This is a genomic window from Mesorhizobium sp. dw_380, assembly GCF_018588885.1.
Classification (GTDB): domain Bacteria; phylum Pseudomonadota; class Alphaproteobacteria; order Rhizobiales; family Rhizobiaceae; genus Mesorhizobium.
Map to the genome: position 1 here is coordinate 1 of NZ_JAFFIW010000024.1, position 97,385 is coordinate 97,385.

The 97,385-nt window shown below is 63.9% G+C and carries 89 protein-coding genes and 1 tRNA gene; 54 read left to right on the top strand and 36 right to left on the bottom strand.

Annotated features, from left to right (window positions below):
• Positions 1-144: 144 nt before the first annotated feature.
• The 4 genes from coaE to JT360_RS21500 all read right to left on the bottom strand — a co-directional run bounded on the left by coaE (position 145) and on the right by JT360_RS21500 (position 3,344).
• Positions 145-750: a dephospho-CoA kinase gene (gene coaE, locus JT360_RS21485; protein ID WP_214473821.1), complete on the bottom strand. Its 606-nt coding sequence runs from the start codon at positions 748-750 to the stop codon at positions 145-147.
• The gene (locus JT360_RS21490) at positions 747-1,589 is read right to left on the bottom strand and encodes a shikimate dehydrogenase (RefSeq protein ID WP_214473823.1); all 843 of its coding nucleotides are present in this window, start codon (positions 1,587-1,589) and stop codon (positions 747-749) included. The genes coaE and JT360_RS21490 overlap by 4 nt, the downstream gene beginning before the upstream one ends.
• Entirely contained in the window at positions 1,582-2,181 is a 600-nt protein-coding gene (locus tag JT360_RS21495; RefSeq protein ID WP_214473829.1) for a Maf-like protein, read from the bottom strand. The genes JT360_RS21490 and JT360_RS21495 overlap by 8 nt, the downstream gene beginning before the upstream one ends.
• Before the next feature lie 341 nt (positions 2,182-2,522).
• Complete coding sequence (locus tag JT360_RS21500) at positions 2,523-3,344, bottom strand: pyruvate, water dikinase regulatory protein (protein WP_214473830.1); 822 nt, start codon at positions 3,342-3,344, stop codon at positions 2,523-2,525.
• Between the two features lie 403 nt (positions 3,345-3,747).
• Here JT360_RS21500 and hemE point away from each other — a divergent pair, with 403 nt between their 5' ends.
• From hemE to rho, 3 genes are all read left to right on the top strand, one after another.
• Positions 3,748-4,779: a uroporphyrinogen decarboxylase gene (hemE, locus tag JT360_RS21505; protein WP_214473831.1), complete on the top strand. Its 1,032-nt coding sequence runs from the start codon at positions 3,748-3,750 to the stop codon at positions 4,777-4,779.
• Positions 4,780-4,796: 17 nt separating this feature from the next.
• Positions 4,797-5,333, top strand: a complete 537-nt coding sequence (gene hemJ, locus JT360_RS21510) for a protoporphyrinogen oxidase HemJ (protein ID WP_214473969.1) — start codon at positions 4,797-4,799, stop codon at positions 5,331-5,333.
• A gap of 222 nt (positions 5,334-5,555) precedes the next feature.
• The gene (gene rho / locus JT360_RS21515; RefSeq protein WP_135899856.1) at positions 5,556-6,821 is read left to right on the top strand and encodes a transcription termination factor Rho; all 1,266 of its coding nucleotides are present in this window, start codon (positions 5,556-5,558) and stop codon (positions 6,819-6,821) included.
• Between the two features lie 161 nt (positions 6,822-6,982).
• Here rho and JT360_RS21520 read toward each other — a convergent pair whose 3' ends face one another.
• Positions 6,983-8,998: a thioredoxin domain-containing protein gene (locus JT360_RS21520; RefSeq protein WP_214473832.1), complete on the bottom strand. Its 2,016-nt coding sequence runs from the start codon at positions 8,996-8,998 to the stop codon at positions 6,983-6,985.
• Between the two features lie 62 nt (positions 8,999-9,060).
• Between JT360_RS21520 and mnmE the strand changes: the two genes are divergently transcribed.
• The 5 genes from mnmE (at position 9,061) to JT360_RS21545 (ending at position 15,101) form a co-directional block, all read left to right on the top strand.
• Positions 9,061-10,392: a tRNA uridine-5-carboxymethylaminomethyl(34) synthesis GTPase MnmE gene (gene mnmE / locus JT360_RS21525; RefSeq protein ID WP_214473833.1), complete on the top strand. Its 1,332-nt coding sequence runs from the start codon at positions 9,061-9,063 to the stop codon at positions 10,390-10,392.
• A 410-nt stretch (positions 10,393-10,802) separates the two neighbouring features.
• Complete coding sequence (gene mnmG / locus JT360_RS21530) at positions 10,803-12,674, top strand: tRNA uridine-5-carboxymethylaminomethyl(34) synthesis enzyme MnmG (protein WP_214473835.1); 1,872 nt, start codon at positions 10,803-10,805, stop codon at positions 12,672-12,674.
• Positions 12,671-13,303, top strand: a complete 633-nt coding sequence (gene rsmG / locus JT360_RS21535) for a 16S rRNA (guanine(527)-N(7))-methyltransferase RsmG (protein ID WP_214473837.1) — start codon at positions 12,671-12,673, stop codon at positions 13,301-13,303. Before mnmG ends, rsmG begins: the two co-directional genes overlap by 4 nt.
• Positions 13,304-13,358: 55 nt before the next feature.
• A complete protein-coding gene (locus tag JT360_RS21540; RefSeq protein ID WP_214473838.1) occupies positions 13,359-14,153 on the top strand; it encodes a ParA family protein in 795 nt (264 codons plus the stop codon).
• 60 nt (positions 14,154-14,213) lie between these two features.
• Positions 14,214-15,101: a ParB/RepB/Spo0J family partition protein gene (locus JT360_RS21545; RefSeq protein ID WP_214473840.1), complete on the top strand. Its 888-nt coding sequence runs from the start codon at positions 14,214-14,216 to the stop codon at positions 15,099-15,101.
• Positions 15,102-15,351: 250 nt separating this feature from the next.
• On the opposite strand, the gene holA is transcribed toward JT360_RS21545, so the two are convergent.
• On the bottom strand, positions 15,352-16,398 hold the full coding sequence (gene holA, locus JT360_RS21550) for a DNA polymerase III subunit delta (protein ID WP_214473843.1): 1,047 nt from the start codon (positions 16,396-16,398) through the stop codon (positions 15,352-15,354).
• A gap of 504 nt (positions 16,399-16,902) precedes the next feature.
• Between holA and JT360_RS21555 the strand changes: the two genes are divergently transcribed.
• The 4 genes from JT360_RS21555 to lpdA all read left to right on the top strand — a co-directional run bounded on the left by JT360_RS21555 (position 16,903) and on the right by lpdA (position 22,290).
• Positions 16,903-18,135 (top strand): 3-methyl-2-oxobutanoate dehydrogenase (2-methylpropanoyl-transferring) subunit alpha, encoded by a 1,233-nt coding sequence (locus JT360_RS21555; protein ID WP_214473845.1) that lies wholly within the window; start codon positions 16,903-16,905, stop codon positions 18,133-18,135.
• Between the two features lie 3 nt (positions 18,136-18,138).
• Positions 18,139-19,152: an alpha-ketoacid dehydrogenase subunit beta gene (locus JT360_RS21560; protein ID WP_214473847.1), complete on the top strand. Its 1,014-nt coding sequence runs from the start codon at positions 18,139-18,141 to the stop codon at positions 19,150-19,152.
• 12 nt (positions 19,153-19,164) lie between these two features.
• The gene (locus JT360_RS21565) at positions 19,165-20,559 is read left to right on the top strand and encodes a dihydrolipoamide acetyltransferase family protein (protein ID WP_214473849.1); all 1,395 of its coding nucleotides are present in this window, start codon (positions 19,165-19,167) and stop codon (positions 20,557-20,559) included.
• Positions 20,560-20,892: 333 nt separating this feature from the next.
• Complete coding sequence (gene lpdA, locus JT360_RS21570; RefSeq protein ID WP_214473850.1) at positions 20,893-22,290, top strand: dihydrolipoyl dehydrogenase; 1,398 nt, start codon at positions 20,893-20,895, stop codon at positions 22,288-22,290.
• A 168-nt stretch (positions 22,291-22,458) separates the two neighbouring features.
• On the opposite strand, the gene JT360_RS21575 is transcribed toward lpdA, so the two are convergent.
• Complete coding sequence (locus tag JT360_RS21575) at positions 22,459-23,562, bottom strand: saccharopine dehydrogenase family protein (protein ID WP_214473852.1); 1,104 nt, start codon at positions 23,560-23,562, stop codon at positions 22,459-22,461.
• A gap of 123 nt (positions 23,563-23,685) precedes the next feature.
• Between JT360_RS21575 and JT360_RS21580 the strand changes: the two genes are divergently transcribed.
• Positions 23,686-24,114, top strand: a complete 429-nt coding sequence (locus tag JT360_RS21580) for an Lrp/AsnC family transcriptional regulator (RefSeq protein ID WP_214473854.1) — start codon at positions 23,686-23,688, stop codon at positions 24,112-24,114.
• 360 nt (positions 24,115-24,474) lie between these two features.
• Here the strand turns inward: JT360_RS21580 and JT360_RS21585 are convergent, their stop codons facing one another.
• From JT360_RS21585 to JT360_RS21595, 3 genes are all read right to left on the bottom strand, one after another.
• The gene (locus tag JT360_RS21585) at positions 24,475-25,845 is read right to left on the bottom strand and encodes a sensor histidine kinase (RefSeq protein WP_214473855.1); all 1,371 of its coding nucleotides are present in this window, start codon (positions 25,843-25,845) and stop codon (positions 24,475-24,477) included.
• Complete coding sequence (locus tag JT360_RS21590) at positions 25,842-26,525, bottom strand: winged helix-turn-helix domain-containing protein (RefSeq protein WP_214473856.1); 684 nt, start codon at positions 26,523-26,525, stop codon at positions 25,842-25,844. The genes JT360_RS21585 and JT360_RS21590 overlap by 4 nt, the downstream gene beginning before the upstream one ends.
• Before the next feature lie 108 nt (positions 26,526-26,633).
• Positions 26,634-27,416, bottom strand: coding sequence for a COG4705 family protein (locus tag JT360_RS21595; protein ID WP_214473971.1), 783 nt, complete (start codon positions 27,414-27,416; stop codon positions 26,634-26,636).
• Between the two features lie 237 nt (positions 27,417-27,653).
• Between JT360_RS21595 and JT360_RS21600 the strand changes: the two genes are divergently transcribed.
• Complete coding sequence (locus JT360_RS21600; RefSeq protein ID WP_214473857.1) at positions 27,654-28,289, top strand: methyltransferase family protein; 636 nt, start codon at positions 27,654-27,656, stop codon at positions 28,287-28,289.
• Positions 28,290-28,321: 32 nt separating this feature from the next.
• Here JT360_RS21600 and JT360_RS21605 read toward each other — a convergent pair whose 3' ends face one another.
• Positions 28,322-28,807 carry a hypothetical protein gene (locus tag JT360_RS21605; RefSeq protein ID WP_214473858.1) on the bottom strand — a complete coding sequence of 162 codons (486 nt, stop codon included), beginning with the start codon at positions 28,805-28,807 and terminating at the stop codon, positions 28,322-28,324.
• A 221-nt stretch (positions 28,808-29,028) separates the two neighbouring features.
• Here JT360_RS21605 and JT360_RS21610 point away from each other — a divergent pair, with 221 nt between their 5' ends.
• Positions 29,029-29,394 (top strand): RidA family protein, encoded by a 366-nt coding sequence (locus JT360_RS21610; RefSeq protein WP_214473859.1) that lies wholly within the window; start codon positions 29,029-29,031, stop codon positions 29,392-29,394.
• 24 nt (positions 29,395-29,418) lie between these two features.
• Positions 29,419-30,654, top strand: coding sequence for an amidohydrolase/deacetylase family metallohydrolase (locus tag JT360_RS21615; protein ID WP_214473861.1), 1,236 nt, complete (start codon positions 29,419-29,421; stop codon positions 30,652-30,654).
• Between the two features lie 193 nt (positions 30,655-30,847).
• On the opposite strand, the gene JT360_RS21620 is transcribed toward JT360_RS21615, so the two are convergent.
• The 3 genes from JT360_RS21620 to JT360_RS21630 form a co-directional block, all read right to left on the bottom strand.
• Positions 30,848-31,429, bottom strand: a complete 582-nt coding sequence (locus JT360_RS21620; protein WP_214473862.1) for a CatB-related O-acetyltransferase — start codon at positions 31,427-31,429, stop codon at positions 30,848-30,850.
• A 111-nt stretch (positions 31,430-31,540) separates the two neighbouring features.
• Complete coding sequence (locus JT360_RS21625; RefSeq protein WP_214473864.1) at positions 31,541-33,325, bottom strand: NAD(P)/FAD-dependent oxidoreductase; 1,785 nt, start codon at positions 33,323-33,325, stop codon at positions 31,541-31,543.
• A 122-nt stretch (positions 33,326-33,447) separates the two neighbouring features.
• The gene (locus tag JT360_RS21630; protein WP_214473865.1) at positions 33,448-34,380 is read right to left on the bottom strand and encodes a MurR/RpiR family transcriptional regulator; all 933 of its coding nucleotides are present in this window, start codon (positions 34,378-34,380) and stop codon (positions 33,448-33,450) included.
• A 309-nt stretch (positions 34,381-34,689) separates the two neighbouring features.
• Between JT360_RS21630 and JT360_RS21635 the strand changes: the two genes are divergently transcribed.
• The 5 genes from JT360_RS21635 to JT360_RS21655 all read left to right on the top strand — a co-directional run bounded on the left by JT360_RS21635 (position 34,690) and on the right by JT360_RS21655 (position 39,367).
• The gene (locus tag JT360_RS21635) at positions 34,690-35,523 is read left to right on the top strand and encodes an ABC transporter ATP-binding protein (RefSeq protein WP_214473866.1); all 834 of its coding nucleotides are present in this window, start codon (positions 34,690-34,692) and stop codon (positions 35,521-35,523) included.
• Positions 35,520-36,374, top strand: a complete 855-nt coding sequence (locus JT360_RS21640) for an ABC transporter permease (protein ID WP_214473870.1) — start codon at positions 35,520-35,522, stop codon at positions 36,372-36,374. The genes JT360_RS21635 and JT360_RS21640 overlap by 4 nt, the downstream gene beginning before the upstream one ends.
• Before the next feature lie 65 nt (positions 36,375-36,439).
• Positions 36,440-37,603 (top strand): ABC transporter substrate-binding protein, encoded by a 1,164-nt coding sequence (locus tag JT360_RS21645; protein WP_214473871.1) that lies wholly within the window; start codon positions 36,440-36,442, stop codon positions 37,601-37,603.
• A 285-nt stretch (positions 37,604-37,888) separates the two neighbouring features.
• A complete protein-coding gene (locus JT360_RS21650) occupies positions 37,889-38,980 on the top strand; it encodes a Gfo/Idh/MocA family protein (RefSeq protein WP_214473873.1) in 1,092 nt (363 codons plus the stop codon).
• A 48-nt stretch (positions 38,981-39,028) separates the two neighbouring features.
• Positions 39,029-39,367: an amidase family protein gene (locus JT360_RS21655; protein WP_502845482.1), complete on the top strand. Its 339-nt coding sequence runs from the start codon at positions 39,029-39,031 to the stop codon at positions 39,365-39,367.
• A 226-nt stretch (positions 39,368-39,593) separates the two neighbouring features.
• Here the strand turns inward: JT360_RS21655 and JT360_RS21660 are convergent, their stop codons facing one another.
• Both JT360_RS21660 and JT360_RS21665 read right to left on the bottom strand, forming a co-directional pair.
• The gene (locus tag JT360_RS21660) at positions 39,594-40,838 is read right to left on the bottom strand and encodes a M24 family metallopeptidase (protein WP_214473875.1); all 1,245 of its coding nucleotides are present in this window, start codon (positions 40,836-40,838) and stop codon (positions 39,594-39,596) included.
• Positions 40,839-41,187: 349 nt separating this feature from the next.
• Entirely contained in the window at positions 41,188-41,697 is a 510-nt protein-coding gene (locus JT360_RS21665) for an invasion associated locus B family protein (RefSeq protein WP_250888976.1), read from the bottom strand.
• 312 nt (positions 41,698-42,009) lie between these two features.
• Here JT360_RS21665 and JT360_RS21670 point away from each other — a divergent pair, with 312 nt between their 5' ends.
• From JT360_RS21670 to JT360_RS21695, 6 genes are all read left to right on the top strand, one after another.
• Positions 42,010-53,877: a beta strand repeat-containing protein gene (locus tag JT360_RS21670; RefSeq protein ID WP_214473879.1), complete on the top strand. Its 11,868-nt coding sequence runs from the start codon at positions 42,010-42,012 to the stop codon at positions 53,875-53,877.
• A 136-nt stretch (positions 53,878-54,013) separates the two neighbouring features.
• On the top strand, positions 54,014-54,529 hold the full coding sequence (locus tag JT360_RS21675) for a phage tail protein (RefSeq protein ID WP_214473880.1): 516 nt from the start codon (positions 54,014-54,016) through the stop codon (positions 54,527-54,529).
• Positions 54,530-54,571: 42 nt separating this feature from the next.
• Positions 54,572-55,045, top strand: coding sequence for a phage tail protein (locus JT360_RS21680; RefSeq protein ID WP_250888977.1), 474 nt, complete (start codon positions 54,572-54,574; stop codon positions 55,043-55,045).
• Between the two features lie 9 nt (positions 55,046-55,054).
• Complete coding sequence (locus tag JT360_RS21685; protein WP_214473883.1) at positions 55,055-55,582, top strand: phage tail protein; 528 nt, start codon at positions 55,055-55,057, stop codon at positions 55,580-55,582.
• A 29-nt stretch (positions 55,583-55,611) separates the two neighbouring features.
• Positions 55,612-56,934, top strand: a complete 1,323-nt coding sequence (locus tag JT360_RS21690) for a PLL family lectin (protein WP_214473884.1) — start codon at positions 55,612-55,614, stop codon at positions 56,932-56,934.
• Between the two features lie 75 nt (positions 56,935-57,009).
• Entirely contained in the window at positions 57,010-57,477 is a 468-nt protein-coding gene (locus JT360_RS21695) for a GNAT family N-acetyltransferase (RefSeq protein WP_352128032.1), read from the top strand.
• A 326-nt stretch (positions 57,478-57,803) separates the two neighbouring features.
• Here JT360_RS21695 and JT360_RS21700 read toward each other — a convergent pair whose 3' ends face one another.
• On the bottom strand, positions 57,804-58,076 hold the full coding sequence (locus JT360_RS21700; protein ID WP_214473888.1) for a DUF6916 family protein: 273 nt from the start codon (positions 58,074-58,076) through the stop codon (positions 57,804-57,806).
• Between the two features lie 330 nt (positions 58,077-58,406).
• Here JT360_RS21700 and JT360_RS21705 point away from each other — a divergent pair, with 330 nt between their 5' ends.
• Entirely contained in the window at positions 58,407-59,213 is an 807-nt protein-coding gene (locus JT360_RS21705) for a SapC family protein (protein WP_250888978.1), read from the top strand.
• A 27-nt stretch (positions 59,214-59,240) separates the two neighbouring features.
• On the opposite strand, the gene JT360_RS21710 is transcribed toward JT360_RS21705, so the two are convergent.
• Complete coding sequence (locus JT360_RS21710) at positions 59,241-59,804, bottom strand: type 1 glutamine amidotransferase domain-containing protein (protein ID WP_214473889.1); 564 nt, start codon at positions 59,802-59,804, stop codon at positions 59,241-59,243.
• Between the two features lie 374 nt (positions 59,805-60,178).
• Here JT360_RS21710 and tauA point away from each other — a divergent pair, with 374 nt between their 5' ends.
• The 4 genes from tauA (at position 60,179) to ssuD (ending at position 64,090) form a co-directional block, all read left to right on the top strand.
• Positions 60,179-61,186 (top strand): taurine ABC transporter substrate-binding protein, encoded by a 1,008-nt coding sequence (gene tauA, locus JT360_RS21715; protein WP_214473891.1) that lies wholly within the window; start codon positions 60,179-60,181, stop codon positions 61,184-61,186.
• A gap of 65 nt (positions 61,187-61,251) precedes the next feature.
• Positions 61,252-62,046: a taurine ABC transporter ATP-binding protein gene (locus JT360_RS21720; protein ID WP_214473893.1), complete on the top strand. Its 795-nt coding sequence runs from the start codon at positions 61,252-61,254 to the stop codon at positions 62,044-62,046.
• Complete coding sequence (locus tag JT360_RS21725; protein WP_214473895.1) at positions 62,043-62,891, top strand: ABC transporter permease subunit; 849 nt, start codon at positions 62,043-62,045, stop codon at positions 62,889-62,891. Before JT360_RS21720 ends, JT360_RS21725 begins: the two co-directional genes overlap by 4 nt.
• A 41-nt stretch (positions 62,892-62,932) precedes the next feature.
• A complete protein-coding gene (ssuD, locus tag JT360_RS21730; RefSeq protein ID WP_214473897.1) occupies positions 62,933-64,090 on the top strand; it encodes an FMNH2-dependent alkanesulfonate monooxygenase in 1,158 nt (385 codons plus the stop codon).
• A gap of 83 nt (positions 64,091-64,173) precedes the next feature.
• Here the strand turns inward: ssuD and JT360_RS21735 are convergent, their stop codons facing one another.
• Positions 64,174-64,503: an ABC transporter permease subunit gene (locus JT360_RS21735; RefSeq protein WP_352128036.1), complete on the bottom strand. Its 330-nt coding sequence runs from the start codon at positions 64,501-64,503 to the stop codon at positions 64,174-64,176.
• Between the two features lie 43 nt (positions 64,504-64,546).
• On the opposite strand from JT360_RS21735, the gene JT360_RS21740 reads away from it, so the two are divergent.
• The 5 genes from JT360_RS21740 (at position 64,547) to JT360_RS21760 (ending at position 68,231) form a co-directional block, all read left to right on the top strand.
• Positions 64,547-65,146: a cation efflux transmembrane domain-containing protein gene (locus JT360_RS21740; protein ID WP_214473899.1), complete on the top strand. Its 600-nt coding sequence runs from the start codon at positions 64,547-64,549 to the stop codon at positions 65,144-65,146.
• Positions 65,147-65,362: 216 nt separating this feature from the next.
• Positions 65,363-66,244 (top strand): metal ABC transporter solute-binding protein, Zn/Mn family, encoded by an 882-nt coding sequence (locus tag JT360_RS21745; RefSeq protein ID WP_214473900.1) that lies wholly within the window; start codon positions 65,363-65,365, stop codon positions 66,242-66,244.
• Positions 66,241-67,035 carry a metal ABC transporter ATP-binding protein gene (locus JT360_RS21750; protein ID WP_214473901.1) on the top strand — a complete coding sequence of 265 codons (795 nt, stop codon included), beginning with the start codon at positions 66,241-66,243 and terminating at the stop codon, positions 67,033-67,035. The genes JT360_RS21745 and JT360_RS21750 overlap by 4 nt, the downstream gene beginning before the upstream one ends.
• On the top strand, positions 67,019-67,828 hold the full coding sequence (locus tag JT360_RS21755; protein WP_214473902.1) for a metal ABC transporter permease: 810 nt from the start codon (positions 67,019-67,021) through the stop codon (positions 67,826-67,828). The genes JT360_RS21750 and JT360_RS21755 overlap by 17 nt, the downstream gene beginning before the upstream one ends.
• 22 nt (positions 67,829-67,850) lie before the next feature.
• Complete coding sequence (locus JT360_RS21760) at positions 67,851-68,231, top strand: Fur family transcriptional regulator (protein WP_502845483.1); 381 nt, start codon at positions 67,851-67,853, stop codon at positions 68,229-68,231.
• 12 nt (positions 68,232-68,243) lie between these two features.
• Here JT360_RS21760 and JT360_RS21765 read toward each other — a convergent pair whose 3' ends face one another.
• From JT360_RS21765 to JT360_RS21775, 3 genes are all read right to left on the bottom strand, one after another.
• Positions 68,244-68,903 carry a hypothetical protein gene (locus tag JT360_RS21765; protein ID WP_214473906.1) on the bottom strand — a complete coding sequence of 220 codons (660 nt, stop codon included), beginning with the start codon at positions 68,901-68,903 and terminating at the stop codon, positions 68,244-68,246.
• A gap of 178 nt (positions 68,904-69,081) precedes the next feature.
• Positions 69,082-69,678, bottom strand: coding sequence for a HupE/UreJ family protein (locus JT360_RS21770; protein ID WP_352128040.1), 597 nt, complete (start codon positions 69,676-69,678; stop codon positions 69,082-69,084).
• Positions 69,679-70,118: 440 nt separating this feature from the next.
• A tRNA-Gly gene (locus tag JT360_RS21775) sits at positions 70,119-70,193 on the bottom strand.
• A 53-nt stretch (positions 70,194-70,246) separates the two neighbouring features.
• On the opposite strand from JT360_RS21775, the gene JT360_RS21780 reads away from it, so the two are divergent.
• The 5 genes from JT360_RS21780 to JT360_RS21800 all read left to right on the top strand — a co-directional run bounded on the left by JT360_RS21780 (position 70,247) and on the right by JT360_RS21800 (position 73,091).
• Positions 70,247-70,426, top strand: coding sequence for a hypothetical protein (locus tag JT360_RS21780; protein ID WP_214473908.1), 180 nt, complete (start codon positions 70,247-70,249; stop codon positions 70,424-70,426).
• Complete coding sequence (locus tag JT360_RS21785; protein WP_214473909.1) at positions 70,407-70,904, top strand: prolyl-tRNA synthetase associated domain-containing protein; 498 nt, start codon at positions 70,407-70,409, stop codon at positions 70,902-70,904. The genes JT360_RS21780 and JT360_RS21785 overlap by 20 nt, the downstream gene beginning before the upstream one ends.
• An 82-nt stretch (positions 70,905-70,986) precedes the next feature.
• A complete protein-coding gene (gene trxA, locus JT360_RS21790) occupies positions 70,987-71,997 on the top strand; it encodes a thioredoxin (protein WP_214473911.1) in 1,011 nt (336 codons plus the stop codon).
• Between the two features lie 96 nt (positions 71,998-72,093).
• Positions 72,094-72,765 (top strand): LON peptidase substrate-binding domain-containing protein, encoded by a 672-nt coding sequence (locus tag JT360_RS21795; RefSeq protein WP_214473914.1) that lies wholly within the window; start codon positions 72,094-72,096, stop codon positions 72,763-72,765.
• Positions 72,766-72,848: 83 nt separating this feature from the next.
• Positions 72,849-73,091, top strand: coding sequence for a Trm112 family protein (locus JT360_RS21800; protein WP_214473915.1), 243 nt, complete (start codon positions 72,849-72,851; stop codon positions 73,089-73,091).
• A gap of 265 nt (positions 73,092-73,356) precedes the next feature.
• Here the strand turns inward: JT360_RS21800 and JT360_RS21805 are convergent, their stop codons facing one another.
• The 3 genes from JT360_RS21805 to JT360_RS33650 are packed head-to-tail and all read right to left on the bottom strand — an operon-like array spanning position 73,357 to position 79,158.
• Positions 73,357-76,707, bottom strand: coding sequence for an error-prone DNA polymerase (locus JT360_RS21805; protein ID WP_214473916.1), 3,351 nt, complete (start codon positions 76,705-76,707; stop codon positions 73,357-73,359).
• Positions 76,704-78,182, bottom strand: a complete 1,479-nt coding sequence (locus JT360_RS21810) for a DUF6504 family protein (RefSeq protein ID WP_352128044.1) — start codon at positions 78,180-78,182, stop codon at positions 76,704-76,706. Before JT360_RS21810 ends, JT360_RS21805 begins: the two co-directional genes overlap by 4 nt.
• Complete coding sequence (locus tag JT360_RS33650) at positions 78,124-79,158, bottom strand: ImuA family protein (RefSeq protein WP_250888979.1); 1,035 nt, start codon at positions 79,156-79,158, stop codon at positions 78,124-78,126. Before JT360_RS33650 ends, JT360_RS21810 begins: the two co-directional genes overlap by 59 nt.
• A 179-nt stretch (positions 79,159-79,337) precedes the next feature.
• Between JT360_RS33650 and JT360_RS21815 the strand changes: the two genes are divergently transcribed.
• From JT360_RS21815 to JT360_RS21825, 3 genes are all read left to right on the top strand, one after another.
• Positions 79,338-79,760, top strand: a complete 423-nt coding sequence (locus JT360_RS21815; protein WP_214473924.1) for a metallopeptidase family protein — start codon at positions 79,338-79,340, stop codon at positions 79,758-79,760.
• Between the two features lie 246 nt (positions 79,761-80,006).
• Positions 80,007-80,327: a type II toxin-antitoxin system RelE/ParE family toxin gene (locus tag JT360_RS21820; protein ID WP_214473927.1), complete on the top strand. Its 321-nt coding sequence runs from the start codon at positions 80,007-80,009 to the stop codon at positions 80,325-80,327.
• Positions 80,328-80,340: 13 nt separating this feature from the next.
• On the top strand, positions 80,341-80,622 hold the full coding sequence (locus JT360_RS21825; RefSeq protein WP_214473931.1) for a helix-turn-helix domain-containing protein: 282 nt from the start codon (positions 80,341-80,343) through the stop codon (positions 80,620-80,622).
• Positions 80,623-80,640: 18 nt separating this feature from the next.
• Here JT360_RS21825 and JT360_RS21830 read toward each other — a convergent pair whose 3' ends face one another.
• Both JT360_RS21830 and JT360_RS21835 read right to left on the bottom strand, forming a co-directional pair.
• On the bottom strand, positions 80,641-80,847 hold the full coding sequence (locus JT360_RS21830; protein WP_214473932.1) for a DUF1737 domain-containing protein: 207 nt from the start codon (positions 80,845-80,847) through the stop codon (positions 80,641-80,643).
• A gap of 32 nt (positions 80,848-80,879) precedes the next feature.
• Complete coding sequence (locus JT360_RS21835; RefSeq protein ID WP_214473933.1) at positions 80,880-81,770, bottom strand: HpcH/HpaI aldolase/citrate lyase family protein; 891 nt, start codon at positions 81,768-81,770, stop codon at positions 80,880-80,882.
• A gap of 498 nt (positions 81,771-82,268) precedes the next feature.
• Here JT360_RS21835 and JT360_RS21840 point away from each other — a divergent pair, with 498 nt between their 5' ends.
• The 3 genes from JT360_RS21840 to JT360_RS21850 are packed head-to-tail and all read left to right on the top strand — an operon-like array spanning position 82,269 to position 85,742.
• Positions 82,269-82,961, top strand: a complete 693-nt coding sequence (locus JT360_RS21840) for a response regulator transcription factor (RefSeq protein ID WP_214473935.1) — start codon at positions 82,269-82,271, stop codon at positions 82,959-82,961.
• Positions 82,952-84,547, top strand: coding sequence for a sensor histidine kinase (locus JT360_RS21845; protein ID WP_214473937.1), 1,596 nt, complete (start codon positions 82,952-82,954; stop codon positions 84,545-84,547). The genes JT360_RS21840 and JT360_RS21845 overlap by 10 nt, the downstream gene beginning before the upstream one ends.
• A gap of 28 nt (positions 84,548-84,575) precedes the next feature.
• Positions 84,576-85,742 carry an NAD(P)/FAD-dependent oxidoreductase gene (locus tag JT360_RS21850; RefSeq protein WP_214473939.1) on the top strand — a complete coding sequence of 389 codons (1,167 nt, stop codon included), beginning with the start codon at positions 84,576-84,578 and terminating at the stop codon, positions 85,740-85,742.
• A gap of 252 nt (positions 85,743-85,994) precedes the next feature.
• On the opposite strand, the gene JT360_RS21855 is transcribed toward JT360_RS21850, so the two are convergent.
• The 4 genes from JT360_RS21855 to JT360_RS21870 form a co-directional block, all read right to left on the bottom strand.
• Entirely contained in the window at positions 85,995-86,486 is a 492-nt protein-coding gene (locus JT360_RS21855; RefSeq protein ID WP_214473941.1) for an SRPBCC family protein, read from the bottom strand.
• A gap of 36 nt (positions 86,487-86,522) precedes the next feature.
• A complete protein-coding gene (locus JT360_RS21860) occupies positions 86,523-86,969 on the bottom strand; it encodes an SRPBCC family protein (RefSeq protein ID WP_214473943.1) in 447 nt (148 codons plus the stop codon).
• Positions 86,969-87,286 (bottom strand): ArsR/SmtB family transcription factor, encoded by a 318-nt coding sequence (locus tag JT360_RS21865; RefSeq protein WP_214473945.1) that lies wholly within the window; start codon positions 87,284-87,286, stop codon positions 86,969-86,971. Before JT360_RS21865 ends, JT360_RS21860 begins: the two co-directional genes overlap by 1 nt.
• A gap of 87 nt (positions 87,287-87,373) precedes the next feature.
• Entirely contained in the window at positions 87,374-87,799 is a 426-nt protein-coding gene (locus JT360_RS21870) for a GNAT family N-acetyltransferase (RefSeq protein WP_214473947.1), read from the bottom strand.
• 171 nt (positions 87,800-87,970) lie between these two features.
• Between JT360_RS21870 and leuD the strand changes: the two genes are divergently transcribed.
• The 5 genes from leuD (at position 87,971) to leuB (ending at position 91,979) form a co-directional block, all read left to right on the top strand.
• The gene (gene leuD / locus JT360_RS21875; protein ID WP_214473949.1) at positions 87,971-88,576 is read left to right on the top strand and encodes a 3-isopropylmalate dehydratase small subunit; all 606 of its coding nucleotides are present in this window, start codon (positions 87,971-87,973) and stop codon (positions 88,574-88,576) included.
• Between the two features lie 212 nt (positions 88,577-88,788).
• Entirely contained in the window at positions 88,789-89,658 is an 870-nt protein-coding gene (locus JT360_RS21880) for an Ivy family c-type lysozyme inhibitor (protein ID WP_250888981.1), read from the top strand.
• A 304-nt stretch (positions 89,659-89,962) separates the two neighbouring features.
• Positions 89,963-90,355 (top strand): RidA family protein, encoded by a 393-nt coding sequence (locus tag JT360_RS21885; RefSeq protein WP_214473951.1) that lies wholly within the window; start codon positions 89,963-89,965, stop codon positions 90,353-90,355.
• 10 nt (positions 90,356-90,365) lie between these two features.
• The gene (locus JT360_RS21890; RefSeq protein WP_214473953.1) at positions 90,366-90,716 is read left to right on the top strand and encodes a VOC family protein; all 351 of its coding nucleotides are present in this window, start codon (positions 90,366-90,368) and stop codon (positions 90,714-90,716) included.
• Between the two features lie 159 nt (positions 90,717-90,875).
• Positions 90,876-91,979 carry a 3-isopropylmalate dehydrogenase gene (gene leuB / locus JT360_RS21895; RefSeq protein WP_214473954.1) on the top strand — a complete coding sequence of 368 codons (1,104 nt, stop codon included), beginning with the start codon at positions 90,876-90,878 and terminating at the stop codon, positions 91,977-91,979.
• A gap of 8 nt (positions 91,980-91,987) precedes the next feature.
• Here the strand turns inward: leuB and JT360_RS21900 are convergent, their stop codons facing one another.
• From JT360_RS21900 to JT360_RS21910, 3 genes are all read right to left on the bottom strand, one after another.
• Complete coding sequence (locus tag JT360_RS21900) at positions 91,988-92,365, bottom strand: MarR family winged helix-turn-helix transcriptional regulator (protein ID WP_250888982.1); 378 nt, start codon at positions 92,363-92,365, stop codon at positions 91,988-91,990.
• Positions 92,366-92,426: 61 nt separating this feature from the next.
• On the bottom strand, positions 92,427-92,858 hold the full coding sequence (locus tag JT360_RS21905; RefSeq protein WP_214473956.1) for an SRPBCC family protein: 432 nt from the start codon (positions 92,856-92,858) through the stop codon (positions 92,427-92,429).
• A gap of 160 nt (positions 92,859-93,018) precedes the next feature.
• Positions 93,019-93,726, bottom strand: coding sequence for a DUF805 domain-containing protein (locus JT360_RS21910; RefSeq protein ID WP_214473957.1), 708 nt, complete (start codon positions 93,724-93,726; stop codon positions 93,019-93,021).
• Between the two features lie 132 nt (positions 93,727-93,858).
• Here JT360_RS21910 and JT360_RS21915 point away from each other — a divergent pair, with 132 nt between their 5' ends.
• Positions 93,859-95,271 (top strand): glycosyltransferase, encoded by a 1,413-nt coding sequence (locus JT360_RS21915; RefSeq protein WP_214473958.1) that lies wholly within the window; start codon positions 93,859-93,861, stop codon positions 95,269-95,271.
• A 3-nt stretch (positions 95,272-95,274) separates the two neighbouring features.
• Here the strand turns inward: JT360_RS21915 and JT360_RS21920 are convergent, their stop codons facing one another.
• Positions 95,275-97,146, bottom strand: coding sequence for a DEAD/DEAH box helicase (locus tag JT360_RS21920; protein ID WP_214473965.1), 1,872 nt, complete (start codon positions 97,144-97,146; stop codon positions 95,275-95,277).
• Between the two features lie 16 nt (positions 97,147-97,162).
• Positions 97,163-97,385 (bottom strand): hypothetical protein (locus tag JT360_RS21925; RefSeq protein WP_214473967.1); only part of this gene is annotated, 223 nt, incomplete at its 5' end.

The following is a 97,385-nucleotide window of genomic DNA, read 5'->3' on the forward strand; positions in this document are numbered from 1 at the left end:
GGCTGGCCGTAACCTCGGCACTCCTTTCTGCAACGCTGGAGAATGGCGAAATCCTTTGCGAAGTCGTCCTTCTCCCCGTCACTATACGGGGAGAAGATGCCGGCAGGCAGATGAGGGGCGGCGCCGACAGCGACCGTTAGCCGGTCAGGAGCCGGCTTTACCGAATCTATCCCCGGAGAGTTCGGCGATGATTGCATCTACCTGGGCGCGCGCCGCCTCCATCCCCTGCCCGGTTTCGATGACGAAATCCGCCAGCCTGCGTTTTTCGGCGTCCGGCACCTGCTTGGCCAGAATCGCCGCCAGTTTCTCCTCGGTCATGCCAGGCCGTACCAGCACGCGCTGACGCTGGACTTCCGCTGGTGCGGTGACGACGACGACCTTGTCGACGCGGTTGCGGCCGCCGGTCTCGAACAGCAGTGGAATATCGAGGACGGCGATCGATTCGCCTGCGTTACGATGCTTGGCCAGGAAGGCATCGGCGTCGGCGCGCACCAGCGGATGGATGATGGCTTCGAGCCGCTTCAGCGCGGCGGCGTCACCAAGCACACGGGCGCCGAGTTTTGCGCGATCAACCGCGCCGCCCACGGTGGTTCCGGGAAACGCCGCCTCGACCAACGGCGCTGCCTTGCCGGCATAGAGGCGATGCACCGTCTCGTCGGAATCATGCACCGGCACGCCGGCCTCGGCAAACATCTTGGCCGTCGTCGACTTGCCCATGCCGATCGAACCGGTGAGGCCGAGCACGATCATGCTTTCGGTACCAGATCGGCAACGATGATCGCGCGGAGCTCAGCCGTGACTTGCGGCCTGACACCGAACCAGTGTTCGAAACCGGGCACGGCCTGATTGAGCAGCATGCCGAGGCCGTCGACCGTCTTCAGCCCCCTGGCGCGCGCCGCGGCAAGCAGCGGCGTTTCCAGCGGCACATAGACAATATCGGTGACGATGGCGTGATCCGGCAGCAGGGTCGGATCGGCGGGGAGACCTTCATTGCCATGCATGCCGAGTGCGGTGGTGTTGACCAGCAGGCCGGCATCGTCAAGCAATTCGCCGGTTGCCGCCACGCCGTGCGCCGATACGCCGGCGCCGAAGCGGTCCCGCAATTCCTGCGCCCGGGCAAGCGTGCGGTTGACGATGCGGATGTCCGATATGCCGCGCTGCTTCAGCGCATGGATGACGGCCCGCGACGCGCCGCCGGCGCCAAGCACCACCGCCGGGCCTTTGCTTGCCCAGCCCGGCGCATGGTCGTCGAGATTGGCGGCAAAGCCGTGGCCGTCGGTGTTGCCGCCCCACAGGGTGCCGTCCTCGAACCACAGCGTGTTGACGGCGCCGATCTCTTCCGCCGCCTGGTCGCGGCGGCCGGCCAGCGCGAAGGCGGCCTCCTTGTGCGGGATGGTGACATTGCCGCCGCGATATCCGTTCGCCCGCAACGTCGCCAGGAAATCGGCAAAATCCCGCGGCGCCACATCGATCGCCTCGTAGCTGCCGTCGATGCCGTGCTTGGCCAGCCAGTATCCGTGGATCTTCGGCGAGCGCGAATGCTTGATCGGATGGCCCGTGACGAAAGCCTTCTTCGCTGCTTCAGCCATCAATCGCTCCAAGCGTGCGCAGTTCAGCCAGCAGCGGCAGAAGCGGCAGGCCGACAATGGTGAAATGGTCGCCTTCGATTTTCTCGAAAAGCTGAATGCCTTCGCCCTCGACCTGGTAGGCGCCGACGCTGGCCAGCGCCTTGGCGCCGACACGGGCGAGATGCCGGCCGATGAAGGCGGGGTCGAGCTTGCGCATGGTCATGCCGGCGATGCCGACATGACGCCACAGCACCTTGCCGTCCCGCACCAGCACGGCGGCACTGTTGAGCTGATGGGTCTTGCCCGACAGCGCCAGGAGATGGCGGCGCGCGCCCTCCATGTCGGCCGGCTTGTGGAACACTTCGTCGCCGAGCGACAAGGTCTGGTCGCAGCCGAGCACCAGGGCACCCGGCCTGCGCTCGCTGACTTCGGTCGCCTTCGCCTCGGCCAGCACCAAAGCGACGTCCTCCGGCGAGATGCCACTGTCCTGCAACGGCGCCTCGAGCGCGCGCTCATCGACATCGGCCGGCACCGCTTCGACATCGACGCCGGCATTGACGAGCATCGCCTTGCGAAACGGACTGCTGGAGGCGAGGATGATTTTCTCGGTCATTTTTTTGCACGCCTGATTGCCTAAAAGTCGGTTGATCTGATTTGAACCAAGCCGAACACGGGGGACGCTATTCCTGGACCGCTGCACTCGTCGGCCATCGTCACGGCATGGATCCTAGGGTCTGCGCCGCGTCGCTTCGCTCCTTGCTCCGCCCTAGGATGACGAAAACACAAATAGCCCGCTGCTAACTGCGCAAGCGTTGGAGATTGGCAGAAACGATCCTCCCTTCGTCATCCTAGGGCGAAGCAGGAGCGAAGCTCCGTCGCGGAGACCCTAGGATCCATGCCGTGACTTTCACGCATCCCGGCGGTGGGTGTCAGCAACGCGTCGCACGGCTCCAATTATCTCGACTTCCCTCTTAGGGCAACGATCGCCGCCGCCGTTTCCTCGATCGAGCGGCGGCTGACATCGATCATCGGCCAGCCGTGCCGCGTGCAGATCTGGCGGGCGTAGGCGAGTTCTTCGTTGATGGCGGCGCGGTCGACGTAATCGGTCGGCATGTAGGAGCTGCTGTTGCCGAGGATGCGGTTCTGGCGCACATGCGAGATGCGCTCGGCGGTGGCGATCAGACCGACCACCAGCGGCGTCCTGGCATTGACCAGGCTTTCGGGCACCGGCACGCCGAGCACGATCGGGATGTTGGCGGTCTTGATGCCGCGGTTGGCGAGATAGATGCTGGTCGGCGTCTTCGACGTCCGCGAAATGCCGATCAGCACGACATCGGCATCGTCCATGTTGGCCGGCAGCTGGCCGTCATCATGATCCATGGTGAAATTGAGGGCGTCGATGCGGCGGAAATATTCGGCGTCGAGAACATGCTGGGCTCCGACGCGGCGGCCGGCCGGCGTGCCGAGATAGGACTGGAAGACGGTGAGCACCGGCTCCAGTACCGAAACGCAGGGCAGGCCCATGGTGGCACAGCGCTCGTCGATGCCGCGCGCCAGCTTCTGGTCGACGACCGTGTAGAGGATGATGCCCGGCTCCTCCTCGATATCCTCAAACACCTTGGCCACCTGCTTCTCGGTGCGGATCAGCGGGTAGATATGCTCGATGGCGCGCGCATCCTTGTACTGCGCCGAAGCCGCCCGGCCGGCGGCAAGCAGCGTTTCGCCGGTCGCGTCGGAAATCAGGTGCAGGTGAAAGAAGCTCTGGGGTTTGTTCACAGGGATCACCTGGGGCTGTGGGCGGATGTGGATAAGGTCGGACAGCGAGACTGGCTCGTCGGGGGCGACTGTATCAGATGCCGGTTTGTCCACAATTCGATGTGCTGTCAGCTTCGTCGAGCGGCTGGGGACAAATCTGGGGACCGGCTTTTTTGCTCTTCGGCTGTCCACAGGAGGGACTTTTTCCAAGTGTCTCTAAGGCTTTGACTCCAGTGACGGATTCCGGACGATCCCCAGAACCCTGCATTCGGGAGTAAGAAGCGCGCGACAATATGCTTGCTGGCTTTTCGCCTGACGAAGCGGGACAGGTGACAACCACCACAACCAACAGACTCTTAGAATCAGAAGAATCTTAGATATAAGAATATTTGATTAGAAAGAGGCTTGGAGGAGCGAGCGCTCGATGCCCCGAAACCGGATCATGCTGGATGTCCTGAAGGGCAAGGCATTTTTTCCTCCCCCGCTCTGGATGATGCGTCAGGCCGGACGCTACCTGCCGGAGTACCGTGAAACGCGCAGGCGCGCCGGCTCGTTCCTCGACCTTTGCTACGATCCGGACCTTGCCGTTGAAGTGACGCTGCAGCCGATCGAGCGCTTCGGCTTCGATGCCTCGATCCTGTTCTCGGACATTCTTGTCGTGCCGCATGCGCTTGGCCGCGACGTGCGCTTCGAGGAGGGACGAGGACCGCTTCTGACGCCGATCTCGGCGCCCGAGATTTTCGCTCTGGAAAGCAAGGTGTTTCACGTGAATCTCGAACCGGTCTACGAGACGGTTCGCCGTTTGCGGGCCCGGCTGCCTGATGAGACCACCCTGATCGGCTTCTGCGGCGCGCCGTGGACGGTGGCGACCTATATGATCGCCGGCCATGGCACGCCGGACCAGGCGCCGGCGCGGCTGTTCGCCTATCGCGAGCCGGCGGCGTTTCGACAGCTGCTCAAGGTGCTCGCTGATTATTCGGCCGCCTATCTCATTCGCCAGATCGAGGCCGGAGCGGATGTCGTGCAGATTTTCGATTCCTGGTCCGGCGTTCTCGACGATGCCTCGTTTGAACAGTTCTGCGTTGAGCCGGTGGCCGAGATCGTCAGCCAAGTTCGCGCCGTCCATCCCGATGTCCCGATCATCGGCTTTCCCAAGGGCGCTGGCGCCCGCTACCAGACCTATCGCGAGAAGACCGGCGTGACGGGGCTGGGGATCGACTGGACCGTACCTCTGGCGGCCGCGAAGGCGTTGCAGCGTTCGGGTGCCGTCCAGGGCAATCTCGATCCGCTGCGGCTGGTGGCCGGCGGCCAGGCGCTTGCCGATGGCGTGGAGGCGATCCTGAAGGCGTTGGGGGATGGACCGCTGATCTTCAATCTCGGCCATGGCATCACCCCGGAGACACCAGTCGCGCATGTCGAGGCCATGGTGAAACTGGTGAGGAGCGCGACACGCTGATGGCTCGGTCAAATGAGATGAACAATCCTGGCAACACGAACAGCACCGGCCAGGCGATGATACGCATGACCGTCGGTATCGCCGCGCTGATCGTGCTGACGGCACTTTTGTTTTTCGTCGCGCCCGACAGGTTCTATCCCTGGGCGAAGGCGATCCATATCCTGGCCGTCATCTCCTGGATGGCCGGCATGCTCTATCTGCCACGTCTGTTCGTCTATCATGTCGATGCCGAGAAGGGGTCGGTGCAATCGGAGACTTTCAAGGTGATGGAGCGGCGCCTGCTGCGCGGCATCATCAATCCGGCGATGATCGTCACCTGGATGTTCGGGCTGTGGCTCGCCTGGAAAGGCTTTGCGTTCCAGGGCGGCTGGCTGCATGCCAAGATCGCCGCGGTGCTCCTGATGTCGGCCGTTCACGGCTATCTGGCCGGCGCGGTGCGGAAATTCGCTAGGGATAGCAACGAAAAGTCTGCGAAGCACTGGCGGATGGTCAACGAGATCCCCACATTGCTGATGATCGCAATCGTCATCTTGGTCGTCGTCAAGCCGTTCTGATGCACGTCGCCCAAAAGTGGTCCCGGTTCTGGGACAACGACATGCACAAGGTGTTTTGAGCCTTTTCGGGCTTGGCAAAACGCAGCTTGCTCTTTCACACGACCGACGATAAAAGACGGGTCTTCCTTCCCGTCATGCGCCGCCCCTCATTGTTTTCGGCCGCGCCCGGCATTTGTCGCATCCCGCCGATATTTTTTCCCAAAGCTCACCCAGAGTCCGTCTATGCAAGAAATGAAACTTACCGAGTTCAAGAACAAGAAACCGCCAGAGCTGATCGCTTATGCCGAATCGCTCGAGGTCGAGAACGCCAGTGTCATGCGCAAGCAGGAACTGATGTTCGCGATCCTGAAGAAGCTGGCCGCCCAGGACATCGAGATCATCGGCGATGGCGTGGTCGAAGTGCTTCAGGATGGGTTCGGCTTCCTGCGCTCGGCCAACGCCAACTATCTGCCAGGTCCCGACGACATCTATATCTCGCCATCGCAGATCCGGCGCTTTTCGCTGAAGACCGGCGATACGGTCGAAGGGCCGATCCGCAGCCCGAAAGAGGGCGAGCGCTATTTCGCGCTGCTCAAGGTCAACACCATCAATTTCGACGATCCCGAAAAGATCCGTCACAAGATCCACTTCGACAATCTGACGCCGCTCTATCCGACCAAGCGGCTGAAGATGGAGGTCGACAATCCGACCAGCAAGGACATCTCGCCGCGCGTGATCGACCTGGTGGCGCCGATCGGCAAGGGACAGCGTGCGTTGATCAACGCGCAGCCGCGTACCGGCAAGACGGTTCTCATGCAGAACATCGCCCACTCGATCACCGCCAACCATCCGGAATGCTATCTGATCGTGCTTCTGATCGATGAGCGGCCGGAGGAAGTGACCGACATGCAGCGCTCGGTGAAGGGCGAGGTGATCTCGTCGACCTTCGACGAGCCGGCGGTGCGCCACGTTCAGGTCGCCGAAATGGTGATCGAAAAGGCCAAGCGCCTGGTCGAACATGGCCGCGACGTCGTCATCCTGCTCGATTCCATCACCCGTCTCGGCCGCGCCTACAACACCGTGGTGCCGTCATCCGGCAAGGTGCTGACCGGCGGTGTCGACGCCAATGCGCTGCAGCGCCCGAAGCGCTTCTTCGGCGCCGCCCGCAACATCGAGGAAGGCGGTTCGCTGACCATCATCGCCACCGCGCTGATCGATACCGGCAGCCGCATGGACGAAGTCATCTTCGAAGAGTTCAAGGGCACCGGCAACTGCGAAATCCAGCTCGACCGCAAGGTGGCCGACAAGCGCATTTACCCGGCGATGGACATCCTCAAGTCCGGCACCCGTAAGGAAGACCTGCTGGTGCCGCGCGCGGACCTGCAGAAGATCTTCGTGCTGCGCCGCATCCTGGCGCCGATGGGAACCACCGACGCGATCGAGTTCCTCATCGACAAGCTCAAGCAGACCAAGACCAACGCTGATTTCTTCGATTCGATGAACACGTAGTTCAGCTCACCCTCCCCCTTGTGGGGAGGGTCGATCCGCGAAGCGGAGCGGGGTGGGGGTCTGCGCCAAGGTAGCGCTTTACTAGCACCCCCACCCCGTCTCATGCTCTACGCTTCGCTCGATCACGAGCCGACCCTCCCCACAAGGGGGAGGGTGAGGCACTATCGCCGCAACAGCCGCTCCAATTCCTCAGCATCCGTCACCCCCGGCAGGCAGACTTGGCCAGTGCAAAGCCAGGCGCCCGGCCTGTTGGTCGGCGGGAAGATGCCGCCAGGCAGCAAGGGTCGATTCGCTTCCGAACCGATCACGGCAATGATGTCGACGCGGCGCGGGTCAGGATTTCGATTCGCAACCGGAACAAGCCTTGGATCATCCGCACCATCCACGATGACCAGCTTCAGCGGTTCGAGCGCAAGCGCGCAGGCATTGACGATGCCGGCCTGCCCATAGGTCTGGTGCGCGGCGCGGCCGGCGGCGTGCTCGGCAATTTTCCACGCTTTCTCCTGCAGTTCGAGATCGCCGGTGACGGAAGCGAGCCGGACCAGTGCCTCGATGATCTGGCTGGTGGCGGACGGAATGGCCTCGTCGACATCGCCCCTGATGCGGATCGGCACGTCGGTGCAGTCCGAGGCGGTCAGATAATAGCCCGTCTTTTCTGCGTCGGCATGCCAGAGGTTGAGCTGCTCGACGAAGCCGCCGGCTTGATCGATATAGCTCCAATCGCCTGACGCCTCGAACAGCGAGATCGCCGCATTGGCCATGGCGGCGTAGTCGCACGACAAAGCCGGAAACAATCTCTTCGGGCCGAGCATCGAATGCGGCAAGCGGTTGTCGCGGCTGGCCGTGCTGATATGGGCAAAGGCTTTTGCCGCGGCTTCGATCCAGTCTTGCCGCCCCAGCGAGCGGCCGGCCTCGGCCAGCGCCGCGATCATCCGGCCGTTCCAGTCGGTGAGGATCTTCGCATCCAGGCCTGGCCTGACTCGACGTTCGCGGGCGGCAAGGATTTTTGCCGTGAGCGGGATCAGCCGTTCGCGGTCGGCCACGCTCTGGGCTTGCTGGGCGCGGGTTTGGTGGACAACCGGCTTGCCTTCCCATCCATGCGGGCTGGAGAGCGTGAAGTATTTGAAAAACAAAGCTGAATCGTCACCAAGCGCGGCCTCGATCTCGTCCTTGCTCCAGGTGTAGAACAGCCCTTCCTCGCCCTCGCTGTCGGCGTCGAGACTGGCGGCGAAGGCGCCGCCGTCGACGCGCATTTCGCGCAGCAGCCACTCGACGGTGCCTTCGATTCGTATCCGGAACAAATCATTGCCGCTCGCGGCGTAAGCCCAGTTGCAGAAGCGGATCAGCTCCGCGTTGTCGTAGAGCATCTTCTCGAAATGCGGCACCAGCCATCCCGCGTCGGTCGAGTAACGGCTGAGCCCGCCGCCGATGTGATCATAGATGCCGCCGCTCAGCATCTGTTCCAGGCTGGTGAGGACATCGTCGCGATGGGTGGCGTTGCCGTCACGCAGCCAGGACAGCCACAGCGTGAGCATGAAGGGCGCGTTCGGGAATTTCGGCGCGCCGCGCAGACCGCCAAGGTCGCGATCGATCATGCCGTCGATGCGGCCGGCGAGGTCGGACAGCGTTTCGCGATCGAGAAGCGCCTTGGCATGCGTGCCCGAGAGCCGCGCCTCGACATGGCTTGTCAGGCCGTCGGCGCTCTGATGCAGGCTGGCCCTCTTCTCGCGCCAGGCCTTGTCGACCGCTTCCATCACCTGGATGAAGCCTGGACGGCCATAGCGCTGCTCACGCGGGAAATAGGTGCCGCCCCAGAATGGTTTGCCGTCCGGCGTCAGGAACATGGTCAGCGGCCAGCCGCCTTGCTCGCCCATCGAAGACAGCGCGGCCATATAGATCTGGTCGATGTCGGGACGCTCCTCGCGGTCGACCTTGATATTGACGAACAGACGGTTCATGACGGCGGCGACGTCGTCATTCTCGAAGCTTTCATGCGCCATGACATGGCACCAATGACAGGCGGCATAGCCGACGGAGAGCAGGATCGGCCTGTCCAGGGCCTTTGCTTCTTCCAGCGCGGCCGGCGACCAGCCGCGCCAATGGACCGGATTGCCGCTATGCTGCTGCAGATAGGGGCTGGCTTCGTCGGCAAGCAGGTTTTGCGCGGGCAATGTCACAATTGGCAACTCGGGGTAACTCGGTTCAGGCGAAAGCTAGGGCGGTTCAACAGAGCGGGCAAATGATTTCAGGCGATTCGATCGTTGCGCTGTCGAGCGGCCGGCTTCCGGCCGGCGTCGCCGTGCTGCGCATTTCCGGCCCGCAGACTCGATTCGTTATCGAAACGATTGCTGGCGGCATGGTTAAGGACCGGACGGCGGTCTTGCGCCGGTTCCGGGCACCGGACGGAACCTTGCTGGACAGCGGTCTCGTCATTTTCTTCCCAGGCCCGGCCAGCTTTACCGGTGAGGACGTCGCCGAATTCCATGTTCATGGCGGGCGCGCCGTCGTCGCCCGGATGCTGGAGGTGATTGCCGGTTTTGACGGCGTCAGACACGCCGAGCCAGGCGAATTCACGCGTCGCGCCTTTCTCAATGGCAAGGTCGACCTGGTCGAAACCGAAGCGCTGGCCGACCTGGTCAATGCCGAGACCGAGGCGCAACGGCGTTTTGCCATCCAGAATGCCGAGGGCGTCCAGAGCGAGCTTTATATGAGCTGGCGCCGGCGGCTGATCCATGCGCGGGCGATGATCGAGGCCGAGATCGACTTTGCCGACGAGGAGGATGTGCCGGGTTCCGTTTCGGACGCGGTTTGGTCCGACGTGCGGACTATGATCGATGAGATCGACCATCATATTGCCGGTTTCCGCGCGGCGGAGATTATTCGCGACGGGTTCGAGGTCGTTATTCTCGGTGCGCCCAATGCCGGCAAGTCGAGTCTGTTCAACGCCTTGGCGCGGCGGGATGCCGCTATTGTAACGGATGAACCCGGCACGACACGTGATCTGCTCGAGGTGGCGCTGGATCTCAGTGGGCTGTGCGTCAGGCTGACGGACACCGCGGGTCTGCGCGAAGCGCCGGGCAAGGTCGAGGCGATCGGCATCGAGAGGGCGCGGGCCAGGGCGGATCGGGCGGATCTGCTGCTGCTGCTGCAGGATGCGACCCAGCCCAAGACTATCGACCTGCCCACAGCCACCGCGGCCGCATTGCGCGTCGGGACCAAGATCGATCTGCTGGACCTCAAGGCAGCTGGAGAGATCGAGATGCGTTATGACTTCGGCATTTCGGTTGTGAACGGGGCCGGATTGGAAGCGCTGCTTGCTGAAATCGGACGACGTGCCGCAGACGCCGCCGGCGGTGTCGGCGACGTCTTGCCGTCGCGGCTGCGTCATGTCGAATTGCTTGGCGAGACCAGGCGACATCTGGTCCGCGCGATTGACGGCAACGTTGCGGGCCAGGAGCTGCGCGCCGAGGAGTTGCGGCTGGCGGCCGACCAGCTTGGCCGGATCGTCGGCGCAATCGATGTCGAGGACATGCTGGATGTGATCTTTTCGCAGTTCTGCATCGGCAAATGACTCACGTGAAACACGACCCCGACCGGCGATTCAGTGACTCACGTGAAACACAATAGCGGACGTTGGCGCCGCCCCTCATTGCCCTGCCGGGCATTTCTCCCCGTATAGAGACGGGGAGAAAGAAGCTGGCCGCGACACCGGTGATTCTTTGCAAACGCTGGCAGGTTGGCGAAATCGGGGATGACAGCGCCCCTCTCCCCGTCACTATACGGGGAGAGGATGCCGGCAGGCAGGTGAGGGGCAGCACTGACCGATAGTGATTGCCGTACTGAACAGATGCGACTCACGTGAAACACGACAATGAGCTGTCGTCATGTTGTTTCACGTGAAACTTGCCGCGAGTTTTCTTGACAGCTTCGCCCTGCGGGGACATGTGTCCCTCTATCTCTGTTCGAGACCAGGATTTGGAAATGACCGATCACTATGATGTGGTTGTGGTGGGTGGCGGCCACGCGGGTTGCGAGGCGGCCAGTGCTGCCGCGCGCGCCGGCGCTCGGACGGCGCTGGTGACGCTGCGCTTCGACACGATCGGCGTGATGTCATGCAATCCGGCGATCGGGGGGCTCGGCAAGGGACATCTGGTTCGCGAGATCGACGCCATGGACGGGCTGATGGGCCGGGTGGCGGATTCGGCCGGCATCCAGTTCCGCCTGCTCAACCGCCGCAAGGGCCCGGCGGTGCGCGGCCCGCGCACCCAGGCGGACAGAAAGCTCTATCGCCTTGCCATGCAGGAAGCGATTCGGCAGCAGAACGATCTCCACGTGGTCGAAGCGGAGGTTCTGGATTTCGAAATCAATGAGGGACGGATCGCGGCTGTTCTCCTGGCCGACGGAAGGCGGCTTGCCTGCGGCGCCGTGGTTCTGACCACCGGTACCTTCCTGCGCGGCCTCATTCATATTGGCGAGAAGAAGATCGTCGCCGGCCGTATGAATGAGCAGGCCAGTATCGGCTTGTCGGCGACGATGAGCCGCGTAGGCTTCAAGCTCGGCCGGCTGAAGACCGGTACGCCGCCGCGGCTGGACGGGAAAACCATCGACTGGGGATCGCTGGAAAGCCAGGCGGCGGATGAAGACCCGGTGCCATTTTCTCTGATGACCGACCGCATCGAGACCCCGCAGATCGAATGCGGCATCACCCGCACGACGCCGGCCACGCATGAGTTGATCCGCGCCAATCTCGGCCGCTCCGCCATGTATTCCGGCTCAATCGAAGGCGTGGGGCCGCGCTATTGCCCATCGATCGAGGACAAGATCGTCAAGTTCGGCGACCGGGACGGCCATCAGATTTTCCTGGAGCCGGAAGGCCTCGACGACGACACGGTCTATCCCAACGGGATTTCGACCTCGTTGCCCGAGGATGTGCAGCTCGATATCCTGAAAACCATTCCGGGGCTCGAGCGTGCCATCATGCTGCAGCCCGGCTATGCCATCGAATATGACCATGTCGATCCGCGCGAGCTCAATCAGACGCTGGAGACGAAGCGCGTCTCCGGCCTCTTCCTTGCCGGGCAGATCAACGGAACGACCGGTTATGAAGAAGCCGCCGGCCAGGGCCTGCTGGCGGGGCTCAACGCGGCGCGTCGCGCGTCGGGCAGCGAACAGATCGTGCTCAGCCGCACCGAGGCCTATATCGGCGTCATGGTCGATGACCTCACTAGCCGCGGCATCAGCGAGCCCTACCGGATGTTCACCTCGCGCGCCGAATTCCGGCTGTCGCTGCGCGCCGACAATGCCGATGAGCGGCTGACGCCGCTGGCGGCCCGGCTGGGCATCGTCTCGGCACAACGCATGCAGCGTTATGGCGAAATCATGCAGCGGCTTGACCAGGCGCGGGAGCTGGCGAAGTCGCTGACGATGACCCCGAATGAGGCGGCGCGTCATGGACTGGAGATCAATCGCGACGGTGTGCGCCGCTCCGGCTATGAGTTGCTGGCTTATCCCGACGTCGACATGGCCTGGCTGGCCAGGGTCGAGCCGAGATTTGCCGCCATCGACCCGAAGACTGCGGAACGTCTCGAAACGGAGGCGAAATATTCCGTCTATCTCGATCGCCAGAAGACCGATGTCGCGCAGATCCGCCATGAAGAGAGCCGGTTGATCCCGGAAACGGTCGATTTTGCCGGTGTGCCCGGCCTGTCCAACGAGTTGAAGCAGAAGATGCAGGCACGGCAGCCGCGCTCCATCGCCGACGCACAGCGCATGGAAGGCATGACGCCGGCGGCATTGGCGATTATTGTCGCCCATGTCCGGCACCATGAGAGTGCGCAGAGGAATGTTGCGTGAGCTCTTTCTCCTGGAAGAGCCTGCAGGACGCGGCCGGCCCGGTTTCACGTGAAACATTCGAGCGCCTGGTGGCGTTCGAAGAGATGTTCCAGAAATGGAACCGCAGCATCAATCTCGTGGCGCAGTCGACCTCGGGCGATGTCTGGCAGCGTCATATCCTGGATAGTGCCCAGCTCGCTCGCATCGAGCCCGATGCCAGGCATTGGGTCGACATCGGCTCGGGCGGCGGATTTCCGGGGCTGGTCATGGCGTTTCTGATCGCCGAGCGCGACGGGGCGAGCATCGATCTGGTGGAAAGCAACCGCAAGAAAGCCTCGTTCCTGCAGACCGTCATCGGCCAGTTCAACCTGCCGGCGCGGGTCGTGGCGCGCCGCATCGAAGACAGCCATGCGCTTGTTTCGGCGCCGCAAATCGTCACCGCGCGGGCGCTGGCCCCGCTTTCGGTCCTCCTGGACCTGTCGGCGCCGTGGCTGACGTCAGGCGCGCGCGGGCTGTTTCACAAAGGCCGGGATTACCGCGCCGAAGTGCAAGAAAGCGTTAACCGATGGTCCTTCGATCTGGTAGAACATCCCAGTGTGACCGATCCTCATGGCGTCATCCTCGAACTGTCCGACCTGCGACCTGCCTGATCTTCGACCTGTCAGGCTATTTGGCGACCCAAAAATGAATTTCTGGCATAAACCCATGATGAAGACCCGAATCATCACCGTAGCCAACCAGAAGGGCGGTGTCGGCAAGACGACCACCGCCATCAATCTGGCCACCGCCTTGGCCGCCATCGGTGAAAAGGTGCTGATCGTCGATCTCGATCCGCAAGGCAATGCGAGCACGGGCCTCGGCATCGACCGCAAGGACCGCACCGTTTCTTCCTATGATGTGCTGACGGGCGAACTCGAGCTGGAAGCCGCGGCCATTCCGACCGCCGTGCCCGGTCTGTCGATCGTGCCGTCGACGCTCGACCTGCTCGGCATCGAAATGGAGATCGCCTCGGCGCCGGATCGGGTGCTGCGGCTGCGCAACGCCTTGCGTGCCGCCTCGGCGCGTTCGGCGGGCTTCGGCTATGTGCTGATAGACTGCCCGCCGTCGCTCAACCTTTTGACGCTCAATTCGATGGCGGCGGCCGATTCGGTGCTGGTGCCGCTGCAATGCGAGTTCTTCGCGCTCGAAGGGCTCAGCCAATTGCTGGAAACCGTCGAGCAGGTGCGCCGCTCGATCAATCCGGACCTCACCATCCAGGGCATCGTGCTGACCATGTATGACGGCCGCAACAATCTCGCCAACCAGGTGGTGCAGGACGTGCGGGAGCATATGGGCGACAAGGTCTACGAGACCATCATTCCGCGCAATGTGCGGGTGTCAGAGGCGCCTTCCTACGGCAAGCCGGCGATCCTCTACGATTTGAAATGTTCGGGCAGCCAGGCCTATCTGCAACTGGCCTCGGAAGTGATCCGCCGCGAGCGCAAATTGCGCGCCGCTTGATAAGGCCCGTCGCATCAAAGCCGATTCGATACCGAAACGATCCGAAGACCTGGAATAGACATGAGCGAAGACCTTTCGAGAAAAAGACTGGGCCGCGGGCTGGCCGCACTGATCGGTGAGATCGACCGGCCAGCGGCACCGGAAAAGCCCGGGATGAGCGCCGACGGCAAGGTGCCGATCGAGTTCCTTAGCCCGAACCCTAAAAATCCGCGCCGGCATTTCGGTGACGCCGAGCTGACCGACCTCGCTCAGTCGATCCGCGAGCATGGCGTGGTGCAGCCGGTGGTGGCGCGGCCATCGCCGACGCAGGCGGGCCGCTACGAAATCATCGCCGGCGAGCGGCGCTGGCGGGCGGCGCAGCGCGCCGGGCTGAGCGAGATCCCGGTCATCATCCGCGAGGTCAATGATCGCACCGCGCTCGAGCTGGCCATCATCGAGAACGTCCAGCGCACCGACCTCAACGCCGTCGAGGAAGCGCTGGGTTACCTGCAGCTGATCGACGAGCACGGCTATACCCAGGCCGACCTCGGCAATGTGATCGGCAAGAGCCGCAGCCACGTCGCCAACACGCTGCGGCTGCTGAAGCTGCCGGAGGTGATCCGCGACATGCTGGTCGACGGCGCGCTGTCGGCCGGCCATGCCCGCACGCTGGTGACGGCGGAGGATCCGGCTGGCCTTGCCAAGCGGATCGTCGAGGAAGGGCTTTCGGTGCGCCAGGCCGAAGCGCTGGCGCAGATGCCGGCCGGCCCCACTCCGGCCAAGCCGAAGCAGGCACAGACGGCGCCGGAAAAGGATACGGACACGCTGGCGCTGGAAAAGCTGATGACCGACACGCTCGGCATGATCGTGTCGATCGACCACAAGGGCAAAGGCGGCGAGCTGCGGGTGTCGTACCGCTCGCTGGAGCAACTTGACGAGCTGTGCCGGAGACTGAAGCAGGAGAGGTAATTAGCCGGCGAATTACCTTCAGGATTGAGCGTGGGCTGGCGATTGCCAGCCCTTCTCTTTTCAGCGCTGGTGATTGGCGAAATCGCCGAAGCGATCGATCTCCCCCCTTGAGGGGGAGATGGCCGGCAGGCCAGAGGGGGTCGCCTCCATCAAGCGCCGGCGCCCTGCCGGGACGGAGAAGAGGTCGGCGCTCTACATCCGGCGACCCCCTCTGTCGCCTTCGGCGACATCTCCCCCTCGAGGGGGGAGATTAGTTGCGCTGGCCCAGCCTCGCGCTTTCCACCGCGATCCCCAGCAGCGCCTGCCGCGCCAGGGCCACAGAAAGGTCCGGCCGCCGGCGTGTCTGCAGCACGGCGGTCTGCAGCCGGGTCAGGGCGCGGCCGAGCGCTTCGCTGCTCCAGCGTTCCAGCGCCTTCTCCACCAGCTTGCGCCGCGAGAAGAAAACCGGCGGGCGGGCACCGGCAACGACCGAGGCGGCATTGCGCCCGCCTTGTTCCATCTGGCCGCGCATCACCTGGATCTGCTGCAATTGCCGCATGGCCGAGGACAGCACCAGGAAAGGCGGCCCGCCGGACTGGCAGTGGCGGGTGAAGGCGGTGTCGAAGTCGGCGACCTTGCCTTCGAGCAGCGCATCGACGGCATCGTCGAACGAGGCGCCGGACACGTCGCCCGACATGGCCCTCACCTCTTCCAGTCCGATCTCCTTCTGGCCGTGGGCATAGAGAACAAGCTTCTCGATCTCGCCGCGCGAAGCCAGCCGGTCGCCGCCGAGATTGCGGCGCAGCGCCTGCCGGGCCTCCAGCGTCATCGACATGCCGGCCTTGCGCAGCTCGTCGTCGATGACGGTGTCGATGTCGCGGGCTTCATCGGCGTAGCAGGGCAGCGCCATGGCGTTGTCCGCGCCCTCCACCACGGCGCGCAGGCCGACGCCTTTCTTGAGATCGCCGGCCTCGATCAGGATGATGGCATCGCGCGCGGGCTCCGCTGTCAGCGCCTTGACGTCGTCGGCCAGCGCCTTCTGGCCGCCGGCATTGCGCACCCAAAGCAGCCGCCGGTCGGAAAACATCGGCACGGTGCGGGCTTCATCGAGCAGGCGGCCCTCGTCGCGGTCGACCTCCGAACCCTCGAGCCGGACCACCGAGAAGGGATCGTCGAGCGGCAGGCCGGTCTTTGCGGCAAAGGCCTTCGCCCGCTCGGAAACGAGGCCACGGTCAGGGCCGTAAAGCAGGACGATGGAGATGCGCGGATCGGGCTTCGCCAGCCACGAATCGACCTCGAAAGCTTTCTTCTGTGCCATCGGGCGTGGTTAGCATGATGTGGCAAAGTCTGCGACTCCGTCGTGTCTTGGGCTTGTCTCCAGCTGTCAATGTCGGCGCCGCCCCTCACCTGCCTGCCGGCATCCTCTCCCCGTAAACGGGGCGAGGGGTGCTGCCATCGATGGTTTCGCCAATCACCAACGTCGCAGAAAGAGGCGCCGGCGCTACGGCTAGCTTCTTTCTCCCCGTTCACGGGGAGAAATGCCCGGCAGGGCAATGAGGGGCGGCGCGGACATTGCCGGCAATGCGTCGTCCAAATGCCTTATCTTCCGACAAACCTCGCGCAATCTTGCTCCAAATTACGCGACGCCGTCCAACATCGACAAGAAATTTCGCCGACATATCTTCATCTTGGTGCACCGGGAGGCTTGGTCGGCCGGCGCGGCCGGACCGGTGACCGAAGGGCTTGCCCGGCGAATTCGCGCTGGTCTGGGCGCGCGGATGTGCAAATATCCCTGGCCAGGCAACATTGGAGGACAAAGGTCATGGCCGATGCTGGGATGTTGCGGTTCCATGTTCCGGAGCCGGAAGTGCGGCCGGGCGGCACGCCAGACTTTTCCAACGTGACCATCGCCGCGGCCGGCTCGGTGCCGCGTCCTGACATCGATGTCGATCCGCGCACCATCCGCGACATGGCCTTTTCGATCATCCGCGTGCTGAACCGCAATGGCGAAGCGGTCGGACCCTGGGCCGGGCTGCTCTCCAGTGAGGAATTGCTGGAAGGCCTGCGCCACATGATGACGCTGCGGACCTTCGACGCCCGCATGCAGATGGCGCAGCGCCAGGGCAAGACCTCGTTCTACATGCAGCATCTCGGTGAAGAGGCGGTGAGCTGCGCCTTCCGCAAGGCGCTGGCGCCCGGCGACATGAATTTCCCGACCTATCGGCAGGCCGGGCTGCTCATCGCCGACGGCTATCCGATGGTCACGATGATGAACCAGATCTATTCCAACGAGGCCGATCCGCTGAAAGGCCGGCAGCTGCCGATCATGTATTCATCCAAGGAGCACGGCTTCTTCTCGATTTCCGGCAACCTGGCGACGCAGTATATCCAGGCGGTCGGCTGGGCGATGGCCTCGGCCATATCGAACGATTCGAGGATCGCCGCCGGCTGGATCGGCGACGGCTCGACGGCGGAATCCGACTTCCATTCGGCGCTGGTGTTCGCCTCCACCTACAAGGCGCCGGTCGTGCTCAATGTCGTCAACAACCAGTGGGCGATCTCCACCTTCCAGGGCATCGCGCGCGGCGGCTCCGGCACATTCGCGGCCCGGGGCCTCGGCTTCGGCATCCCTTCGCTGCGCGTCGACGGTAATGATTATCTCGCCGTCCATGCCGTGGCCAAATGGGCTGCGGAGCGAGCGCGTGCCAATCTCGGGCCGACGCTGGTCGAATATGTCACCTACCGCGCCGGCGCGCATTCCAGCTCGGACGATCCTTCGGCCTACCGGCCGAAAACCGAATCCGACGCCTGGCCGCTCGGCGATCCAATCGTGCGGCTTAAGAACCATCTGGTGGGGCTCGGCGTCTGGTCGGACGAGCGGCACGCGCAGGCCGAGGCGGAAATCCTCGACACGGTGATCACGGCGCAGAAGGAGGCGGAAAGCCACGGCACGCTGCATGCCGGCGGCAAGCCGTCGACACGCGACATGTTCGAGGGCCTCTATGCCGAGATGCCGCCGCATCTCAGGCGCCAGCGCCAGCAGGCGGGAGTCTGAGCCATGCCGAGACGGACCATGATCGAGGCCATTCGGGATGCCATGGACGTCTCGATGGAGCGCGACGACAAGGTCGTCGTGTACGGCGAGGATGTCGGTTTCTTCGGCGGCGTCTTCCGCTGCACGCAGGGCCTGCAGGCCAAATACGGCAAAAGCCGCTGCTTCGACGCGCCGATCAGCGAATCCGGCATTGTCGGCTCGGCCATCGGCATGGCCGCGTATGGGCTGAAACCCTGCGTGGAAATTCAGTTTGCCGACTACATGTATCCCGCCTACGACCAGCTGACGCAGGAAGCCGCAAGGCTGCGCTACCGCTCGAACGGGGATTTCACCTGCCCGATCGTCGTGCGCATGCCGACCGGCGGCGGCATTTTTGGCGGCCAGACGCACAGCCAGAGCCCGGAAGCCCTGTTCACCCATGTGTCCGGCCTGAAGACGGTGGTGCCGTCCAACCCGCATGACGCCAAGGGGCTGCTGATCGCCGCGATCGAGGACCCCGATCCGGTGATCTTCCTCGAGCCCAAGCGTCTCTACAACGGTCCGTTCGACGGCCATCACGACCGGCCGGTGACGCCGTGGTCGAAGCATGAGCTCGGCGAGGTCGCCGACGGCCACTACACGGTGCCGCTCGGCAAGGCGGCGATCCGCAGGGCGGGCTCGGCGGTTACAGTGCTCGCCTACGGCACCATGGTCTATGTCGCGCAGGCAGCGGCCGAGGAGACCGGCATCGATGCCGAGATCATCGATTTGAGGACGCTGCTGCCGCTCGACCTCGACACGATCGTCGCTTCGGTCAAAAAGACCGGGCGCTGCGTCATCGTGCATGAGGCGACGCTGACGTCCGGCTTCGGCGCCGAACTGTCGGCGCTGGTGCAGGAAAACTGCTTCTACCATCTGGAGGCGCCGGTGGCGCGGGTTGCCGGCTGGGACACGCCCTATCCGCATGCGCAGGAGTGGGACTATTTTCCCGGTCCGGCGCGGGTGGGTCTTGCGCTCATCGAAACGTTGGAAGCCTAGAGGGGGCCTGAGATGGGCGAACACATCATCAAGCTGCCCGATGTCGGCGAAGGCGTCGCCGAGGCCGAGCTGGTCGAATGGCACGTCAAGGTCGGCGACATCGTGCGCGAGGACACCGTGCTCGCCGCCGTCATGACCGACAAGGCGACGGTCGAGATTCCTTCACCCGTCGATGGCGAGATCCTGTGGCTGGGCGCCGAGATCGGCGACACGGTGGCGATCGGCTCGCCCATCGTGCGGTTGAAAGTGGCGGGCGAGGGGAATGTTGTGGGTGGTGCGACGCCGGCAAAAGTTACGGCTGAGAGTACCCCCACCCCTAACCCCTCCCCACAAGGGGGAGGGGGACGCGCAACGGTTTCCAAGGTTGGAGCAAAGCCCACCTCGTCGTCATCATCCAAGGGAATCGAAGGCGTGGGAGCGGCTGAAACAGAATCCCCCTCCCCCTTGTGGGGAGGGGCTAGGGGTGGGGGTACAGCGCCGGCATCTCGCGTTGCCGCGCCCGGTGGCGCACCGCGTCCGGAAGGCGAAAAGCCGCTGGCGTCGCCGGCTGTCCGCCTGCGCGCAAAAGAGGCCGGCATCGATCTGAGGCAGGTCGCCGGAAGCGGACCGGCCGGCCGCATCGGCCATGAGGACATCGAGGCGTTCCTGGCGCGCGGGCCGCAGGTCGCCAAGGCATTGGGCCTTGCCCGCAACGATGCGGTCGAAGACATCAAGGTGGTGGGCTTGCGGCGCAAGATCGCCGAGAAGATGACGCTGTCCAAGTCGCGCATCCCGCACATCACCTATGTCGAGGAGATCGACGTCACCGCGCTGGAGGAGCTGCGTGCTGCGCTCAACAAGGAAAAGCGGGCCGCCAAGGGAGGTGGAGAGAGGCCGAAGCTGACGCTGCTGCCATTCCTGATGCGGGCGATGGTCAAGGCGATCTCGGACCAGCCCAACTTGAATTCGCTGTTCGACGACGAGGCCGGCATCATCCACCAGCATGGCGGCATCCATATCGGCATCGCCGCGCAGACGCCTTCGGGGCTGGTGGTGCCGGTCGTCAAGCATGCCGAGGCGCGCGACATCTGGGACTGCGGCGCCGAGGTCAACAGGCTTGCCGAGGCGGCCAAATCCGGCACCGCGACCCGCGACGAGCTGTCGGGCTCGACCATCACCATCACCTCGCTCGGCGCGATGGGCGGCGTGGCGACGACGCCGGTCATCAACCATCCGGAAGTGGCGATCATCGGCGTCAACAAGATGATGGTGCGGCCGGTGTGGGACGGCACGCAGTTCATCCCGCGCAAGATGATGAACCTGTCATCGAGCTTCGACCACCGCGTCATAGACGGCTGGGATGCGGCCGTCTTCATCCAGCGCATCAAGACGCTGCTGGAAACGCCGGCGCTGATCTTTGTGGATTGAGGGTGAAAGATGGAGATGTCGGCGAGACAGCGTCCCTCTGCCCTGTCGGGCTGGTTTTCTTCTTACAATGTTGAAAATTAGCGAAAGCAATGGAGCGCGTAATCTCCCCCCTCGAGGGGGAGATGGCCGGCAGGCCAGAGGGGGTCGGTACAACTGGACGCGACCGCCTTGCGCGACAGAGGAAGGCTGGCGCTCTACGCGCGGCGACCCCCTCTGTCGCCTTCGGCGACATCTCCCCCTCAAGTGGGGAGATTACGCGCTTCAAGGGCGGCGCGAACGATCGCCACCCAACATTATCTGCCTTCCAGCACCATTGTGAACCAGGGTGTCGCCATGAAAGAAATCTCCTGCAAGCTGCTCGTCATCGGGGCTGGGCCCGGGGGCTATATCTCAGCCATCCGTGCCGGGCAGCTCGGCGTCGATACGGTGATCGTCGAGGTAGGCAAGCCTGGCGGCACCTGCCTCAATGTCGGCTGCATTCCGTCCAAGGCGCTGATCCACGCGGCGGAAGAGTTCGAGACTGTGGCGCACATGGCCGGCGGCAAGAGCCCGCTCGGTATCTCGGTTGCCGCTCCCGTGCTCGACCTTGGCAAAACCGTCGCCTGGAAGGACGGCATTGTCAGCCGGCTCAATAGCGGCGTCGCTGGCCTGCTCAAGAAGGCGGGGGTGAAGACCGTGCACGGCTGGGCAACGTTCCGGGACGGCAAGAGCGTCGAGGTCGAGACGGAGACGGGAAGCCAAGTGATCCGTGCCGAGGCGATCGTCATTGCAACGGGCTCGGCGCCGCTCGAATTGCCGTTCCTGCCTTTCGGCGGGTCGGTCATTTCATCCACCGAAGCGCTGGCGCTGAGCGAGGTGCCGAAGAAGCTTGCCGTCGTCGGTGGCGGCTATATCGGGCTGGAACTCGGCATGGCCTTCGCCAAGATGGGTGCCGAGGTGACCGTGGTCGAGGCCTTGCCGCGCGTCCTGGCGCAGTATGATGCGGAGCTGACCCGGCCTGTGGTCAAGCGGCTCTCCGCACTTGGCATCGAGGTGATGCTGGGCGCCAAGGCCAAAGGCCTGTCGACCAGAGGTGACGCGCTGCTGGTCGAGACATCGGACGGCAAGAGTGGCAAGGTCGCCGCGACCAAGATCCTGGTGACGGTCGGGCGCAAGCCAGTGACCGAAGGCTGGGGGCTCGACCAGATCGACCTCGACATGGTGGGCAAGTTCATCAAGATCGACGATCAGTGCCGTACCTCGATGCGCGGCATCTTCGCCATTGGCGACGTCACCGGCGAGCCGATGCTGGCGCACCGGGCGATGGCGCAGGGCGAAATGGTCGCCGAGATCGTTGCCGGCCACAAGCGCGGCTGGGACAAGCGCTCTATCCCCGCCGTCTGCTTCACCGATCCCGAGCTGGTGACGGCCGGGCTTTCGCCGGAGGAGGCGAAGGCGCTCGGCGGCGAGATCAAGATCGGCATGTTCCCCTTCGCCGCCAATGGCCGCGCGATGACCAAGCACGGCGAAGACGGGTTCGTGAGGGTCGTTGCCCGCGCTGACAACCATCTGGTGCTCGGCATCCAGGCGGTCGGGCAGGGCGTGTCGGAGCTGTCGACGGCCTTTGGGCTGGCGCTGGAGATGGGCGCGCGGCTGGAGGATATCGCGGGAACGATCCATGCCCATCCGACGCAAGGCGAGGGGTTCCAGGAAGCGGCGCTGAAGGCGCTCGGGCACGCGCTGCATGTTTGAGTTGCTTCACCCTCCCCCTTGTGGGGAGGGTCGATCCGCGAAGCGGATCGGGGTGGGGGTCCTCACCGGCCGTCGGCGCTTACCCCCACCCCGTCTCGCAATCTCCGCTTCGCTCCGATCGCGAGCCGACCCTCCCCACAAGGGGGAGGGTGAAGATGGCGCGCCTCCTCAGCTCGCGAGCCGGCTTACCATCTCGTGCTGCGCGTAGGCGCGGCCGAAGCGGTTGGCGAGGAAGGCGTCGAGCGCGATGTCTTCCTGCTTGATAAAGCCGGTCGCCGGCAGGCTGCCGTCGGCGAGCATGTCGAGCACGGCACAGATGCCGGAGGCGGTGGTGATCTGGATGGCGCTGCGCATCACGCTGCCGACCCGCTTCGAATAGATCTTGTTGGCGTAGGTCTCCTGCAGCAGGCGGCCGTTCTTGCGGCCCGAGACGGTGACGAAGACGATGACCACGTCCTGCAGCGTCGCCGGCAGGGCGCTCTCGAAGATATCCTTCAGCACGTCGCGGCGGTGGCGCAGGCCGAGGTCGTTGAGCAGCGCCTTCATGATCGCGGCGTGGCCGGGATAGCGGATGGTGCGGTAGTTCAGCGTGCGCACCTTGCCCTTCAGCGTCTCGGCCAAAGTTCCGAGCCCGCCCGATGTGTTGAACGCCTCATAGGTGACGCCGTCGAGCGAGAACTCCTCGCGCTCCTCCAGCGGCGGCACCTCGATCAATTCGCCCTCGACGATCGCCTCGCAAGGCTCACAATATTCGTTGATGACGCCGTCGGTGCTCCAGGTCAGATTGTAGTTCAGCGCGTTGGACGGGTATTGCGGCAGCGCGCCGACGCGCATGCGCACGCTTTCCAGCGTGTCGAAACGGCCAGCGAGATCGTTGGCGACGATCGAGATGAAGCCCGGCGCCAGCCCGCATTGCGGGATGAAGGCGCTCTTGCCCGAACGCGCCAGTTCCTTGACCCGCCTGGTGCTGACGACGTCCTCGGTCAAGTCGAGATAGTGCACGCCGGCGCTGGCCGCGGCCTCGGCGATGCGTGTCGTCAGATGGAAGGGGGCGGCGCTCAGCACCGCGAACTTGCCGGCCAGGGCTGCTTCGAGGGTGCCTGGCGCGGCGATGTCGAGTTCGAGCGTCTCGACGCCATCAGGCACTTCGGCCGCGGCGAGCTGCGCCGCCGAGCGGTCGACGAGGGTGACATGGTAGTCACCCGTCGCGGCGAGCATCTCGGCAATGGTCGAACCGATCTTGCCGGCGCCGACTACAACAATTTTCTTCATGACTGATCCCTCGCACCAAAGCTGATTGTGGGGAGAGAATCGCAGCTTGCCTGTCGAAAGGAAGCGCGGAATCTGGCAGAGTGAAACCTATCTTTAGTCGATTTGCCGAAGGGATTCGTCGAAATGCTCAGTGAAGCCGAACAGGCCCTGCTTTCCCTCCTGCGCGCCAACGCGCGCGCTTCGACCGCCGAACTGGCGCGGCAGCTTGGCGTGTCACGCACAACGGTGCAGAGCCGGATCGAGCGGCTGGAGCAGCGCGGCATCATCACCGGCTACGGCGTCAGGCTGGCGCCCGACTATGAGCAGGGGCTGGTCAGGGCGCATGTGCTGCTCACGGTGACGCCGAAGCTTGCCGACAGAGTGGTGCGGGCCCTGCAGGCGCTGCCGCCGGTCAGGACGCTGCATTCGGTCAGCGGCAATTTCGACATGATCGTCGTCGTCGACGCGCCGTCGATCCGCGACCTCGACGCGCTGCTCGACCAGATCGGCGCCATGGACGGGGTCGAGCGGACCTCGTCGTCGATCATCCTGTCGACAAGGATAGATCGGTGAGTGGCTGATGTCGCTTTGCGAGGAATGCCGGCAGGACAGCAAAGCTGCCGATCTCCCCCCTGTTTGGACCGGGGACATCGCGCTCTTGTCCTCGAATGGCATCCCGAACCTCCCAGCGCAAAGCGCGCCAAACTGTTCGCGATGTCCTCGCACACCTGTTCGCGATGTCCCCGGTCCAAACACCCCCTTGCGGGGGAGATGGCCGGCAGGCCAGAGGGGGGTGTGAAGGAACGCCAGCCTCGCCCAGTTTGCTCCGATGCGATCGGCATAGATCGACAGTTCAGCGGGACAGCACCCCCTCTGCCTTGCCAGGCATCTCCCCCGCAAGGGGGGAGATCGGCTAATTTCGGCTTTCGCCAGCTAATTTGACGCCTGGGGAAAGCTCACCACCACGTCGAGGCCGGGGCGGCAGTTCTCGAGGGTAATGGACGCCCCGTGCAGGTCTGCAATGGCCCGCACAAGGCTGAGCCCGAGACCGCTGCCTGGCGTCGAGCGGCTGTGGTCCAGGCGGTAGAGCCGCTGGAAGACCTTCTCGCGCTCGTCGGCGGGAATGCCGGGTCCATTGTCGGCGACGTGGGCCAGGATGCGCTCGCCCTGGCGTGTCACCGACAGTTTGACCGCCGTGCCGGGCGGGCAATGGCGCAGCGCATTCTCGACCAGATTGGCGAACATCTGCGTCAAAAGTTCCGGATCACCATGGATGGGTTCGGCGGCTTGATGAAGCCCGGCCGATGACAGCGACTTGCCGTCATCCTCGGCCACGTCGGCATAGATCTCGGCGATGGTTTGCAGGATCTCGCCGAGGTCGACATCGGTGAATCGTGCCTTGCGCGCGCCGGCTTCGATCTGCGCTATCCGCAAGAGCGCATCGAAGGTCTCGTTGATCTGATAGCCTTCGGCGCGCGCATCGGCCAGATCGCCGGACACGTCCCGATGCCGCGCGGCCTTGTCGGCGGCGCCTTCCAGGATCATCTGCAGCCGGTTGAGCGGTGTCTTCAAATCGTGCGCGATGTCGGCGCTGACCTGCTTCATGCCTTCGACCAGGCCCGACAGCCGGTCGAGCGCCGCGTTGATCTGGCTGGAGACGATGTCGATATCGTCGCCCTTGCCGGTCAGCGGAATGCGGGTGTCGAGCCGGCCATGCGAGACGTCGACCATGGTGGCGGCGATGCCGTCGAGACGGCGCTGGACGCGCGAGGCGAGCAGGGCGCCGCCAGTGACCGCCAGCCCGGTGATGATCAGGGTTGCCCAGCCGAAGCTCATCAGCATGATCGTTTCCAGCTCCTCGGTCTCGGAAAGGCTGAAGGCGACCGTCAGGGTGTTGCCGCCGATCGCGCCGGAATAGGCGCGATATTCCGTGTCCGGCGGCAGGCCGGGCAACACGGCGTCGAAGGCAGAGAAGCCGTCGGGAAGCCCCGCGGCTGTGAAGTTGCCGGCCAGACGGTTGCCGGCCGCGTCGGTCAGCGAAAACAGCTGTTCCTTCTTCAGGCTGCGTGCGGAGTGACTTTCGACGGTCTCCACCAGCTCCTTGAGATCCTTGTCGGCATAGGTCGCGGCGATGACCGAATAGGTCTCCCGGATGGTGTCGTCGAGCTGCTCGGCGAGATCGGCGCTCATCATCTGGTAGACGATGGCGCCCGACAGGATGAAGGCCAGCATGAACAGGAAGGCGAAGGTCAGGGCGAGCCGGAACGGCGTGCTGCGCGGCAGACGGGCCCATGTTCCGGTCATGGCGCAAGCGGTGCGTGCAGGCTGTAGCCGGTGTTGCGGACGGTTTGGATGAGCTGGGTTTCGAACGGCCTGTCGATCTTGGCGCGCAGCCGACTGATATGGGTCTCGACGACGCTGGTCTTGGGGTCGAAATGAAAGTCCCAGACGCGCTCAAGAAGCATGGTGCGGGTGATCACCCGGCCCTCGCCGCGCATCAGCACCTCGAGCAGGCTGAACTCGCGTGGCTGCAGGTCGATCGGCCGGCCCTGCCTGACGACGCGCCGCATGATGAGGTCCATTTCGAGGTCGCCAACCCGCAGAACCGTCTTCTGCTCCTGCGCCGCCGGCCGGCGGCCGAGCGCGTTGATGCGGGCAAGCAGCTCGGAAAAGGCGAAAGGCTTGACCAGATAGTCGTCGCCGCCGGCTTCCAGCCCCTCGACGCGGTCGTCGATGCCGCCGATGGAGGTGAGGAAGATCGCCGGCGTGCGCACGCCCGCCGCGCGGATCGCCTTGACCATCGACAGGCCGTCGAGACCGGGGATCATCCGGTCGGCGACGATCACGTCATAGCCGCCGCTGGTCGCGGCGAAAAGCGCGTCATGGCCGTTGCGCAGGAGGTCGCAGACATGGCCGGCCTCGGTCAGCCCCCTGACGATGTAGTCCGCCGTCCTGTGGTCGTCCTCGACAAGAAGAAGTCGCATCGCTGTTCCGGTTGATCGCCGATATCGGGGAGAGGCTATCACCGGCATGGGTCCGTTCCTAGGATGGTCACGGCGAGGGGCGGTTCAGCCAATCGCCAACGCCGAAAGTCAATCCGATTCGAGCAGGATCTCGTCGGCCTCGTCGGCGGTTTTCTTCAGCGTCATGTAGAGAACCAGCGCAATGATGCAGCCGAGGAAGATCAGGCTGGTGAAGGTTGTGCCGAAGCCGAGGCCGCCATATTCGGCCGGCTGCGACAGCAGATCGCCGAAGGAGGCGCCAAGCGGCCGCGTCAGGATGTAGGCGAGCCAGAAGGCCAGGATCGCATCCAGATGGATGAGATAATAGGCGAGGGCAATGAGCGCGATGACGCCGCCGAACAGCAGGCCAGTGGCCAGATAGCCGGTGTCGATGCTCTCGGCGACAAGATCACCGGCGGCGGTGCCGAGCGAGAAGGTGACGAGGATCGCCAGCCAGTAGAAGATCTCGCGCCTGGTCGTGAAGATGGTGTGGATCGAAAGCGTCCTCTCGCTCGCGTACCAGACCGCGAATGTCGCCGCGAGCACCACGCTGAAGGCAATCGTCGTGGTCTGCAGGCGCACGCCGAAATTGTCGACGAGGTTGTCGGTGATCAGCGTGCCGACCACGCTGATCAGCACCACCGCCAGCCAGTAGGCCCAGGGCACGTAGCGTTTCTGCGCGAACTGCAGGACAAGGGCGATGACCATGACGCCGGTCATGACAAGTGAGGTGACGGTCAGCCCGAGTCCAAGATTGACGGCGAGATAGTCGGCCGCCGTCTCGCCCATGGTCACCGCCATCAGTTTGATCAGCCAGAAATCGAGGGTGACGTCGGGGACCCTGTTCTGGCTCGGTGCGGCGGGGTGGAGCATGGCTGAAATCCCGAGGTCGATGTTTGCCGGGCGGAAGCGATCGGCATTCGAACGATAGGCAAGCGAGTTCACGCCAGCCTGTCCGCCGGCATACAATTTCGTAAGAATGGGTGCCGGTCATCCAAAGGGCCTTTACGAAAGCCGCGTGGTGCGCTGATAGAAGGCCACTGCCTTGTAACCGCCATCAATGGCGTGCCCCAGTGCTCCAGGGCCTGTCAGCGCCCCAGGAAAACCCGAATGACCTATGCTTCCCTCAAGCCCGTTTCAGAGGCCTTCGTCCAGCGCAAGCGGCTGATCTTCGTGCGGGTGGCGGCGGTGCTGGCGGTGCTGCTGCTGTTTGTCACCAAGCCGGCGTTGAGCGAAGGTTCGAACGGGCACGAGGCGCTGGAATTCTTCGGCTTCTGCATGGTGCTCGTCTGCGTCGCCGGACGGCTCTGGAGCATCCTCTATGTCGGCGGCAAGAAGAACGAGGAGCTGGTTTCGATGGGACCGTTCTCGATGAGCCAGAACCCGCTCTATTTCTTCTCGACGGTCGGCGCGGTCGGGATCGGATTGCTCTACGGCTCGCTGGTGGCGGCCGCAGCACTTGGCGTGGCCAGCTTCTTCATCTTCCGCGTCACCGCGCGCAAGGAAGCCGAATATCTCCTGGGCAAGTTCGGCCCGGCCTATACCGCCTATATCAAGGCGACCCCCCGGTTCTGGCCGAATCCGCTGCTCTACCGCGACAATGACGAGCTGCAGTTCTCGACGCGCGCGCTGAAGCGCACCTTCTATGACGGGCTCTATTTCCTCGCCATCTTCCCGGCCATCGAGCTGATCGAGTATCTCAGACACACCGGTCTGCTGTTCCCGGCCTTCATCACGCTCTACTGATCACGGTGGCGCGGCCTGTCTCCGCGGCAGCTTCAGCTGCCCAGCGGATAGGGCATGTAGCCGACGAAGCCCGCAATCTTCCAGTTGCCGGCGACCTTCCTGCAGAAATACAGCGTTTGCCATTTCAGCCGGTCGACGCTGCCGTCCGCCTTGGCGACGGTGCCGTCGAACTTCTTGTGCAGCACGGCGCGGTCGCCGTCGACATCGATGTCGCGCAGGTTGGTGACGCGAAACAGCGCCTCGCGCAGCGGTTCGGCGAATTTGGTCGCGGCCGTCTCCCTGGCCTGGCGCAGCCACTCGTCGCGATAGATCTCCAGCCTGGGGAATTGCAGCCGCCAGGCATCGGCATTGGGCAGGAAATGCGCATGCATGCCGAAGAAGCTTTCGGCCACGAAATCATTCTCGACCATCGACCAGTCCTGGCTGATGAAGGCGTCGATGTCGCGCCGCACCAGCATGTCCCACAGCGCGTGACGGTCGGCATCGCCTGCTGGAAACGGGTTCTTGTCGAAGGTCATGCTCGGTTCTCCGGTCTCGCAAAGGCATCTCTCCGTCGCGGCTTGGACGCCGTCCGGCAGGCGCGCACGATGCAAGCGCTTCTGTAATAAAGCAACATGGATTTCGAAGAATGTTGCTTTCCAACAAGGGCCCTATCGGGATCGCCGCGATCGCGGTAAATCTGCGCCGAAGCGGGCGCACGCCTTGGCGTCCTGCCGCATGATCAGAGGAGGTCATTCCCTTGCCCAAGCAGACCTTTGGAACATCGCATGTGCCGCTGTCGCCCGCCGTGCGGGCCGGCGATTTCGTCTATGTCTCGGGCCAGGTTCCGGTCGGCGGCGACGGCATCGTGGTCAAGGGCGGCATCACGGAACAGACCGAGCAGGTGCTGGCCAATGTGAAGGCCGCGCTGGCGTTGGCGGGCTGCACCCTGGACGATGTGGTGAAGACCACCGTCTGGCTGGAGGACGCGCGCGACTTCGGCGCCTTCAACGCGGTTTATGCCCGGCATTTCCCTAGAAATCCGCCGGCCCGCACCACGGTCGAATCGCGGCTGATGATCGATATCAAGATCGAAGTCGAGGCGGTCGCCTACAGGCCGGCCTAGACTTAGCGAAGCAGAGGTTCCCCCATGCAATTCGACCTCCTGCTGAAGGGCGGACGGCTGATCGATCCGGCGGCCGGGCTCGACGCACCGCGCGATGTTGCCATCGCCAATGGCCGGGTCGCGGCTGTCGACGCCGACATTCCCGTGAACAGTGCCGCGCAGGTGATCGACACGACAGGCTGCATCGTCGCGCCCGGGCTGGTCGACCTGCACAGCCACGTCTATTGGGGCGGCACCTCGCTCGGCGTCGATGCCGACCGGCTGGCGGCCAAGAGCGGCACCACCACCTTCATCGATGCGGGAAGTGCCGGCGCCGGCAATTTCCTCGGCTTCCGCCGCCATGTCATGGAGCGCTCGAAGGTGCGCATCCTGGCCTATGTCAACATTTCCTTTGCCGGCATCTTCGGCTTCTCGCAGACGGTGTCGGTCGGCGAATGCAGCGATCTCAGGCTCTGCGAGCCGCGCGAAGTGGTTGCGGCTGTGCGCGAGCACGCCGATGTCGTGGTCGGCGTGAAAGTCCGCTCCGGCAAACATGCCGGCGGCACCAGCGGCATCGCGCCGGTCGATCTCGCGCTGGAGGCCGCCGACAAAGCAGGCCTGCCGCTGATGGCGCATATTGACGAGCCGCCGCCCGGCCGCTCGGAAGTGCTGCCGCGCCTGCGCAAAGGCGACATCCTCACCCACTGCTTCCGGCCGTTCCCCAACGCGCCGGTCTTCGCCTCCGGCGCTGTGCGGCCCGACATGCGGCTGGCGCGCGAGCGCGGCGTCATCTTCGATCTCGGCCATGGCATGGGTTCGTTCGATTTCGACGTCGCCCGTGCGATGCTCGCCGAGGGGCTGGCGCCCGATGTCATTTCGAGCGACGTGCATCTCTACTGCGTCGATGGGCCGGCCTTCGACATACTGGTGTGCATGTCGAAGCTTTTGGCGCTCGGTATGCCCTTGGTCGAGGTTTTGCGCGCGGCGACGCAAGCGCCGGCCCACGCGATCGCACGGCCGGACCTCGGCACACTGGCGGTCGGCACCGCCGGCGACGTCGCCGTGCTTCGTCAGCGGTCGGGCCGCTTCACCTTGGTCGACGCGGTCGGCGCCTCGCTGGTCGCCGACCAGCGGCTGGTCTCGGAGGGCATCGTCATCGCCGGCACCTGGTGGCCGAACGAGGCGGTGGACGACCTTGGCGAGACCGAACGCTTCGAGCCGCATGCCGCGCATACGCATGTCGAGGTTGCAGCCCGGCACTTCGGGCATCGACATAATTAGCCGATCTCCCCCTCGAGGGGGAGATGGCCGGCAGGCCAAAGGGGGTCGGTCCGACCGGGTGCCAACCTTCATCTGCTGCAAGGAGGTCGCATCCAGTCGCACCGACCCCCTCTGTCGCCTTCGGCGACATCTCCCGCTCGAGGGGGGAGATTCTACCGCCCAGAATTGCCAGGCAGCCCATAAACCGGAGCGGCTATGCCGGTCCCACCACGTTGAGGAAGCTCTCGGCCGTCATTGCCGTCAGAAGCTCGATGCGTTCGCCGATCAAGTCGTCGCTCCAGTTCCACCATTCCAATGCCTGCAGGCGCTCGATGACTTCGGGCGCGAATCTGTAGCGGATGACGCGGGCAGGGTTGCCGACCGCGACGGCGTAGGGAGGAATGTCCTTGGTGACGATACTGCCGGCGCCGATAGCGGCACCGTCACCGATCGTAACACCGCTAAGGATGACACAGCGAGCTCCAAGCCATACGTCATTGCCCACGGTGATTGGCCCCTTGCCGTGGGGTTCGGCGATTTCAAGAAGCTTTCGGCTTATCCGGTGAATCGGAAAGGTGGTTGCGGTGTCGATGCGGTGCTCGGCCGCGCAGACGAAGAGGACATCCGGCCCAACAGAACAGAACGACCCTATTCGCACCGGCACGTTTTCATGCGGAGAAAAGAACGATCTTTTGTTGAGCCCATAGGTATGACGGCCAATCGCGACCCCCGGCAGTGGTGGCAAGGGATTCTTCTTCAATCCCAGTTTTATGCGAAGCCCTCTAAGCAGCCCCATCCGCTTCCTCCCCCGAAATGCCAGGCAATATGCCGGGCCTCTCCATTGCGTCTGAAGACTCCGGTTCGATCTCCGGCTGGCCAGTGACATCAGCTCTCTTCAGGTGCGGCGTCAAGAATTGCTCGGCTTCCCGTAAACGGGCGTCGCAATGCCCTCCATCCGAGCCTTGATCTGCAGCGCCACATATTTCGAATAGAAGCGCGATAGCGCCAGGTTGCCGCCATGGAACCACAGCGCTTCCTGCGCCGTCGGCTTCCACATGTTGCGCAGTTCGCCTTGCCAGGGGCCGGGGTCGCCCTTGACGCCGGAGCCGAGGCCCCAGCAGGGACCGACCTTGTCGGCGACCTCGCGCGAGACGAGTGCCGCGACATTCTCGTTCATCGATTGATAGCCGGTGCAGGCGATGATGGCATCCACCTCGAGCTCGGTGCCGTCCTCGAACAGGACGCCCTTCGCTGTCAGCGACTTGATGGCGACGCCGCTGCGGATGCCGATCTTGCCGTCGATGATCAGGTCCGAGGCGCCGACATCGATGTAATAGCCCGAGCCGGTGCGGTAGGCCTTCATCAGAAGCCCCGTCTCGTCGTCGCCGAAATCGATGGCGAAGCCCGCGGCGCTGAGGCGGTCATAGAAGCCGGCATCGCGTGCCTTGATCACTTCGTAGAGCGCGCTCTGGCCCTTGGGCACAAGCGCGAAGGGCATCGAGGCGACGATCATGTCGGCCTTCTCGGTGGTGATGCCGCGCGCCAGCGCGCTCTCCGAAAAGATTTCGAAGCCGACTTCCATCAGCGTGTCCGACTTGACCACGGTCGTTGGCGAGCGCTGGATCATGGTGACGTCGGCGCCGCTTTCCCACAGGTCGACGCAGACATCATGCCCGGAGCTGGCCGCGCCGATGACGGCGACCTTTTTGCCGCGGAATTTCTCGCCGCTGGCATACTGGCTGGAATGCAGCAATTCGCCCTTGAACCGGTCGGCGCCGGCGAGGTCGATCGGCCGCGGCGGGCCATAGGCGCCGGTGGCGAAGACGACGTGCTTCGGCTTCAGCGTGATCTGCCGCCCGACGCGATCGACCACCACGGTCCAGACCTTCTCGGTCTCGTCATAGGAAGCGCTGAGGCACTTGGTGGCGACCCAGTAGTTGAGCTCCATGACGCGCGTGTACATCTCCAGCCAGTCGCCCATCTTGTCCTTGGGCGTGAAGACCGGCCAGTTCTCCGGGAAGGGAATATAGGGCAGATGGTCGTACCAGACCGGATCATGCAGCACGAGCGTGCGGTAGCGGTTGCGCCAGGAATCGCCGGGCCTCGCATTCTTCTCGATGACGATCGAGGGCACGCCGAGCTGCCTGAGCCGCGCGCCCAGCATGATGCCGCCCTGGCCGCCGCCGATGACCAGGCAATAGGGCTGTTCCGAAGCGCCGAGATCGCGCGTTTCGCGCGCCCGCGCTTCCGACCAGGTCTCGCGTTCAGGGTCGGCCTTGTGGCGCACGCCGAGCGGCCGTGCCGCGCCCTTGCGCTCCTCAAAGCCCTTGAGGTCGGTCATCGCCGTGAACAGTGTGTGGCAACGGCCGTCGCGCAGGCGCATGATGCCTTGTCCCGAAGCCGACGCGGTCTCGAATGTGAACCAGGCTTCGATGGTGCCCTCGTCCGAGGTCGCCTCGCCGGTGAGCTGCCATGCGGCGGGCTTGGTCGAAGCCAGCGTTGCGTTGAGCATGTCGACGATGGCTTCGCGGCCTTCCATCGTGGTCACGTTCCAGGTGAAGGCCAGAAGGTCGCGCCAATAGCAGTCGTCGACGAACAGATTGCCCGCCGCCGCGATGTCACCGGCCTCGAGCGCCTGCGCGAAGGAGCCGAGCCATGCGGCCGCCTGTTTCGTCGGTGCCATTTCGAGCATTCTTTGCCTCTTTCTACAAAACCGCACCCCATCCAAATTGGGGATCATTAATTGTCGAACTCGGCGCAGCCCCTCATCCGCCTGCCGGCACCTTCTCCCCGTATAGAGACGGGGAGAAGGGACTAATCCCCGAGCGGTTCCATCTCCTTGCCGGTGCGGTGGATCTGGGCGTTGTACTTGATGCGGCGCACCGTTTCGCGCGCCGAGCCGTCGAGCTTGTAGGCCGAGGCCACGGCCAGAAGGTCGATCGCGGCCAGGAAGGCATAGCGCGAGGCCGTCGGCTTCAGCGTGTCGGGATATTCGGGCACCGCCACCGTCAGCCTGACATCGCAGGCACGCGCGAGTTCGGTGTCGGGCGCGGTCACGGCGATCGCGTTGGCGCGGTAGTGCTTGGCGAGTTCGACGGCCTCGATCACTTCGCGCGTGCGTCCCGTCGCCGAAATGGCAATCACCAGGTCGCCGGGCTTCAGCGTCGAGGCGGTCATGCGCATCAGATAGGGGTCGCACTGGGCGCTGACCGTGATGCCGTAGCGAAACAGCCGGTACTGGGTTTCCTGCGCCAGCGCCGAGGAACTGCCGCCGAGGCCGAAGACCGTGACCTGGCGCGCCTTGGCGATGAGTTCGGCGGCCTTCTGCAACTGTGCCGGATCGAGCTGGCGTTCGGCCTCCTGCAAAGCCCGGCGCGCCTCGCCGAACACGGCGTTCCAGAACGGCATGCCATTGTCGTTGCTGACGGCCGGCGACTTGGCCAGATAGAGCGCGCCGACGACCAGGCTCTGCGCCAGCTTGAGCTTGAAATCGCGCACGCCCTCGCAGCCGATGGCGCGGCAGAACCGGGTCACCGTCGGCTCGCTCACTCCGGCACGCTGGGCAAGTGCTGCATTGGAGGCGTCGACGGCGTATTTGACGTCATCGAGCACGACATCGGCGACGCGGCGTTCGGCCGGGCGTAATTCCGCGTAGGAATCCTTGACCAGCGAAATGATGTCGGGAATGCGCCGGACAGGACCGTCCTGGTCGTGGCTGGGCTCTTCCTGGCTGTCAGCTTTGGTCATGAAGTCGGCCTTCCCTGCCCTTTCGACCTGACCTCTTATCATGTTTGCACACTGTCGTTCCATGCGTCCGGCCACGGTGCAACCGTTGCGTGCCGCAAGGCATGCCGGTGTGGCTTTTCCTGAGTATGTAGGAAAGCAACACACATTTCAAGGCAGACAAGACTAAGTGAAATCAAATTGTTAGCTCCCAGCGGTAGTTTTGATGATACGGTTACCACCGCGAGCGCTTGACAGCAAAGTAGGATAGTTACAGACTGATTTCTGGCAGTCCGATGACCATTGGATCATGACGCAATCTCCGAGGGGCGGATGAACGCGGGCGAAGCAACAACGCCGAAGCTTGGCGTGCAGGCAGCGACCAAGATCTATCGCACGGCGTCAGGCGACCTGCTGGCGCTGGACCGCTGCAGTCTCGAGGTCAGGACCAATGAAATCGTTTCGATCGTCGGCCCGTCCGGCTGCGGCAAGACCACGCTTTTGTGGTCGATGTCGGGGCTGCACAGCCTGACCAGCGGCGAGATCCGGCTCGACGGCATCAAGATCGCCGGCCCGCATCCCGATATCGGCATCGTCTTCCAGGAAGCGAACCTCCTGCCCTGGCGCAATCTCGACGCCAACATCCGCTTTCCCTTCGAGATCAAGGGTGAGAAGCCGGACCGCGCCTGGATCGCGCATCTGCTCAACCGGGTCGGGCTCGACGGCTTCGGCGGCAAGTTTCCACGCGAACTCTCGGGCGGCATGCAGCAGCGCGCGGCGATCGTACGGGCGCTGGCGCTGAAGCCCTCGGTGCTTTTGATGGACGAGCCGTTCGGCGCGCTCGACAGTTTTACCCGCGAGGAGATGAACCGGCTGGTCGAGGAGATCTGGCTCGACACCAAGACGACCATCGTCTTCATCACCCACAGCATCGAGGAAGCGATTTTCCTGTCAGACCGGGTGGTGGTGCTGAGCGCCCGGCCGGGCATGGTTGCCAGGGAATACCGTGTGCCGTTCGCGCGTCCGCGCTCGCTGGAGATCATGGCGACCAAGGAGGTCTTCGACCTCACCAACCGGATCAAGCTGGACATTGTCGGCGAGCGCGTCCGGCCGAAGGCGTCTGAACAGCAGCGCACCAGCGCCGAGATCGTGAGGATCAGGCCGTGAGCGACGCCATCCCGGAATTCTCCAAATCCAAGTCTGGCGCCAAGTCGGCTGATGGCCACGACGTCAGCCTGACCAATCTGTCGGCCTTCGCCAGCGGCCCCGGCATCAAGTCGGGCAAGGAGGTGGCGGCGATCATCGCTGTCGCCGTGATCATCATCGGCGGCATCGAGCTGGCTTTGCGGCTGTTTCACGTGCCGCTCTACATCATGCCGCCGCCAAGCTCGATCGCCTACGCGCTGTTCGACGAGTTCCCGCTGATCGCGCCGCATCTCGGCTACACGCTGGTCGAGCTGGTGTCGGGGTTCGCCATCGGCGCCGTCGTCGGCCTGGTGCTGGCCGCCGTCATCACCCAGTTCCCGTTCGCGGAAAAGATCGTCGCGCCCTACATATTGCTGCTCGTCACCACGCCGATGCTGGCGCTGGTGCCGCTTTTGATCCTGCGCTTCGGCTTCGGCTACACGCCGCGCATCATCGCGGTGGCGCTGGCCGCCGGACCGATGGTGATGATCAACGCCGCCACCGGCTTTCGCCGCGTCGACAGCGCCAAGATTGCGCTGGCGCGTTCCTATGGCGCCAGCACGCTGCAGATCTTTTGGAAGATCCGCGCGCCGATGGCGCTGCCGATGATCCTGGTCGGGCTGATGATCGGCGCCATCTTCGGCCTGCTGACAGCCGTCGGCGCTGAAATGGTGGGTGGCGGCTTCGGGCTCGGCAACCGGCTGACCACCTATTCGTCGATGATCCAGATGCCGCAATTCTTCGCGGTGGTGCTGATCCTGTCGACGCTCGGCATCCTGATCTACGTGCTGTTCTTCCTCATCGGCAAGAAATGGGCGAGCTGGGAGGCATAAGAACAGAGGGCAAGCGCCCGGGAGGCGGGCGGCAGAGACTGACAATCAACAAAAAGGGGAATGTCATGACCAAAGACCATTCGATCAGCCCGGCAGGCATCAGCCGCCGCACTTTCCTGCAAGTCACCGGCGCCGGGCTGGTGACGGCAACCGCGCTCGGCGCCACAGGGCTCAAGGCGAGGGCCGAGGCCTATGGCAAATTCACCTGGATCTCGCCGCGCGGCACGCTCGAAGTGCTCGACGACTATCCCTATTGGGCGGCCAAGAAAGCCGGCTATTTCGACGGGCTGGACACCGACATGCAGCCGGGCCCGTCGGACGGCACGGCGACAGTGAAGTTCGTCGATGTCGGCCAGGCCGATATGGGCTTTCCCTCACCCGGCGTGTTCTCCTTCGCGATCCAGAACGGCATGAAGCTGAAGTCGGTGTTCCATATGGGCGCCCGCGACACGTTCAGCATCGCCTTCCGCAAGGGCGAGGGATCGAACGATCTGAAGAAGCTCGAAGGCAAGACCATCCTGCTCGGCTCCGCCGCCTGGCAGTCGATCACCGATCCGCTGCTCGCCGCGCAAGGCGTCGACATCAAGAAGGTCAAGTATGTCGAGGCCGGCTGGCCGACCTGGGGCACGGCGCTCGCCGGCGGCCAGGGCGACGCGGCTTTGTCATGGGAGGGGCTCCGCGCCGAATGGATCGCCAAGGGCCTCGACTTCGAATACTGGCTCGGCGTGAAGAATTCGAAACTGCCGGCCAACACTTTCGTCGTGCGCGCCGCCGATCTCGAGGATGCCGACAAGAAGGCGTTCCTGGAAAAGTACCTGCGCGGCTGGGCGATGGGCCTCGAATTCGGCTACCAGAACCCACGCGCGGCGGTCGAAGCGGTGTTCGAGCAGTTCCCGACGCTGGCCAAGAATCTCGGGCCGGAGCTCGGCACCACCTCGATCCTGCAGCAGATCAACGTCTTCCGCGGCGACATGGACAAGCGCGGCGGCTGGGGTTCGCATGACATGGCGAGCTGGCAGGGGTTCTTCGACGAGATCCACAAGATCGGCCAGATCACCAATCCGGTGAAGGCCGAGGACGTCTGCACCAATGAGCTGATCCCGGCCGCCAACAGTTTCGACAAGGCCAAGGTCAAGGCCGATGCCGACGGCGTCAAACTGTCGGAAGGCTTTGCCGCGCTCGATGTCGAGAAGATCAAGGCGCATCTGTTCGATTCGGCGGTGAAGTGAGGCTGCGCAATGGTAGAGGTCAGCGCCGCCCCTCACCTGCCTGCCGGCATCCTCTCCCCGTATGGTGACGGGGAGAGGGGCGCTGTCTTTGACGATTTCGCCAATCACAAACATTGCAAGGGTGGCGTTGGCGTTGCGGCAGTCCCTTTCTCCCCGTCACTATACTGGGAGAAATGTCCGGCAGGACAATGAGGGGCAGCGCCAAGCTGAGGTGATTGCCCGGCTAAACATCCGCGCGGCGGCAACAGCGTCGCTCACGATTCAATGAAGATTTGGGAGGCTGATATGGCCGACAAGGTAAAAGTGCTGGTGGTGGGACTCGGTAATATGGGGGCGTCGCATGCCAGCGCCTATCACCGCTCCGACGGTTTTCAGATCGTCGCCATCATGAGCCGCTCGATCAAAAGCAACACCAAAATACCGGCCGAGCTTGCCGGCTATCCGCTCTACGAGGACTTCGACCTGGCGCTGAAGGAAACCAAGCCTGATGCGGTCTCGATCAACAGCTGGCCGAACACGCATGCCGAATATGCGCTGAAGGCGATCGCGGCCAATTGCCATGTGTTCATGGAAAAGCCGCTCGCTACCAACATCGAGGATGCCGAGAAGGTTGTGGCCGCCGCGCGAGCGAAGAACCGCAAGCTGGTGCTCGGCTATATCCTGCGCGTGCATCCGTCATGGATCAAATTCATCGAGGTCGGCAAGACGCTCGGCAAGCCGCTGGTGATGCGGCTCAACCTCAACCAGCAGAGCAGCGGCAGCGCCTGGCACTGGCACAAGAACCTGATCGATTCGCTGATCCCGATCGTCGATTGCGGCGTGCACTATGTCGATGTCATGTGCCAGCTGACCGGCGCCAAACCGGTGCGGGTGCATGGCATCGGCGCCAAGCTGTGGGCGGAGGCCGACAAGCAGAATTACGGCCATCTGCATGTCACCTTCGATGACGGCTCGGTCGGCTGGTACGAGGCCGGCTGGGGCCCGATGATGAGCGAGACGGCCTATTTCGTGAAGGACGTGGTCGGGCCCAAGGGCGCGGTGTCGATCGTCGCCGGCCAGACGGCGAGCGCCGCGGCCGAGGCGGCGGAGATCTCGAACTCGGCCGACATCGACCGCCACACCAAGACGGACGCGCTGAAAATCCATTATGCCGCGGTCGACGGTGACAAGAATTTCTCGAAGCCCGACGAGATCGTCAGCATGGAGGACGAGCCCGGCCACCAGGAACTGTGCGATCGCGAGCAGGCCTTCTTCCTGCGCGCCATCCGCGAGGACCTCGATCTGACCGAGCAGATGGATGCCGCGGTCAACAGCCTGCGCATCGTGCTCGCCGCCGAACAGAGCATCGAACTGGGACGGACCGTCGAGCTGGCCTGACCGGCTGCTGCGCTGGAGGAGGCGCCGGTATCGCAGAGCATCGGCAGGATGAGAGTCTATAGGCACGTCGTCGGCGATCTCTTGGACTACGATCTTTTCATCACGCCTACGCCGACGCAGCTGCCGCGCCCGTTCGGCTATTACGACATGTCGGATACGGACATCGACCGCTACAACGCCAAATGGACCGATGCCGTCTTTGCGTTTCCCTTCAACATTTCGGGCCAGCCGGCGATCTCGCTGCCGCTCGGCTGGTCGAAGGCCGGCGTGCCGATCGGCGTGCAGCTGGTCGGCCGCTATGGCGACGAAGCGATCGTGCTGGCCGCGTCGGCGCAGCTGGAGCAGGAGATGCCGTGGAAGGAGAGGCGGCCGGCGGTGAGTGGGTAGTTGGCGGGAGGGTCGGGCGAAGAAGGCCAATATTCGCCGTCGCACTCTACGGCGCCCCCCTCTGTCCTGCCGGACATCTCCCCCACGGGTGGGGAGATTGGCAGTTTCGGCGCCGGCTCGTCTTCTTGCAACGCTGAAAATTAGCGAAAGCGCTCACAACAACCAATCTCCCCCCTCGTGGAGGAGATGCCCGGCAGGGCAGAGGGGGGCGTCGTAGAGCGCCGGCCTACCCAATCCTCTCCAGCCGCCTCGACAAGCGGTTCATCGGCTTGGGCCCCTCCGGCGTGATCAGGAACTGGTCCTCGAGATTGAAGCTGGCGAGGCCGTCGATGTAGAGCGGGATCTCGAAGGCCAGCACCATGCCGGCCTCGATCACGACATCGCTGTCGGCCGCGATGAAGGGCCATTGTTCCGAAAAGACCGACTGGCCGACGCCGTGGCCGAAATGACCACGCCGATAGGAGCGCAGGCCCTGGCGCGCCAGGCTGTCGGTGGCGACGCGGTGGACATGGGCCAGCGTATTGCCCGGCACGAGTGCCGCCAGCCCGTCCTCGAAGGCGCGCTCGGCGATCGCATGCAGTCCGGCCTGGTCGGCGGAAGGGGCACCGAAGGTGAAATTGCGCGACATGTCGGAGGCGTAGCCGCCGACGGTGCAGACCATGTCGCATTTCAAGGGATCGCCGGCCACGGCCCTGGCGTCGGCACCCTTGGCCCGGGCGCCGAGCGTCACATATTCAGCGGTGACGACCGCATGCGACAGCCCGGCGGCCGCGTCGGCGGCGCCTTTGCGGTAGAGGCCGACGAGGTCGGCCTGGCGCATGCCGGCCATCGCATCCACCTGCAGGCGCTCGAGCCCTGCTTCCGACAGGATGATGCCTTGCTGCAGGAGGTCGATCTCGCGCTGCGTCTTGATGGCCCGCAGCCTGTTGAGGACCGCTGAGCCGTCGACCATCGGGCAATCCGGCAGCAGCGCCTGGATGGCGGCGAAATCGGCAGCGGGAACAAAGTCGAGATCGACGCCGAGCGTTGCGCGTGCCAGTCCGAATTCGGCGAGCACTGCTTGCAACTCACGCACCGAGCTAGCGAGATCGAAAGTGGCGGGACGCGAGAAATCCGGCGCACGGCCGAGCGAGGCGAGGCCAGCCTCGATGCGCTCCGCCAGGGGCAGCCCGCGAGCGGCTATCTCGACCGGTGCCGATTCGATCCAGATCGGGTGCGAACGCATAACCGCTTCGGGTGCTGCGATCCGCAGCTGTGCCGCGTTGAAGTCCGCGACGACGACGCCGACCGGCAAATCCTGCCGGGCCGGGATGACGACGAAGCCGCCGCCGGCGCGCCGGAACAGTCCCGCCGGACCGATCCAGGCGCCGGTCGCATAATGGAATGCCTCGGGCGCCGAGAGCACCAGCGCCTCGATGCCGGCCCGTTCCATCAAATGCGCGGCGCGCCGCCGGTCGATAAAGCCCGTCATGAATTTCTCCGAATGTCAGAACCGGCAACGGAGCATTGCGGGTGCCGACAATCAAGCCAGTTCCTTGCTATGTTGATGCACCGCATACCTTGACGATCAGCGGAGACGTTCATCGCTTCGTCATCCTGGGGCGAAGCAAGGAGCGCAGCGACGCAGCGCAGACCCCAGGACCATGCCGCGACTTCAAAGCGGCGCAGCAGTCCAGAATTCTGCTCCGCTGCGTTCCCCGGTGGATGTCACGGCATGGATCCTAGGGTCTCCGCGACGGAGCTTCGCTCCTGCTTCGCCCTAGGATGACGACGTTGGGAAGGCCTCGGCTAATGCCGAATGTTTACGAATGCCCACCGCCCTACTTGATCGATTCCAGCCTGGCGATTGCCGCGGTGAAGCCGGCGAGCGACACCGGGATGGTGACCGGCTTGCGGGTCACCGATTCCATGCCGATGTTCAGATTGGTTCCCGATTTCATCGCCTTGACCAGGTCCAGCGACAGCGGCGTGGCGGCATAGGCGCCGTTCTGGTCGCTGGTCTGGATGGCGATGGTGGTCTTCTGCCCCTGGTCGATCTGATAGCTGGCGCCGGAGGGCAGGAACAGGCCGTGCGGCAGAGCGAGCAGCATGGCCAGGCTGCCATTGCCGCTGTCGCGGCGCACGGTCACGGTCAGCACGCGCTGTCCGGTCTTGGCTTCGGTGAGGTTCTGCGAGACCTGGCACCGAAGCTCGGAATTCGCCGAACCGCTGGAGCAATTGACCGCCCAGGGATTGGCGTCGGCGGGCTTGGATTGCGCCTCTTTGGGCTCAGCCGGCTTGGCGGCATCCTCGGCAAGCACAGGCCCGGCGACGGACAAGATCAGCCACAAGGCGCCAATTCCCGCACCCAGACTTACTCTATTAGTACTTGCTAAATTAGATGCCATGTCTTCCGTGCCCGCCCGGGACCTGCATCGCACAGGTATTTTCCGCCAGATTGACCTTGTACAACACCGGCAATGGTTGGGAAAGGCGCGGTCCGCGCAAGACAGCCGGCAAAACTACTGTGACCATCCTGCCACACATAAGAGGTTTAGTACGCAACAACTGAATTCTGGACAACCGGGACTCGCTATACAATAGAATTGGCGTACAAAATCCATACACGTGGGACGTGCAAGTCCCGGAAGGACTCGCCAGGGATGGGAACTACCGAGACGTCTCGGCAAGTTGGTGAGGTGGCGGCGCGTGGGGAGGATTTCCGCGTGCGCGCCGGCTATCGACGTTCGCTAGTCGCAAGGCATCTCTGGAAGACGACGGCGCTGACGACGCTGGCACTCGGCCTTTCCGGTGTGGTTGCCCATGGCGACCCGGACGGGCTTTGGCAGCCGCAGATACGCGCCATCATCGGTGCCGACAACAATGGCGGCAACGCCGCGCTTGAAGGCTTCATCCCGATCAAGCAGACGGCCGAATCGGTGCTGTTCCTGGATGTCAGGGCCAAGCACGATTTCAAGGACGCCTTCGGTCAGGATGTCGGCCTCGGCATTCGCCGCATCGTCAACCCCGACCTGATGATCGGCGGCTACGCCTATCTCAATGTCGAGAACTACAACTCCACCCAATTCACATCAGCCACACTGGGCGCCGAGGCGATCACGCCCAATTTCGACGCGCATGTGAACGTCTTCATACCGATCAAGGGCGACAGCACCGACCATTCGGCGAGTTCCACCCTGTCGATGGTCAGCAACCAGCTGATCGAGCAGATATCGGTGCTCGACCATCGCGACTACGCCGCCTGGGGCATCGAGGGCGAGGTCGGCGCGCAGGTGCCGATCAACCTGCCTGACAGGCACTCGCTGCGGCTGGACATTGGCGGCTACCATTTCGAGGATCCGCACGGCGACGACGGCAGCGTCACCGGCGCCAAGGCCGGCTTCGAATACACGATCGGCGACGTCTTCGGCAGCAGCACCGAACTGGTTCTGGCCGGCGAGGTCCGCAACGACAATCGGGACCACACCCAGTTCGCCGGCAGCGTGCGGCTGAACATACCGTTCAATCCCGGCCATGGCACGGACACCACCGCCAGCGTGCCGGAGCCGGTCTATCCAGTCAGCGAAGGCCTGCGCAGGCGCGTCAACGAGCGGGTGCGCGGCGATATCGGCGTCAGGGTCCAGTCGCAGGAAAAGACCGGCGGCTCGACGACGCGTGTTGCGATCAACGCCGCCACCAATGCGGCGTTCGGCAAGTTCTACTTCGCCGATGGCGGTCTCGCGGGCGCGGGCACGCAGGCTGACCCGACGACGCTGGACGACGCCGTCACCAAGGCCGGCAGCGGCGGCTTCGTCGTTGCCCTTGGCGGCAACGGCAATTTGACGACTGCCGGCGTGACGCTGGCCAATGGCCAGACCGTCATCGGTGGCGGCGAAAGCGTCACCGCCAAGCTTTTCAACGGCAGCACGGCGACCTTCAATCTCGGCGGCAGCGACGGCACCATCCAAGGCACCAACGTTGCCAACAACGTCATCACGCTTGGCACCGGCAACACGCTGAACGGCATCACCATCACCGGCGGCGCCAACGGCATCCTCGGCAACAACGCCACCGGCACGACTCTGACCAATGTCACGGTGACGGGCACCGCCGGCAACGGCGCCGACTTCACCGGCAATTCAACCAATGTCACGGCGTCCAACTTCACCGCGACCGGCAACGGCCTCGACGGCCTGCACATCGAAGATAACGGCACCTACAATTTCACCGGCACGACGTTGCTGCAGAGCAATCTCGACGATGGCTTGGATATCACCGGCCAGGGCACCTACACCTTCGCCATAGTCAATGCGCTGAACAATACCGACCGCGGCATAACCGTGCAGGGCACGTCGACCGGCGGTACGTTCACCACCACTGGCGGCACCGTGTCGGGCAATGGCGGCACGGCCGTCTTCGTCGATCCGATTACCGCGCATGTGGTGCTGGATTCGATCACCCAGAGCGCTGGCACGTCTGGCGTGGTGCTCGATCATGTTTCGGGCAGCTTCACCGTCAACGGCGCGACGACGATTTCCAACACGACGGGACCGGCGATCGCCATTACCGATTCGCCGGCGACGATCCGCTTTGGCGACATCAACATCACCAATCCCGGCGCCGGCGGCATGTCGTTTTCCGGCGTCAACGCGGCGGTGGTGGCCGGCAACATCGTCATTTCCGGCCTCGGCGTCGGCACGGGCCTCGATTTCTCCGGCAGCCAGACGAACTTCACCGCGCGGTCGCTCGCCATCAGCGGCCCGGGGGCTGTCGGTTCGATCGGCATCGACCTCGCCGACACCACCGGCGGCGCCTCGATCATCATCACCAATGGCGGTTCCATTTCAGGCGTCGGCACCGGCGTGCGCCTCGGCATTTCCGGGTCGCTTGCCCATTCGGCCAATGCCGAATTCAGCTTCGGCGGCGGTTCGATTGCCGGCAACACCGCTTCGCTCGACGCGCGCGGCCTCAACCAGACGCTCGGCCACTATGCCTTCGGCTCAACCACCTTCAGCGGGCCGCAGCTGTTCGACGTGCAGAATGTGATCTTTGTCGGCTCGATGGCGACCGGCCTGGCGGACGGGTCCTCGCTGTCGAACCTCGCCTCGATCACCACGGCCGACGCCAACACCGACGGCGACGCGATCTTCGTGCTGGTCAATGATGGTACGTCCATCAATGCCTCCGGCGGTTTCTCACTGAGCGACGGGCAGACGCTGGCGTCCTTCGGCAACGGCCGCTCCTTCTCGCTCGGCGGCGTGCCGATCAACGTCACCGGCGACAATGTCGAGCATGACCAGGTCGTTTCGGACCCCGGCGGCGGCGCGGCGACGCTGACCAATTCCGGCGCCGGCAATGTGGTGACGGCGGCCAACGGCAACTCGCTGCTCGACTTCAACATTTCGGGCGGATCCGGCTCGGCAATCTACGGACTGGGCATCAACGGCCTGACCGTCCAGGGCGTGACGGTCGGCAATGTCGCGTTCGGCCTTTACCTCAATGGCGCGACTGGCACGGTCTCGGTCGACGATCTGGCCATCCAGAGCGTGTCTCAAACCGGCATCGCGCTTGTCGGTTCGAGCGCGACGGTCAATTTCACCGGCAACACCAAGATTACCAGTGCCGCCAGCGTCGGGCTGTTCGCCAACAATTTCGACGGCATCGCCAGCTTCGACGATCTCGACATCACCGGCGGCGGCCACGGTGTCTCTATCTGGAATGGTTCGAGTGGAACGCTGACCTTCGGCACCGGCAGCTCCATTGCCAACACCGGCAACACGGCGTTCGATGTCGCCAACAGTTCGCCCCACGTCACCTACAACGGCACCATCGACCAGGCCACTGCCGCAAGTGCGGTGAATATCTCCAACATGACCGGCGGCACCGCCACGTTCGGCGGCAAGATCACCGCCAGCACGGGCGCGGCCAATGCGATCAACCTGACCGGCAATGCCGGCAGCACGATCAGCTTCACCGGCGGGCTCGACCTCACCACGACGACCGGCACCGGCTTCAACGCCACGGGCGGCACGATCAATGTCGCGGCCGCGGGTACCGAGTCGATTGCCACCGGCACCGGCCGGGCGATCAATCTCGACGGCGTCACCATCGGCACCGGCGGCGTGGCGTTCGACAGCATCACCACCGGCGTCACGACGGCCACGGCACTGAACTTCAACGCCGTCTCGGGCGGCCCGTTCCTGGGTGGCAATGTCAGTGTCGGCGGTAGCGCCATCGGTGGTCTTGCGATCGCCAATTCGTCGGCGACCTTCACCGTCACCAGTCTGGCGACGTCCAATGTCGTGGGCGCCGACGTCAGCCTGACCAACAACACCGGCTCGATCTCGATCCTCGGCGGCACCATAACCAATTCCGGAACCGGCGACGGCGTCGTCGTCTCCGGCGGCAGCGCGACGATCGGTGTGGCGGCCAACATCTCCAGCTCGGCAACGCTACCCGGCACGGCGGTCAAGGTCGACGGCACCACCGGCGGCTCGGTGACCTTCAGCGGCAGCGTCACCTCCACTGGTACAGGCAATCTATTCGTGGTCGGCTCGGTGCTGCCCCCGACCGGCGGCGCGATCAGCCTCACCGGCCCGTCGCTGTCGGCGACAGGCGGCGGCGGTGTGTATACTGTCGGCCTTGCCGGCACGGCCACGTTGAACGTCACCGCCCCGCTGTCGATCACCGGCGCCACGAGCACCGGCCTGGCCGTCGCCAATGTCGCCAGCACCGCATCGGCGACCTTCGGGGCGGTTACGGTGACGGGTGCCGGCGCCGACGGCATCGGCATTGCCAACGATGCGGGTTCAGTCACCTTCGGCACGACCCAGATCACGCTGGGCAGCACGGCCGGCACCGCCGGCATCAACTTCGCGCTCACCAATGCCGAAGTCAGCTTCGGCACGACCACCGTGACGCTGGGTGCCGGCGCGAACCAGACCGGCATCGACTTCAGCGGTTCGTCCACGGCGGCCGATTTCGGCGTGACCACGATCACCGGCACCGGCGACCTTTCCTCGCGCGGCATCGACCTGTCGTCGACGACGGGCGACAAGACCATCACCTTCCAGCAAGGTTCCAAGATCGACAATGTCGGGGTCGGTGTCGAGCTGGCATCCAGCGACCCCGGGGCAACCTCCGCCAATGCCAATTTCACCTTCGGCGATGGCAATGCGGCCGACGGGCTGGAGTCGACCATCATCGCCGCCGCCGGCGGCTACACGGTCAACACGATCGGGCTCGATCCGACGCTCGGCAATTATGATTTCGACGATGTCGCCTTCACCGGCAACGCCCATCTGGCCAGCGCGGTCGGCGGGACCATCATGGTTTCCCAGAATGGCGGCGTCATCGCAGCCGGCACGGACGGGCTGAGTGCCGCGGTGACCACGGTCACGGTCGCCCAGGCCGATGCCATGACCGGCACGCAGAAATTCGCCTTTGTCGGCACCGTCGATCTCAGCGGCACGCCGTTCACGCTCGATTCGGGCCAGTCGATCATCGGCTTCGGCAACGGCGCCTCCATCATCACGTCCGGCACCATCCAGCCGGTCAACGTCCAGGGCAATCTCGGCGCCACCGGCGGCAACGTCACCGGCGATGAGGGCGTGGTCAAGAGCACGGGCAGCGATACCCTGCATCTGCTCGGCAGCAATCAGGTGCGCGACACCGCTTTCGACTTCAGCGGCGGCAGCGGCTCGGTCTTCCTCATCGACCAGAGCGTGGTCGGCTTCGACAATACTGGCGGCACGATCATCGACGGCGTCACGGTCAGCAATGTCGCCGCCGGCCAGAGAGCGTTCAAGGTCGACGGTCTTACCGGCAATCTGTCGATCACAGACAATAACATCAACGTGGCCGGCACGCTGCTCGACGTCGATGGCGGCACCGGCAACATCACGGTCACGCGCGGCAACCTGCCCAACAGCGGGCCGGCGGGCACGCTGACCGGCGGCGGCATCTCGATCGCCAACCGCAGCGGCGGCCTGGTCAACTTCACCGACAAGGTGACGGTCAACGGCAATGGCGTCTCGCTCACCAACAACACCGGCGCCACGATCACCTTCGCCGATCTGGACATTGCCACATCAGGCGCGACGGCATTCAGCGCCTCCGGCGGCGGCACGGTCAATGTCACGACCGGCACGATCAATGCCACATCAGCACAAGCGGTGGCGCTCGACAGCATCACGGCCGGTGTCGACGGTATCCACTTCGCCTCGACAAGTGCGACCTTCAGTTCGGGCAACGGTATCGACCTGCAGGATCTGAGCGGCACGATCACTCTCGGCACCGGCACGCTGACCAACACCGGTACGGGCACGTCGTTCAATGTCGGCACGGCGGCCGCTGCCAGCGGCGGCAACGCCGATATCTCCTATGGCGGCACCATCAACAGCAACGGCTCGGGTGCCGCGGTTTCGATCCAGGGCCTGACCGGCGGCTCGGTGACGCTGTCGGGCAATTTGACCGACAGCAACGCGGCGGCAGGCGGCAACATCGTCATTGCCGGCAACGACTCGGCCACGATCACCTTCTCCGGCACGACCAAGCAGATCAGCTCTGGGGCGACCGACGGCGTCAACATCGGCATTCCCGGCGGTTGGCCATCGGGCCCTTCGAGCCCCAACACGAACTCGGCGATCAACTTCACCGGTGGCGGTCTCGATATCACGACGACAGGCGGCCGTGGCTTCATCGCGGCCGGGGGTCTTGTCCCTCCAATAGGAATCCCCGCTACCGTTACTGTCACGGGGAGCGGCAACAAGATCACCTCGGGCAGCGACGGGCTGCTGTTGATCGGCACCAATGTGGGCAGCGCCGGCATCGCCTTCGACAACATTTCAGCGGTAGCCACCGTTGACGGTGCCGGTGTCGGGATGGTGGGCGTCGACCTGGCGGGTGACGTGAATATCGGCGGGCTGAAAGTTTCAGGTGCGTTCGGTATTGCCTTGGCCGGTCTGACCGGCGCAGGGGAGGTCAATTTCATCGGAACGACCGATATCGACGTCAGCGCCATAGGCATCCAATTCAGCGGCCAGATTGGTACAGTGCACATCGCCGATGTTCTCAATTCCAGCCTGACCGTCGACGGCGGCTCGACCGGAATTTCGTTCAGCGGCGTGATGGGTGGCACCGTCAACATCGGCAATGGCGGCAGCGCCAAGATTGGTGCGACGACGAGCACCATCGATCGGGCGATAGGAATCGACGGCAATACGGGCGGTACGCTCAACTATAATGGCTCGATCAATGTCAGCGGCGGCACTGCGTTCGCCGGCAGTGTCGTGGGCGTCACCTTCGCCGATCTCGCCACCCTCAACCTCAGCGGCTCGGTCACATCGACCACGTCCTCGGCTGCCTTCGATTTCGCCGGCGCCGACGGCACCTACACGGTCTCGAGCACCATCGACCATACTGGCGGCACCGGCGTCCATGTCGATGGCTTCTCAGAGGGAACGATCACCTTCTCCGGCACGACGAAGACATTCGACACTGGCGCCAACAACGCCGTCGTCAAGGATCCCAGCGGAAACCCGGGCCTCGGCCAGGGCTCGGCGACGCTGGCTTTCACCAATGGCGGCCTTAGCATCACCACCAGCAGCGGCGCCGGCTTCAGCGCCAGCACCTTCGGCGCCGGCACGGTCAGCGTCAGCGGTACCGGCAACACCATCGCCACCGGCACGGGTACCACGCTCAACCTCGACGGCGCGACGGTCGGCGCGGATGGCATCACCTTCGATACGATTTCGACCAATGGCGCGGCAACGGGCATATCGCTCAACAATGTCGGCGGCGGCACCCTCAGTCTCGGCGCGGTCGACCTGGAAGGCATCACCTCTCGTGGCGTCGATATTTCCGGCACGCTCGGCTCGGCGCTGGACTTCACCAGCCTGAAGGTCGGGCTCAATGCGGCGAATGCGGTTGGTCTTGATCTCAACGGCGCCGCGCTTGGTGCGAGCAACATCACGGCAGGCGATTTCGATGTGGATGGCGGCAGCTTCGCCGGCACGATCGGCATCGACATGGCCGGCACGACCGGCACCGGCACGATCCAGCTCGGCGACACCGTCAACAACAATCCGGGCGGCCAGACTTCGAAGATCGAAAATGTCGGCTACGGCGTCCAGTTCTCCAGCGCCACCAACGCCAGGCTGGTCTTCGGCGACGGCCAGGGCCCGGCCGAATCGTCGATCGCGACCACCGGCGGCCAGGTCATCCACGCCACCGACACTTTGCCGACCAATGGCGACTACAATTTCAACGACGTCACTTTCACCGGCGATACTTCGAACCTGTCGGCGATCAGCGTCTACTATGTCACATCAGGCGGCAGCGGCAACGGCAGCCTCGCCGATCCTGGCAGTTACGTGGGAGCGCAGGGTTCCACCGCCAACGTCATCGTGCTGATCGATAAGAACGTCGACGGCAGCCAGGAAACCATCGACCTGAGCGGCACCACCTTCAACCTCGATGACGGGCAGGTGCTGCTCGCCTTCAAGAGCGGCGACGCGGCCATCGATGTCTCGCAGCTCGGCGTCGACACCAGCAGCGGCGCGTCGGCGGCGTTCCACTTCACCACCGTGCAGAACTCGCCGATCATCTCGGCGCCGGGCGGCATCGACACGCTGCGGCCGATCCTGCAGAGCAACAATGCCACCTCGGTGGTCAATCTGGCGACATCAGGCACCGGCACGGTCACCGGCGGCATGGAGAATTTGATCGTCCGCGATACCGGCAGCGGCGCCGGCATCGCCGTTACCGCGACAACCGTCTCCAATTTCTTCCTCCGCAACAACGACATCGCGGCAGGCGGCAGGGCGCTCGACTTCTCCACATCAGGTGCGCCGGCCAACACGCTTCTGCTTTCGATCGACGGCAACACGCTGAAATCGACGGGATCGGCGCTGGCCGCGTCCTTTGTCGGCCAGAACATCAGCGCGACGGCCAATTCGATCGAGATACAGTCCTTTGCCGACAACACTGTGCTCGGCGGCACTGGTGGTGGCATCGCCTTCAACAATGTCGGCTTCGACTCCAACGGCGCCGGCGGCACTGTCAGCGCCGGCACGATCGGTGTTGGCTCACCAGGCCCAGGGCGCGTCCAGGGCGACGGCCTCAGCTTCACCAACACCAGCGGCACGCTCGATCTCGGCGCGTTCAGCGTCTTCAACAATGGCGGCACCGGCGTCCTCGCCAACACCAAGACCACCAATTTCACGCTGAACAGCAGCAGCGGCGGCGTCTTCACGGCGAATGGCGCGGCGTTCGATCTCGATCCGCTGACCGTCAACATGGTGGTGACCAGCATCAGTTCAGGCGGCAGCAGCGGCGGCATCATTTTCGACGGCGTCGCCGGTACCTTCACCGTCACCGGCAACACGAGCGTTGCCGCGGCGACGACTGCCGGCATTATGGCGATCAACGCCGGCAACACCGGCGTCTTCACCTTCAACACGGTGACGCTGAACAGCACCGTCACGGCGGGCGGCGGCATTCAGGTGGCGAGCGGTACGCTCAACATCACCGGCCTCGCCAACATTGACACGACCACCGGCGTCGGTCTCTCGCAAACCGGCGGCACGGTGAGCTTCACCGGCGGCGTGACCATCGACACCACCAGCGGCACCGGCATTGTTGGAACCGGCGGCACAATGGGCATTACAGCTACCGCTGCCGCAGAAACGGTGAAGGCGACCGCCGGCCAGGCGATCAATCTCTCTGGCGTCGCCGCCAGCATCGCGCTCGACTCGACCAATTCGGTCGGCGGCGCCAACAATGTCAGCCTGACCAATGTCACCGGCACGGTGGGCCTCGGCTCCGGCGCGTTGAGCGGGGCGACGAGCGCGTCGTTCCTGGTCAATGGCGGCACGGCTGCCATCAGCTATGGCGGAACGGTCACCAAGACCACAGCCGGCAAGGTCGTCGACATCTCCGGCGTCACCACCGGCACGATCACACTGTCGGGCAATCTCAGCGCCACCGGCGGTTTCGACAACGGCGTTTATGTCCACGGCAACACCGGCGGCACCTTTAATTTCTCCGGCGCAACCAAGACACTGACCACGGGCGCCAACAACGCCATCGATCTGGTGACCAATGCCGGCGCCACGATCAATTTCACAGGTGGCGGGCTGGCGATCACCACCACTTCCGGCACCGGCTTCAACGCCACCGGCGGCGGCACGGTCAGCGTCGGAACGGGGGGCAATGCCAATACGATCTCCGCCGGCACTGGCGTCGCCGTCAACATGAACGGCGTTGTCGTGGCGGCCGGCGGTGTCAATTTCGCCTCCGCCAGCAATGCCGCCGGGGGCACCAGCGGCGTTGTCCTCACCAATGTCACCGGCCCGGGAACGGTCAATCTCGGCACCGGCACGTTGAACGGGGGCAGTGCCGCGGCCATTAGCATTACCGGCGGCAGCGTCAACCTGACCTATGCCGGCAATATCAACCAGGCGAACAATGCTGCTCTGGTCAGCGTCTTGGGCGGCCACACCGGCACGCTGACCTTGAACACCGGCACGCTGTCGGCGACCAACGGCACCGGCCTGCAGTTCGACAATGCCGACGGCATCTACAATTTCAACGGCACGACGACGCTGAACGGCGGCGATGCCGGGATCGACATCGTCAACGGCTCCAGCGGCACGTTCAGCTTCAATGCCAATACCTCGATCACCAACCCGACCGGGGTTGGGTTAAATGTGAATGGCGGCAACGGCAACATCACCTACGCCGGCAGCATTTCGAAGACCAATACGAACAATATCGTCTCGATCCAGAACCGCACCGGCGGGACGACGACCCTGTCGGGCGCACTCAGCGCCACGGGCGGCCTCGCAAACGGCATTCTGGTCGGCGCCAACACCGGCGGCTCGATCACGTTCTCGGGCGCCAGCAAGGCGCTGAGCACCGGAGCCAACACCGCCGTCAATTTGACCACCAATACCGGTGCGACGATCGACTTCACCAATGGCGGGCTGGCCATCAACACCACCAGCGGCACCGGCTTCAACGCCACCGGCGGCGGCACGGTGAGCGTGCAAGGCACCGGCAACACGATCACGTCGACGACCGGCACCGCGCTCGATGTAGAGAACACGAATATCGGCTCGGGGAACCTTGTCTTCCAGAGCATCACATCGAATGGCGGCAGCGCCAATGGCATCATTCTGGTCAACACCGGCACGGCCGCCGGCAATGGCGGATTGCATGTGACGGGCACAGGCTCGACCGCGTCGGGCGGCACAATCGCCAACAAGACCGGTGCCGACGGCAGCTCCACGCAAGGCACGGGCATCTTCCTCAACGGCACGAAGGATGTGCAGCTCGGCTGGATGCAGCTGAGCGATTTCCAGAATTACGGTATCTATGGCAGCAACGTCACCGGCTTCACGCTGGACAAGACGATCATCAACGGCACCAACGGCACCAGCAGCGCCGGCGGGTCGCGCGAAGGCGCGGTGGCGTTCGACGGGCTGTTCGGCACGGCGTCGATCACCAATTCGACGCTTGGCGGCGTCGGCGCCGGCAATTCGAGCTTCTCGGACGATCTCAGGGTCATGAACACCAGCGGCACGCTGAATATGACCGTCGACAACGTCCATTTTGGCGATATCGGGATCAACGGCAACAATGCCCTGACGTTCTCTCCATCGGTCAGCGGTGCCGCGAACCTCACCGTGACCAACTCCTTCTTCACCAACGCCATCGGCACCCTGCTGGACGTCGTCATCAACAACAACGTCACGTCCAATGTCGTCATCCGCAACAATGCGTTCAGCAACAACAACGTCAATCAGGCTTCTGGCGGGGCGAACATCGTCATCACCGGCGATAGCGCGGGCCAGGCCACGACTGTCACCTACGATGTTTCGCACAACACCTTGAAGGATGCGGTCGGCATTGCCCTTCTGGTTGCCAAAGGCAATGGCAAGGGAACATGGTCCGGCACAATTAACGCCAACACAATCGGCACCGCAGGCGTGGTCAACTCTGGTTCCACGCAAGCGTCCGGCATTAAGGTCACCAGCAACGGCACGGGTTCGCATACGACATTGATTTCGAACAATGTCATCCATGGTACAAATGAGGTCGGCATCTTCCTGCAGGCGAACGACAGCCAGCTGGCGGCGAATGGCGGTGGCCAAGGTGTGTTCAATGCCAGTATCTTCGGCAACACTGTCGGCACCCCCGGAAGCTTCTCATTCGCCGGCCTCAGTGTCGATGTCGGTGCCGTGGCTGGCGACAACAACATCGTCAACCTCGTCATCGGCTCGGCCACCGACCCGACGAAGAAGAATGACTTCTCGGCCGGAGATCCGTCCAATTTCAGCGACGTGAATCTCAGCCAGCAGTTCAGCACCACCATCAGGCTTTACCAGAACGGCTCGTCTGGCATCACCGCTGCCCTCGTCATCGATGATGATAACCTCAATCCAGCAACTACCAACACCGGGATTTCGGGCACGATCGTTGTGGCGCCCGGTACAGGTCCGGCACTCCCGCCGCCAGTGGCGCCATAGTTAGCCGGCGTGGGCGGTACTTCTAATACAGTAAGTCCAGAAGAATTGATTGGCGAAGACAACTATTATCTGTTCTAACATACAATAGCGGTTCAGTTAAGCGTCGGTCCCAGACCGACCACTAGAGGGAGGCTGCATGGCGGAGCCGTTTCTTTCCGAAATCCGGATGATGTCGTTCGGATTCCCGCCCAAGGGATGGGCGCTGTGCAATGGCCAGTTCTTGCCCATCAACCAGAACCAGGCCCTGTTTGCGCTGCTCGGCACCACATTCGGTGGCAATGGCCAGACGACTTTTGCCTTGCCCGATCTGCGCAACAGGGTGCCGATGCATGTCGGCTCCGGCCACACGCTCGGCGAGCCTGGCGGCGAACAGGCCCACACGCTGTCGATCTCGGAAATGCCGACGCACGTCCACACCGCCAGGGCGACGAGCGATCCGCATGTCATCAGCCCGGAAAACTACACGCCGATCCCCAACGACGCGCTGTTTGCGGTCGTGAACGGCCTCTATACGACGCCTGCCAATCTGACGTCGCTGCTGCCGGGAACGCTTGCCAGTGTTGGTGGCAACCAGTCGCACACCAATATGGCGCCGTTCCTTACGCTCAGTTTCTGTATCGCCCTGCAGGGCCTCTTCCCCTCGCAAAACTGACGGAGCCGCAGCGTGGCACAGCCTTATGTTGGTGAAATCCGCATGTTTGCCGGCAATTTCGCGCCGGCAGGCTGGATGTTCTGTGAAGGACAGCTCTTGCCTATCGCCGAGAACGAGACGCTTTTCCAACTGATCGGCACGACCTATGGCGGCGACGGCGAAAGCACATTTGCCCTGCCCGACATGCGCGGTCGCGTGCCCGTTCACCAGGGCAACGGCTTCATGCTGGCCGAGACCGGCGGTGTCGAGGATGTCCAGCTGTCGATCACGCAGATCCCGCAGCACAGCCATTCTGTGCTCGCCTCACTGAACAATGGCGATGCCAGCGCGCCTGCGAACAACCTGCCTGCCCAGAACGCGTCCGTGCAGATCTATCGCGCGCAGCCCCCGGCGCTGAATTTTAACGCCCAGGCGGTGACGGCCACCGGCGGCAGCCAACCGCACAGCAATTTCCAACCCTATCTCTGCGTGGACTTCATCATCTCGCTGTTCGGGCTCTTTCCTTCACCGACTTAAGAGGACGTCATGGCCGATCCGTTCATCGCCGAAATCCGCATCTTTCCATTCAATTTCGCACCCAAGGGCTGGGCTTGGTGTGACGGCCAGATTCTGCCGTTGTCGCAGAACACCGCGCTGTTTTCCCTGCTCGGCACCACCTATGGCGGCAATGGCCTGTCGACTTTTGCCTTGCCCGATCTCCAGGGCCGCTCACCGATGCATCCGGGGCAAGGACCGGGTCTGTCGCTGCACGACCTCGGTGAAGAAGGCGGCTCGGATTTGGTGTCGTTGCTCGAAAGCGAGATACCGAACCACAGCCACTTCATGATGGCGCAGAACCAGCCGGCGCAGCTTGCCGCACCAGGGCCCGATCGTACTTTTTCCAGATCATCGGGCGGATTTGCCTACAAGGCGGCCCCCTACACCCAAACTGTCTCCTTCAGCGACAACATGATCGCGCCCGCCGGTGGCGACCAGCCGCACAACAATTTGATGCCTTATCTCACCCTCAATTTCTGCATCGCGCTGCAGGGCGTCTTCCCACCGAGAAGCTGAATTCCGAGCCAACAAGGCAGGACCGATAGATGGCCAAGAAAGCTGAACCTAAGTCGAAGGCCCCCGAGGCAAAGAAGCCGGCGGCGGCGCCGAGAGCGGCTTCCAACGCCAGCGCCCGCTCGCGGCGGTCTAGCGTCCCGCCCGTCTATCAGAACAAGCCGGCCGGCGCGTCGTTCTTCGAACTGTCGCGGCTGATGGTGGTGGGGATCGATTCCGCCAAGGGGCAATTGATCCAGAAGGCGCAGCTTTCGCCGAACGGGCCATGGCCCGCGGCGTGGTCGTTCATCGCGCCAGGCGCCTGGTTGATCATGACCGCCGGCCTGACCAAGGACGGCCGTGTGGCCGTGGTCGCGCAGCCGTCGGGCACCACCAATCTGTCCTTCATCGCCGAGGATGCAAACCAGATCGGTCCGGTCGACAAATGGACCGCGCCGGTCGGCATCGGCGCACCGCCCGGCGCCGCCAGCTATCAGAAGCTCGCCATGGCCAACGATGCCGATGGCCGCATCGAGGTCTTTCTCACCGACAATCTGGGCCGCATCTGGTGGATCTACCAGAATCCCGACCAGATCATCCAGGTGCAGAAAACCATCACGCCGCCCGGCTCCACCACACCGATCGTCGTCACCGTCGACGTGCTCGCGCCGCCAGCCAAGCCGTGGAGCGACTGGATCCAGCTCACGGGTCAGCTGGTCACGATTTCGGCGATACGCCAGGCCGACGGCCGCATTGCGCTATTCGGTATCAATTCGGCGCTGCACCTCTATCGCTGCCAGCAGGCCGTACCGCAAGCGCTTAAGGCGGCTGACTGGACGGGTTGGGTGCAGATCGATACCCCCGCCACCACCGGCTTCATCGACATGGCGCCGGTGGTCGGGCCGCTGGGCGCCACCAATTTGTTCGCCTTGAACAAGAACGGCCAGGTGCTGCACACGCGCCAGCAACCCGCCGGGTCCGACAGCTGGACGCAATGGGCGACGCCGGGTTATTCCCGGGTGCCCAAATACACGCTCGCCGCCGGCATCCAGGGCGACGGCGACATCGTCCTGGTCTCCTCCGACCAGCAGCGTGTCCACGAATTCAACGCCCAGTTCGATGCCTACACCCAAAACTGGTCGGGATGGCGCGATTTCAGCGCATCTTCCTACTCGACACGGCTCACGCTCAACTACAATGCCGATGGCCGCCTTGCCCTGTTCAGCATGATGCTCATGCCGGACGGCACCAATTCGGTGGCGACGATCTCGCAGGTCGGCATAGACAGCACCGAATGGGAATATGCCTGGACGTGGCTCACCGACAGCAACATCAAGCAGATCGCCGTGGTGCGCGATTTGACGCCGCCGGTCTGATCGTTGCTTTCGCGCAGCCCGACAGAAACCAAGCCGGCAACCCTCGCCTGGCCTCGGTCCGAGAAGGCCGGGCTGGTGCTCCGCCCGGCGGCGGAGGCGGATTTGCCGTTCCTGTCGCGGCTCTATGCCTCGACGCGCATGGAAGAACTCGCCGTGACGGCGTGGACCGAGGCCCAGAAGTCCACCTTCCTCGACATGCAGTTCCAGGCACAGCACGCCCACTATCACAAACACTATCCCGAGGCCGACTGGCTGGTGGTGGAACATGCCGGGCAGGATATCGGCCGCCTCTATATCGAGCGCTGGCCAAGCCAGCACCGCATCATCGACATCGCCTTCCTGCCGGCCCATCGCCGCAAGGGCTACGGTTCGGCGCTGTTGCGCGACCTGATCGACGAGGCATGGTTGGCCGGCAAATCAGCATCGATCCATGTCGAGAAGAACAATCCGGCGAGGCGGCTCTATGCCAGGCTCGGCTTCGCTATTGTCGAGGACAAGGGTGTTTATGACCTGATGGCCTGCGCGCCGCTGGTCGATCCGTGATCTACTGCGGCATAGCCGTTATTTGTAATGGCCATTCGTTGCCGCTGCCCCTCACCTGCCTGCCGGCGTTCGTCATTCGAAAAGCCAAGCAATTGGCTTTTGGTCCCCTAGCGGACCATTCCTCAACTCCCCGTATAGTGACGGGGAGAGGGGCGCTGTCACCGGCGATTTCGCAAATCTCCGGCGCCGCATGAAAGCGCCGGCGTCGCGGCCAGCCTCTCTCGCCCCGTTTACGGGAGAGATGTCCGGCAGGACAGTGAGGGGCAGCGCTAACGGTAGAGATTGTCGCGTTTGGCGCAATCCGCACGTCGCCGAAGACCGAACGCCTAATTGAACACCGCCTCATAAAGCCGCCCGGCGGCATCGGCGGCGACCGGCACGATGAAGATGTCGTGGACCACACCATTGCCCGCGAGGCGATAGGTCGCCTGCGGCAGCGCGGTTTCGCGCGGTCCCCTGAACAGCAGCGAAAAACCGCCGCCCGGGCGCGGGCTGGATGCGATCCGGTTGACCGCGCTCAATTCGAGCGCGATTTGTCCGCTTCCGGTTTCGATGGTGAATGCCTGCCCGATCGCCTGTTCGAAATCCGCTGCCGTCATGCCATGTGCCTCAAACCGCCTGCTTTGTTTCCTGGCAATTCCTGTGGGAAAACCGCTGCATGGTTTTCCCGCATTGCTCTCGTGGCGGCAATGTCGCCGCTTCGCGGCAGGCTGTCCATAGGGCTGCAGCCAGGCCGAACGCTGCGCGAGACAATTCGCCGGGGCAAACTGCAAAATACAGCGGCGCCTGTCCTTTTATGCGTGCCTGGGACACTGTAGTACTTTGATCCTGCGCCGGATTCTTGGCCAAAACCAAGATCAGCGCACAAGAGCGGATCTTCGGGTCCGATGCTGGAGGGCCGGCCTGATCGGCTTGGGGGAGAGGGACGGATGATGGCTGAGAGTGGTGCGAAAACAGAGACGGCTGCGGCGGACGCTGCCATGCCGCTGTTCTACTCGAGGCCTGAAGCGCTCAACCCGGCGCGGCACGGCTCGCTGGGCTTGATTGCCCGCAGCGACTTCTCGTTCGCCCGCTCGGCGCACGCCATTCCGGTGGTGACGTCGGAAATGCCGGCGGCGATGCGCTCCTATCCGATCGTCTTCATCGGTGCCGCGAAGGCCCCGGTGATCATCACCGGCGTGCGCCAGAACGAAAACCTGTTCATCGATGCCGACGGCCGGTGGGCCGCGCCGCACTATGTCCCCGCCTATGTCCGCCGCTATCCCTTCATTCTTGCCGAGGACGCGAGCGCGCCCGGCCGGCTGACGCTGTGCGTCGACAGGGCAAGCGAGCGCGTCGTCGACCAGCTCATGGCGCCGTTCCGCGAAGACAAGGTCGCGTCGTTCTTCAACGGCGCCGAGGCGACCGAGGCGACGAAGCAGGCGCTCGCCTTCTGCGACCAGTTCCAGATCGATTTCAGAGCCACCCGCGTCATGATCGACAGGATCGACGCGCATGGCCTGTTCGCGCCACGCCAGAGCAAAGTGACGCTGGAGGGCGGCGAAGTGCTCAACCTCACTGATTTCCAGGTGATCGACGAGCCGGCCTTCAACAAGCTGAGCGACGAAGCCTTCCTCGACCTCAGACGGTCAGGCGCGCTCGGCCTGCTCTACTGTCATCTCGCCTCGACCAACAGCTGGACGTCGCTGGTCCACCAGGCGTCGCTGCGCAAGGCGGATGGCGCCAAAGGCGCCTGAAGACGGTCTTGCTCGTCGAAAGACCGGTTATGCCGCTGCCCGCCCGTCGTGCCGGCCCTCCCTGATCTCCTCGGTGAGTTTGTCACAGAAGGCGTCGAGATCGCCCGGGTTGCGGCTGGTGACAAGCCCCTGGTCGGTGACGACCTTGCTGTCCTCCCAAAGACCGCCGGCGTTGATCACGTCGGTCTTGATCGATTTGTAGGAGGTGACGCGGCGGCCTCTCGCGATCCCGGTTTCCACGAGAAGCCAGGGCGCATGGCAGATCGCGCCGACGACCTTCTTGGCGGACCAGAACGACTTGATGAAATCCAAAGCCTTCTGCTCGATCCGCAGCAGGTCGGGATTGATAACGCCGCCGGGCAGGACGATCGCATCGTAGTCGTCCGCCCGCGCCTCGTCCAAGGTCCTGTCGACAGGAACGCTCCGGCCCCAATCCTTGTGGTTCCAACCCTTGATCTCGCCGCTTTCAAGCGACACCACATCGACCTGCGCGCCCGCCTCGCGCAGTTTTTTCAACGGCACTTCCAGCTCGGACTGTTCGAAGCCGTTGGTCGCGAGAATGGCGATACGCTTGCCCGAAATGTCTTGCATCGTTTTCTCCATCTTTCGGTTGATGGAGGCTAACGAGACCTGGCAGGAAGCGTTCCTCCTGTAACTTTATGTGATTTCCGGGAGATGTGGGGCAGGTTTCGACCTGAAGCGCATCGCGTCGAAACAGGTCCATGCGACGCGCTTCACGTGGTCGTTTGATGCACTTCGCGCACTCCAAACCGAGATCACTTTTGGGCGACATGCATTTATCTTGGGGCGATAGTTTGAGCTCCAAGCCGAATTTTTCAATCCCGAGAAGGTTTTCAGAATTCCATTGCTATCTAAGTCTATAAGTTAAGTGGAATTTAATCCGACGCTCTTGGCCAGGGCGGGCAATCGAGGGGTTTGCCCTCTGTTCAAAAGGATCAAATATCATGCGAAGATTGATTTCCGCCGCCGTTGTCGGCTTTACCATCGCGGCCACGTTTACTGCCGCGCATGCTGACGACAAGAAAGTCGTCATCGCCTACCAAACCGGCGCCAACCCCTACAATCTCGGCATCGCCAATGGCGATCTCGCCAAGAAGACCGGCTGGAACATCGAATTCCGCCGCTTCAATTCCGGCGCCGACATCTTCGCGGCCATCGCATCCGGCGACGTCCAGATCGGCGATGTCGGATCGAGCCCGTTTGCGGCGGCCGTCAGCAGGGGCATCGACGTGAAGGCGTTCTACATCTCCTCGGTCTCCCGCGACGGCGAGGCCCTGGTGGTGCGGCCCGAAATCAAGTCGCCGGCGGACCTGCGCGGCAAGAAGCTCGCCGCAGCGCCGGTCTCGACCGACCATTACCAGCTTCTCGCCGTGCTCAAGCAGGAAGGCATTTCCGAGAAGGAAACCCAGGTCATCGCCATTCCGCAGCCCGAGATCGTGGCGGCCTGGAAGCGCGGCGACATTGACGGCGCCTTTGTCTGGGATCCGGCACTTTCCGAGCTCAAGAAGAATGGCAAGGTACTTCTCACAGCTGGCCAGGTAGCCGATCGTGGCGCGCCGACCTTCAGCGCGCTGGTCGTGACCGGCAAATTCGCCAAGGCCAATCCCGACTTCCTTGGCCAGTATGTCCGGCTGATCGACGGTTACAACACCGCCTATCTGAGCAATCCGGCTGCCTGGGGACCAGACTCCGAGGGTGCCAAGCTGATCGCAAAATTGCAGGGCGGCACGGCGGCCGAGAATTCGGGGCAGTTGAAGACGACCGTCGTTCCGCCGCTCGACGAACAGGCTTCCGACAAATGGCTGGGCGGAGGTGACAAGAGCACCGTTGCGAAAATCCTCAAGGACACCGCCGGCTTCCTGAAGGACCAGCACAAGATCACTACCATCAAGGACAGCTACGCCGAAGCCGCCGATCCGCAATATGCGGACGCCGCCAAGGCCTCGAACTAAAATCCCTGAAAGACATCCAGCCTGGCTGGCGGACATCTCGCCAGCCAGGCTGCCCGGAGGCCACCATGCTTCGTATCCGCGATGCCAGCGTCACCTTTCCAGCCACGGACGGCCAGGATGTGCACGCGCTCGACCACGTCTCGCTCGATATCGCTCCCGATTCCATCGTTGTCGCAGTCGGTGCTTCGGGATGCGGCAAGTCGACATTGCTCAACGCGATCGCCGGCTTCCTGCCGCTCAGCGAAGGCACGATCACGCTGGACGGAAAGGAGATCGTCGCGCCCGGCGGCGATCGTGGTGTCGTGTTCCAGAAGGATACGTTGTTGCCCTGGGCCAACGTGTTGGACAATGTTGCTCTCGGCCTGAAATACCGGGGCGTGCCGCGCGGCGAACGCCATGAGCAATCAAGGCGCCTGCTGGAACTGGTCGGGCTCGCCGATTTCGCCGAAAAGCCGCCCTACGAGTTGTCCGGCGGCATGCGTCAGCGCGTCGGCATCGCGCGGGCGCTGGCCACCGATCCGAAGATCCTCTTGATGGACGAGCCGTTCGGCGCCCTCGACAGCCTGACGCGTGAGACGATGCAGCAGCTTCTGGCGTCGGTCTGGGCCAAGACCAGCAAGCAGATCCTGTTCATCACCCATTCCATCGAGGAAGCCCTCACGCTCGGCACGACCGTCGTTGTGATGTCGCCCCGGCCGGGCCGAATCGTCGCCCGGTTCGACGCCGATTTCGTTCGCGAATTCGCGGAGAGCGGCGACATCGGGCCGATCCAGTCCCACCCCCGCTTCATCGAACTGCGACAGGAAATCCGCTCGCTCATCCACCTGCCGGAAGGCGCCCGCACAGGAACCCTGCAATGACGCTTGCCGCCAATTCCGGAACTTCATCTTCGTCTTCGAAGGCTCAGCGCGCGCCGTCTCCCAAACCGCGCCGATCGGCGTCGACAAGCACGCTCGGCATCAGCCTGGCCACGCTGGCGTCGCTGATCGCCTTGTGGTTCCTTGCCGCGCATTTCGAATGGGCGTCGCCGCTGTTCCTGCCGTCGCCGGTCGAGGTGCTGAGCCAGTTCAGCGCCGTCTGGGCCGATGGCTACGCCAACGGCACGCTGCTCGACCACACGCTGGCAAGTCTTGGCCGCATCGCCGCCGCGCTCGGCGTCGGCATTTTCCTGGGCATTCCGCTCGGCTTGCTGATGGGGCTCAATCGCTGGGTCAAGGGCATCTTCAGCGTGCCGATCGATCTCTACTGGGGCTTGCCGCCGCTGGCCTACCTGCCGCTGCTGATCATCTGGCTCGGCATCGGCGAGACCTCCAAGATCGTGCTCCTGTCGTTGTCGACCTTTGCCCCGATCTGCTTTGCCGCACAGGCCGGTGTCCGGTCCGTGCCCATTGAACGGATCAATGCCGCGCTGTCGCTTGGCGCCAGCCGCCTGCAACTGTTCACCAGCATCATCCTGCCGTCCGCATTGCCGGAAATCATGACCGGCCTGAAGATTGCCATTGGCGCGGGATTGTCGACGCTGGTCGCGGCCGAACTGATCGCGGCCCAATCGGGCCTTGGCTACATGATCATGTCGGCGGCCAATTTCCTCGCCACCGACGTCGTCTTCGTCGGCCTCATCGTCATTGCCGTCCTCGCCTTCGCCTTCACCAGCGGCATGCGCTGGCTGGAGCACCGCCTCATCCCCTGGAAGGGCAAGCTCTGACGCTTCCCGCACACATTCCGCATCGCTGAAGGAACAGTCCGATGTCCAGCAATACCCGTCCGCTTGACCTCTACTGGTATCTGCCGACCCATGGCGATGGGCCGTATCTCGGCACCGACGAGCGGCACCGCCCGGCAACCTTCGGCTATCTCAAGGAGATCGCCCAGGCCGCCGACCGGCTTGGCTTCAAGGGCGTGCTCCTGCCCACTGGAACGCGGTGCGAAGACGCCTGGATCGTGGCGGCCGGGCTGATCCCGCTGACCGAACGGCTGAAATTCCTCGTGGCGCTGCGGCCGGGCAGCGGGACGCCGGCGTTGTTCGCGCGCCATGCGGCCACGCTCGACCGCATTTCCGGCGGCCGTGTCCTGCTCAACGTCGTCACCGGCGCGGATCCGGCCGACCTTGCCGGCGACGGCAACAAGCTCAGCCATGACGAGCGCTATGCGCAGACCGACGAGTTCCTGACCATCTGGCGGCGCATCCTTTCGGGCGAACCAGCGGATTTCGAGGGCAAGTACCTGTCCGCCCACGGCACCGATATTTCTTTCCCTCCGGTCCAGCAGCCCCATCCGCCACTCTGGTTCGGCGGCTCTTCCGACGCCGGCATCGCGATCGCCGCCAAGCACGTCGATGCCTATCTGAGCTGGGGCGAACCGGTGGACCAGCTTGCCGAAAAGGTTGATCGCGTCAGGAAAGCCGCGGCGGCGCAAGGCCGCACGATCCGCTTCGGGCTCCGCATTCATCTGATCGTACGCGAGACAGAGGAAGAGGCCTGGGCCGCCGCCGACAGGCTGATCAGCCATGTCACCGACGATCTGATCGCCGAGGCCCAGAACGGATTTGTCCACATCTCGGAATCCGTCGGACAGAAGCGCATGTCGGCGCTTCACCAGGGCCGACGCGACCGGCTGGTCGTCGGTCCGAATCTGTGGGCGGGGCCCGGGCTGGTGCGAGGTGGCGCGGGAACGGCTCTGGTCGGCAATCCCGACAATGTTGCCGCGCGCATTCGCGAGTATCAGGAGATCGGCATCGAGACGATCATCGCGTCCGGCTATCCGCATCTCGAAGAGGCGTTCAACGTCGCTGAACTGCTTTTCCCCAAACTCGGGCTGAGCAGCGAAGCCGCACTCGCGGAGCGCGGCTGGGACGTCGAGTTCGGACGCGGGGTAGATCGGAAGGCCGCAGCATCGGCTTCTTGATGTCTCGCGAACGACAATAGAAAGAATTGAGACCCAACCCATCGACAGCTGCAAACTTTTCGTGGTCACCTCGGCCGTGCGGCTCAATATCGTCGAGCAAGCCGTCTCTCGAAAAAGCCGAAGCCGACAGTGATCGCCGCCGCTAGCAGGAAATATCCTACCGCGGCTGCGAGCAGAGGCTCGTAGACCCGAAAAGTCTGCGCGCGAACGAGGTTCGCTGCACCCATCAGTTCGAAGACCGTGATCGTCGAGGCCAATGCAGTTCCCTTCAAAAGCAGGATATTCTGCCCGCCGATCGCCGGCAGCGCCAACCTGAAAGCCTGCGGAAGAAGGACGGAGATCATGATCCGCATTTTCGACAGGCCAAGCGATTGGCCGGCCTCACGCAGCGGCAATCGCTCTTCATCTGTCACAGTGATAGGTGCAAGGCCTTTCCTGGCGTGATAGCGATTTGCGATGCCCTTAAGACTTGAAGAGAACAAGGCGTTGCGTGGCGTTGTCCGGCTGGTGGCGATTCTCAACCTTGCCTATTTCGGCATCGAGTTCGCCATAGCAAGGGCCATTGGCTCGGTATCGCTGTTTGCGGATAGCGTCGACTTTCTGGAAGATGCCTCGGTCAATCTTCTAATCGTATTGGCAATTGGCTGGACCGCGCGAAACCGAGCGCGGGTCGGCATGGCATTGGCCGGCATTCTCCTCATTCCGGGCCTGGCGACGCTCTGGACGGCATGGGAAAAGTTCAACCTTCCCTTGGCGCCGAATGCGGCACTGTTGTCATTGACCGGGGCTGGGGCCCTCATCGTCAACTTGTCCTGCGCCTTTATGCTGGCCAGGTACCGCCATCATAGCGGCAGTCTGACCAAAGCGGCGTTTCTGTCGGCACGGAATGACGCCTTGGCAAACGTCGCCATAGTCTCGGCGGGGCTGGTGACGGCCTATGTGTGGAGGTCAGCATGGCCGGATTTGGTTGTCGGCCTTTGTATCGCCGCCATGAATGCTGACGCTGCGCGCGAAGTCTGGGGAGCGGCACGAGCAGAACAAAGGGCCGAACCCTAGCTCCAGGAGATCATCCGGAAACGTGATCGAGCTCTTCTGGCACGTTTTGGGGTCAGTCACGGCTTTGTGCGCATGAAAAATGGCAGCACCCGAAAGGGCATTCACTTGCGCCACATTTCGAACACAAACGTTATATTGTTACCGTTATACAGTTACACCATACCGACAAGCCTTGCGGCCGGCCGTTCCTCCCACACAATCCAAAGGAGACCAAGGATGCGTTCCGTTCCCTTTCTAGCCGCGCTGCTGGTTGCAGCGCCCCTGCTGACCAGTGCTGTCGCCCGGGCCGAAGACAAGATGAACATTGTGGCAGCCGAGAATTTCTATGGCGATCTCGCTCGCCAGATCGGCGGCAGCCATGTCGCGGTCACCAGCATCCTTGCCAATCCCGACGACGATCCGCACCTTTTCGAGACCAGCCCGTCGACGGCGCGCACCATCGCCGATGCCAAGATCATCATCTACAACGGCGCCGATTACGATCCTTGGATGGACAAGCTGCTCTCGGCCTCGACCAAGCCGGACCGCACCACCATCATCGCCGTCGACCTGATCGGCAAGAAGTCGGGCGACAATCCGCATCTCTGGTACAACCCGGCGACACTGCCGGCGATTGCCAAGGCGCTCACCGCCGATCTGTCGAAGCGCGATCCCGCCAATGCAGTGCACTACGAAGCCAATCTGAAAAAATTCCAGTCGTCGCTCGAGGGCATCGACAAGGAAATCGCCGACGTCAAGAAGACCTATGCCGGTACCGAAGTGACCGCCACCGAGCCGGTGTTCGGCTATATGGCGGAAGCCCTCGGCCTCAAGATGCTGAACTACGACTTCCAGGTGGCGTTGATGAACGACGCCGAGCCGAGCCCAACCCAGGTGACGGCTTTCGAGAACAGCCTGAAGGATGGTTCGGCCAAGATCCTGTTCTACAATTCGCAAGTGACGGACGAGGCGACGACCAGGCTGCTCGACATCGCCAAGCAGAACAAGGTCACCGTCATCGGCGTCACCGAGACGGAACCGGCCGGCCAGACGATCCAGTCCTGGTTCGGCGGGCAGCTTGACGCGGTCCAGAAGGCGCTCGCAGCCCGCACGCAATGAGCGCCGTCGCATTCGAGCGGGTCACGCTGACCTATGGGGGACGCCGGGTTCTTTCCGACGTCTCCTTTTCGATTCCGCAAGGCGCCTTTGTCGGCCTTCTCGGCGCCAATGGCGCCGGCAAGACGACGATGCTGCGCGCGATCCTGGGCCTCATCAAGCCGGCGGGTGGTGCCATCTCGGTGCTCGGCAAACCGCCGACGCGCGGCAATCCGTCGATCGGCTACATGCCGCAAGCGCGACGCACCCTTACCCATATGGGCATCAGCGGCCTGGACTTTGTGCTCACCGCGGCGGGCGGACATCGCTGGGGCTGGCCCGTGGCTTCCGCTGCCGAAAAGGAAGCCGCCTGGAAGGCGCTCGAGGAGGTCGGGGCGACCGACCTCGCCCGGCGCCCGCTGGCAGAGCTTTCCGGCGGCGAGCGCCAGCGCATCCTGATTGCGCAATCACTGATCGGCGATCCGCAGCTGCTGCTGCTCGACGAGCCGCTGATCAGCCTCGACGCAGCACACCAGCGCACGATCATCGATCTGGTGCATGAGGTGGGGAAACGGCTCGGCATCGCGGTGCTGTTCTGCTCGCACGAGATCAACCCGCTGCTGCGCGCCGTCGATTCCGTGCTCTATCTCGGCAATGGCAGCGCCGCGATCGGCTCCGTCGACGAGGTCATCAGCGGGCCGGTGCTGTCGAAACTCTACGGCACGCAAATCAATGTGGTGCGGGTCGCCGGACGCATCTTCGTCATGGCCGACGACGTCGAACTGGAAAGCGGGGCGCATGTCCACGATCTTTGATTATGAATTCATGCGCAACGCCTTCTATGCCTGCACCGTGGTCGGCATCGTCGCCGGTGCGGTCGGCTATTTCCTCGTGCTCCGGGGTCAGACTTTTGCAGGCCACGCGCTCGCCCATGTCGGCTTTCCTGGCGCCACCGGCGCCGGCCTCATTGGAGTGTCGCCGTTTTTCGGCCTGACCGTGTTCACCGTCGTCGCCGGCATCGGCATCGGCCTGCTCGGCGAGCGCGCGCATCGCGACGTCGCCATCGGCATCGTGCTGACGCTGTCGCTCGGCCTTGGCCTTTTGTTCCTGCATTTCTACACCGCCTTCGCCTCGCAGGCGACCAACGTGCTGTTCGGCAATGTGCTCGGCATCAGCCTGCGCACCGTCATCGTGCTTGCGGTGCTGGCCGTGGCGATCCTTGTCGCGCTGGTGCTGATCGCCCGGCCGTTGCTGTTCGCCAGCCTGCAGCCGGAACTCGCCGAGGCGCGGGGCGTGCCGCTCAACCTCGTCTCGACGCTATTCATGATCCTCGTCGCTGTCGCCACCGCCGAGGCCGTGCAGATCGTCGGCGTGCTGCTCGTCTTCGCGCTGATGGTCGCCCCGGCGGCGACGGCGCTCAGGCTGACGCGCCGCGTGCTCGCCGGCATCGCGGTCTCGATCGCGCTTGCCGTCGTCATCGCCTGGGTCAGCCTGTCGCTCGCCTTTCTGACCGACTGGCCGACGAGCTTCTGGATCACGGCGCTGGGTGCGGCCGCCTATCTGATCAGCGGCATGGCGCAACGCTCGATGGCCAATGACAACCGCTGACCTCACCCGGAACCAGAAGCTGGTGCTGAATGCCATCACCCAGGCCGGCAGGCCGGTCAGCGCCTACGACATCCTCGATGACATCCGGCCGCATGGCATCCGATCGCCGGTGCAGGTCTATCGGGCGGTCAAGAAACTCATCGAGGACGGCACGGTTCACAAGATCGAAAGCCTCAATGCATTCGTGTTGTGCGTCGGTCCACACGCCCATGGCCGGGGGACAGCGATCCTCGCGGTTTGCGAACGATGCGGCCGGGTCACGGAGTTTAGCGACGACGTTGTCGATCTCCGGTTGGCCGAGTGGGCGAGACGCCAAAATTTCCAGATCGGGACGACAAGCCTAGAACTCAGCGGGCTATGCACTGATTGCCTGTCGGAGCCGACCGCGTTTCTTGAAAAATAGACTCAGGAATCTTCACGGGAGGACGGGCCGTGCAGCGGACCGTGAACGGTCGCCTTGCCGATCTACTCTCGGAAACGGTGTCTCGAAGCGGCGCGCGTTCGCCCCGCCTTCAGCTACCGGTGGCGGGAGTGGCGCAAGCACCGGAGGCCTGGCGGCAACTGCCGCTCCTCCAAGAAGAAGGCCAATCGCAATCAGCCAACTGCCAAGGATGCGCGCGGCGATCGGAAACCAGCTCTGCCGGAAGGCATGCCCGCTGAGGCCAATGGCAGCCAGGATCCATGAGCCGATAAGAGTGGCGATCAGCGAAATTGCGGGATCATGCAAGGTGGGGTCGGTCAGCGTTGTGGCGACACCAAGCATGGCGCCGATAAGCGTGGTGGCCAGGGGAGGAACCCATAGTCTGAGGCGGGCAGGCATGATCAACAGCAGACCGGACGCAAGCGCCGAAACCGGCCCGGTCAGGAAGAGGTGCGTCGTTGCGCCGGGCACGGCCGCCATGAGTGCGAGAAAGTGGTCCTGAAAGACTATTCCCAGCATGACGCCAAGCAGAAATGTTGCCAGTGCGACAACGACATGGCGACTGCGCACCAGAGCGATCGCGACACCAAGTCCGGCAAGCGGAATGACCCGTTCCAAAGAAAGGCCACTGTTAAAAATCCACCATGACGTCATCGTTCGCTCGGACGGCGCCTGCAATGCGAGAGCGCCGATAGCGGCTGCCCCGGCGAGCGCCAACACAGGGCCGGACCACCGCAGCAGCGTCCTGGCGGCGGGTCGTTGCGAACCTATCTCAGGCGACAAGGAAATAGGTGCCTCCGATCGCGATCGACCCACCCAGCCCTCGCGATAGTCAGCCGCCGAACGGCTTGCCAAGAACAAGCCCGACCCCGATGCCCAGAAGATGGATCATGCCGGTGGCGACGACAAAGCCAATGGCAAAGTCGGCAGGGTCGGCGGCGTTGGGCAACTCCGCGCCATGAGCATATCCATGGCAAACCGCAAACACTGCGATCAGCAGCAACGCGATCCATTCCGCCGGCCGCCAGGCGCATGCAATGGCAAGTCCCAAGGTGATGATCGAAAGCGCGATGCCGGTCTCCACGCCGGGCAGCGGGAGCCCCGCAATACCGGCGACGCCACCGAGAACCATGATCTGCGGGAACGCGACCGGCAGCGCCCAGATCGATCGTCCGCCGATCTGGGCGCCCCACAAGCCAACGGCGAACATCGCCAGAAAGTGATCGGGGCCTGTCAGCGGATGTTCGAAACCGCTGCCAAATCCGCCTGTTCCCGTTTGAATGATATGGGCTTGCACACTTGTCGACACAGCTACGAGCGCGAAACTTGCCATGAGGAAGCGACAGAAAAGAGCCCCGGTCCCGCCTGGACTGCCCCCCAGCATCGGTCGCGACCTCGTGGCCTTCAAACTATGCACTGACCAGGCCACGTGTTGATGCCCTTGTTACGCTGTTCGTCACGATCTGAGGGAATGTTTGCACCACGCGCCTGGATCGAGCCTGCGACGCCCATTTCCAAACCCAGCTTCCGACAGACTCTGTGGAACGTTGCAAGCGTAGGGGCAATTGACAGCACGAATCGCGTCCCCAAACTCAAACAGTAGAGCGCAATTCTGTCGGTTTCGCGATGCCTGAGCATTGAGCTGTTGGGCGGCGTTTGGCGTTTCACAAACTCCACCACCGATCTGACCATTGTCGATGGTTGAACCGCGTAGCGCGAACTCGATGGCTTCGCCCCGACCATGGAAGGGGTTCGCAAAGCGGCTGCCGGCCATTTCAGCCGCTTACATTGCGCTTATATTGAAATGCCATGTAAGCAAAAGGCGCCCCGAAGGGCGCCTCTTAATCGCTTGATTCCCCTAGAGGAAATTGGAGCGGGTGAAGCGATTCGAACGCTCGACCCCAACCTTGGCAAGGTTGTGCTCTACCCCTGAGCTACACCCGCTCACACGGCGTCTTGGCCGCAAGCCGGGCCTATATGGCTGAAGAGCGCGGCGATTGCAACAGGGAATCGCGAGCCTTTTTGCAAGCTTCCTGACGATGCCGGCAAACCGCCCGCGGCCTGCGGATTTCATTGTCCCGTTGCGCGATGGTCTTGTGTCGGCCGCCTTAATGGCCGTAAACGGCAAGGCCAAGAAACGGACGAAGAAGAAGATCGATGCCGAAGAGCGAAGCTGAACTGATGGCCTTTCTTGCCGGGCTCGGCATTGCCGTCTCGACGATACGCCATCCGCCGCTCTACACGGTCGCCGATTCGCAGGCGCTGCGCGGCGAAATCGAGGGCGGGCACACGAAGAACCTGTTCCTGAAGGACAAGAAGGACAATTTCTTCCTGGTCACCGTCGGCGAGGACGCGGTCGTCGATCTCAAGCAGATCCACCAGCTGATCGGCGCCGCCAGCCGCGTGTCCTTCGGCAAGCCGGAGATGCTGATGGAGCTGCTCGGCGTTTCGCCGGGCGCCGTTACCGTCTTCGGCGTCATCAACGACAGGGAAAACAGGGTCAAGCTGGTGCTCGACAGGGATCTGATGGAACACGCCGTCATCAACGCCCATCCGCTGACCAACGAAGCGACGACGTCGATCGCGGCGGGCGACCTCATCAGATTCGTCGAGGCAACCGGGCATGATGCTGCTATCTTGAAAGTCTCGGCATGATCGCCACATGGATGGCGAAGCCGACTTCCAATGAAGATATTGCGCCGAACCGTGGCGGCGGCGCGACCGAAAGGATGACAAGATGAGCGACAACAATCCGTTTGGCGGGTCATTCGGCAGCAATGGCGGCCAGTATGCCACCACGGTGCAGTATGGCGGAACCGAGCCCGCGCGCGCAAAGGTCGCCCCTGGCGATGCGCCCGCGGGAGCCCCTGCCGGCGGCGATGTCATCAAGGACACGACGACCGCGGCCTTCGCCGCCGATGTCATCCAGGAATCGCGCCGCCAGCCGGTGCTGGTCGATTTCTGGGCGCCGTGGTGCGGCCCCTGCAAGCAGCTGACGCCGCAGCTGGAAAAGGCGGTCAAGGCCGCCGGCGGCAAGGTCAAGCTGGTCAAGATGAACATCGACGATCATCCCTCGATCGCCGGCCAGCTCGGCATCCAGTCCATTCCGGCGGTCATCGCCTTTAAGGACGGCCAGCCGGTCGACGGCTTCATGGGTGCCGTCCCCGAGAGCCAGATCGCCGAATTCATCACCAAGGTCGGCGGCAAGGGCAATGGCGCGCCGCCGGTGGCCGAAGCCTTGGCCGCCGCCGCCGAGGCGCGCGACGCCGGCGACATGCAGGCCGCCGCCGACATCTATGACGCGGTCCTGGCGCAGGCGCCGGAGACGGTCGAGGCGATCGCCGGACTGGGCGAGTTGTTGTTCGAGGCCGGCGACACGCAAGGCGCCGAAGCGTTGCTGGCAACGGCGCCGGAGGCCAAGAAGGATGCGCCGGCGCTCGGCGCGCTGCGCGCCAAGATGGCGCTCGCCGCGCAGGCGGCCGCGCTTGGCAACCCGGCCGAGTTCGAGCGCCGCCTGGCCGAAAACCCTGGGGATCACCAGGCGCGTTTCGATCTGGCCATGATCCAGAACGCCAGGGGCGAGCGCATGGCGGCCGCCGACAATCTCCTGGCCATCGTCAAGGCCGACCGCGGCTGGAACGAGGATGGCGCCAAGACGCAGTTGCTGCAGTTTTTCGAGGCCTGGGGCATGACCGACGAGGCGACGCTGGCGGCACGGCGCAAATTGTCGTCGCTGCTGTTTTCCTGAGCCGCGGCTGTTTCGTCGCACGGGCTTGCGGACGGTGGTGACTGCGCCAGATTAGGAAATTGACTTCCAGCTGGTGAAGTCGATCGGAGGAATGAGGTGCAAGCGGGAAACGCGCATTACCGGCTCGCCAAGGATTTGCCGTCGACGATCCCGATCTTTCCGCTCGAAGGCGCGCTTTTGCTGCCGGGCGGCCGCATGCCTCTCAACATCTTCGAGCCGCGCTACCTGCAGATGGTTGACGAGGCTATCGCCGGTTCGCGGCTGATCGGCGTCATCCAGCCCCGTCTCGATGGCGCGCTGCGCGAGGATGGCGAGCCGGAGCTCTGCAATGTCGGCTGCGCCGGCCGCATCATCGCCCTTTCCGAGACCGGCGACGGCCGCTACCTGATTTCGCTGCAGGGCGTTTGCCGGTTCCGCATCACCCACGAACTGGCCGTGAAAACGCCGTTTCGCCAAGCCAAGCTCGCTCCCTTTCTCGCCGATCTCGGCGAGGATCAGGCGGCGAACGAGATCGACCGGCCGGCACTGCTCAGGGCATTTCGCGCCTATCTGCAGGCCAACGATCTCGAGGCCGACTGGGAAAGCGTCAGCCGCGCCGAAAATGCCATGCTGGTCAACGCCTTGTCGATGATGGCGCCCTATGGGCCGGCGGAAAAGCAGGCGCTGCTCGAAGCAGCGGACCTGAAGACCCGGGCCGAAACGCTGATCGCCATCACCGAAATGACGCTGGCGCGCGAGAACGAGGACTTTGGTTCGAGCTTGCAGTAAGATGTGCCGATATTCAGGTGATGCCGGCCTGACCTGAATCTCAACACATCTTAGGCCCGCAACCGGCTGAGAAGAGTGATGCGATGGCGGCGGATGGACGTGACGGAAAGAAGACCAATGTCGACCCCAAGCTGCTGGAGCTGCTGGCCTGCCCGCTGACCAAGGGGCCGCTGGCCTGGGATCCGGATCGCGGTGAACTGATCTCAAGGGTGGCCAAGCTCGCTTATCCGGTGCGCGACGGCATCCCGATCATGCTGCCTTCCGAGGCGCGGATCATCTCGGCGGAGGATGTGTTGTCGCCGCCGAAACCGGGTGGATCGACCTGATTTCGGGCGCCGCTGGGGCGCAGAAGTTTCCAGAGGCTGGCGGGACAGCGCCCCCCTCTGTCCTGCCGGACATCTCCCCCTCAAGGGGGGAGATTGGCTGTTGTCCTCGTTTTCGCCAATCTCCAACATTGAAAGACGGGTCGGGCGGCGAAGCTGCCGATCTCCCCCCAAGTGGGGGAGATGCCCGGCAGGGCAGAGGGGTGCTGTCCCGCTAGCGTCCATTCTGCATCACCGCGACGTTGAGATGCAAAACTAGGGAACCGCCCTACTGGAAATTGCGCCCCTTGGGCATGACCTGTTCCGCCTCCTCCGACAGCGTTGCGAGATCCTGTTTGATCGGCGCGTTGCGGAGCGCGGGGCGGCCATCGCGATCCGGGACTTCTGTCTTGGCGGTCGGGGAGGTGGCCGCCGGCTGCCCGGCCCCACTGACCTTCTCCAGAAGCACGGTCAGCCAGGGCGTCAGATCCTCGACCTTCTCGGCGACGATATGGACCACACCGGATTCCGATTGCAATTTCCCGGTGACCTTCACGAAGCGCGCGCCCATGACGATGGGCCGGAAGCGGGTGAAGGTTCTCTCCCAGAAGATGACGTTGGCGACCGCCTTGTCGTCCTCCAGCGTCAGGAAGATCGCGTTGCCCTTGCCGGGGCGCTGGCGCACCAGCACCAGCCCGGCGACGGAAACCCGCCTGCCGTCGCGCACCGAGGGGAGGTTGGCATTGGGCGTGACGCCGGCGCGGTCGAGCCGCTCGCGCAGGAAGGCGACAGGGTGTGCCCGCAGCGACAGGCCGAGCGAGCGGTAGTCGTGGATGACATGCTCGCCGAGCGGCATTTTCGGCAGTTTCGTCTCGGGTTCCAGTTCGCGCAGGCGCAGCGCCGGCTGGTCGAACAGCGGCAGTTTTTCGGCGGCACTCTTGCCGTCCAGCGCGCGCACCGCCCACAAGGCTTCACGACGATCAAGGCCGAGCGAACGGAAGGCGTCGGCCTGCGCCAGCCTTTCGATCTCGCCGACATCGAGGCCGGAGCGCAGCCAGACATCCCGGACGGTCGAGTAGCCGGCGCCGCGTCGCGCAACGAATTGCTCCATGCGTTCCTTGGAAAGGCCCTTGATCTGCCTGAAGCCGAGTCGCACCGCATGGTCCGTCTCGATGACGCCGCGCATTTCGGCATGGCGCGGCAGGATGCGGGCCGGGTCGAAAGGCGCTTTCTCCAGGGTGCAGTCCCAGACGGAATAATTGACGTCGACCTCGCGGATATCGACGCCATGGTCGCGCGCGTCACGCACCAGCTGCGCCGGCTGGTAAAACCCCATCGGCTGCGCGTTCAGGATCGCGGCGCAGAACACGTCGGGATAGAAGGTCTTGAACCAGCAGGAGGCATAGACGAGCAAAGCGAAGGAAGCGGCATGGCTTTCGGGAAAGCCGTATTCGCCGAAACCCTCGATCTGCTTGAAGCAGCGCTCGGCGAAATCCTCCGTGTAACCTCTGTCCGTCATGCCCTTGATCATGCGCCGGCGGTAATTGCCGATCGTGCCGGTGCGCTTGAACGTAGCCATGGCGCGGCGCAGCTCGTCGGCCTCACCCGGCCTGAAACCGCCGGCGACGATGGCAATCTTCATCGCCTGTTCCTGGAACAGGGGAACACCCAGCGTCTTGCCAAGAATCTCTCTCAGTTCCGGCTTGGGATATTCAGCGTCTTCCTTGCCTTGCCGGCGGCGCAGATAGGGATGCACCATATCGCCCTGGATCGGGCCGGGCCGCACGATCGCCACCTCGATGACCAGATCGTAGAAGCTGCGTGGCCTGAGCCTGGGCAGCATCGACATCTGCGCGCGCGATTCGATCTGGAAGACGCCGATCGTGTCGGCGCGGCAGATCATGTCGTAGACGCGGCCGTCCTCCTTGGCGATCGTATCCAGGGTCAGTGGCCTGCCATAGCCGTCCCTCACGCAATAATGATTTTCGAGCAACGTGAAGGCGCGCTGGAGGCAGGTCAGCATGCCGAGCGCCAGGATGTCCACTTTGAGGATTTTCACCGCATCGAGATCGTCTTTGTCCCATTCGACCATCTTGCGCTCGTCCATCGCCGTCTTGACGATGGGGACGATCTCGTCGAGCCGGTCCCTGGTGATGACGAAACCGCCGACATGCTGTGACAAATGACGCGGGAAGCCCATGATCTCGTTGGCGCACTCCATCACATGCCGCGACACCGGATCGGCGCGGTCGAGGCCACCGGCGCGGGCTTCCTTCTCGCCGAGTTCCGAGGTCGACCAGCCCCAGATCGAGCCGGACAGCGACGCCCTGACATCCTCGGACAGGCCCATCGCCTTCGACACTTCGCGCAGCGCCGAGCGGCCGCGATAGCTGATGACGGCGGCGGCAAGCGCGGTGCGCTTGGAGCTGTATTTCTCGTAAATATACTGGATGACGGTTTCGCGCTTTTCATGCTCGAAGTCGACATCGATGTCGGGCGGTTCGTTCCTCTCCTCGGAAATGAAGCGTTCGAAAAGCGTATCGATCTTGTCCGGCCCCACCTCGGTGATGCCGATGCAGAAACAGACGATCGAATTGGCGGCCGACCCACGGCCCTGGCAGAGGATGTCCTGGCTGCGGGCGAATTTGACGATGTCGTAGACGGTCAGGAAATAGCGGGCGTAGTTGAGGCGCTCGATCAGAGCGAGTTCTTCCTCGATGCGCTTGATCACGGAGGCAGGCACTCCCGAGGGATAGCGCCTGGCCGCACCCTCCCGCGCCAGTCTCTCCAGTTCGGCCTGCGGCCCGAGGCCCGATTCCGTCGGCTCGTCCGGATAATTGTACTGGAGGTCGCTGAGCGAGAAGGCCAATTCTTCCCCGAAGCGCAACGTCTCGGCCAGAGCCTGCGGATGGCGGCGGAAGAGGCGACCCATCTCCAGCGGCGGCTTCAAATGGCGCTCGGCATTGGCGGTCAGCTGCAGGCCCACTTCCGCGACGGGCGTGTTGAGGCGGATCGCGGTCAGCACGTCCTGCAAGGGGCGGCGTTCGGCCGTGTGGTAGAGGACATCGTTGGTCGCCATCAGCGGCATGCCGAGACTCTCGGCAAACGCCGCCGCCTGCTCGATCCGGAACCGGTCATTGCCCGCATAACAGGGCGAGACGCCAAGCCGCAGGGCCTTACCGAAGCGGTCCTTGAGCTTCCGAAGCAGGGCAAGGCTTTCTTCCGCGCCGGCCGTCAGATCGGGCAGGATCGCCAGCGACATCATATCCCCCCATTCGAGGAGATCGTTGCGCTGGAGCAGGGTGGCACCCTTTTCGGTCTCGTCGCGCAGATTGGCTTGGGTGAGCATGCGGCAGAGATGCCCCCAGCCCTTGCGATCCCTGGGATAAGCGAGAATGTCGGGCGTGCCGTCGCAGAAAACCAGCCGGCAGCCGGGGTGGTAGAAGAGGTTTTCGACCTTGGCCTGCTGCCAGGCGCGCACCACGCCGGCCACCGTGTTGCGGTCGGCAAGCCCGATCGCGGAGAAGCCCAGGAGCTTGGCCGCCACCACCAGCTCCTCCGGCTTGGAAGCGCCGCGCAGGAAGGAGAAATTCGACTGGATGCCGAACTCGGCATAGGGAATGACGGTCAGCGCGTTCATGCGAAGACCCCGTGCATGAACCAGCGCGGCGGGATCTGCGAGACGCCGCCGTAAAGCCCTTGCCGGTAGAGCCAGTAGCGGCGGCCGTCGGCATCCTCGATGCGGAAATAGTCGCGTGTCGATGCCGCGGCGTCGCCTGGCGCTTGCCGCCACCATTCGGCGGCGATGCGTTCCGGTCCCTCGGCACGGGTAACGCGATAGAGCGCGCGGCGCCAGCGAAAGTGCAGCGGCGGTCCCTCCGGCATTTCGGTGGCCGGCACCTCGATCGGTTCGGGCGCGCGGAACAGCCGGATCGGCCGTTCCGGCGGGAAGATGGTCATCGGCGCCTGCATCCTGTCCGGCTTCTTCGGCGGCGTGACACGGCGCGGGGTTTCGGTGAAGGGGACGATGGCGACGGCGCGTTCCGGCAGATGGCTTTCCACAGTGACCGGCTGCAGCACCGCGCCCTCGCCGAGCCGGGCGCGTATGCGGTCGGCGAACAGGGCGATGTCGGCGCCGTCATCGGCCACCTCCCCGGTCAGATCGGCCTGCGCCATGTCGAAAGCGGCGGCGGCCAGCACAGAGAGCCGCACCAGATCGAAGCCGTAGCCGGCATCGATGTCCTGCTCGAGCGCGGCCAGCCTTTCATGAAACAGTTTCTGGATCAGCCGGGGGTCGCGCATCGGCCGCGAGGTGCCGAGCGCAATGCGGCTGACGGCGCCGTCGACACGAAAGAGCAGCAGCGCCAGCGTCCGGGCGCCCTCGCCACGGCGCTCGAGATCGGTCTTCAACGTTGTTGCCAGCAAGCCCACCAGCCGCTCAATGTCCTCGGTCAGGGTGACAGGCTCGGCCAGATGACGTTCGACCGAAAGCGGCGCGACGGGAAGGCGCGGCGAGACCGCCTCGTCAAGACGGCCAAGCGCCTGATCGAGACGCAGCAGCAAGGCGGCGCCGAAGCGGCGGGCAAGCGGCGCGCGCGGTGCGGCCATGACGGCGCCCGCCGTGCGAAGGCCGACGCTTTCCAGGCTGGCGCGGGTTTCCGGCGCTATGCGCAATGCGGCCAGCGGCAAGGGCGCCAGCAGCGCTTCCTCCTCGCCTGACACAACGATGCGATCGCCGCAAAAGCGTGCCGCCGCCCAGGCCGCGCCCGGCGTCGGGGCAAGGCCGGCGCGGACATCGAAGCCCTGATGGAAGAAGCGCGACAGGATGTCGTCCAGCATGGCGCGTTCGCCGCCGAACAGATGGGTGCAGCCGGTGACGTCGAGAAACAGGCCGTCCGCCCCGTCCAGCGCCACCAGCGGGGTGTAGCGGTCGCACCAGTCGGCAAGGCCTTCGAGCAGGCGGCGGTCGGCCTCGGGATCGGCCTCGACGATGTCGATCGACGGATGCATGGCGCGCGCATCGGCAATGCCTATGTCGCGTTTCAGGTGCAGCGCCTCAGCCCGCTCGTCGAGGGCCGAGATGCGCTGTGCGTTCCCGTGGCGGTGGCTGATCACCAGGGGCGGGTGATCCGACGGCCGGGAACGCCAGGACCGCCCCAGACGCTGCCGCAGGATTCTTTCCGCTGCCAGATAGGGAAACCACAGAGACAGGATTCTTTGCCCGTTGCCTTCTTTCGTCGCCCGTTCTTTCGTCGAATACGCGTTCATCGGGGTTCCACTCCAGTGTGAATTGTCCAGGCAGGGCCGTGCGGCTCTTGCCGATGGTGATGGTGAAGGCCGGGCGGCCGATCGAACCGGCTAGCGGGCCGGCGACCGTGGCGCGCGGCACGGCCGGCGCCGACGAGACGATCAGGCGCACAGGCGCTGCCGTCGGTTCGGGCCCGGCCGCCTGCCGCAGCAGGAACACCGGCCGGCCGGCACTTTGCGCCCTTGCATGCAGCCGGCGTGTCGCGGTCAGGTCCAGCCGTTGCGGATTGCCGCGGATTTCCAGGATGACGGCGGCGAGCGCGGTCATCCGGGCGGCCTCTTCGGCGATCCACAGCGCATCGACAAGCCGGGGCGCCTCGGAAAACAGCAATTGCTCGGGCTCGATGCCGAACGAGGCATGCAGCCCCCTGGCATAGGGAAAGCCGGCCTCGCGAAAAATCTCCGTGGTGCCGATCCACAGCACCGGCAGCCCGTGCGCCTTTTTGAGGATCAGGCTGGTGAGCGACAGGGCAAAGCCGGCGACGGCCCCGGCATTGCGGGTTTCCAGGCCATGGATTTCGCTGAGCGCGGCTCTCGGCAGGCCGCCGCTCAGGGCGGCATCGAGGCGCTCGATGCCGATGGGCAGGAAGGCATCCGGCAACGCCGCGGCGATGCCGCGCCGGACGATCGTGAGATCCGCGTTGGATGTGATGTCGGCATTGACGTCGGCATCAAGAGGCGCGCCAGCCGGCGCCTGCAGGCGCTCGGGCAGCGTTCCCTCGATCTTCGCGATCTGGCGGCGCAGGGCAAAAACAGTTTCCCGCGCCACGGCGGTCATCGCCATGACGGTCAGCTTCCACTCACAATTGTTCCTGTTATGTTCCTATTGATTCCAGAGGGCGCCGGAAGAGTCAAGCAGAGTCCTAAGGAATTTATTCCTTGCCGCGGCATGCTGCAGGGCATCGGCCGCATCATTTGCCTCGACCGGCACGAAAGCCTATATGCCGGATCAAAGGACAAAGCATGGCCCGCATCTACAAGACCCGCACCTGGCATGACGAACTTGCGCCGTCGATGGAGGAGTTGGAGTTCCTGGCGCTGGAGGCCTACGCCCACCTGCCGGAGGAGTTTCGCAAGCTGACCGGCGAGATCGTCATCCAGATCGCCGAGTTCCCGACCGACGAGATCATGGACGATCTGTCGCTGGAAACGCCGTTCGACCTGCTCGGCCTGTTCGAGGGGCGCGGCATCGCCGAACGCTGGAACCCGCAGACCGGCGAAGGCCCGAACCGCATCACGCTCTACCGCCGCGCCATGCTCGACTACTGGGCCGAAAACGAGGAGACGCTGGGCGACATCGTCACCCACGTGCTGATCCACGAGATCGGCCACCATTTCGGCCTGTCGGACGATGACATGGAGCGGATCGAAGAGGCGGTAGAATAATTGAGCGCCGCCGAGCAGCGGTGCGTAATCAGCGCCTCATTCCTTCGCGCCCCCCTCTGTCCTGCCGGCGTTTCTATGCTCGCTTCAGCGGAATGCTCTACCAGTCGCCGAGCTTCATATCGGGCCCATTCCTGGCCGTCGACATCCTTCACCACGGCCTGGCCGCAGCGCATGGTTTTGGCTCGGCGAGCCGATCACACGCGTCCCCGTCTTGTCCAGTTATACAAGTTTTGATATAAGATTGTCATGCCGGTGACGAAGCGACTAGAGTTTCTTGGAGATTCTCTTGCCCAGCTCCGGGATTTTCCAGAAGCGGCGCGCAAGGAAGCAGGTGTCCAGCTTCATAAGATCCAGCTCGGATTTGAGCCAAGCGACTGGAAGCCGATGACGACGGTAGGCCCAGGCGTGCGGGAAATCCGCGTCCGTGACGATGCCGGCGCGTTCCGGGTGCTTTACGTCGCCAGCATAGGCGACGCCATCTATGTGCTGCACGCCTTCCAGAAGAAGACGCAACAGACGGCGAAACGAGATCTGGATCTTGCCGCATCGCGGTTCAGGCAAATCTAGTGGAGGTATGACGATGGAACGCCAGAGTTTTGAGAACGTATGGGACGCGCTGGAAGATACTCCGGCCGAGGCTGCCAACATGACCATGCGCTCCACCTTGCTGATCGCGATTGAACAGCGGGTGCGCAGCTGGGATGTTACCCAAGCCGAAGCAGCCAACCGGCTCGGGATTACCCAGCCGCGCCTCAACGACCTCCTGCGGGGCAGGATCGCCAATTTCAGTCTGGATACATTGATCAATCTCGCCGCACTGGCCGGACTTACCGTGCGTCTTGATATCGCCGAAGCCGCTTGATGCTATCGTTGCCGGCGACTACCAGTCGCTGAGCTTGGTATCGGGCCCATATTCCTGGCCGTCGACATCCTTGACCACGGCCTGGCCGCAGCACATGGTTTTGGCTTTCTTGTCATAGGCATAGGTCGGCGAGCCGAACAGGTGCCAGCCCTTGTTCAGCGCAGCCGTCACCTTATGGCAGAAGCTGGCATCGTCCGGGCCGGTCAGAAAGCGGTAGAGTTTCATTTTTCAGTCCTGTCGTGAACACCTTAGCTGGATCATTCGCCGATGGCGGCGGCCTTCGCCAGCAGTTTTTCAGCTTGTACCAGGTGCAGCTGCTCGACCATCTTGCCGTTCAGCGCGATCACGGCCTTGCCCGCATTTTCGGCCAGCGAGAACGCGTTCTTCACCGCGCGTGCCTCGGCCACCGCTTCCGCGGACGGCACAAAGGCGCGGTTCGCCGCTTCGATCTGGGCCGGGTGGATGAGGGTCTTGCCGTCGAACCCCATGGCGGCCGCCTCCGTGCATTCGCGGGCCAAGGCGTCGAGGTCGCGAAAATCGTTGGCGACACCGTCCAGTATGTCGAGACCGCCGGCGCGCGCGGCCAGCACCATCTGCATCAGCCAAGGCATGAGGTAGCGGCGATCCGGAGTCGCCAGCACACCGGTGTCTTTCACCAAATCATTCGTTCCGGCAACGAAACAACTGAGCCGCGAGGCGGGATCGCGACCGAGCTCGGCGATGACGCCGATGTTGAGCAGCGCCTTGGCCGTCTCGATCATCGCCCAGATTTTGACGCTGTCGGGGGCAGAATTGTCGTCGAGCAGATCGCCGGCTTCGAGCAGGTCGCGCGGCGTGTCGACCTTGGGCAAAAGAATGCCGTTGGGCTCGCAGCTCGCGGCGGCCAGAAGGTCGTCGGCGCCCCATTCGCTAGCCAGCGGATTGATGCGCACCACCATTTCGCAACGGCGGCCGATGTGATTGGCGGCAGGGCGGCTGGCGAAAATCCTCGGCAACTTTCCGCGGGCAGCGATCTTGTCGGCCGAGGCAGCGGCATCCTCCAGATCGATGATGACGGCGTCGCAGGAAAGCTGCCCGATCTTGGCCAGCGCCTTGTCGTTGGAGGCCGGGACATAGAGCACCGAGCGGCGCGGGCGGTACGTATCCATGTCCGATCTATGCCGCGTGCGGTTGGTCGAGGCAAGCGCTGGAGCAATTGCATCGGGTGAAGTTTGCGCGCGGTCGGCTAATCGTCAAGATCAGCGGCGCCAACCTTTGGAGGGGCGGGCGAATTCGAACCCAAAGTGATTGCGCCCTGCCTCTGCACGAAAACTGCACACGCTTGCGGAAAATCTCCTTGGATCCGCCCTGCCGCCTCCCTGCCGGCCTGCGAGACAGGCGGCATGCACGAGCGAGCAAAACTCCATTGGTCCCTGCCTCATCGGCTGCGCAGCGACGGCTGGTGGCTGGTCGATCCGCCGCGTGTGAATCCTACGGTGATCCTCGTTCCTTTCGTCCGCGTGGCAGAAACGAAGGCTGGTATCGCATCGCCCGGCGGAACTGGCGCGCCTGGAGCTTTCCGTGACTGGCGCCTGCCGCGCACTCTGGACACCAGAGCCTCATCCGTGATTCCCTCCGCGACCCAAGCCGTGCCGGACATCTGATCCATGCCGCATCACATCCTGGTCGCCGACGATGACCCGCATATACGCGAAGTGATCTGCTTCGCGCTGGAAAAGGCCGGCATGAAGACAACCGCCGTTTCCGATGGCGCCGCTGCCCTGCAGGCGATCGAACGGCGCACGCCTGACCTTGTCGTGCTCGACATCGGCATGCCGGAGATGGACGGGCTGGAGGTCTGCCGGCGGCTGCGGCAGCGATCCGATGTGCCGGTGCTGTTCCTGTCCGCGCGCGACGAAGAAATCGATCGGGTGCTGGGTCTCGAAATGGGCGGCGACGACTATGTGACGAAACCGTTTTCCCCGCGCGAACTGGTCGCCCGCGTCAACGTCATCCTGCGGCGTGCCCGGCCGGTGCTGCCCGAACCGGTCGACGACAGGCGGTTCGCGCATGGCAAGCTTACCCTGGCGCCAGCCAGCCACGCCGCCAGCTTCGACGGCCAGCCGCTGGCCCTGACCGGGATCGAATTCTCGATCCTGAAAGGGTTTCTGGCGCGGCCCACGCATGTGCTCGACCGCGACGCGGTGATGGCCAATGCCTATGCCGGCAAGATCCATGTCGCCGACCGCACCGTCGACAGCCATATCCGCAACATCCGCGCCAAGCTTACGGCGGTGGGCTGCCTGGATGCCATCGAGACCGTGCATGGCGTCGGCTTCCGGCTCGGCCGATGCGGCTGACCACTTCCAGCAAGTGGATTGGCCTGAAATGGCGGCCACGCCTTGCCACGGTCGTTGTCGCCATCCTGATCCTGGTGATGGCCCTGCCGCTGGTCGGCCTGTTCTTCTTCCGGCTCTACGAGAATCAGCTGATCCGCCAGACCGAGGCGGAACTGATCGCGCAAGGCGCCGCCATCGCCGCCATCTATGCGCGGGACGTCCGCGACGCCGGCATTGCCCCGGAAAAGCTCGGCACGCCGATGCCGCAGGCAAACGGAAGCGCGAGCCGAAGCGCCGACGGTCCCTACCGGCCGATCGAACCGCGTCTCGATCTCGCTTCGGATTACGTGCTTCCGACCCGGCCGGCGGCGGAGTCAGCCACCGCCGATCCCGCCTTCGCCGCGATCGGCGCGCGCCTGTCGGGCGTTCTCGACGCCACGCAGAAAACCACGCTGGCCGGCTTCCGGCTGCTCGACCCACGAGGCGTGGTCATCGCCGGGCGCGGCGAGGTCGGGCAGTCGCTGGCGGAGGTCGAGGAGGTGCGTGCCGCGCTTGATGGACACTATGCCAGCGCGCTCCGCCTGCGCATTCCCGACCAGCCGACGCCACCGCTCTATTCGGTCAGCCGCGGCACCAGGGTGCGCGTCTTCGTCGCCCTGCCGGTGGCCGTCGACGGTAAGGTCGCCGGCGTGGTCTATGTCTCGCGGACACCCAACAACATCATCAAACATCTCTATGGAGAGCGCGGCAAGGTGACCCTGGCGGCCATCGCCATTCTCGGCGGCACGCTGCTGATTGGCCTGGTGTTCCTGCGCACTGTCAGCCGGCCGATCTACGCGCTGATCGACCGCACGCAGCGTATCGCCGCCGGCGAGCGCGACGCGATGCGGCCGCTCGACCACCATGGCACCTACGAAATGGCCGAGCTTTCCGCCGCCTTCCTCGATATGGCGGAAAAACTGCAGGCACGATCGGACAGCATCCAGACATTTGCCACCCATGTCTCGCACGAGCTCAAATCGCCTTTGACGGCGATCCAGGGCGCGGCTGAATTGCTGCGCGATTCAGGCAGCGCGATGGACGATGCCGAGCGGCGGCGCTTCTCCAACAACATCGTCAACGATGCGGGGCGGCTCAACCTGCTGGTGCGCCGCCTGCTCGATCTGGCGCGGGCGGAAAACCTCGCACCGAGCGGTGAAACCACCTCGATTGGCGCCGCGCTGGCGCTGCTTCCCGTCGAGACCAGGCTGGCGGTCCGGGTCGAGGCGGGTGGCGATCTCAGGCTGCGCATGTCGGCGGAGAACGCGGCGATCGTGTTTGCCAACCTCGTCGACAATTCGGCAAGACACGGCGCGACGCTGGTTTCGATTGCCGCCGCAAGCGCCGGCGGCAAGGCGACGCTGCTGGTCAGCGACGACGGCGCCGGCATTTCGCCGAGCAACCGGGCGCGCATCTTCGAGCCGTTCTTCACCACGCGGCGCTCTACCGGCGGCACCGGCATGGGCCTCGGCATCGTGCTGGCCCTCCTGAAAGCGCATGATGGTACGATCCGGCTGGTTGACTCCGAACGCGGCACGCGCTTCGAGATTGTTTTGCCGGCGGCATAGACAGGCCGCCGACCGGATCGGAGAAAAAATGCGCTACGACATCGTCATCATCGGCGGGGCCATCGTCGGGTCCTCCATTGCCTATTATCTGCGCGAGGAAGGGTTTTCCGGCTCCATCGCGCTGATCGAGCGCGATCCGCAATTCGCGCACGCGGCAACGACGCTGTCCATGGCCTCGATCCGCCAGCAATTCTCCATTCCGGAAAATATCCGGCTGTCGCAATTCACGCTGAAACTGTTCCGGCGGCTGAAGGAGACTTTCGGCACCGATGCCGATATCGGATTCCGCGAAGGCGGTTATCTGATCCTCGCCGGGGAAGCCGGGCTGCCGATCCTCGAGGCCAATCACGCGGCGCAGATCGGCGAGGGCGCTGACATCGTGCTCGAGGATGCGGAGCAGCTGACGCGGCGCTTCGCCTGGCTGTCGACCGAAGGCATTTCCGCCGGCGCCTATGGCCGGACCGGCGAAGGCTGGTTCGACGCGCATGCGATGCTGACGCTGTTCCGCAAGGCGCTGCGTGACAAGAAGATCGATTTCATCACCGCTGATGTCACCGGGATCGAGCGGCAAGGCGACCGTGTCACCGGTGTCAGCCTCGACAATGGCGAGACATTGCAAGCCGGTACCGTCATCAACGCCGCCGGGCCGAATGCCGGCAAGGTCGCGGCCCTTGCCGGGCTGGCGCTGCCGGTCGAGCCGCGCAAGCGCAACGTCTTCGTCTTCGAGGCGCGCGAGAAATATGCCGACATGCCGCTGCTGGTCGACCCCTCCGGCATTTATGTGCGCCCGGAAGGCTCGGTCTACCTCACCGGCGGCGCCGAGCCGGAGGAGGGCGACGGCCCGGCCGACCCCAGCGATTTCGAAGTCGACTGGCCATTGTTCGAAGAGGTGATCTGGCCGGTGCTGGCAACCCGCATTCCGGCCTTCGAGGCAATCAAGCCGACCCGCGCCTGGGCTGGGCACTATGACTACAACACGCTCGATCAGAACGCGGTGATCGGCCCGCATCCAGAGGTGACGAATTTCCTCTTCGCCAACGGATTCTCCGGCCACGGCCTGCAACAGGCGCCGGCGGTGGGCAAGGCGCTGGCCGAGCTGATCGTGCATGGCGGGTATCGGACGGTGGATTGCAGGGCGTTTGGGTATGGGCGCGTGGCTGAAGGAAGGGCGTTCCGGGAATTGAATGTGATTTGAGCAAAGCGGTTTCATCCTTCGACGTCGGCGCCGCCCCTCACCTGCCTGCCGGCATCCTCTCCCCGTAAACGGGGCGAGGGACGCTGGTATCACTGGCTTCGCCAATCATAGGCGTCGCAGAATCGGGCCCCGAGGCTTGGGCCGCTTCTTTCGCCCCGTTTACGGGAGAAATGCCCGGCAGGGCAATGAGGGGCGGCGCCGAGGTCTGCACTTGCTGGTGCTATCCGTAGGCCAGCCGAATTTGTACAGCCTCTAAGCCGCCACGCGGCTTCCCGCACCCAAATAAGCCTGCAGCCAGGCCAGCACCCGGCCCCAGCCCTCGGCATGCTCGGCCGCCGCTTCGCTCCGCCCGGCAAAACCGCCATGGCAGATGGTGAGGCGTGTGCCCCTGGCGATCGGCTCCAGCAGCCAGGCGACCGTTGTCTGCCGTCGGCCAAGTGTCGGATGGTCCCATGCATAGGCCCGCGTCTGCACGATCCGCCGTCGCGCCTCGATCTCGAGGAATTCGCCACCGGCCGGCAGATCCCTGCCGTCAGCCGTCCGGACCACGACGGTCCAGCGGCCGCCGACGCGAAGGTCGGCGGACCAGTCGACCATCCGGCAGGTATCGGCGGACCCCCACCATTGCTCGACTTCCTTGCCGACCAGCGCGCGGAAGATGCGTTCCGCGGGCGCATCGATGTCGGCGCTTGCAAAGATGGTCTCGCCATTGGTCATGCTGTGCACCACGGGAAGATGTGTCATCACCGCCTCCGATGTTTCGCTGCCGAAACGAAGTGTTCAGCCCTTGGATGCTGGGCGGGACAGGCCCTTGCCGGTTTCGAGCAGGCTCTTGAGGCTCGACAGGATCAGCGGCCAGCCGTTGCCGACATGCTCCAGCAGCTTGTGCGGACCGTCGGCCGCGTGGGTGACGGCGAGCTTCATCATGTCGCCTTCCTGCTCGATGACGAAGGTGCAGGTGGTGTAGCCGTCGGCCTTGACCTCCGGCATGAACTCGTTGCGCCATTTGATCACCAGACGCCTGGGCGGATCGATCTCGAGGACCTCACCGCTGTCGGTGACGCGGCCGTCGGCATAGACCATCTTCCAGGGCGAGCCCGGCTTCCACTCGCTCTGCATCTGGGCGCCGAGGAAATAGCGCTGGTGGAACTCCGGCTCGGTCAGCGCTTCCCAGAGCTTTTCGGGCGTGGTGCGGATGTAGGTCACGTAAACGAAGCTGTTGCTCATCAGTCTTCCCTTTCGAGGCGTTTCTTCAGATCGCCGAGGGCTGTCAGCCGCCCTCGCTCGAATTTGCCGATCCAGCGCTCGGCGATCTCGTTGATCGGAACCGGGTTGAGGTAGTGCTCCTTCTCTCGGCCCCGGCGGACAGTGGTGACGAGGTTTGCCTCCTCCAGGATCGCCAGATGCTTGGTCACCGCCTGGCGCGTCATGGCCATCTCCGCGCACAGCGCATTCAGCGTCTGCCCATTGCTGGCATGGAGGCTGTCCAGCAATTGCCGGCGTGTCGGGTCGGCCAAAGCGCGAAAGACGGCATCCATGCTCATGGCTTTAATATGCAACCATTTGGTTGCATGTCAAGCGGCAAGATCGCGCGCCGTCGGCGGCCGGATGCGGCCACGGGAGAAACAATGTCAGCCCTTGCGGGAAAACCAGAAGGCGTCGGGCATGCGCATCATGCCGATGCGTTCGTAGAAGCCGACGGCGTCGGGCATCGAGATCAGGCTGATGGCAACGGATGGCCCGAGCTGCCGCCGTGCCTCGTCCATCAGGCCCTTGCCGATGCCGAGTCCCTGCGCCGATTGGGAAACGGCGAGCTCCGAGATGTAGCAGACCCAGGAGAAGTCGGTGACGGCGCGGGCAACGCCGATCAGCGGCTTGCCCTCCACGTCGAGACGCGCGGTCAGCACCAGATTGGCGCCCGAAAGCATCGCCTGCAGGCGGGCCTCGTCATCGACAGGGCGTGTGTCGCCGAGGCCGGACTCCATCAGCACACGGCGGAATTCGGCGATGCCGAGCGCTGCTTCGCGCGCGTAGAGGACGAGGGGGTTTTGCGCCATGCCCGCCAGACTGCACCATCGGGTTGAGAATTTGAAGCACGTTTTGCGCAACTGGCCGCCCTGCACAAACAACTGGCCACCACGCACAAACGATTGCCTTTTATTTGCCCGCGGCTTTGTGTAAACCGTGCCTCAGCAAATCCACCCGCAACGAAAACACGGGCCAAAGCCATGGAAAAATTCACCAAGCTCACCGGCGTCGCCGCTCCAATGCCGATCGTCAATGTCGACACCGACATGATCATCCCGAAGGATTATCTCAAGACGATCAAGCGCACCGGGCTTGGCACCGGCCTGTTCGCCGAGATGCGCTACAATGACGACGGCTCCGAAAATCCGGATTTCGTGCTCAACAAGCCGGCCTATCGCAAGGCGCAGATCCTGGTCGCCGGCGACAATTTCGGCTGCGGCTCGAGCCGCGAGCACGCGCCGTGGGCGCTGCTCGATTTCGGCATCCGTTGCGTCATCTCGACCTCGTTCGCCGACATCTTCTATAACAACTGCTTCAAGAACGGCGTGCTGCCGATCACCGTCAGCCCCGAGGATCTGGAGAAGCTGATGGATGATGCCTCGCGCGGCTCCAATGCCACGTTGTCGATCGACCTCGAAGCCAAGGAAATCCGTGGTCCCGATGGCGGCGTGGTGAAGTTCGACCTCGACGACTTCAAGCGGCACTGCCTGCTCAATGGGCTCGACGATATCGGTCTGACCATGGAGAAGGCCGGCGCCATCGCCTCGTTCGAGAAGCGCAACGCCGAACAGCGCCCCTGGGCCTGAGCGGCCGCGTCCGACGAACAGGTCCGGCCCTTCCAGGCCGGGTTGGTGGCGACTGAGGGAGGACAGTCATGACACGTTCGCTTCTAGAGCGGTTCATCGTTTCCCGGAAACGCCGAACCGCTCTATCTCTTTGTTTTAACGCAATTCCAGACGGAAAACCGTTTCACACTTTTCCTGGAATTGCTCTGGCCGGCGTTTGCGGCCTTGCCTTGTTGCTGGCCCCCACCGCGTTTGCGCAGACGCAGACGCCCGCCGCGCAGCCGGCACCGGCGACCGCTGGCACGGGAAACAACGCCGCCGATGCTGCCGATGACGACAGCCAAGCCCCCGTGCCGTTCGAGGGTGGCCAGCTGACCATCACCCAGAAGGAACAGTTTGGCGAGAAGGTGCTGGCCTATGACGGCCAGCAGCTGGCCAGCAATTATGATGTCTTCTTCGACAAGATCGTGGAAGTCGGCGGCGTCAAGGTGGCGCTGTTCGATGTCGGCGATGGCGGCAATCAATGCGGCCCGGCAACGGTGATCGTCTGGAAGCCGGAAGGCGGCACCATCCAGAGCACCAAGGTCGAGCAGGACGAGTGCGGCGCACCGCCCTCGGCGGTGTCCGACAACGCCATTTATTTCGTGCCTTATCTTTTGCCGGGGGAGGAGAGGCCCGCTTTGCAGTGGTCGCCGACGGACGGGCTGACCACATCGGGCAATCTGACCTACATGCCGGAACCCGGCACCGACTGGAAAGACATCAATCCCGAAAAGTATCAGAACATCATCGATGCCTTCCACAATGAGGCCATCTACAAGCTAGCCGAGACGCTGCTCGGCAAGGACATGACCGACATGGCGACCAGCCTGCTGGTCGGCGGCGGCACGGAAAAGACCGCTTCGGGCGCCTTCTATGCCAGCGGCTGCGTGCCGCATGCCTGCGGCGGCAATGACGGCTTCATGGCGGTCGACCCGGCCAAGCACAAGCTCTACTTCGCCCGCCGCGGCGACAATGGCGAGCCGAACGCCTGGCCGGCGGTTGCGACTTGGCCGGCCGATGTGAAAGAGGCGCTGGACAAGGCGCTGGGGTCGGCGAATTAGGGTTTCCACCTTCGTCATCCTCGGGCTTGACCCGAGGATCCATGCCGTGACCGCGGTCACAGGGTGCGGCGGAGCAGAATTTCTGAACCGCTGCAACGCCTTGAAGTCACGGCATGGATCCTATGGTCTGCGCCGCGTCGCTCCGCTCCTTGCTTCGCCATAGGATGACGATGCGAGGGGATGCTCTGGCTAATCTCCGAAGTTGCGCTTCGAGACATCGTGACAACGGTCCGCTCGGCTTGGCCCACGACCGGACCTCCCTCCCTCTGCTAGACGGACGCGGATCAATGCAAGGAGAGCTCTCATGCGTAAGCTCATCTCCACCGGCTCGCCGTTCGAAAAGACCGCCGGCTATTCGCGCGCGGTGGTGCAGGGCGACTGGTGCTTCGTGTCGGGGACGACCGGCTATGACTATGCGACGATGACGATGCCGGACAGTGTCGAGGTGCAGACGCGCAACTGCCTGTCGACGATCGGCAAGGCGCTCAGGGACGGCGGCTTCGATATATCGGATGTGGTGCGGGCGCATTACTACATCACCGACCAGGCCTTCGTGGATTTGGTCTTCCCGATCCTGGGCGAGACGTTCGGCGACATCAGGCCGGCGGCGACGATGATCGTGTGCCAGCTCAACAAGCCGGAAATGAAGATCGAGATTGAGGTCACGGCGCTTAGGCGCTCGGCTTCAGGTAGTTGAGGCCAAGGCCATGAAGGTCCGGCGCATCGTAGCCAACATCGAGACCCGGGACGCGGCAGCGGCGAGGCGCTTCTATCACGATGTGCTTGGCCTCGACGTGCTGATGGATCAGGGCTGGATCGCCACTTACGGTTCCGGGGAAAAGATGCAGGTGCAGGTCTCCTTCATGGCGCAAGGCGGCTCCGGCACGCCGGTGCCGGATCTGTCGATCGAGGTCGACGATGTCGAGGCCGCGCTCGAAGGCATGATGGCCGCCGGCTTCGCCATCGAATACGGACCGGCCGACGAGCCCTGGGGCGTCCGGCGCTTCTATGTACGCGATCCCTTTGGCCGGCTGGTCAACATTCTTTCGCATCGGTGATGGCCAAGCGCTGCAATCTGCGAGATGCCGGCAGGACAGAGGGGGGCGCGAAGGATCGCCGACGTAAGGGGGTTGTCCTTGATCGCTGCGTTCCTCCTTGCGTCGCAACCGCTTGGCGTTTAGCAAGGCCGCGGTTCAAATCTTTCCGGACGGTTCTCCATGGCTTCCAAAAATCTTTTCCTGCTCCCCGGCGACGGCATCGGCCCCGAGGCCATGGCCGAGGTCAAGAAACTGATCGCGGCCATGAACGAAAAGCTCGGCAGCGGCTTCGTCACCGACGAAGGCCTGGTCGGCGGTTGCGCCTATGACGCGCATGGTGCGGCGATTTCCGATGCCGACATGGCAAAGGCTGTTGCCGCCGACGCGGTGCTGTTCGGCGCCGTCGGCGGTCCGAAGTGGGATGCGGTGCCTTACGAGGTGCGCCCCGAAGCCGGCCTGCTGCGGCTGCGCAAGGACATGGAGCTGTTCGCCAATCTGCGGCCCGCCATCTGCTATCCAGCGCTGGCCGCGTCCTCCTCGCTGAAGCAGGAGGTGGTCGAAGGCCTCGACATCCTCATCGTGCGCGAGCTGACCGGCGGCGTCTATTTCGGCGAGCCCAAGCAGATCATCGATCTCGGCAATGGCCAGAAGCGCGGCATCGACACCCAGGTCTACGACACGTTCGAGATCGAGCGCATTTCCGGCGTCGCGTTCGAATTGGCACGCACGCGCAAGAACCACGTCACCTCGATGGAAAAGCGCAATGTCATGAAGTCGGGCGTGCTGTGGAACGAGGTTGTCACCCAGACCCACAAGGCGCGTTACGCCGACGTCAAGCTCGACCATATGCTGGCCGATGCCGGCGGCATGCAGCTGGTGCGCTGGCCAAAGCAGTTCGACGTCATCGTCACCGACAATCTGTTCGGCGACATGCTGTCTGACATCGCCGCGATGCTCACCGGCTCGATCGGCATGCTGCCGTCGGCCTCGCTCGGCGCGCCTGACGTGAAGACCAAGAAGCGCAAGGCGCTCTACGAGCCGGTGCACGGCTCGGCGCCCGACATTGCCGGCAAGGGCATCGCCAATCCGATCGCCATGATCGCCTCCTTCGCCATGTGCCTACGCTATTCCTTCGGAATGGTCGATGAAGCCGACAGACTGGAAGGCGCCATCGCCGCCGTGCTCGACCAGGGCCTGCGGACGAAAGACATCATGTCCGACGGCATGACCGAGGTCGGCACGGTTCAGATGGGCGACGCGATCATCGCCAAGTTCCTGGCATAGTTCCAGCCTTAGCGGATATCGCCGGCCAGCTGCCGCAGCAGGTGGACCAGCTGCGCCTCGTCCACCGGTTCGAAGAAGGCCGCGTCGGCGGCCTCGACGGCAATGATGGCACGCTGGGCAGCGGCGGCTCCGGCTGGGGTGATGCGGATCACCTTGGCGCGGGAATCCCTGGGGTCGGCCTCCCGCGCGATCAAACCCTTGACTTCCAGCCGGGCGACGACATCCGACGTCATTTTCACCTCTGTGCCGGCCTGTGCGGCGAGCTGCACCTGGTTGGGCGGCTCGCCATTGCGGCCAAGCCACATTGCCGAAGCCAGCAGAACGAACTGGACATGCGTCAGGTCGAGGGGGGTAAGCGCCGCCGTCATGACGCGTTGCCAGCGCATGGTGGTTCGCCAGAGCAACAATCCGGGACTCTCCGAAGGTCCGCTGAAACGCGTGTTCAGCTCATCGGCCGCCATTCGCAAACTCCTTTGCCTGCTCGAAAAGCCTGGCCATCGAGGTGTCGAAATCGCCGCTGATCTGCGGCCCGAGCTCGGGTCCGACCTCGGCGGCCGAAGGGCCGGAAATCTCCAGCCGGTGGGTCACCTGCGTGCCGCCTTCGACCGGGACCAACGTATGCCTGAACAGCAGCTTCGTGTCACCGAACGAAGTCTCGTCGGCATAGGTGACGTTGTCGACGAGATCGACGATGGTCGATTCGAACGTGTCCTGGCCGACAGGAGTCACGGAGACGCGGGTGCCCTTGGCGAACGGGCCGTGCAGCACGAAGGTGTCGGACCCTTCATAGGTGAGACGGCCCTCGTGCAACGCCTTCAGCGCGTTCCAGATGGCTTGCGCCGGGAGGGGGGAAATTGCGGTGTATTCATTGGTCCACATTGTCTTGGCTCCATCCATCTTGTCCGATCGATGATTCGATCTGTGCACAGACTATCTGTGCGCGGATTATATTGCAAGAGGAATCTTCAGCCGTGCAGCTCAGCCGTCCGGCAGCCCCTCCTTCACGGGCTACGAAGGGGGAACGTATGTTGGGATGCGTCTAAACCCTGACGCCTGCCGGCACCGGCCCCCACTGGTTTTCGCGTCCCTGCGTCGGGATCAGCGCGAAGACCAGGATGATCAGCATGCCGATGCTCGGGATGAGGATGACCAGGCAGAGCCAGCCGGTCAGGCCGAGGTCGTGCAGGCGGCGCACGATCATGCCGAGGCTGGGCAGGAAGGTGGCCAGCAGGAAAACGCCAAAGAGCCCAATCGTCACCGCCGGCATCTCGATGCTGTCGAAATTGCCTATCTCGACATCCGCGAAAACGCCAATGCCGATGACCGCCAGCAACGCAATCGTCCAGAACAGGCAATAGCCCCAATATTCCTTGCGCCGGGCGCGTCCGCCAAAATTGAAATAGTTCTGCGTCAGGCCCCGCCAGAAATAGTCCCAGAGACCGGTGGGCTCGGCTGGTTCGGCCGATCGGCCGAAATGCTGTGTCGGGGGCGCACCCGCCGGTGCAGGGCCGGATTGGGCCAGTGCGGCGTTCACGGCGGCGTCTGGGGCCGGGCCGGCGGTCTGGGCGGCGATCGAGAAAACGTCACGCGCCTGGCCGCCGCCTGGCTGGAATTCCACCGCCGTGCCCCGCGCCAGGGCGGTTTGGTGGCGCAGGTCCTCGCGCCTGACCGTGTAACGGCTGCCATCGGCCCCGGTGATAAAACCGAAACCCTGATCTTCGTCATAATGAAGAACTTCGCCGCGCATCGCCCACCCCCTCGCCGGCCAAGATGTGACACGGCGGCGGCGTCGTGGGCAAGGCTGTGCGCTCTGGCTACCGCATCGGCGGCAAATGAAGCATAAGACGCCAACCGCAATCGTCTTCACCAAAAGCAGACAATGACAGTCAAGCGTTCTGATGCCAGCGCCGCGAGCGGGGAGGGGGAAGTCACAAAGCCTCCAAGGCTGGCCATCGACGCCACCGGCCTGATGTTCTGGCCGCGCGGCAAGGGCCTGGCGGGCATTCCCCGGGTGGAAAGCTTTCTCGTCAATGCCGCGCTGGCGGATCCCGACCCTTGTGTGGAGGTGGTGGCGTTCAGGCCTTGGGAAGGCCGGTTCCGGCCGCTTGCGCCTTTCGAGCAGGACCATGTCGCGGCGGGCGAGATTTCACCGCATCGTGTCAAATGCTGGCCAGGAAGACGCACGGCGCTGTCGCAGGCCTTCGAGGCAGCGAGGCGGCAGCCATGGGGCAGGCTCGACGCGGATCGTCATCTGGCCAAGACGGTGACCAACGGCCGCAAGGGGATCGCCTACCAGGCGACGCGGCTGCTGATCCGCGCCTATCGTCTCTGCCAGCGGGCGAGCGTCCGGTTTGGCTTGCGTGAGGACACCGCAAGTGAGCCGGCCGAGACTGAACAGGGAATTATGCTGATCAGCCATCACATCCTGACCCAGGAAGACCGGTCCGCGGTTTCGGGCGCCGCCGGAGACCTTGCCTTCCTCTGCCACGACCTGATCCCGACATTGCGCCCCGATCTGCTCGGCACCAGCACCAGCGAGAGGCGCTTTGGCTCGTATCTCGAACAGCTCGTGCGTTCCGGGGCGCCGGCATTTTGTGCGTCCGAGGAGGTTGGCGCGACGCTGACCGAGCATATGCGCAAAGCCGGCATCGCGGCGCCGGTGGTGTACCGCTTCCCGATGCCTTCCATCCTGCACGCAATTGCATCGCGCGCCGGCACGACCTCGCGCATCGAGACCGACGAGCCGTTCGTGCTCTACTGCTCGACCATCGAAGTGCGCAAGAACCACATCCTCCTGGCGCGAGTCTGGCAGCAGGCGCTGGAAGACGGCGTCAAGCTGCCAAGGCTTGTCTGCGCCGGGCGCTGGGGCTGGATGATCGAGCCGTTGCGCGCCTATCTCAAGGCCCATCCCGAGCTGCTCCAGTCGGTCACGTTCACCGGACTGGTCAGCGACGAGCAGCTTATCCAGTATTATCGCAGCGCCACGTTCGGCGTCTTTCCCTCGCACATAGAGGGCTGGGGCTACGGCGCCTCGGAATGTCTCGATTTCGGCGTCCCGGTCATCGTGTCGACAGCGCCGTCGCTGATCGAGGCAAGCGGCGGGCTGATGCCGGCGATCGATTCCAATGATCAGGCCGGCTGGTACGCCGCGATCCGCAGGATGGCGGAAGACCACGGCTGGCGCTCATCGCTGGCGGAGCGCATTGCAAAGCAGCATCGGCCGACGCCGGCGGCGGCCAGCTGGGCCGCCATCAAGGCCGGCCTGAAGGAGAGCGCCTCCCGCCGTCTCTAGATTTTAAGAAGGCCGCTTCTTCGCCTTCTTGTGCTTCGGCGCGCCGGTGTTTTCGAATTTCGGCTTGCCCGGCTTTTTCGCCCACGGCTTTGCTTCATGCGCTGCCGCCGGACGCTGGTCGGCTGATGCCGGTGCACGCTTCTCGAATTTGCGCTTCGGCGCGTTCGGGTCGAACGGCGCCTTGCCGCGATGCGGCTTCTTGTCCGGACTTGGCGGCGGCTGGTATCCGGCCCGCGACAGGTCCGGCGTGCCCTCCAGCCGTTTCACCACGATGTTGCCCTGCAATTTGCGGTCGGGACCAATGGCGGTGAGAAAACGATCGGCCCAGTCGGCGGCGATCTGCACGAAGGTTTCTTCCGGCTGCATCTTGATGGCGCCGATCTCGCGCTTGCTGATGCTGCCGGTGCGGCACAGCATCGGGATCAGCCAGCGCGGCTCGGCATTCTGCCGACGCCCGACCGACAGCGAGAACCAGATACTGGCGCCGAAATCGTCGCGCCGGCTGGGCGCTTCGTCGCGGCGCGCGAAGTTTTCGCCCGCCAGTTTCTCACGCGAGGGCGTGAACGGCGCGATTTCCATCAGGTCCTCGGGCGCCGAGCGGCTGGCGCGGCATTGGCGCACGAAGGCGGCCGCAACCTGTTCGGCGCCATGCCGGCTGAGAAGCGCGTCGATGAAATCACGCTCATCGTCCTTCACCGGCTCGTCGAAAGCCGGATCGGCGAGGATGCGCTCGTCGTCGCGGCGGATCACATCGTCGGCGGAGGGCGGGCTTGCCCATGTCGCCTTGAGCCCGGCGTTCTGCAGCAGCCGTTCGGTGCGCTTGCGGGCACTGTTGGGCACGATCAGCGCGCTGACGCCCTTGCGCCCAGCACGTCCGGTGCGGCCGCTGCGGTGCAGCAGCGTTTCCGGGTTGGTCGGCAGGTCGGCGTGTATGACCAGTTCGAGATTGGGCAAGTCGATGCCGCGCGCCGCGACATCGGTGGCGATGCAGACTTTGGCGCGACCGTCGCGCATTGCCTGCAGCGCATGGCTGCGCTCGTACTGGCTGAGTTCGCCGGAGAGCGCGACAACGGAAAAGTTGCGATTGTTGAAGCGGGCGGTGAGATGATTGACGGCGGCACGCGTGTTGCAGAACACCAGAGCATTCTTGGCCTCATAAAAGCGCAGCACGTTGATGATGGCATTTTCCCGATCGGCCTGGGCGACGCTGAGCGCCCGATACTCGATGTCGAGATGCTGCTTTTCCTCGCCGGCGGCCGAAATGCGTATGGCATCGCGCTGATAACCCTGAGCGAGTGTGGCGATCGAGCGCGGCACGGTGGCTGAAAACATCAGCGTGCGGCGCTCGGCCGGCGCGGCGTCGAGGATGAATTCGAGATCCTCGCGAAAGCCGAGATCGAGCATCTCGTCGGCCTCGTCCAGCACCACCGCCCTCAGCGCCGACATGTCGAGCGAGTTTCGGGTGATGTGGTCGCGCAGGCGGCCGGGCGTGCCGACAACGATATGGGCGCCGCGTTCCAGCGTGCGGCGCTCGGTGCGCATGTCCATGCCGCCGACGCAGGACGCCACTGTGGCGCCGGTCATTTCATAGAGCCATTCCAGTTCGCGGGTCACCTGCAGCGCCAGTTCGCGGGTCGGCGCCACCGCCAGCGCCAGCGGTGCGGCGGCATGGGTAAAGCGTTCCTCACCATCGAGAAGCGTCGGCGCCATGGCAAGGCCGAAGGCGACAGTCTTGCCCGAGCCGGTCTGCGCCGACACCAGCGCGTCGGCCTGGCCGAGTTCCAGCACGGCCTTCTGCACCGGCGTCAGGTCGGAATAGCCGCGTTTTTCCAGCGCCTTTGCCAGCGCCGGAACGATACCTTCGAAGTTGGACATCTCGCTCTTTCGGAATTCAGGGTTCTGCGCTCATCATGGAGCACGAGCCGGGGCCGGCATCACGCCAGCCAAACAATCTTGGCCGTTCGTACTTCCTGCCGCCGCTCTTGTACAGGGCAAGCGGCACGCGCCGGCTCGGGCGCGGACGGCAATTGTCATCCTCGGCGCCGCCCCTCACCTGCCTGCCGGTGTCCAGCCGATAGATAGGTAACAGAATGGACCTGATGCATGGGTGACAG

Excerpts from the sequence above, each read along its gene's own strand:
- ssuD (WP_214473897.1), top strand. The coding sequence starts at position 62,933 with ATGTCCAGCAATACCCGTCCGCTTGACCTCTACTGGTATCTGCCGACC.
- tauA (WP_214473891.1), top strand. The coding sequence starts at position 60,179 with ATGCGAAGATTGATTTCCGCCGCCGTTGTCGGCTTTACCATCGCGGCC.
- leuD (WP_214473949.1), top strand. The coding sequence starts at position 87,971 with ATGGAAAAATTCACCAAGCTCACCGGCGTCGCCGCTCCAATGCCGATC.
- JT360_RS21635 (WP_214473866.1), top strand. The coding sequence starts at position 34,690 with ATGAACGCGGGCGAAGCAACAACGCCGAAGCTTGGCGTGCAGGCAGCG.
- JT360_RS21915 (WP_214473958.1), top strand. The coding sequence starts at position 93,859 with ATGACAGTCAAGCGTTCTGATGCCAGCGCCGCGAGCGGGGAGGGGGAA.
- JT360_RS21655 (WP_502845482.1), top strand. The coding sequence starts at position 39,029 with ATGAGAGTCTATAGGCACGTCGTCGGCGATCTCTTGGACTACGATCTT.
- JT360_RS21545 (WP_214473840.1), top strand. The coding sequence starts at position 14,214 with ATGAGCGAAGACCTTTCGAGAAAAAGACTGGGCCGCGGGCTGGCCGCA.
- JT360_RS21630 (WP_214473865.1), bottom strand. The coding sequence starts at position 34,380 with ATGACCAAAGCTGACAGCCAGGAAGAGCCCAGCCACGACCAGGACGGT.
- JT360_RS21830 (WP_214473932.1), bottom strand. The coding sequence starts at position 80,847 with ATGAAACTCTACCGCTTTCTGACCGGCCCGGACGATGCCAGCTTCTGC.
- JT360_RS21565 (WP_214473849.1), top strand. The coding sequence starts at position 19,165 with ATGGGCGAACACATCATCAAGCTGCCCGATGTCGGCGAAGGCGTCGCC.
- JT360_RS21620 (WP_214473862.1), bottom strand. The coding sequence starts at position 31,429 with ATGGGGCTGCTTAGAGGGCTTCGCATAAAACTGGGATTGAAGAAGAAT.
- rho (WP_135899856.1), top strand. The coding sequence starts at position 5,556 with ATGCAAGAAATGAAACTTACCGAGTTCAAGAACAAGAAACCGCCAGAG.
- JT360_RS21540 (WP_214473838.1), top strand. The coding sequence starts at position 13,359 with ATGATGAAGACCCGAATCATCACCGTAGCCAACCAGAAGGGCGGTGTC.
- JT360_RS21700 (WP_214473888.1), bottom strand. The coding sequence starts at position 58,076 with ATGACGGCAGCGGATTTCGAACAGGCGATCGGGCAGGCATTCACCATC.
- JT360_RS21555 (WP_214473845.1), top strand. The coding sequence starts at position 16,903 with ATGGCCGATGCTGGGATGTTGCGGTTCCATGTTCCGGAGCCGGAAGTG.
- mnmE (WP_214473833.1), top strand. The coding sequence starts at position 9,061 with ATGATTTCAGGCGATTCGATCGTTGCGCTGTCGAGCGGCCGGCTTCCG.
- JT360_RS21660 (WP_214473875.1), bottom strand. The coding sequence starts at position 40,838 with ATGACGGGCTTTATCGACCGGCGGCGCGCCGCGCATTTGATGGAACGG.
- JT360_RS21805 (WP_214473916.1), bottom strand. The coding sequence starts at position 76,707 with ATGAACGCGCTGACCGTCATTCCCTATGCCGAGTTCGGCATCCAGTCG.
- JT360_RS21705 (WP_250888978.1), top strand. The coding sequence starts at position 58,407 with ATGATGGCTGAGAGTGGTGCGAAAACAGAGACGGCTGCGGCGGACGCT.
- JT360_RS21785 (WP_214473909.1), top strand. The coding sequence starts at position 70,407 with ATGCCGAAGAGCGAAGCTGAACTGATGGCCTTTCTTGCCGGGCTCGGC.
- JT360_RS21605 (WP_214473858.1), bottom strand. The coding sequence starts at position 28,807 with ATGACCTTCGACAAGAACCCGTTTCCAGCAGGCGATGCCGACCGTCAC.
- JT360_RS21765 (WP_214473906.1), bottom strand. The coding sequence starts at position 68,903 with ATGACGTCATGGTGGATTTTTAACAGTGGCCTTTCTTTGGAACGGGTC.
- JT360_RS21755 (WP_214473902.1), top strand. The coding sequence starts at position 67,019 with ATGTCCACGATCTTTGATTATGAATTCATGCGCAACGCCTTCTATGCC.
- JT360_RS21590 (WP_214473856.1), bottom strand. The coding sequence starts at position 26,525 with ATGCGACTTCTTCTTGTCGAGGACGACCACAGGACGGCGGACTACATC.
- JT360_RS21625 (WP_214473864.1), bottom strand. The coding sequence starts at position 33,325 with ATGCTCGAAATGGCACCGACGAAACAGGCGGCCGCATGGCTCGGCTCC.
- JT360_RS21865 (WP_214473945.1), bottom strand. The coding sequence starts at position 87,286 with ATGAGCATGGATGCCGTCTTTCGCGCTTTGGCCGACCCGACACGCCGG.
- JT360_RS21890 (WP_214473953.1), top strand. The coding sequence starts at position 90,366 with ATGAAGGTCCGGCGCATCGTAGCCAACATCGAGACCCGGGACGCGGCA.
- JT360_RS21910 (WP_214473957.1), bottom strand. The coding sequence starts at position 93,726 with ATGCGCGGCGAAGTTCTTCATTATGACGAAGATCAGGGTTTCGGTTTT.
- coaE (WP_214473821.1), bottom strand. The coding sequence starts at position 750 with ATGATCGTGCTCGGCCTCACCGGTTCGATCGGCATGGGCAAGTCGACG.
- JT360_RS21495 (WP_214473829.1), bottom strand. The coding sequence starts at position 2,181 with ATGACCGAGAAAATCATCCTCGCCTCCAGCAGTCCGTTTCGCAAGGCG.
- JT360_RS21595 (WP_214473971.1), bottom strand. The coding sequence starts at position 27,416 with ATGCTCCACCCCGCCGCACCGAGCCAGAACAGGGTCCCCGACGTCACC.
- JT360_RS21835 (WP_214473933.1), bottom strand. The coding sequence starts at position 81,770 with ATGGATACGTACCGCCCGCGCCGCTCGGTGCTCTATGTCCCGGCCTCC.
- JT360_RS21885 (WP_214473951.1), top strand. The coding sequence starts at position 89,963 with ATGCGTAAGCTCATCTCCACCGGCTCGCCGTTCGAAAAGACCGCCGGC.
- JT360_RS21560 (WP_214473847.1), top strand. The coding sequence starts at position 18,139 with ATGCCGAGACGGACCATGATCGAGGCCATTCGGGATGCCATGGACGTC.
- JT360_RS21850 (WP_214473939.1), top strand. The coding sequence starts at position 84,576 with ATGCGCTACGACATCGTCATCATCGGCGGGGCCATCGTCGGGTCCTCC.
- JT360_RS21690 (WP_214473884.1), top strand. The coding sequence starts at position 55,612 with ATGGCCAAGAAAGCTGAACCTAAGTCGAAGGCCCCCGAGGCAAAGAAG.
- JT360_RS21740 (WP_214473899.1), top strand. The coding sequence starts at position 64,547 with ATGCCCTTAAGACTTGAAGAGAACAAGGCGTTGCGTGGCGTTGTCCGG.
- JT360_RS21585 (WP_214473855.1), bottom strand. The coding sequence starts at position 25,845 with ATGACCGGAACATGGGCCCGTCTGCCGCGCAGCACGCCGTTCCGGCTC.
- lpdA (WP_214473850.1), top strand. The coding sequence starts at position 20,893 with ATGAAAGAAATCTCCTGCAAGCTGCTCGTCATCGGGGCTGGGCCCGGG.
- JT360_RS21720 (WP_214473893.1), top strand. The coding sequence starts at position 61,252 with ATGCTTCGTATCCGCGATGCCAGCGTCACCTTTCCAGCCACGGACGGC.
- JT360_RS21750 (WP_214473901.1), top strand. The coding sequence starts at position 66,241 with ATGAGCGCCGTCGCATTCGAGCGGGTCACGCTGACCTATGGGGGACGC.
- JT360_RS33650 (WP_250888979.1), bottom strand. The coding sequence starts at position 79,158 with ATGGCGATGACCGCCGTGGCGCGGGAAACTGTTTTTGCCCTGCGCCGC.
- JT360_RS21905 (WP_214473956.1), bottom strand. The coding sequence starts at position 92,858 with ATGTGGACCAATGAATACACCGCAATTTCCCCCCTCCCGGCGCAAGCC.
- JT360_RS21580 (WP_214473854.1), top strand. The coding sequence starts at position 23,686 with ATGCTCAGTGAAGCCGAACAGGCCCTGCTTTCCCTCCTGCGCGCCAAC.
- hemE (WP_214473831.1), top strand. The coding sequence starts at position 3,748 with ATGCCCCGAAACCGGATCATGCTGGATGTCCTGAAGGGCAAGGCATTT.
- JT360_RS21920 (WP_214473965.1), bottom strand. The coding sequence starts at position 97,146 with ATGTCCAACTTCGAAGGTATCGTTCCGGCGCTGGCAAAGGCGCTGGAA.
- trxA (WP_214473911.1), top strand. The coding sequence starts at position 70,987 with ATGAGCGACAACAATCCGTTTGGCGGGTCATTCGGCAGCAATGGCGGC.
- JT360_RS21600 (WP_214473857.1), top strand. The coding sequence starts at position 27,654 with ATGACCTATGCTTCCCTCAAGCCCGTTTCAGAGGCCTTCGTCCAGCGC.
- JT360_RS21855 (WP_214473941.1), bottom strand. The coding sequence starts at position 86,486 with ATGACACATCTTCCCGTGGTGCACAGCATGACCAATGGCGAGACCATC.
- hemJ (WP_214473969.1), top strand. The coding sequence starts at position 4,797 with ATGAACAATCCTGGCAACACGAACAGCACCGGCCAGGCGATGATACGC.
- JT360_RS21800 (WP_214473915.1), top strand. The coding sequence starts at position 72,849 with ATGGCGGCGGATGGACGTGACGGAAAGAAGACCAATGTCGACCCCAAG.
- JT360_RS21685 (WP_214473883.1), top strand. The coding sequence starts at position 55,055 with ATGGCCGATCCGTTCATCGCCGAAATCCGCATCTTTCCATTCAATTTC.
- JT360_RS21815 (WP_214473924.1), top strand. The coding sequence starts at position 79,338 with ATGGCCCGCATCTACAAGACCCGCACCTGGCATGACGAACTTGCGCCG.
- JT360_RS21710 (WP_214473889.1), bottom strand. The coding sequence starts at position 59,804 with ATGCAAGACATTTCGGGCAAGCGTATCGCCATTCTCGCGACCAACGGC.
- JT360_RS21860 (WP_214473943.1), bottom strand. The coding sequence starts at position 86,969 with ATGAGCAACAGCTTCGTTTACGTGACCTACATCCGCACCACGCCCGAA.
- JT360_RS21670 (WP_214473879.1), top strand. The coding sequence starts at position 42,010 with ATGGGAACTACCGAGACGTCTCGGCAAGTTGGTGAGGTGGCGGCGCGT.
- holA (WP_214473843.1), bottom strand. The coding sequence starts at position 16,398 with ATGGCACAGAAGAAAGCTTTCGAGGTCGATTCGTGGCTGGCGAAGCCC.
- JT360_RS21900 (WP_250888982.1), bottom strand. The coding sequence starts at position 92,365 with ATGCGCTGGCAACGCGTCATGACGGCGGCGCTTACCCCCCTCGACCTG.
- mnmG (WP_214473835.1), top strand. The coding sequence starts at position 10,803 with ATGACCGATCACTATGATGTGGTTGTGGTGGGTGGCGGCCACGCGGGT.
- JT360_RS21870 (WP_214473947.1), bottom strand. The coding sequence starts at position 87,799 with ATGGCGCAAAACCCCCTCGTCCTCTACGCGCGCGAAGCAGCGCTCGGC.
- JT360_RS21675 (WP_214473880.1), top strand. The coding sequence starts at position 54,014 with ATGGCGGAGCCGTTTCTTTCCGAAATCCGGATGATGTCGTTCGGATTC.
- JT360_RS21650 (WP_214473873.1), top strand. The coding sequence starts at position 37,889 with ATGGCCGACAAGGTAAAAGTGCTGGTGGTGGGACTCGGTAATATGGGG.
- JT360_RS21615 (WP_214473861.1), top strand. The coding sequence starts at position 29,419 with ATGCAATTCGACCTCCTGCTGAAGGGCGGACGGCTGATCGATCCGGCG.
- JT360_RS21725 (WP_214473895.1), top strand. The coding sequence starts at position 62,043 with ATGACGCTTGCCGCCAATTCCGGAACTTCATCTTCGTCTTCGAAGGCT.
- JT360_RS21645 (WP_214473871.1), top strand. The coding sequence starts at position 36,440 with ATGACCAAAGACCATTCGATCAGCCCGGCAGGCATCAGCCGCCGCACT.
- leuB (WP_214473954.1), top strand. The coding sequence starts at position 90,876 with ATGGCTTCCAAAAATCTTTTCCTGCTCCCCGGCGACGGCATCGGCCCC.
- JT360_RS21575 (WP_214473852.1), bottom strand. The coding sequence starts at position 23,562 with ATGAAGAAAATTGTTGTAGTCGGCGCCGGCAAGATCGGTTCGACCATT.
- JT360_RS21840 (WP_214473935.1), top strand. The coding sequence starts at position 82,269 with ATGCCGCATCACATCCTGGTCGCCGACGATGACCCGCATATACGCGAA.
- JT360_RS21680 (WP_250888977.1), top strand. The coding sequence starts at position 54,572 with ATGTTTGCCGGCAATTTCGCGCCGGCAGGCTGGATGTTCTGTGAAGGA.
- JT360_RS21825 (WP_214473931.1), top strand. The coding sequence starts at position 80,341 with ATGGAACGCCAGAGTTTTGAGAACGTATGGGACGCGCTGGAAGATACT.
- JT360_RS21820 (WP_214473927.1), top strand. The coding sequence starts at position 80,007 with ATGCCGGTGACGAAGCGACTAGAGTTTCTTGGAGATTCTCTTGCCCAG.
- JT360_RS21490 (WP_214473823.1), bottom strand. The coding sequence starts at position 1,589 with ATGGCTGAAGCAGCGAAGAAGGCTTTCGTCACGGGCCATCCGATCAAG.
- JT360_RS21745 (WP_214473900.1), top strand. The coding sequence starts at position 65,363 with ATGCGTTCCGTTCCCTTTCTAGCCGCGCTGCTGGTTGCAGCGCCCCTG.
- JT360_RS21845 (WP_214473937.1), top strand. The coding sequence starts at position 82,952 with ATGCGGCTGACCACTTCCAGCAAGTGGATTGGCCTGAAATGGCGGCCA.